This window comes from Myroides odoratus (assembly GCF_965118575.1).
Taxonomy (GTDB): Bacteria; Bacteroidota; Bacteroidia; order Flavobacteriales; family Flavobacteriaceae; genus Flavobacterium; species Flavobacterium odoratum_B.
Genome location: NZ_CBCPHW010000003.1, coordinates 1 through 115,343, shown reverse-complemented (window position 1 = coordinate 115,343; position 115,343 = coordinate 1). Strand labels below are relative to the sequence as shown.

Here is a 115,343-nt window from a genome sequence, read left to right as displayed (position 1 = left end):
TCTTGTGCTTAAGAGGTGCAGAATTACCCAATAAATATGGTCGTAAACCTAAATTTTAGTTTACTGAAATAGGTTTAAATAAGGATTACTATTTCTGGCACTTTTTAATTTGAGTCATGAGAACGCAACGTTTTTTTTAGCTTATATTTGTACTTAATAATGTTCAAATCCTAATTTTGAGATGAGTTCTTTGTATTATATCGATCGATCGAATACTAGCTTAGAAGATGTAATGTTTACTGAAGTAGTAGAACGGGAAATCGAAGCATTCTTGAAGGAATATAAGTATCGCGAGATACTAACTAAATACAACCTTCCTGTCAGTAATAAGATTTTGTTATATGGCAAAACGGGTTGTGGTAAAACGATGACTGCTAAAGCAATTGCCAAACAGTTGGATAAGAAACTTATCATTGTTAATCTGGCTACTATTGTCTCGTCTAAGCTGGGTGAAACGGCCAAAAATATCGAAAGTTTATTTAAGGAAATCCAATACGAAAGTGCGGTTCTCTTTTTTGATGAATTTGATTCTTTGGGTCAAATTCGCGATTATGACAATAAGGACAATAGTGAGATGAAACGGGTTGTTAATGCTATTTTACAGTTAATCGATAATTTTCCTCAAAAATCAATTTTAATAGCTGCAACCAATCAAATTCAGATGATTGATGAGGCTTTGGTTCGCCGGTTTGAGCTAAAGTTAGAATATACAGCACCTGTAAAACAAGCCCTGGATTTGTATTACGATAGAATGCTAGCTGTTTATCCTTCAGAATATGCAGATGTAGAACGATTATATGCTATTTCTTATGCAGAAGCTAAAAATCATATCTATCGTTCTGTTAAGAGTAATATTATAGCAAGTCAAATCAATTCAGAAAAGTAGTAAAGTAATTAAAGAGTATAATATATGATGAAATGGGAAAAGTTGCTGTCTTTAAAAAAGCATGGCGACACCTTTGTTAGAAATCGTTTAGATGAAAGTCAAACAAGAATCGGTTTTGAAGTAGATTATGATCGCATCATTTTTTCATCCCCTTTTCGCAGTTTACAGGATAAAACACAAGTTATCCCTTTATCAAAAACTGATTTTGTTCATACAAGATTAACCCATAGTCTCGAAGTTTCTGTGGTAGGACGTTCTTTAGGACGTAATGTAGGGGAGAAGCTTTTGAAGAAATACACGCATTTAACAGAAGAATACGGATATACTGTAAATGATTTTGGTGCGATTGTCGCTGCAGCATCCTTAGCGCATGATATTGGAAATCCCCCTTTTGGACATTCTGGAGAAAAGGCAATCGGCGATTTTTTTAATCGCGGAAAAGGGCTTGTTTTTAAAGAAAAATTAACCGAAAAAGAATGGCAGGATTTAATTGATTTTGAAGGAAATGCCAATGGATTTTCTATTTTGACGAAATCGCGTCCGGGTATTGAAGGTGGTTTGCGTATTTCGTATGCTACCTTAGGTGCATTTACAAAATATCCCAAAGAGAGTTTGCCTAAAAAACCAACCCGCGATATTTCAGACAAGAAATATGGCTTTTTTCAAGGCGATAAAGAAGCATTTATTGATGTAGCTTCAGAATTGGGTATGATCATGAAAGACGATCGCGTAGAAACCGCCTTTTATCGTCATCCCTTGGCTTATTTAGTAGAAGCGGCGGATGATATATGCTACACAATTACCGATTTTGAAGATGGAATTAATCTCGGTTGGATTCCTGAAGAGCATGCATTGGAATTCTTAATCATGATTGTTCAGAATAGTATCAATACACAAAAATACTCTCAATTAAATTCAAAAGAGGATCGTGTGAGCTATTTAAGAGCCTTGGCGATCGGTAGTTTAATTGATGATGTTACACGTTTGTTTATTGAAAACGAAGAAAAGATTTTAGCAGGTGATTATCCTTTTGCACTAACAGAGAAGTGTTCTTACATTGCGCAGATGAAAGATATTTTAGCAGTGAGTATTAATAACGTTTATCAGAGCAAAGAAGTAATTGAAAAGGAGATCATCGGGTATCAAGTGATTGAAACGCTCTTAGAACGTTTTATTACGGCTACAAATAACCGTTATTATGGTGAAGATAATCACTATGACGGATTGATCATTAAATTATTGCCAGAGCGTTATATTATTGAAACGGATAGTTTGTACGAACGCTTGATGAGTATTTGTCATTTTGTTTCGATGTTGACCGATGGAAAAGCATTAGAATTGTATCATACCATCAAAGTAACCAAATAAAAAAACGGCTTTTGAAACTAGTTCAAAAGCCGTTTTTCATTAGTTAAACAAATGTGGAAATGCCTTATTTTTTTGTTGTAGGAATCCAAACATGCGCGTAAGCCATCATATTTTCTCCCCACATATTCATAGCAGCTGGTGCTGCTAGTGCTTTCGCTTCTTCTAACGTAGTACCAATTACGTTTCCTTTACTCGTTGAGATAGAAGTAACTCCGCCTTTTGTTGCAATTGCAAATGTAGCTTTTGTTCCATCTTGGTAATCTTTTACATATAAAGTTAAGAATTGCCCATTTCTTTCAGCATAGTAGCCTTCAGAGTTTAAAATTTCAAAGATAATTTGCCCTTTTGTTTCATCTGAAAATACTCTTTTTAATTCTAATTTTCCACCTGCCTCAAACGTTCCTGATCCAGCGAAATCTCCCATGAATAAAAAGGCCTCATTGTTTGAACCCATTTTAAATTCATAGTACCCTAAATTATTTCCAATAATAGCAGATACATACGTACCATTTAATCCTTCAAATTCAGGAGAGGCTATTGAACCCTCTTTCGTATACGTAGTGAAGTTAGCTCCTGTTAAGTCTGTCGCTAAAGCAAATTCAGCTTCCGCTTTTGCTTTTGCATCTGCTTCCCCGAATGTTAAACGCGCAACATCTACCGTGTTTTCAGTGATGTTTTTTAACTGAGTTACATAATAAGTACTCGCTTTTTCACCTATACCTTGTAATAAAATTTTATTAGTGTTCTTGTTGTGTTGTAATACTTTCATGTCATAAGAACCGTTGAAATTTATCACTGAATTAGTGAAGCTGTAGTAATAGGTATGTCCTTGACCTGAGAAAATATACTTTCCTTGAACGGGTAAGTTGATTTTTATCGTTTCGTTACCTGTTTTCGTTAATTTTAACCAGCTAAACTTGTTGTTTGTGTGATCTGGTGTTGTATTTCCTGTACTTGGATACGTAGTTTCAATTGCTTCAATTTCTGATTTAAAAGAGTAATCAATATTAATGTCTAAGGATTCATCTTTAATATTTCTGAAGAAAAACGCTTTATATTCGCTTTCAGTTACGTGTTTCGCTACAACTTTTAATACATTATTATCGTCTTTGTATACTTTGATAATGTTATAGTTGTCGTCTTCTTGACCGCTTCCAGCCATACCAGACATTTGCATGCTGATCGTTTTCTTTGTGAATTCAAATGGAATTGGATTCCCAGCGTGTGCATAGGCATAATTTCCTTCAAATGGAAGTTCTGAACCTACTTCTGTCTGTCCGTCTTTTTTGCGGATAACATCGTCATCACTAGAACAGCTTACAGAAAGAAAAGCTAGAATGGCTAAAGCAGATAAAAATTTAGTTACTTTCATCATGTTTGATAGTATGAATTTTAGTTAAAATTAATTTAGACCAAAAATAAATAATGAAAATGAGATACGCAACACTATTTGTATTATTTCTAAATAAAAACTAAAAATAGCAATTTGTCGCTGATTAAAACAAGGAAAATACGGGGAGAATAGGAGATAAATACGGGATAAAGGTGCGCTAATTGCTTTATTTCCTGCTATTTACTGAAATAAAGTTTGCGTTTTAGGGTGACGAAGGGAAATATAAAACAGGGATATAAAAAAAGGTACTGTGAAATTCACAGTACCTTTTTTTATTTTTTTAATCTTTTTATTTGTTACAAACAAATAAAATAGATTCTTAAGCTTCAAATGGTAAGATAGAAACGTAAGACTTGTTGTCTCTTTTCTTTTGGAATTTAACAACACCGTCAACTTTAGCATGTAAAGTATGGTCTTTTCCCATATAAACGTTTTCACCAGGATTATGCTTAGAACCTCTTTGTCTAACAAGGATGTTTCCAGCGATAGCAGCTTGACCACCGTAAATCTTAACACCTAAGCGTTTCGATTCTGATTCTCTACCATTCTTTGAACTTCCGACACCTTTTTTGTGAGCCATGACGTTATAATTTTAAATTGTTAATTACTCAGCTGCTTCAGCTGTTTCTTTTTTAGTCGCTTTTTTCTTTGCTCCACCGAAATTGATTCCTTCAATAACGATTTGAGTTAAAGATTGTCTGTGACCGTTTTTCTTTTTGTAACCTTTTCTTCTTTTCTTTTTGAAAACGATTACTTTATCACCTTTAAGGTGTTGTAAAATTTTCGCTTCCACAGAAGCACCTTCTATAACTGGGGCGCCTATAGTAATGTTGTTGTTATCATCAACTAAAAGAACTTTATCAAAAATGATAGTCGCTCCTTCTTCTGATGCTAAACGGTGAACATAAACTTTAAGGTCTTTGCTAACTTTGAATTGTTGCCCTGCTATCTCTACGATTGCGTACATAACAATAAATTATTAATGTTTAATTAAGTGTGCAAATGTACAATTTTTTTTTAATGAGTCAAATTTTTTTAAAAATAAATAAGGAATTGAATGACAAGGGATAACGCTAAACAAAAGGGTTAAATGTTAAAGTCTAGAAATAAATCCTATTTGGGTGTAACAAAAAACAAAAAAAGCGTCTTATAAGTCTATAAACTAAATTCAAACAACTAAAAAATGAAAAGATCACTCTTGATTTTAGGCGCCTTGTTTTTTGGAATGACTGCGTCAGCTCAAAAAGTGGAATTCGAAGAATACACTTTGGATAATGGGCTTAAAGTTATTTTGCATCAGGATAAATCAGCTCCTGTAGTTATTGCTTCTGTGATGTATCACGTAGGTGCAAAGGATGAAAATCCTGAACGCACAGGATTTGCGCATTTCTTTGAGCATTTATTATTTGAAGGAACAAAAAATATTGAACGCGGAGAATGGTTCAAGTTGGTAACGGCAAATGGCGGTAAAAACAATGCAAATACCTCGGACGATAGAACGTATTACTACGAAGTGTTTCCATCGAATAATTTAGAATTAGCTTTATGGATGGAATCGGAACGTTTGATGCATCCGGTTATTAATCAAATTGGAGTAGATACGCAAAACGAAGTGGTAAAAGAAGAGAAGCGTTTGCGTATGGATAATCAGCCTTATGGTCAACTTTTGCCAGAGGTTAAGAAAAATTTGTTTACTAAACACCCGTACCGTTGGGCTCCTATTGGTTCAATGGAACATTTAGACGCTGCTACTTTAGATGAGTTTTTAGCTTTTAATAAAAAATTCTATATTCCTAATAATGCCGTGTTAGTAGTAGCTGGTGATTTTGAAACTGCACAAGCGAAAAACTGGATTAAACAATACTTTGGTTCGATTGAAAAAGGAACCTCAATTTCACGTGCATCGATTCAAGAAGATCCTATTACAAAAGAAATTAGAGCGGAGTACCAAGACCCGAATATTCAAATTCCAATGTTGATTCAAGCGTATCGTACGCCTTCTATGAAAACGCGTGAAGCACGTGTATTAGATATGATTTCTTCTATTTTATCAAATGGAAAAAGTTCTAGATTGTACAAGAAAATTGTGGATGAGCAGAAAAAAGCACTAGAAATTGGAGCGTTTAACTTAAGTCAAGAAGATTATGGGGCATACTTAATTTACGGTTTGCCAATGCAAGGGTATACAACGGAAGACTTAGTGACTGAGATTGATAAAGAAATTGCAAAACTACAAACGGAATTAATTTCTGAACGCGATTTCCAAAAATTGCAAAACGTTATGGAAAACGAGTATGTTAGTGGAAATGCTGACTTAGAAGGATTGGCTCATAACTTAGCGACATACAGCTTGTTATATGGGGATACTAATTTGATTAACACGAATATTGAGATGTATAGAGCTATTACTCGTGAAGAAATTCGCGATGTAGCTAAGAAATACTTGAATAAAAATCAACGTTTAATCTTAGATTATATTCCAGAGAAAGACGCTAATAACTAATGCTAAACAAGTAGAAGAAAAATGAAAAAAGTATATATATATGCAGCTAGTTTAGTTTTTGCTTTGACAGCTGCTCAATTACAAGCACAGGATAGAAAACAACCTTTATCAGGACCTGTACCGACAGTACATATAGGACAACCAACTTCATTTGTATTGAAAAACGGATTGAAAGTATTAGTTGTTCCCAATCATAAATTACCCCAAGTATCCTATACCTTAACGATTGATAATCCTTTAGTTGCTGAGGGAGATAAAGCCGGAGTTACTTCTATTTTATCTCAAGTATTAGGGAATCAAACGAAAAAAATGTCTAAAGAAAAATTCAATGATGAAATTGATTTTTTAGGGGCAAATGTTCGTTTTTTCTCTAGTGGAGCTTATGCAAGTGGTTTGTCAAAGTACAATGAAACTATTTTAGGTTTGTTGGCAGATGGTGCCTTAAATTCAGTACTAACACAAGACGAATTTGATAAAGCAAAAGCACAGGTAATAGAATCTTTAAAAACAAGTGAAAAAAGTGTATCGGCTGTGGCTAGTCGTGTAGAAGATGCTTTGTTGTATGGAAAAAATTCTGCAGCAGGAGAATTTGAAACCGAAGCTACAGTAAGTAAGGTTACATTGGCAGATGTACAAGAATACTATACCAAGTATTTTACACCTAACAATGCATATTTGGTAGTAGTTGGGGATGTTGAGTACAAAAAAACGGAAAAGATAGTAAAATTGTTATTCAACAGTTGGAAAACGTCAGCTACACAATTTGCTACTTCTGAAACCAATAAAAATGTAGCAACTACACAAATAGATTTCGTAAATATGCCGAATGCGGTGCAATCTGAAATTGCATTAGTGAATGAGGTGAATTTAAAAATGACCGACTCCGATTATTTTGCTGCTCTTTTAGCGAATCAAATCCTTGGTGGAGGTGGTGAAGGACGTTTATTTCTAAATCTTCGTGAAGCACATGGATGGACCTATGGGGCCTATTCATCAATAAGTGTGGCACGTAAATATCCAGGTAAATTTAGAGCTAGTGCTTCTGTTCGTAACGTAGTAACGGATAGTGCAGTAACAGAATTTATCAAAGAGATTGAGTTAATGCGTACTACTTTAGTGAAAGATGAGGAGTTAAAAATGGCGAAGGCTAAGTATATCGGAAACTTTGTGATGGAAATCCAAAAACCAGAAACAGTAGCTCGCTATGCCTTAAACAAAGAATTGCATAAGTTGCCTGCTAATTTTTATGAAAACTATATCAAAGGAATCAATGCAGTAACAGCAGCAGATGTTCAGAAAGCTGCACAAAAGTATTTCTTGAATGATGCTATGCGTATCGTTATCGTTGGAAAAGGAGCAGATGTGGTAACTAGCTTAGAAGGGCTGAAAAAATCGATGTATTTCTACGATAAAGAAGCAAATCCAGTTGAGAAACCCGTATTTAAAAAAGAAGTACCTGCAGGTGTAACAGTTGAAACGGTTTTTGCGGGTTATATTAAAGCAATCGGTGGAACAGATAAAGTAAAAGCTGTTAAATCGCTTTTAGTACTGAGTGAAGCTGAAGTTCAAGGAATGAAGTTGGAGATGGTTAATAAAATAAAAGACGGATACTTATCATCAGAACAAAAAATGATGGGTGCTGTAATGTCTAAACAAATTATTACGCCAAAAGAAGGGTATACGGTTGTACAAGGACAAAAAACAGAGCTTACTGGCGAAGAATTAAAAGCAGCACAAGCGGAGGCAGTTCCATTTGCTGAGTTAAAAGCAAATTCAGCTGCTGTATTAACTGGAATTGAGTCAATCAATGGTGTTGATGCTTATGGCGTTAAAACTGGGGATACAACAAGCTATTACGCGGTAACAACAGGATTAAAAATTGCTGTTGTTCAGGAAGTAGAGCAAATGGGGCAAAAAATGCAACAGGTTGTAAACTATTCAGATTATAAAGAAGTTAAGGGAATCAAATTTCCATTTGTACAAATGATGAATGTCGGTATCGAGATTGAATTGAAAACAAAGGAAATTAAGATTAACGAAGGAGTATCGGATGCAGATTTTAAATAATCTTTTTTAAAATTAATTATAATTCTTTTGAAAAGTCGCGATTCTATTTGAATCGCGACTTTTTTTTGATTCAAGTGTACTGTAAAAATAGGTTTGCGGTTAAGGGTTAACTGTCAACCGAAAGGAGTGATTGTCAAAATAAAAAGAATGAATAACGGAGCAAGGAGCCTTTATTTTTTTTGTATTTTTGCAAGTACAAAAAACATTGTGTCAATCGAATAGTTAATAAAGAACCAAATGAAAATAGTAAAACTAGGATTAGTAGCCTTACTAGGAGGAATCTTTTTAGTAGGATGTAAAAGCGAAACTAAAAAAGAGGAAGGCAAAGTAGAAACTGTAGCGCAAGTAAAAGCAGCAGAAGTAGCTGAATCAAATGAGGTAGCAGGAACTATGGAACAAGCTACTTTTCAAATTGAAGGAATGACGTGTGCCTTAGGGTGCGCGAAGATGATTGAAGGAAAATTGACAGGATTAACAGGAGTAAAAGAAGCAAAAGTTGATTTTGATGCTAAAACAGCTACTGTTATTTTTGATGATGCCAAACAAAGTGGAGAATCCTTAACTCAAACCGTTCAAAAAATTGCGAACGGCAGTTATAAAGTAGAAAATTTAGAGGTTAAGACTCTTTAATTTAGTTATAAGTAAAAAAGCTTTCGTTCTAAACGAAAGCTTTTTTTTTATTTATTTTGTTCCCATTTCAGGGACTCTAACATCTGTCGCATATCTTTTTGGATATAGGCACTGGCAGGGAGAATAGAATCAAAGTTGGGTTTCGCATAAAAATACAAAGAAGCCACTACGAAGTTCTTTACGCTATCTGTTGCGTAGAACTGCACATTGGTTGCTGCATTGCCTCCTACGTGATAAAACATGCCGAAAACACGGTCTTTTTCGTTCATAAAGGGTTGCTCTATAATCTCATCCGCTTTGATGAAATGTTCATAGGTCAGTTTTTGGGCATCTTTTAATAAAGCCTCCAAATTGTTATTGACTGTTTTGTAGTTCATGAAAACCGTAGCTTTCATCTGAGGATAATGTACTTCAAAAGCCGTTGATTTTAGTTCTTTTACCGAGGCATTTTTGTTTAAATCAAAAGTGAAATGATGGAAAGAATTTTCATAGGTTTTGTATTCTTGTTCCGGATAATTGAGTGCTAAATACGCATTAGGTCTTGGCGTTGTTTCTTTTTTACAAGAACTGAGCAGTAGCAGTAAACCTAATAAGGGCGCACCATAGTGAGCCAGGGTTGGTTTGAACATATAGTTTATTTACTTCTCCGTGTTAAAACGGTAAATTATCGTTGTTGTTTTCTCCAGGAACTGAAAAGTTGTCAATCGCCTTTTTTCGTTCTATTTCTTCGGGTGTAAGTGTTTTACTACTTTCTTTTTTGGTGTCTAAAAACATAAATTCCGTCACGATGATTTCTACGGTTTGTTTTTGGATGCCTTCTTCGGTTACCCACTGTCGAGTTCGGATTCGACCTTCTACATAGATTCGATCTCCTTTGGTAAGAAATTTTTCACAAACTTCCGCTTGCTTATTGCGAACGACAACATTGTGCCATTCGGTTGAGGTCATGCGCTCACCAGTCGATTTGTTAATATAAACTTCATTAGTAGCTAAAGGAAAACGCCCAATGCAATTGCCATTTTCAAAATAGTGTGTTTTGACGTTTTCACCTAGGTGACCAATCAGCGTTACTTTGTTCAACGTTCCATTCATAAGTGAAAAAATTATACGTTTATCGACTGAATAAAGTTATGAATTACAATTGGAAAACCAAATTTATTTAATTCATGCCATGGGGTGCTAATTCTAGCATCGCTGTTCGTTTTAATCAACCAAAAATGAATGTGTAGTTTTTGGTGGGATAATTGATGAATAATCACTTCTTCAGTGAGGCGCTCCAACTGAAGAATCTCATAGTCTGCAAACGTTGTTTGTAGGTATTCTTCAAGGTTTGGAGACGTGTTTTCGAATCGATCAATTACGGGAAACTGATATAAGTTTTGCCAGATATCTTTTTGCGTGCGCTGTTCAATCAGGGTATTGTTGGCTGCATCTAAGAAAATTAAGAAATCGAGATAGCGATTTTTAACTTTGACTTTGCTTAGTTTAACTGGTAGTTTGTCTATCTGATTGGTTTGATAGGCAACACAGGTGGTAATAAATGGACAGGGAGTACAATTTACCCCTTTTGGGGTGCATTGTATAGCGCCAAAATCCATAATTGCTTGGTTGAATAAGGCAGGCTCTTTTTGTGAAATAAGGGTTGCAGCTAACTGTTGAAATTCTTTTTTAGTTCTTTGACTTGAGATATCAGATGTAATTCCGTAAATTCGTGCGAGAACTCGAAAGACATTTCCATCCACAACGGGAACAACTTCATCAAATGCAAGAGAGGCAATTGCGGCAGCGGTATATTCACCTACGCCTTTTAAGGTAAGAAGTTCGGTGTAAGTAGTTGGGAATCGACCTTGTAGTTCATAGGCTATTTTTTTGGCGGTACCGTGTAAATTACGTGCCCGACTGTAGTAACCTAAGCCTTGCCAGAGTAATAAAACATCGTTTTCTTGGGCATTTGCGAGATCAAAAATAGTAGGATATGCCTGTTTAAAAGCCTCAAAATAGGGTAATCCTTGTACAACACGCGTCTGTTGTAATATAATTTCTGATAGCCAAATGTGATAAGGATCTTTTGTTTCACGCCAAGGTAAAAAACGTTTGTTGTCTAAATACCAAGCTATTAGTTTGTTAGAGAAATCCATGTCAAAATTATATGAGGGGCAAAAATAAAGATATATAATTAAATTTTAATCGATTAAGATTGAATTATTGGATTATAAATTAATATATTTGCACACTCTAAAAAAAACAGACAACAACAAATATAATTAATATCTAAAATGACTAAAGCGGACATTGTAGCTAAAATTTCAGAGAAATTAGGGCTTGAGAAAGGTGACGTTCAAGCGACAGTAGAATCTTTTATGGATGAAGTAAAAGCGTCGTTAGAAACAGGAGAAAATGTGTATTTAAGAGGTTTTGGAAGTTTTATCATCAAGACAAGAGCTGAAAAAACGGGAAGAAACATTTCTAAAAACACAACAATTAGAATTCCGGCTCATAACATTCCTGCATTTAAACCAGCTAAAGTGTTTGTAGAGGGTGTAAAGTCAAACACAGAAGTAACAGTAAAATAATTTATTAATCTCTAAATTAGACACATTATGCCAAGTGGTAAAAAAAGAAAAAGACATAAGGTAGCAACGCACAAGCGTAAGAAAAGAGCGAGAGCTAACCGTCACAAAAAGAAAAAGTAGTTTAATACTACTTTTTTCTTTTCTAAGAAAGTTCAAGATGCGTTCATTGATAACTATCTTATCAAGTTGAAAAAAGAAGAAAACAAGGGGAAAACTTGTTTTTAAAATAATGTTTAATCCATCTATACAAACTCATTTTGTTTTGAAGGGATTCTCGAAATAACCAAAACAGTGTAATGAATGAGTATGGATAAAAATGTACAGTGTGAATAAAGAGCTAATTATTAGATCGAATTCTGATACAGTAGATTTTGCCTTATTAAAAGATGGAAAACTAATTGAACTGCATAGAGAGCGTGAAGCTGATGAAGGAAATGGTTTTCAAGTAGGGGATATTTTTGTCGCTAAAATTAGAAAACCCGTTCCGGGATTAAATGCCGCTTTCGTGCATGTAGGTTTTGAAAAAGATGCTTTTTTGCATTATCACGACTTAGGTCCGAATTTAAAAACGCTACTAAAGTTCACAAAACTTGTAAGTGGAGGTAAATTAAAAGATTACGCCTTAGAAAATTTTGTCTTTGAAGATGAAATTGATAAAGATGGAGCTATTACAGATGTATTAAGCGCTAATCAATCTTTATTAGTTCAGATTGTAAAAGAACCTATTTCTACAAAAGGACCCCGTATTAGTTCTGAATTATCAATAGCCGGCAGATATGTCGTTCTTGTGCCTTTTTCGAATCGCATTTCAATTTCTCAAAAAATTGAATCCAAAGAAGAAAAAGAGCGATTAAAGAAATTATTACAGTCTATCAAACCAAAAGGTTTTGGAGTAATCGTTCGCACGGTTGCCGAAGGAATGAAAGTCAGTGAAATCGATAAAGATTTAACCAACTTGATGTCCAAATGGAACAACATGTGCAAAAAGTTAACAACCGCACAGCATCCTTCAAAAGTATTAGGTGAAGTCAATAAAGCTTCTTCTATTTTGAGAGATGTTTTTAATGATACTTTTACAGGTATTGTTACGGATGATGAGGATTTGTATTATCAAACTAAAGACTATCTTCAAGAAATTGCACCTTCTAAGGTGTCGATTGTCAAACATTATCAATCGAGAGAAGTTCCTATTTTTGAGAAATACAACATTGAACGCCAAATAAAAACCTCTTTTGGTAAAACGGTTTCTATGAGCAAAGGTGCTTATTTGATCATAGAGCATACAGAGGCGTTACATGTTATTGATGTGAATAGTGGAAATCGTTCAAATAAGGCACAATCACAAGAAGATACAGCCCTTGAAGTTAATTTAATTGCTGCTGCAGAAATTGCACGTCAATTAAGATTAAGAGATATGGGTGGAATTATTGTAGTTGATTTTATTGATATGGGTAATCCAGAGAATAGAAAAACACTCTATGACTTCTTGAAAGAAGAAATGAGCGATGATAAAGCGAAACACAAAATTTTACCACCAAGTAAATTTGGATTGATTCAAATCACTAGACAAAGAGTTCGACCAGAAGTGTCAATTGAAACTAGAGAGGAAGATCCAAATGAACACGGGGAGATTGAGGCGCCTATTTTAGTTATTGAAAAAATTAGAGCCCGAATCGAAAATATTATTGCAAAGGATCCGTCTTGCAAAATAATCTTGAATACACACCCTTTTGTGGCAGCTTATTTAACCAAAGGCTTGCCATCTTTAAGAACAAAGTGGTGGTTTGAATTCAAGAAATGGATCAAAATTGTACCACGTGACGCTTACACGTATTTAGAATACCATTTCTTTGACGAAAAAGGCAAGGAAATATCAGAATAACGAAAAACCCAAAACGCACTGTTTTGGGTTTTTTGTTAGGTTGGTTTTTCAATATAAAATTCAATGGTTTGCGTATGCCCTTCTTCATCGGTAATCGCAAGGTAATTAATCCCTGGATTGCCATAGACGGCCAATTCGTGAAATTGTTTGGTCGTGCCAATGTATTGCTCATTCAAGTACCAAAAGAGCGTTTTATTTGCGCTGCTTGAACTAGCCTTAGCAATGAACGGTTGTAATTCCGAAAAGAAATTCTTGGTTAAATAAATATGATCCCCGTGTTTGGGGTAGATGAATTCAATTTTTTTGAACTGATCCTGGGTAATACAATCTGTGCGAAAGGCCGGTAAATCTTGATATTCACTATGTGATTTTCTATAAAAATACGCCATAGTAGGCGGTAAGATAAACCACGGAGTTGAAAAGATGCGATCAATTGATTCACATTGACTATTGACTTGATACTGCCGATTTGAATCTAAATGAACCAATTTGTGATACGGACATAACACTGTTTTTTTAGCTCTAAAAGGAATTAAGTTTGTTTTTGTTTGCATACAATTCGGTCCTGCTAAATAACCTGAGGTTTGACAAATGGGAACTTCTTCTAGATCATTGAGTGGGGGGGCAATATCCTTTTGTTGAGGTAATAGCTTGAACAAGTCAAATAATATGGGCCCTGCCATGCGAACTCCACTGATAGAAGGACGACCTTCGCCAGTTGCATTTCCCACCCAAACACTTACAATGTATTTTTTATTTACACCAATTGCCCAAGCATCTCGTCCACCAAAACTCGTTCCTGTTTTCCAGGCGATTTTAAGCGCTGAGTCGTAGTATTGCCAGGCCTCATCACCTTCGGGTCTATTTACTTTAGTTAGTGCTTCAAAGGTGTCGTAAATTGCTCCTGCGCCCCAGATTGTCTTTTCTTTCGAAGTTTCTCCATACGATTGAACGTAATCGCTCTTCCAGTTTAATTCTTGGATTTCTTTTGTGCGATATTGATGCTCTTTATTGTAGTAATTCAGCGTTCCCATTAATCCTGCATACGCTCTCGTTAATTGCCATAAACTACTCTCGGCTCCTCCTAAAATTAAGGATAGTCCGTAATGATCGGGATATTTGTTGATAGAAGATAAATTTAATTGCTGCAAATTATCGTAAAATCGATATACGCCATATTGCTGTAGTAGTAAGACAAAAGGAATGTTTAATGAACGTGATAACGCTTCGTTTGCATGGACTGCTCCTTCATAACTATTGGAAAAGTTAGTGGGTTTATAACCCGATATTACAATGGGAATATCAGCTACTAATTGATGCGGTAATAGAGAGGCATCATCTAACATAGCCGCATAGAGAAATGGTTTTAATATACTGCCCGTGCTTCGAGAGGCTTGAATAATATCTACATCTTTTTGATGCGCTGCGGTAGTAGGTGCGTTTCCAATATAGGCTACTATATCTCGGTTTTCTACATCGACAATAAGTGCAGCTATGTTGTAAACTTCCGCTTGTCTATAATGGAGGTAATAGTTTTCAATAATAGCATTTGCTCGTTGTTGAATGGCATAATCTACAGTGGTTACTATGCGTTCTTGCTTATTGGTTTTGGCAATGTATTGCAAGAGGTGTGGGGCAAGTTGAGGTAACTCATGTGGTTTTTGGGGTAAAGGCTCCGTGATAGCTAGCTCATAGGTATTTTGATCGATGCTTTTTTGGTCTAAAAGTTTTTTCAAAAGAGCATTTCTCTTGTTGAAAAGTATTTCTTGATTTTTTCCAGGGTAGATTAATCGAGGCGCATTGGGTAAAACGGCCAATGTAGCACTTTCTGCCCAAGAAAGTTGTTCAGGAGAAGTGCCAAAATACCGCCACGCCGCAACATCCAATCCCACTACATTCCCTCCAAAAGGAGCATGAGAAGCATATAAACTTAAAATAGTGGCTTTACTGTATTTGAATTCTAAACGCGTTGCTTGAATTGCTTCGATTATTTTTTCAAAATACGTTCTTTTTTTGCCATTTCTCGCTAAGCGAATGGTTTGCTGCGTTAAAGTACTACCCCCTCTTTTTACCTTTTTTGCGGAGGTATTAGCCACAAAAGCTTTGACAATTGAAACCGGATTGATTCCCCAATGGTACTTAAAATAGTCATCTTCATAAGCAATAATACATGCTTTAAATTTATCGGGAACTGCTTGCATTTCAGGAAATCGCCATTGCCCATCTGTAGCAATTTGAGCAGCTAAGAGTTGATTGTCTTTACTTTCAATGACAGTAGAATAGGGCTTGTCAAACAAAGTTTGAGGTAAACAAAAGTAGTAGGCAATCATTGCGATACCCACGAGAATTGAAAGCACTTTCTTTTTAAGGCTCCAAGTACGCCATTTTAGATTGATTGTCAATTTCATATAAAGCAATACAGGGATAGTTAATCCCTGTATTTATCTTGTTGATTAGTAAATTAATTTTATTTGACTACTTCTACCCATTGTCCGATCGTGCGGCAACGGTAAGAATTATCGTACATGGCATTGGCTTGAACACCTGGTAAATAGTAGTTTCCTAAATAAGACGCATTTAGCGTTACTTTTAGTGTTTTTGTACTATTGGCATTTAAAGTAAAGTAAAAAAGCGATCGATCATCTCGGATATCGGTATAGTCCACTTGATTTTGTGCTCCACCCGCATCCGTATAACGCAAATTGACAATCTCCCAACCCGATGGAACAATGTGAGTTAAAGCCACGTTTTCAATACTTCGGTTGCTGGTATTTGAAATGGTAAGGTCACAAATAAATTCTGTTCCTTGTTCGATGCTGGCTGGATTTAAAACTACTCCAGTAGTAGAGCGATACGTTGTTTTAATCAGTAAGTTACTTTGATCCGCTTGCTCTTGGCCAACAGGTAAAATACCGCTAGAAGTTAGACGTGCATAGAGAATGGCATCACTTTTATTTTGAATGGCTAATGCATTGCTAGATTTGATATTTTTCAACTCTGCACTAACCATTGCTTTGGTTGTGTTTACTGTAGCTGCTTGTCCATTGTATGTATATTGCGTATGAATACCGTCACTTGGTTTATTGACGTTTACATATTTCGATATAGCATTTAAGGCATAAGCGGTAGTTTGCGTACTCATCCATTGAGAGGATCCTAATTTATTAGCTAATTCAATTGCATATTCATGGGTTTTAATTTTATTCCCACCACTGTTCATTAGCGTTTCCAATACCATAGCTAAATTTCGTTCATACGAACCATAGTAAGAATAACCTGCAATTTCATCTAAGGATAGATTGGCAATTAATTTTTGAGCCGCTTCTTTTTGTCCAGCAAGAGCATAAGCTGCTGCCAAACGGAATTTTGTATTCGTAGAGATACCTTGAGTTTCTCTTAATCGGTTCATTGAAGCTACATCAGGTTGCCCTGCTAATGCTAAGGTATACAGGCGATAGGCTTGTGCAAAATCAGTAGCATAACGCGGATTGTATTTCCATTGACGCGCTATTTTTTGTTGGTATGAAATCCAATTGGCTTTGCTATTTACAGGTAGAGCATATCCTTTTTTCTCTGCTTCAACAAAGAAATGACCCACATAAGAAGTAGCCCAATCATCGGCATAACTATTGCCTGGCCAATACGCAAAACCTCCATCGGAGAATTGTCGTTGAGCTAAGCGTTGAATCCCTTCATTGACGTTGCGTTGGATACTTTGCTTTTTGCTGTCATCCAAAGTAACTAAATCATTGAGGTAAAGCTGTGGGAATACCCCAGATGTAATTTGTTCCGTGCAACCATGTGGGAAAGTAATTAAGTAATTTAAACGCGTAGTTAAGTTGATATTTGGAAAAGTAGAAAGCTCTAAGGTTGCTTTATTACTTCCTGCAATACCAAACGGATTCCAATCTAACGTTTCTTCACTTTGCGCGTCAAGGCTAACTACTTGGGTACGGGTTGTGATTGGATTTGGATTTAAAACATCCAATTCAATGCTATAACTCGCTTTTTCTTTGCCCGAAGTAGCTTCAATTTCAATTTTTGAAATTCCTGTTTTATTAGCTACTTCCAATTCAAAATAAGCCACTTTTTCGTCTGGTTCGCTAAAGGATAATTGTTGAGTTGAAGCACCTGTTAGTTTAAATTTATCATCTGTTTTTACTGAAATTTGAACATTTTTCACGTGTTTTTCCATGGCAAAAACAGTAACAGGTAACGTTATTTTTTCACCAGGTACGGCTCTTCGAGGCAAGGAACCTAAAATCATCAATGGATTATTCACTTTTACCGTTTTATCAGTATGTCCATACGCGCGTTGTTCGGTATTAGAAGCAACAATCATGGTTCGAACAGAACCGATGTATTTAGGCAATTTGATTTCATGCGAAGCCATTTTGCCTTTTTCTACAGTATAAGGTCCTAAGAAAATAACAACGGGTTTAAAGCGATTGGCTTTTTTTACTTGTCCAGCACCTAAATCCTCATCTCCACCAATACTAAATACTTGATTAATCGTACCTCCATAGGCTCCAATAATGAAATCAAAAACATCCCATGTACGAACACCTAGGGCTGATTTGCTGTAGAAGTTTTGCCACGGTGTTGGCGTTTTAAAATGAGTTAAATCCAAGAGACCATCTTCAACAATAGCTATCGTATACGTCATTTTGTGTCCATTTTTTTCTTTCACTTTTAAGGTGAATTTTTCTTCAGGACGCAATTTGTCGGGCATAAGTATTTCGGGCTCAAGCTTTGTTTTTTTATTGTAAACACTAATAGGCGCTATTCCATATAAACGGATAGGCGCATTATTAAGGGTGTAAGCATGCGGTTGAATAAGGGTAATCGAAAGATAAGCATTCGGAGCCATAGCTGCTGTTGCAGGTAATTCAAAAGTCGTTTCTCCTTGTTTGGTTTGTACCCAATGCGTGGCTAAAACACTGCTACCGCTTTCGACAGAAACTAAGGCTCTTCCACCTTCACTCGAAGGGAAAGATAGTTTTATCTTTTCGTCAACGGTATATTCTTTTTTATCCGTAGCAATAGAAAGAGCGATGGCATCTTTGCCCTCTTTGTGTTTCGTTTTTGCTGACCAATAAGGCCAATCTACGTACACCTGTTGAGAAGCAATGTGCCCGCTGTTTAAATTGGTGATTACTACTTCATAGCTCCCCCAATCTTGTTCCGGAATATTTAATTCATATTTGGTTGCCCCATTGGGTGAGGTCGTTAGATTGTCCGTGCGATACAGACTATAATAATCAGAAGCATTGTAATTAGATACACCCGATTCGTTTGAACTCCACCACCAGTATCCTTTTTTTCTATAGACGTCGACTTTTACATTTTGTCCCAATGTCTTGCCATTGCTATCTACAGTTACCACAGAGAAAGCTAAAGGCTTGTCGGTTTCATAATACCCGTATTTATTGGCTTCGGGTGCTTTAATTCCTACATAACTTGCAAAGGGAGAGTAGGTCAAGGTCGACACATCTGTCGACACATCTCCACCATTTTCATACACTTTGGTTGTCAGAATTGCTTTTAACATCGCTGAGTTTTCTACGGTATTTTTTAAATTTAGGGCAAACGAAAAAGCACCATTTTCATTCGTTCTACCGGAATAAACATTGATGTCTTCCGTTGCATACGTAGATAAACTGTTGTTGAATCGATATTGAGGATAGGTCTTAAAAGTAGTCTGTTCAGGAATTAATTTAATTTGAACATCAGCTTTTAAATTTTTAGCTGTACTTCCTTGTAACCATTCGATGGTATAGTCAATTTGCTTGTTGTAATAATCAGACGTAATAACTTTACCCTCTGCATTATTTTTGATTTTTAAGCGATTGGGTTTAATCGTTTCGACTTTAATTCGCTTGTAAAACTTAGCACCTCCCACTTGAATTACCGCTTCCCAATTTCCAGTTGGCGCTTCTTCTGCTGTTTTTAATTTAAAAGCATAGTGATTGGCCGCATTTTTCTTTTGCACTAGCTGTTCCGTTACTTTTCCAAAAGGATCGGATAACGTCAATTTGATCGGGTGATTTTCTGGTAAAGGATTGGCGATATCATCTAAAATAAAACCAATATGAATATTATCCCCTGGACGCCAAACACCGCGTTCAGTATACACATACCCATTCATTCCTTTTTGCAAAGTAGTACCATCTACGTCGTAATTACTTACTGATAAGGCATTGGCTTGGTCTATCTTGAGGTAGGTTGTATTGGTGTCTTGTTTAGCAATGGCAAAGTACGCTTTGTTTTTACCCAAATTTACTTTGGCAATCCCATCCTTGTCTGTTTTAGCAGAAGCTAGCAATTGTTGTTGATAGCTATAAAATTCAACCGTAGCACCATTAACTGGAGCTGTAGTTAAGATATTCGTAACAATAGCCGTATATACATTGTCATTTCCTCCTTTTACAATCAGACCTAAATCACTGGCCAAAACATTGATGGTTGGCATTTGCGTATAATAGTAATAAGCCTCTGAGCAAGGATCCTCGCGCTCCTCCCATGGATAATAACGGTAGTAATATTCATACTCATCATCTTCTGGAGATACCTCTTCATCTGCTTCAGTATCAATATCTTCTTCACTATCCGATGCACAGTTGATAGCATACGATTTTTTAAAGGAGAATTTAATGTGATAGATAGCACCTGGATCCGGTTTGATAAGCGTTGATAAATCGATGGCATATGCATTCCATCGCATAAGTGCTTTTGGATCCGGATTCGTCAATTCTATCGTTGTTTTTGCAATAGGTGCGGCAACCGTATAGAGTGAATACGAACCATCCAAATTGTTAGATTGTAAAAATTGTAAAATATTATTTTGATATATTTTATACACTTTTATATCTACGGCTTTTAAGGAAGTCGCTTTAAAGTTGATTTTTAAATTTTCAGAAGACGGTAAAATAGTACCGTTTTGCAAGACTTGTACTTCCGGTTTAGGAATAGCAAAAGTGATGTTTTCTGTATGAGTACGATTTAACTTATTGCCATAACTATCGATAATACCCTCTTCAACCAAAAGAGTAACTTCTTCAGGAAGTGCTTTTTCACTGTATACTTTCACTAAATTTCCTTCAGTTAAGAAAGTAAGTGGTAGACTTTCTAATCCTTGTAAACGAATTAATCCATCAAGAGTCTGGTTCTTCTTAATTGGATTTGAAAAGTTTATAGCAAAAGCGTGATTATCGCCTATAGTGGTTAAAATCTGATGCACCTGAAATACATCTTTCGCAGGAATAGCAAAATCTTGTGTCGTTTTTTGATCCAATTGAATGGATTTAGCATCCATAGTTAAGGATACTTCACTCGCTTCTTTCTGGCGTTTGATTCCACGTATAGTAAAAGGAAATTCTTTAGCTTCTTGTGTGGCATTGGTTTGAAAAGACAACTCAAGCGCCTGTTTACCTTGTTGTACGGAGGTTATTTTTTGGATAGTTTCTGTACTAACCCAATCACTAGATTTTAGAACCCCATTTAGTATATAAGTGTCTTTATCGGCAGATTGTAAATCCGAAAATTCTGTAGTAAACTGTTGAGGTACCGTATGTACTAAGAATGAAAACGTTTGCTGTTCTTCTCCTTCAATGGCAGTGATTTTTCCTAAGTGAAAGGAAATGTAATATTTTTGATCTTGTTTCAATTGCTCCGCGGGTTCAAAGCGGAGGGTTTGATTAGGTAAATAATGTAATTTTCCTTTTACTGCGGGCGAGATAGTAAATAATTTTGAATCAATCTCTTCCTGATCTTTCCAATTGCCCCAGTTTTTGGTTAAGGCAATATCAATGGGAGATTTGGACGAAATCATTCCCGTCGTAAAAGCACTTATGTATTCACTAAAATCCTTTGGATCGGATAGGGGAAAGTCTTGAGATGCGTCTTTTTTACAAGCTTGTAAAAGCCCTAAAACAAGACACATCAAGGTTAGTAAAATTCTTTTCTTCATAGCATTTTATAATTTTATCTTCTTTTTTCAAAAAATGAACGCATCAGTTCTGCGCATTGATCAGCTAAAATTCCTTGGGTAATCGCTGTTTTTGGATGGAGTTGCCCACCCATGGTTTGAAAACCTCTTTTTTCATCCTTAGCTCCCCAAACGACTCGTGATATTTGACTCCAATACAAAGCCCCTGCACACATCTGGCACGGTTCTAAAGTTACAAATAAAGTACATGATTTCAGGTATTTAGCATCTAAATAATTTGCAGCTGATGAAACAGCTTGCAATTCTGCGTGAGCGGTAACATCGTGTAGTAACTCCGTAAGATTATGACACTTAGCAATTATTTTGTTGTCCGAAACGACAATTGCGCCTACGGGAATCTCGCCTTTGTCGAAGGCTGCTCTTGCTTCGCTCAGGGCTATTCGCATAAAATATTCATCAGTGAATATATCCATTCCTTATTTTTCTATTTAAAGCAAAGTTAATTGAAAAAGGATTTCACTTCGTATCATTTGTGAAAAATCACTATTTATAATGGGACGGATTGCAATTATACGCTAGGAGAAGTATTATTTGATAGGATTCATTCGCAACTAAAAACAAAGTTGTAATTTTGTTCTTACTAAAAAGAACACACCTGTCTTATGCTATTAGAACAAATCCAAGATCCTTCTGACTTAAGACATTTGAGTTTAGCTCAACTTCAAGATTTAGCGGTCGAAATTCGACGCTGTATTATTGAGGTTGTTGCGACCAAAGAAGGACATTTAGGTGCAAGCTTAGGCGTAGTTGAATTGACTATTGCCTTGCATTATGTTTTCAATACACCCGATGATTTACTCGTTTGGGATGTTGGACACCAGGCCTATGGACATAAATTGTTGACTGGCCGTCAGGCTGTTTTTCACACGAACCGACAAAAAGGAGGAATCAGTGGATTTCCCCATCGCGAAGAAAGTGCGTTTGATGCTTTTGGAGTAGGGCATTCATCCACGTCTATTTCGGCGGTTTTAGGTATGGCGATTGCTTCCAAATTAAAAGGCAAACCCGACAGACAGCATATTGCTGTTATAGGCGATGCTTCTATTGCTGCAGGAATGGCTTTTGAAGGACTTAATCATGCGGGAGTTAGTGATGCTAATATGTTGGTGATTTTAAACGATAATGCCATTGGAATCGATCCAAGTGTTGGTGCTTTGAAAGATTACTTAACCTCCGTGAAAGAGGGACGCAATCACAAGCGAAATAACATGATTAAGTCCTTGAATTTTGATTATCGAGGACCTGTTGATGGCCATGATCTAAAAAAGCTAATCAAAGAATTAACCCAATTAAAAAAGCATAAAGGGCCTAAGTTTTTGCATGTAATTACTACCAAAGGGAAAGGCTTGAAACAAGCAGAAGAAAACCAAGTGACCTATCATGCACCTGGTAAGTTTGATAGTGCAACAGGTGAATTGATTCTCAAAGAAGAAAGCGAATATCCAACCAAATACCAAGATGTTTTTGGACATACCCTCGTAGAACTGGCGGAAAAGAATCCTTTGATTGTAGGGATTACACCAGCTATGCCAACCGGTAGTTCCATGAAGTATATGATGGATGCATTTCCAGAACGTGCTTTGGATGTTGGAATTGCGGAGCAACATGCAGTTACATTAGCTGCAGGTATGGCAACCCAAGGATTAATTCCGTTTTGTGCCATCTATTCTACCTTTTTACAGCGCGCGTACGATCAAGTCATCCACGACGTAGCCTTACAAAAACTGCCAGTTGTATTTTGTTTGGATCGCGCAGGATTAGTCGGAGAGGACGGAGCTACGCATCAGGGTGTTTTTGACTTGGCCTATTTAAACTGTATCCCCAATCTAGTCATTGCCGCTCCCTTAGATGAAATTGAGTTGAGAAACTTATTGTATACCGCGCAATTGGGAATTGATACCCCTTGGGCAATTCGTTACCCTAGAGGAAAAGGAATCAAAAAAACCAATTGGCGAGAAGCATTTGTAAAAGTTAACGTATCGATAACTAAAAAATTAAGAAAAGGCAATAAATTTGCGATTATTTCCACAGGAGTTATTGGAAATAATGTAATAGAAGCCTTTAAAGAATGCGAGACCAGTGACTGGTCCCATTACCATTTTGCATTTGTAAAACCATTGAATGAAGGTGAACTGCATGACATCTGTCAAACGCATTCACACCTTTTTACAATCGAAGAGGGAGTGATAAAAGGAGGATTCGGAAGTACAATCGCTCAATTTGTAGCACAAAATTACCCTGGTATATACGTTGAGAATTTAGGGGTTCCCGATGTTTTTATCGAACAAGGTACCGTAAAGCAACAACAGCAAATGTGTGGAATAGACGTAGATTCAATTGTTAAATTAATTCGTGAAAAGTTTTGAATAAGATAAGTAAGATTGCTTTTTTGTCTTTAGTAGTAAGTTTAAATGGAGTAGGTAGTTTTGCTCAAGAAGTACCCCAAAGTCCAGTAGTTAATCCTCAACCGGAGAATCAGGTGACCAAAGATACAGTGAAGGTGCAAGAAAATCCATTTAATCCTTTAATGAACTTTTTACCGCCTAAAAATTATGCGGAAGAAGATTTGTTGATGAATTACATGAATATGGGAAGAAATGAGGACACTGCATTTTTTAAGCCGGAAGTTTTCGTAGAAAGAAGCAAACCTAAATATAGTCAAATTAAGACTAAATTCAACCCTCAAATTCAATTGTCAGCCCTTCCTGTAAACAATGAAATTATTGGCTATTGGGAAAAGAAAAATAAGGTAGGGTTAGATTTTAATCAGATTGCTTTTGTCAATTGGAGTGCCGGAGGTGATAATTCAATTTCAGGCTTGCTAAAAGGTGATTTTAGTAGAAAGTATATCAAAGGGCGTTTGATTTGGGACAATGTCTTAAACGTGCGCTATGGGGTAAATAAACAGTCCGATAGAGAGTTGCGTAAAACAGACGATGTTTTAGAATTAAATTCTACTTTTGGGTATAAATCTTCCGTAGCATCCGATTGGTATTATGTGTCTAAATTAAATTTTAGAACGCAATTTACAGATGGATATAATTACCCCAATACAGATAATCCCGTTTCCAGATGGTTTGCACCTGCTTACTTATTTGTCGGTATCGGGGGAGAGTATATGGATTCTAAAACCGGAATAAAGTATTATATTTCACCTTTGACGTACAAAGGTACTTTTGTAAATGATCAACGATTAGCCGATCAAGGCGCTTTTGGTGTTGATTCAGCGATTAAAGATAAAGATGGCACGATTCTAAGACACGGAAAGAATTATAAAGCTGAAATTGGTCTATTAGTGAGTACCGAATGGAAAAAAGAAATATTCACCAATATATTTATTGATACAAAATTGACGTTATATAGTGATTATATCGATCGATTTGGGAATATTGATGTGATGTGGGACTTAAAACTGGATATGAAGGTGAACGATTTTGTACGTGCCAATGTTGGCGTTAATTTGGTTTACGATGACAACGTAAAAAACAAAGTGGAACGTGGCGGTGTACAAGTGATAGAAGGTCCGAAAGTTCAATTTAAACAAACCTTAGGAGTGGGCTTGGTTTATTCCTTTTAATTTTAAAAAATAGCGCGATGAAGAACGTTTTTTTACTCTGTTGTTTCTGTTTCACAGCCTCTTTTTCTTTTGCACAAGAACAAGGATTAATCGATGAGTTGACTAGGGAAAACGATAGCATCGCTGCTTTGGATTATAAATACAGAGAAGATCAGTTTTATTTTGGCTTGTCACATACGCTAATACAAGGAAAACCCGCAGGACTTAAATCAACTTCTGTTTCCTTAGGGGTTGATATTGGTTTCTTGAGAGATTTTCCAATTAATAAAAGTCGTACCCTTGCTATAGCACCTGGTTTTGGTTTTTCATATCAGAATTTGCGTACGAATCTGGGAGTAACGGCAGATAAAGAATATGTTGTACTAGATGATTTTAAAAGAAATAGCCTCTCATTGCACACGCTTGATTTTCCCATTGAATTGAGATGGAGAACGTCAACGCCAGCGAGTCATAAATTTTGGCGTACCTACGTTGGATTTAAGGCGAGTTATGTATTGGGAAGCCGTTTAAAAACATCTACAGATCAATACTCAACCACAGTTCGGGCAGATAGCAACATCAATAACTGGTTGATGGGAATGTATGTTGGCGCAGGCTTTAATACCTGGAACTTTTATGCCTATTATGGGTTAAATACCATTTACAAAGAAACGCCAATAACAGGAGATGCTGAAAAGTTGCGACTGTTTAAAGTAGGCGTTATATTTTATATTTTATAAGAAAGAAGAGCGATGAGCTCTTTTTTTATTGGGCTAAAAGCACCCAACAAAGAAGTTGAGGAACAAAACCAATCAATCCGCCAACGAATACTTCATACGAAGTATGTGCTCTTAAATACAAACGCGCACTCGCCGTTAATCCAGTAAACAGAATACAGCCAATTAATAGAATTAAAGCGGCTGTGTTTTGATGAAGGAGTAAAAGGATAAAGAAGGTTAATCCAGCAGTTAGTAAAGCCGTATGCACACTGTATTTCTGTTTAAATAAAGCACTAACTAACAAAAGGGAATACGTGCCAATAAGCCCCCAAAAATAAATTTTTAATTCATACGCGCTGTTGTTGTATAATACAAGCGATTTGAGTGTATACAGCAGTAGAATATTGATCGCAAAAGGAAAGATTCGCTCTTTGGTTTCACTGACCATTACACTTGATTTAAGTATGCGTAAAGAGCGCATCAAGTAGTAGATGGAAATAGGAATGAAAAAGGTTACAAGAGCTACTTGACTGAGGATAATCGATAATTCAAGTGGCGAAAAATAAGCATACTGAACAAAAAAATATAACCCAACCGTTTGTAAAGGCAATAAAATGGGATGAAAAAGAAAGGAAACAATTTGGGCTAGTTTCTTCATAATTGCCTGCCTCTTTTTAGAATTAGTGGGTTGTCAGTTTTATATTTTCTTTCTCATTCGAGCAACAGGAATGTCTAATTGTTCCCTGTATTTAGCCACAGTTCGTCGAGCAATAGGATAGCCTTTCTCTTTGAGTAGTTCGGCTATTTTATCATCGGGATAAGGCTTTTTCTTGTCCTCCTCTTGAATGATGTTTTCCAGTATAGTTTTAATTTCAATGGTAGATACCTCTTCTCCTTGGTCATTCATCATGGCTTCAGAAAAGAAATGTTTGATCAACTTTGTTCCATAAGGAGTATCCACATATTTGCTGTTAGCCACCCGTGAAATAGTTGAAATATCCAACCCGACTAAATCCGCAATATCCTTTAAAATCATCGGTTTTAGTTTAGTTTCATCTCCCGTTAAAAAATATTCCTGTTGATAATGGATAATAGCACTCATCGTGACGTATAGCGTTTCTTGACGTTGTTTAATCGCATCAATAAACCATTTAGCGCCATCTAGTTTTTGTTTGATGAATTGAACCGCATCTTTTTGAGAAGCACTGGCTTGTGAAGAATCCTTATATGTTTGTAACATCTCTTGGTAATCGCGAGAAACATGCAATTCAGGTGCATTTCGATTGTTTAAGGTAAGTTCAATCTCGCCTTCTACAATTTTGATTGTAAAATCGGGAATTACCTGTTCTATGAATCGATTTGATCCTGTAAAAGCCCCTCCAGGTTTTGGATTTAGCTTTTCAATTTCATCAATGGCTTTACGCAATTGATCTTTTGTAATTGTGTATTTTGCTAAGAGTTTATCGTAGTGCTTTTTTGTAAAAGCATCAAATTGATTCTCGATTATATCTTTAGCTATAACAATAGCATCCGTAGCGGTTTTGTGCTTGAGTTGCAACAACAAACACTCTTGTAAATCACGTGCACCTACACCGACTGGCTCCAATTCCTGAACAAGCGCTAAAATAGTGGCAACCGTTTCAAAATCGGTATATATACCTTGCGTGAAGGCTAAATCATCCACAATATCTTGAATATCTCTGCGGAGGTACCCCATTTCATCAATACTTCCTACTAAGAATTCAGCAATTGCTCGATCTGCCTCAGAAAGAATGAAGGTGTTCAATTGATTAATTAAATTTTGATGAAAAGATTCTGTAGCAATAATAGGTGCTTCATAGTCCTCATCATCAGAACTGTAATTATTAGCTTGTAATTTGTATTCGGGAATTTCATCGTCGCTTAGATAGTCGTCAATATTAATATCTTCCGTATCAATGCGTTCATTGTCAAAGTCGTCAAAATCACTATCTAAAGTATCAAAATCATCCGCACTTTCTTCTTTTCCTGTTTCTAAAGCAGGGTTTTCAATTAACTCTTCCTTTAACCTTTGTTCAAAGGCCAAAGTAGGTAATTGAATTAACTTCATCAACTGGATTTGCTGAGGGGATAATTTCTGAGATAGTTTGAGTTGTAAACTTTGTTTTAGCATGCTAAATAAATTAACGAAATAAAAATGTTTACTTTTAATCGATATTCCTTCTAAGATAAAGAAAAAACAGAAGAAAAGTAAACATTTGAAGGATTAGTTTCTAAGAGTAATTAAAACTCTGCATTTTGTGGCGTTCTTGGAAAAGGAATTACATCTCTGATGTTAGTCATACCTGTAGCGAATAATACTAAACGTTCAAAGCCAAGACCAAATCCACTGTGCGGTGCTGTTCCAAACTTACGGGTATCTAAATACCACCAAAGCTCTTCTTTGTCGATTCCCAAGGTTTCCATTTTTTCTAAGAGAACGTCATAGCGCTCTTCTCTTTGAGAACCGCCAACAATTTCTCCAATGCCTGGGAATAAGATATCCATCGCGCGAACGGTTTTTCCATCTTCGTTCATACGCATGTAAAACGCTTTAATTTCTGCCGGATAGTCAAATAATATTACCGGGCATTTAAAGTGTTTTTCTACTAAAAAACGCTCATGCTCACTTTGTAAGTCAGCACCCCATTCTTCAATAATATAATTGAATTTTTTGTTTTTATTTGGTTTAGAAGCTTTTAATATATCAATAGCTTCTGTATAGCTCACACGTTTGAAATTGTTTTCCGTTACAAAGCGAAGCTTTTCAATTAACGACATTTCACTGCGTTCTGCTTGTGGTTTATTTTTTTCTTCTTCTTGTAATCTTTTTTCTAAGAAAAGTAAATCATCTTGACACTTATCTAGCGTGTAGGTAAGGACATATTTAATGAAATCTTCCGCTAAATCCATGTTGTCTGCCAAATTGTTGAAAGCAACTTCAGGCTCAATCATCCAGAATTCAGCTAAGTGACGCGATGTATTCGAGTTTTCCGCACGGAAAGTAGGACCAAAAGTATATACCGACCCCAAGGCCATTGCATACGTTTCAGCTTCTAATTGTCCAGATACCGTTAAGTTAGTGGCTTTGCCAAAGAAATCTTCTTTGAAGTTGATAGCTCCTTCTTCGGTTTTTGGAATAGCATTTAAATTAAAATTGGTTACTTTAAACATTTCACCCGCTCCTTCAGCATCTGATCCTGTAATAATTGGCGCATTAAAATAGAAGAAACCATTATCTTGGAAGTATTTGTGTACAGCATAAGATAAAGTACTTCGTACACGCATAATAGCACCAAAAATGTTTGTTCTAATTCTCAAGTGTGCATTTTCACGTAAAAATTCTAACGAGTGTTTTTTAGGTTGAATTGGATATTCTTCCGGATTGGCTTCACCATAAACTTTTAAGTTTTCAACTTGGATTTCTACATTTTGTCCAGCTCCTCTACTTTCAATTAGGGTACCTCTTACAGAAATAGCTGCTCCTGTGTGAATTTTTTTTAATAATTCAGCAGGAAACTTATCTAAGTCAACAACACATTGAATGTTATTGATTGTCGATCCATCATTTAAAGCAATAAATTGGTTGTTTCTAAACGTTTTTACCCAACCTTTTGCCTTTACTTCATGCAAAAGTCCTTTTCCACTAAGAAGATCGATAATTTTGGTGTGTTTCATTTTGATTATATTTTTGTTACCTCGTAGATCAATTCTTTGAATTGAAATACGAACAAATGTACTAAAAAAACAATAGATATTTGTGTAAAATAACCACGTTATTAAGCAAAGATTACGAATTAAATCCAGCTTTTGGGAAGAAGTGAACCCTGGAATATTTCAAAAGAAATAGAAGTAATCAAAAAGGTTTGATAAGTATATAAAAAGAAAAAGTCCGCATCTGCGGACTTTCATTATACTTTAAGAATTTCTTCTTCTTTTTTGGCTAAGATATCTTCAATTTTCTTGATGTAGTTATCTGTTATTTTTTGTACCTGTTCTTCAGCATCTTTACAAACATCTTCAGAAACACCGTTTTTTTCTTCTTTTTTGATATCGTTATTGGCGTCTTTACGCGCATTTCGGATACCAATTTTAGCTTCTTCTGCTTCCGTTTTAGCTTGTTTGACCAAATCCTTACGTCTTTCTTCCGTTAAAGCAGGAATATTGATAATGATATTCTCTCCGTTATTCATTGGGTTTAGACCTAAGTTGGCAATCATAATTGCTTTTTCAATAGGTTGTAGCATGGCTTTTTCCCAAGGTGTAACCGTAAGTGTACGTGCATCAGGCACATTAACACTTGCTACTTGAGATAAAGGAGTTTGAGAACCGTAGTAATCTACAAAAACACCACCTAACATTTGTGGGCTTGCTTTTCCTGCACGAATATTTAATAAAGATTTTTCTAAGTGAGCAATAGAACCGTCCATTGCCTCTCTTGCACTTGCAATAATTAAATCTATTTCTTCTGTCATAACGTTATTAATTAATGTTTACGGAAACAGTAGTACCTACTGAATCATCTCCTTGGCAAACTTTTAGTAAATTGTTTTCTTTATTCATATCGAATACCACAATCGGTAATTCGTTTTCTCTACTCAATGTAAATGCCGTAGTATCCATTACATTTAATCCTTTTGTCAATACATCACTAAAAGTGATTTGTTCAAATTTAACCGCCGTAGGATCTTTTTCAGGATCTGCATTGTATACCCCATCAACACGGGTTCCTTTTAAAATAACATCCGCATTGATTTCAACTCCACGTAGTACCGCAGCGGTATCTGTTGTAAAATAAGGGTTTCCTGTTCCTGCACCAAAAATAACAATTCGACCTTTTTCTAAGTGGCGAACCGCTCTTCTTTTGATATAAGGCTCAGCAACAGCTTCTATTTTCAAGGCGGTTTGTAAACGAGTTAACATTCCTGCATCTTCTAAGGCTCCTTGAAGTGCCATTCCGTTGATAATCGTTGCAAGCATGCCCATATAGTCACCTTGTACACGATCCATCCCAACACTAGCGCCTGCTACTCCTCTAAAAATATTACCACCACCAATAACAATAGCTATTTCAACACCTAAATTATGTACTTTTTTTACTTCAGCTGCGTACTCAGCTAATCTCTTAGGGTCAATTCCATATTGATTCTCTCCCATTAAAGCTTCTCCACTTAATTTAAGTAGAATTCTTTTGTATTTCATGGATATGATAGTTTTAAAGTTTTGCAAATATAAAGATTATATACTACTATAAAACAGCTTTTGCGAATTTATACGCATGATTTTTAAAGGTTCTTGCCGCAGCTTGATAACCCAGGTCAAATATTTCGTCCATTCGTTGCTTATTGCGTTCAAAAGTGGAGTATTGCGTGATGTGATGGGATTCAATTAACCAATCACACAAAGCGGATTGGGATCGATTGTGATTGGCAGCCATTAAATCATACGCCCGTAAGGCAACAGAACGCATAGAGGTTAAATTTTTGGCATCGAGCTGTTCAATAGGACATACATTACTGCCGATTAAAAAATCACAGTCTTCTCGAATTAAATCGGTAGCAAAATTATTGAGAATTCCGCCATCACTATACAGTTGATCTTGAACTGAGTGCGGAGAAAAGATAGCAGGAAATGCACTGGATGCTAAGATAGCATCTATCACACGCGTAGTAGAATCAAATACATGTACTTCCCCTTTGGCAATATCGGTTGAGTTTATTACTACTTTGATGGGCAAATCGTCTAAGGTTCGATTCTCAAAAATAGAGAACAAGTATTTTTCAAAAGAATTAGAGTCAATTAAACCCGCTTTTTTAAAAGTAAAAAAATGCCAGTTTAATACATTGACGGATTTGAAAAAATCTAGTATTTCGTGGGGGGTTAAACCAAAGGAATACAAACAAGAAACAATAGATCCAGCACTAGTTCCCACAAGTATTTTGGGTTGAATGCCTTGTTCTACTAAGAATGAAATTACACCCGCATGAGCAATCCCTTTATAGCCTCCACCAGATAAAGCTAAACCTATTTTAGGCGTTTTCATAAATAAAGTATTGAAAGATTATTGTTTAAAAGACTAACTTTGAATTCGAACTAATAAAATTACACAAAAATGAATGAAGTCGAAGTAAAAGAATTGAATAATAGTTTATCCTATTTGGAGTTTCGCACTTTTGTAACAGAAGCTTTACAAAACAATCCTGAAAAACTTCACCTATCTGCAGACTATTTGCCGTATGCTGAATTAAACGAAGCGCGTTTACATCGCTTAGATAAAACCTTACAAGTGGAAAATGAGGTTGCTTTGGTGATGGAAAACTTGACGAACGATTATATTTGGTTAGTTATTTCTGAGTGTTGGTGTGGAGATGCAGCTCAATCAGTGCCTATGCTTAATAAAATGGCTGAACTAACGGATAAAGTAGAATTGCGTATCCTGTTTCGCGATCAAAATTTGGAATTAATGGATCAGTACTTAACCCATGGAGGTAGAGCGATTCCTAAATTATTGGTTGTAGACAAGGCATCTTTAAAGGTACTCGGACAGTGGGGACCACGTCCTGCAGATGCCGTGAAATTAGTTGCTGACTATAAAGCTGAATACGGTCAGTTTGATGAGGATGGAATCATTTTGTTGAACAAATGGTATACCAAAGATAAAGGTCACCAAGTACAGCAAGAAGTAGCTGAACTGATGACCTCCATAGATAACTAAAAGTGGATGATTACTCTTGTATGACAGGTCCTACAATAGTGATTTTTTTTGATAAAGAGATCCCCGCAGGATTGCATCCTAAGGCACCTTCGGGGATTATTTGATTTAATTTTTCAAAATACTGAACCCAGACTGGGAAAAAATCCCCTGTATACTTTGAGCGATAGGTCATCGGGTACATATGAAAAAATTCTTTGTTTTTATTGGCCGCTTTAAAAGCATCATAAATCAATTCTGAACAGTAGTATTTGCCATTTGCATATAGGTAATTGTCATCATAAGGAATCCCTATTTGTTTTAAAGCAAAGGCTTTGGCTGCTGGAATTATTTTTTCATATTTAGGTAAAACTCTTCCTAAATACATGGTTTCTGAAGTTTTACTTAGAAATTCATCCAAAGGAGTGAGGGTGACTGCTGGCCAAGTAGCTTCTACTACTTGCAAACTACCTTCTTGTTCAAGTACCATTCCCATGTGATTGAAGTTTAATCCTTCATAGCCATATGTCACTTCATTGATGGCATCACATAAGGCGCCGCAATTTAAATTCTGAAAAATAAAATCTCCCTCTTTGAATGCTGTCGGTTGTGCATAGGTTAGGGTGCAGAATAACCCGAGTAAGGCTAGTATTTTTTTCATATCCTTTTTCCGTTTTGACAAAAGTAAAACTATCCGCATAGATACGCAATTGAAAGTGTAAAAGCTTTGTAATTCAAATGAAATAGTAGCTTTTATCTGATGTGTTAAATATTTGTGTAATGATTTAAACGGCTTTGTCTTGAAACATAATTAATTGTATATTAGGAGAATTAACCATTAAAAAAAACGAAATACGTATGACAAACAACATTCAATTTCCAAACTTTAAAGAAAAATACGGTAATTATATTGGTGGACAATTTGTTGATCCAGTAAAAGGAAAGTACTTAGATTCAATTACGCCAATTACGGGTAAGGCATTTACAAAAGCAGGTCATTCTACTGAAGAGGATTTGATTCTGGCTATTGATGCTGCAGAAAAGGCTTTTGAAACATGGAGTAAAACTTCCGCTACAGAGCGCAGTAATATCTTATTTCGCATAGCAGAACGCATGGAGCAAAATCTAGCATACATTGCTCAAGTAGAAACGGTAGATAATGGAAAAGCAATCCGTGAAACGCTAAATGCGGATATTCCCCTAGCCATTGATCACTTTAGATATTTTGCAGGTGTTATTCGCGCAGAAGAAGGATCGGCTGTTGAATTAGACGAACATACAGTTTCTCTGATTATTCATGAACCCATTGGTATTGTTGCGCAAATTATTCCTTGGAACTTCCCTATTTTAATGGCAGTTTGGAAATTAGCACCTGCCTTAGCAGCAGGAAACTGTGTGGTTTTAAAACCAGCCGAGAGTACGCCTATTTCAATTATGGTTCTGATGGAATTGATTGGCGATTTAATTCCTGCGGGTGTAATTAATATTGTCAATGGATTTGGTTCTGAATTAGGACAGAAATTAGTGACGAATCCCAAAATCAACAAAGCTGCCTTTACAGGGTCAACAGCAACAGGAAGATTAGTCATGCAATATGCCACAGAAAATATTATTCCTGTAACGCTAGAACTAGGTGGGAAATCACCCAATATTTTCTTTGAATCTATCATGGATCACGACGATGAATATTTAGATAAAGCAATCGAAGGGGCTGTTTTATTTGCGTTCAATCAAGGAGAAATTTGTACCTGTCCTTCTCGTTTGTTGATTCAAGAGAGTATTTATGACAAATTTATTGCACGTGTTATCGAACGTGTAAAAGCAATTAAAGTAGGAAATCCACTGGACCCAACAACTATGATGGGAGCACAGGCTTCTAAAATGCAACAAGATAAGATTAGCGCGTATTTAAAACTAGGGAAAGAAGAAGGTGCTGAAGTTTTAGTAGGCGGTGAAGTGAATCACTTAGGTGGCGATTTAGAAACGGGATATTATATCCAACCAACCCTGTTTAAAGGACATAATAAGATGCGTATCTTCCAAGAAGAGATCTTTGGACCCGTTTTGGCGGTGACAACCTTTAAAGATGAAAAAGAAGCTATTGAAATAGCCAACGATACACTCTATGGTTTAGGAGCGGGCGTTTGGACGCGTGATGCACATCAATTGTATCAAATCCCGCGCGCTATTAAAGCAGGACGTGTCTGGGTAAACAACTACCACAATTACCCTGCAGGTGCACCATTTGGAGGCTATAAACTATCAGGTATTGGACGTGAAAATCACAAGATGATGTTAGGTCATTATCGTCAAACTAAGAATATGTTGATTTCTTACAACAAGAATAAACTAGGATTCTTTTAAAAAACTAAATCAGATGTCGAAAGTTAGCCGTATTGAGGTAACGGATAAAGCCAAGGCTTTAATCCTGGAACTACAAGCCGAACATGGAGACTTGATGTTTTATCAATCTGGAGGGTGCTGTGAAGGTACACAACCCATGTGTTTTGTAAAAGGGGGGTATTACTTAAGACGCCGAGATGTGAAAATTGGAGAGGTTTGTGGCTTTGACTTTTGGGTCGATCGCGATTTATTTGAGTATTGGAAACACGCGCATTTTACTTTAGATGTAGCAGATGGTTTTGGTACAGGCGGATTTTCGCTAGAAATACCCAAGCAGAAAACCTTTGTGATACAGTATCGTATGTTTACACCCGAAGAGCTCACAAGGCTTGAGGACGTAATTTTAAATGAATAATTGCTAATACGATGAACAAGAGGCTATCCTGCAAAGGATAGCTTCTTGTTTTTAAGGGATAAGGAAGTAGGTCTTTAAGGCTTACTTCCTTTTTTATAGCTTGCATGACGGAGTAAAAAAGGTTAAGCTGTCAAGTTTTTTATCAACTTTAAATAAAATCTGGTTTTAAATTTGGTAATGCTCCAAAAAACGCCATTTAAAATATGAAAAAAATAAAAATATATTGGTTTTTTAACTGTTGGTTTTAGTGACTGCTTCTTGTCTTGTATTAACAGAAGCGAGAAAAATGATAAGATAAAAGTCGAACCAAGTAAAGTAATGAATTGGAAACAATTTTAAAGTGATTTGGAATTAGTAAAGAAGGAAGAACTTAATGAATTGCCTTTAGGTTTTGGTGTTTTTCCTGTAGCTGAATATGATTCGGAAGGAAATGGAAGCACAGAAGAAAATTTAGAATTGTGCCATTCAAAGTTTATTATGCAGAGTGTTTTTGTGTATCAAGGGGATTACAATACTTCTTTTTTTGAAGAGGCAAATAACGCAGATGAAGAATTAATCTATTTCACGATTCTTGTTCATTCCGATTGGAATTCATCTGGATCTACTATGGTTTCGTCGAGAAATCATCCTGTTTACCTTGCTCAAAGCTCGATTGATATTGATGAAGAAAGAAAGGTGAAGTGGATTGCAGTTCACGAAAATTAAGGAGAAAAAGATTTAGCAATAGTTAATATGAAACATTTTGACCTTACAAGAGGGAGGTTAATTGTAGTTTTTCCTGAGGAAGATGGATCTTTAAGATTCAAACAAGTAGCTACTAAACAAATGAATATTGCTGACTTGAAGCGCTATATTGAAGCGAATAAAAGAGAATTATGTTCAGAATCTTAAGGAAAATAAGTAGTGTAGGGCAATCATAGTTTTGAACATTAAAATCAACGGTTTGTTTATTTTCTTGATAAAGAATATAAACGAACCGTTATGATTACTTATAAACTCTTTAAAACTGCCTCTTCAAAAGCCTCCATACTAAAAGCATTTGCCACATCATACGCCCCGATTTTAGTACGGCGTAAGGCCGTTAAATGCGAACCGCTGTTGAGTTTTATACCAAAATCAAATGCTAGAGAGCGAATATACGTTCCTTTGGAACAAGCAACTCTAAAATCAATTTCAGGTAGTGCAATACGCGTTAATTCAAAGGCAGAAATGGTGATTGGACGCGTATTTATTTCCACTTCTTCCCCTTTTCTCGCGTGTTCATACAAGCGTTTTCCGTCTTTCTTTAGTGCAGAGAAAATAGGAGGACGCTGTTCAATTGTACCTATAAAACTAAGTTTAGTTTGCTCCATCATTTCTTCCGTGATATGATCAATAGGGAAAGTCTGGTTAATTTCTGTTTCTAGATCATAAGAAGGGGTTGTCGCTCCAAGACAAAAAGTACCCGTATATTCCTTTTCTTGACCCTGTAGTTCAGAAATTGTTTTTGTCGCTTTTCCCGTACAAATCAGCAACAAACCTGTAGCCAATGGATCTAACGTTCCCGCGTGTCCAACCTTTATTTTTTTGAGTCCATATTCCTTTTTTAACAGCCATTTAATCTTGTTAACGGCTTGGAAGGAAGACCAATGTAAGGGTTTGTCAATGAGTAAGACTTGACCTTCTTGAAAAGCTTCTGCTGAAAATTGCATGTTTAGTTTTTTAAGTATCCGAAATAAACAAGTAAGAGAACTCCAGCTATAATGCGGTAGTATCCCCAAGGTTTAAATCCATATTTTTTGATAATGCCAATGAAAAATTTAATCGCTACGATAGAAACAATAAAAGCCAATACATTCCCTAAAAGGAATAATTTTAGATTTTCCGTATTGTCAAAAAGCAATTCGTAACCCATTTTTCCGGATTCATATTTTTTAAATACAATCGAATAAACCGTTACCGCAGCCATAGTAGGAACAGCTAAAAAGAAAGAAAATTCAGCCGCTACCTGACGAGATAAGCCTTGTTGCATTCCCCCAATGATGGAGGCAGCAGAACGACTCGTCCCAGGCATCATCGCTAAACATTGCCAAAAACCAATAGAAACCGCTTGTTTGACGGTAATATCTTCCTCTCGGGTTGTTTTGGGATTCTTGAAGTATTTGTCAATAAAAATTAAGACAAATCCACCAATGATTAGCATGATTGCAATGTATATCGTTTGACCTAAAACAGCGTCAATTTTATCGTCTAATAGTTTGCCTAATACTAAAGCAGGCAGAACAGCAAAAACCAGTTTTTTATAGAATGAAATACGACTGAAATCAAAAAACTTACGCCAATATAAAGCAACAACAGCTAGAATGGCTCCAAATTGAATTGCCGTTTGAAATAGTTTTACAAAATCATCTTCCTGAATCCCGTAATAAGAGCTTAAAAACACCATGTGTGCGGTGGATGAAACAGGTAAATATTCAGTAAGTCCCTCTACAATTGCAAGAAGGATGGCTTGTATTAAATCCATGAAAAATTAGTTTATTATGATTGTTTTTTGTCTTTTTTGAAAATTGAATAAACCGCTACACCTATTCCAATAAAGAAAACGGCTGGAGCTAAATGAATTCTTCTAAAGCTGTAAATCGCTTCGTTAAATTGTGTAGGATCATCATTCGAAGCACCCGCCATTAGAATAAAACTCAAGGCTATGATTGCAAAACTTACGAGTAAAAGGGTGTAATTTTGTTTGGAGAACAAAAAGGTTGAAGGCTTGTTATCGTTTTTCATATTTAATAGAGTTCGTCTGATTTTAAGTTTAAGAATCGCTGTGTTGCGAAATATGTACTAATCGTTGTAATGATAATCCCAGCTAGTAAAAGACCTAAGCCAACGATAACTAAAGGCATGTAATTTTCTGTTGGAGAAAGTTCTAGATCGGGGAATTTTTTATCGAGATAAAAGGTAAGCGAACACAAGGCAAGGATGGCCAATACAGAACCAATTATACCCAAGCGCATGCTGTGCCAAATAAAAGGACGGCGAATAAAGTTTTTAGTTGCCCCAACCATTTGCATGGTTTTAATGGTAAAACGGCTTGAGAAAATCAACAAGCGCAAAGAACTATTAATCAACAACATCGATATAACCGTTAAAACAGCCGCAATAATCAAAACCCAATTGGTAATACGCGCGATATTAGCGTTGACTAATTCAACCAATTGTTTGTCGTAAGCTATTTCTGCTAGGTTCGGCGTTTTTAAAAAATCCGCCTCAATTTTAGCCAAACTATCCGATACCACATAGTCTCCTTGTATATAAACGTCATAGGAGTTTTGAAGCGGATTGTAGCCTAAAAATTCAAGGAAATCTTCTCCTAAATCCTCTTTTTGAGTTTCTGCAGCCTCTGCTTTGGATACAAAATTAAAGGATTTAACGTAAGGCGCTTCACTTAATTTTTTAGAAAATGCGTCAAATTCTTTTTGCGTGGCGGTATCATCAAAAAAGAGATTAATCGGAATATTTTCTCGAAAGTTATTCGATATTCTTTTTGAATTAATGACAAATAAGCTCAAGGCACCCAATAAAGTGAGAACCAAAAAAATACTTAATATCACTGAAAAATAAGACGAAATCAGTTTTCGCTTTTGGTATTTTTCATAAGGAGACGCCATAGTGCAATTTTTAAAGCTGTAAAATTAAAAAACAAAAGCGTTTTTTAATGATAATAACGATTAAACTTTTCTAATTGTTATAAATATAGTTTATTTCTGACTATTTATAGCATCTTTTGGTACTTTTAAAGGCTTAGTGAAAGTGATAAGGAACTAAAAATTGGTATTGTGCGGTCTGAAAATAGAGGAGGAGATTAAAAGTAACTTCTCTTTTTTTGGCATGAGCCATGACAAGAAGTTCCAGCAGAAGCAGGTGTCGTAGCAGGAGATAGCCTTGTCATAAAAGGGAAATCATGCACTGACTTTGTCTAGTCAAAACGCTTTAGTTTCGGTTGTCAAAATTAGATAAAAAGAGCTGAAAACAAGCACTGCTTTTTTAAGCCTAAAAAGGAATTAAGTTTTTGATATCGTGTTATTTGGGTAGGATTTGTTTAGGGGGGGATGAATTTCTTAAATCCCCTTTACGAGCAGTAAATACAAGTGTTGCAGGGAATTCTTTCAACAATTCTTCAAGAATATCCCGAGAATACTAGGGGTAAGCAGTTGTTTGTTGAAGGAAGGTTGAGGTAGTGTTGAGGAATTGTTGAGGAATTGTTGAGGTATTGCAGAGCCGTTAGTGCGGTGAGTTCAAGGTATTTTCAAATAAGTAATATGGGGTTTAATTTGCGTATACTTAGTCAAGACATAAGTAGCGTTTAAGGGAGGTTTAAGAGGTATTTGGTAATTGCATAGACGAGAGGTACAAAGAATATTCAGAAAAAAATTTTCCAGGGTTTTGTTTGAAGGAAGTAGATTAAAGTTTTCTCTTTCTTATAAATATAGTTTAATTTTGCGTCAAGATGGCGTTGTTTTTCGAGTGAATCGAGAAAGAACATGTGTAATCAATGATATTTGTACTATGAAATACAATCCAAGCGAAATTGAAGCAAAATGGCAAAAGTTTTGGAAAGAAAATGAAACTTTTAAAACCTCAAATAAATCTGATAAACCCAAGTATTATGTATTAGATATGTTTCCTTATCCATCTGGAGCAGGACTTCATGTTGGGCATCCACTGGGCTATATTGCATCAGATATCTTTGCTAGATACAAAAGACATAAAGGCTTCAATGTGTTACATCCACAAGGGTATGACAGTTTTGGATTGCCTGCAGAACAATATGCTATTCAAACAGGGCAGCATCCTGCAATTACCACCGAAGTAAATATTACCCGTTATAGAGAGCAATTAGATCAACTTGGTTTTTCATTTGATTGGTCTCGGGAGATTCGCACCTCCAATGCAGATTATTACAAGCATACCCAATGGATTTTTACCCAATTGTTTCAGGCTTGGTATAATAAAGTATCTGATAAAGCAGAAGCGATTGATACGTTAATCGCTCAATTTGAAAAAGAAGGAAATGCGAAGGTAGATGCGGTTTGTGATGATTCAATAACAAGTTTCACAGCACAACAATGGAAGGCGTATTCCAAAGAGGAAAAAGAAAGCATCTTGTTGCAGTATCGTTTAACGTATTTGGCGGAAACAGAAGTAAACTGGTGTCCTGCTTTAGGTACCGTTTTAGCGAATGACGAAATCAAAGATGGTTTATCTGAACGTGGAGGACATCCTGTTATTCGCAAAAAAATGAAACAATGGAGCATGCGCATTTCTGCTTATGCTGAAAGATTGTTAGAAGGATTAAATACAATTGACTGGACAGAAAGTCTAAAAGAAAGTCAACGAAATTGGATTGGAAAATCAGTAGGGGCTTCTGTTGTTTTTAAAGTAAAAGACAGCGAAGAAACAATTGAAGTGTTTACGACACGCCCTGATACGATTTTTGGTGTAAGTTTTATGACTTTAGCACCCGAACACGATTTAGTGAGAAAAATCACCACGCCAGAAAAATGGGGTGCAGTGGAAGCTTATATAGAGGCAACTTCAAAAAGAAGTGAACGCGATCGTATGGCTGATGTGAAAAAAATATCTGGGGTTTTTACAGGCGCTTATGCCGAACATCCTTTTACGAAAGAACCAGTTGAAATATGGATTGGCGATTACGTTTTAGCAGGCTATGGAACGGGGGCTGTTATGGCTGTTCCGGCAGGGGATACGCGTGATTATGCGTTTGCGAAGCACTTTGGTATTGCTATTAAAAATATTTTTAATCAAGATATCAGCGAAGAGGCTTTTGCTGAAAAAGAAGGTTTCGTATTAGAAAATTCAGATTTCTTGAATGGATTAGCTTACAAAGACGCCTCTGCTAAAGCAATTGAAGCCATCGAAAAATTAGGACAAGGAAAAGGAAAAACGAATTACCGTTTGCGCGATGCAGTATTTTCTCGTCAACGGTATTGGGGAGAACCATTTCCGGTGTACTATGTGAATGATTTACCTCAAATGATTGACAAGGCATATTTGCCAATTCTATTGCCAGAAGTAGAAAAGTATTTACCTACCGAAGATGGACAACCGCCTTTAGGAAATGCACATACGTGGGCTTGGGATACAATAAATAATAAAGTAGTGGCTACTGAATTAATAGATGGAAAAACCATTTTTCCACTAGAATTAAATACAATGCCTGGTTGGGCGGGTTCTTCGTGGTATTGGATGCGTTATATGGATCCAACGAATGAAGAATGCATTGCCTCTGAAGAAGCGTTGAGTTACTGGCAAAATGTCGATTTGTATATTGGCGGTAACGAACACGCAACCGGACACCTTTTGTACAGCCGTTTTTGGAATAAGTTTTTAAAAGATTGGGGCGTAGCGCCAACAGAGGAACCTTTTGCAAAGTTGATTAACCAAGGAATGATTTTGGGAACTTCTGCCTTTGTTTACCGAATTGAAGGAACGAATACCTTTATCTCAAAGGATATGATTACAGATGAAAAGGTACAACAACTGTATGCGTATGTCGGTTTAGTGAATAACTCTTCTGAATTAGACATGGAGGAATTCAAGGCTTGGAGACCCGATTATGCTACAGCTACCTTTATTTGTAATACAAATGGAAAATATATTGTTGGACATGAAGTTGAAAAAATGTCTAAGTCGTATTATAACGTAGTTAATCCAGATGACATCTGTAAAGAATACGGAGCGGATACCTTGCGTTTGTACGAAATGTTCTTAGGACCTTTGGAACAAGCTAAACCGTGGAATACAGCTGGAATTTCAGGGGTATCTGGTTTCTTGAAAAAATTGTGGAGATTGTATGCAGATGACACTGCGATTGTGGTAGTTGATGAAGAACCTACCCAAGAAATGTATAAATCCCTGCACAAAACAAGTAAGAAAGTACAAGAAGATATTGAAGGGTTTTCATTTAATACGTCTGTTTCTCAATTTATGATTTGTGTGAATGAGTTGAGTCAACAAAAATGCAATCACCGTGCTATTTTAGAGCCATTAGCCATTTTGGTAGCTCCTTATGCACCGCATATTGCAGAAGAGCTTTGGAGTATGCTTGGCTATACGGAAACAATTGCGGATCAGCCATTTCCTGTGTTTAATGCAGCGTATTTAATTGAAAGTTCAAAAGAATATCCCGTTTCATTTAATGGAAAAATGCGCTTTAAAATTGAATTGCCTTTGGATTTGAGTGTGCAGGAAATCGAGCAATTGATTTTAGCAGATGAAAGAACAAAAGCACAATTACAAGGACGTGAACCTAAAAAATTAATTGTAGTACCCGGAAAGATTATCAATATTGTTGGATAGTCTATAAGTAATACGAAATAAGAATAAAAAAATCCCGTTGCACCTGCAACGGGATTTTTTTTATTTACCAGGTCTCAATAAAAGAGAATTGTCGAAATCTTTTTTAAGCAGTTGAAGTTGTCTTTCGGCATCCAAACGCGTTTTGAAATTTCCAGCCAAAACTTTATAAGAAGGATTCGAATATATGAGTGTGGCTTCCATATCGGGATAAAGCCTTTTAAAGCGATTTAAAGCTTCCTTTGCGTCGTTGTTTTTACCGTAAAAAATCTGAATATTGTATTTATCCGTATTTAACCCTGAAGCAGTTGAACTCCTTTTAGCGTCCACTAGTTTTTTTATCGCTAAAGGCTCTTGTATTGAATTGTTTTTCTCTTGAGCATGACTTATTGTATGAATAAAAAACAAGCAAAAAAAGATCGGAAATAGTCTTAAAATTCTCATAATGAAATGTATTTAAAGCAAATTTACAACTATTCTTGAAAATAGCGCGGAAGCCCTTTATTTAGAACGCGTATAAATTAAAGATTAAGGTCGTTAAAGGTTTTAAGAGTTATGCATAAATTGTATTTTTGTCGGAGTTTGTAAATAAGGTGTATTGAATAATAAGTGATTCTTATTGTTATTAAAAAGACCAAGTTTAGTTGAAAATCAATTTATAACTATGAAAAAAGTGGGTAACCATAATTCGTTTTCAAAGATTTTATTCTTTTGTTTAGCATTAATGCTATCGTTTTCTACAATTTCGTTTGCTCAAGATGCAGCAAAAGGTAAGGAATTGTTTAATTCTAACTGTGCCGCTTGTCACAAGTTGGACGGTGCTGCTACTGGACCTGCACTTCGTGGAGTTGTTGAAAGACATGATGGAGATGTAGAGTGGCTACACAAGTGGATTAAAAGTAGTTCATCTTTGATTAAATCTGGAGATGCTCGTGCAGTTAAATTGTTTAACGAGTGGAACAAAGTTGTGATGAATGACTTTCCAGGTTTATCTGACCAGGATATAGATGATATCTTGGCGTATGCTTCAGAAGAAAAAGCAGCTCCTGCCGTAGCAGCTCCTGGTACAGATGCCGGTGCTAAAGGGCAAAGTGACGATGCAGTTTCTAACGTAATTGTATTAGGTGCGTTAGTTGTAGTATTGTTACTGTTGGTGACTATGCTTTTACTTGTTAAGAAAGTATTGAACAAAGTTGTCGAAGCAAACGGTTTAACAGAAGAAGTTCGTCAAACGATTCCGGTATGGAAAGCGTTTGTAAAAAATCAATTCTTAGTAATTACTTCAGTTATTGTCTTTATTCTAATTGGCTCGTATTTCGCTTTTGGCTTTATGATGCAAATTGGAGTGGATAAAGGATATGAACCGGTTCAGCCGATTCACTTCTCTCACAAAATCCACGCAGGAGATAATGGTATTGATTGTAAATACTGTCACTCATCAGCTAGATCAAGTAAAACTTCAGGGATTCCTTCTCTAAATGTTTGTATGAACTGTCATAAAAACATTAGTGAGTTTACAGGTGATGCTGGTACAGATTATGGAAAATATACGCCAGAATTTTACACCGCTGAAATTCATAAATTATATGATGCAGTTGGATGGGATCCGGCCGCTCAAAAATACACAGGTAAAGAGAAGCCTGTTAAATGGGTTCGTATTCATAATTTACCTGATTTCGTTTACTACAACCACTCACAACACGTAAATGTTGCTGGTTTAGAATGTCAAACTTGTCACGGACCAGTTGAGGAAATGGAAATCATGAGACAACATTCTCCATTAACAATGGGATGGTGTATCGACTGTCATAGAAAAACAGAAGTGAAGTTGAAAGACAATGCTTACTATGCGAAAATCCACGAAGAACTTGCTAACAAGTACGGCGTAGAGAAATTGACAGTTGCTCAAATGGGAGGACTTGAGTGTGGTAAATGTCACTATTAAGAATTATTTAAGAATTAGAAGCTAATATTTATATACAATGGCATCAAGCAAAAAATACTGGAAAAGTGTTGAAGAGCTGAATGATAATAGTTCTATTGTTGAGACGCTAAGAAACAATGAGTTTGTTGAAGAAATTCCTACAGATGAATTTCTAGGAGACAAAAACAAATTGTCTTCTTCTTCAACAACTCGTCGAGACTTTTTGAAATATGTTGGTTTTTCAACAGCTGCAGCGACTTTAGCAGCTTGTGAAGGACCGGTTATAAAATCAATACCTTATGTTGTTCAACCAGAGGAAATTATCCCTGGTATTGCAGATTACTACGCTACTACGGTTGCAGATGGATTTGATTTTGTGAATGTTTTGGTTAAGACTCGCGAGGGTCGTCCAATTAAAATTGATAATAACAAACTTGCAAATGCATATTCTGGTGCAAATGCACGTGTACATGCATCGGTACTTTCGATGTATGATAGCTTACGATTAAAAGCACCAAAAATTGAAGGAAAGAATGTTTCTTGGGATGAAGTAGATGCTAAAGTAAGAGCAAGTTTACAAGAGGCAAAATCAACAGGAGGAAGCGTTGTACTTTTAACTAATACAATGGCTAGCCCTTCTACAGATAAAATAATAGGCGCGTTTATTGAAGCAAATCCAAACGCTAAACACGTAGTTTACGATGCGATTTCATCTTCTACAGCTGCAGATGCATATGAGCAAGCGTACGGAAAACGCGGATTAGCAGATTATGATTTTGGAAAAGCAAATGTAATTGTTTCTGTAGGTGCAGATTTCTTAGGAGATTGGCAAGGTGGAGGTTATGATTCAGCATATGGTCAAAATCGTATCCCTAAAAATGGCGTAATGTCTAAGCATATTCAGATTGAATCAAATATGAGTCTTTCTGGTGCAAATGCAGATGTTCGTATTCCAATAACCGTTGCAGAACAAAAAGCAGCTTTAGTAAAGTTGTATAATGCTATTGTTGGAGGATCTGTTTCTTCTGCCAATACAGCTTACGACGAAGCGATTGTAAAAGCAGCTAAACAAGTGAAAGCAGCAGGTTCAAAAGGAGTTGTTATTACAGGTTTGGATGATGTAAATGCTCAATTAGTTGTTTTGGCTATTAATGAAGCGCTACAATCAGAGGCTTTCTTGCCAGAACAAACCAAATATGTAAGACAAGGTAATACTGCAAAAGTTGCCGAGTTAATTAAAGAAATGAACGCAGGTAAAGTTCATACCTTAATTATGTCGGGAATTAACCCAGTATATACTTTAGCAAATAGTACTGCTTTTGTAGAAGGATTAAAGAAAGTGAAAACTTCAGTTAGTTTCTCTATAAAAGAAGATGAGACGGCTTTAGAGGCTACAATTGTAGCAGCAACCCCTCATTATTTAGAGGCTTGGGGTGACGTAATGATTAAACAAGGTCATTACTCTGTAACTCAACCTACAATCAGACCTTTATTTGATACAAGACAGTTCCAAGACGCTTTATTGTTGTGGAATGGTAATAATACAGCGTATTATGACTATGTAAAAACCACAAGTGCTTCTTATGTTTCTGGGTTAACTTGGAATCAATTGGTTCACGATGGTTTTGCTATCGTTGGTGAAAATGCAAAAGTGACTGCGAATGCAGATTTCTCTTCTGCTGTTTCGGCCTTAAGCAAAGCGAAAAAAGCAGAAGGTCTTGAATTAGTATTGTATACTAAAACAGGAATGGGAGATGGTCAACAAGCTAATAACCCTTGGTTACAAGAGTTTCCAGATCCAATCTCACGTGTTTCTTGGGATAACTATTTAACAGTTTCACGTGTTGATGCTGAAGCTTTGGGGATCGTAAATTTCCACGTTGCTAATGGTGGATTAGACGGAAGCTATGTTACAGTTGAAGTAAACGGTGTTAAACTAGAAAACGTACCTGCTTTAATCCAACCAGGACAAGCACAAGGTACTGTTGGTTTAGCTTTCGGTTACGGAAGAAAAGCAAGTTTAAAAGAAGATATGCAAGTTGGGGTTAACGCGTATACGCTATATCACAACTTCGAAAATGTTCAACAAGTAAGTGTAACAAAAGGAACAGGAAACCATGAGTTTGCTTGTGTTCAGTTGCAAAACACCTTGATGAGTAGAGGAGATATTCTTAAAGATACTACTTTAGAGATTTTCAATACAAAAGATACAGAAGAGTGGAATATCTTCCCTATGGTTTCGTATGACCACCAGGAAGTAAGAGCTTCTTCTATTGATATTTGGGAATCATTCGATCGTACAGTAGGTCACCACTTTAATTTATCGATTGACTTAAATGCTTGTACGGGATGTGGAGCTTGTGTTATTGCTTGTCACGCAGAAAATAACGTACCTGTAGTTGGTAAATCAGAAGTTAGAAGAAGTAGAGATATGCACTGGTTGCGTATTGATAGATACTATTCGTCAGAAGATACATTTGCTGCGGATGTAGATAAAAAAGTTACAGCAAAAGGATTCACAGAAGCACATGATGCTTATAAAGATTTAGAGCACCCTGCGGATAATCCACAAGTGGCTTTCCAACCTGTAATGTGTCAACACTGTAATCACGCACCTTGTGAAACAGTATGTCCAGTAGCTGCAACATCACACGGACGCCAAGGGCAAAACCATATGGCTTACAACCGTTGTGTTGGAACTAGATATTGCGCAAACAACTGTCCATATAAGGTAAGACGTTTCAACTGGTTCTTATATTCTCAAAATAATGAGTTCGATTATCACATGAATGACGATTTAGGACGTATGGTATTAAACCCAGACGTAGTAGTTCGTTCAAGAGGGGTAATGGAAAAATGTTCATTGTGTATTCAAATGACACAAGCAACAATCTTGAAAGCGAAAAATGAAGGTAGAGCGGTTCGTGCAAACGAATTCGAAACGGCTTGTTCGGCGGCTTGTTCAAGTGGAGCTATGGTATTTGGAGATGTTAATGAAAAAGAATCAGATATTACTAAATTAGCTGAATCAGATAGATCATACCATTTATTAGAGCACATTGGTACAAAACCAAATGTATTCTATCATGTTAAGGTTAGAAATATCTAGTTTAAAAAGAAGTATTAATTAAAGAAACATATAAAGGATTATGTCGTCACATTACGAAGCACCCATTAGAAAACCTTTAGTTATCGGTAAGAAGTCTTACCACGATATAACTGTGGATGTGGCTAGACCTGTTGAGGGACGAGCAAATAAATTATGGTGGAGAGTATTCGCTATTGCTTTGTTAGCTTTCCTATGGGGTGTAGGCTGTATGGCTTACACTGTAGGTACAGGTATAGGTACTTGGGGATTAAATAAAACTGTTGGATGGGCTTGGGATATTACCAATTTCGTTTGGTGGGTTGGTATCGGCCACGCTGGTACATTAATTTCTGCTGTATTATTATTATTCAGACAAAAATGGAGAATGGCTATTAACCGTTCTGCAGAGGCGATGACCATCTTCTCTGTAGTTCAGGCTGGTTTATTCCCTATTATACATATGGGACGCCCTTGGTTAGCGTACTGGGTGTTACCTATTCCAAACCAATTTGGTTCATTATGGGTAAACTTTAACTCACCGTTATTATGGGACGTTTTCGCGATTTCAACGTATTTATCTGTATCATTGGTTTTCTGGTGGACAGGTTTAATGCCCGATTTCGCTATGTTACGTGATAGAGCGATTACACCTTTTACAAAAAGAGTATATTCAATCTTATCTTTCGGTTGGTCAGGTAGAGCAAAAGATTGGCAACGTTTCGAAGAAGTATCATTAGTATTAGCTGGTTTAGCTACGCCTCTTGTACTTTCTGTACACACGATTGTATCTTTTGACTTTGCAACGTCTGTTATCCCTGGATGGCATACAACAATCTTACCACCTTACTTCGTAGCAGGAGCTATTTTCTCTGGATTTGCAATGGTTAATACCTTGTTGATTATCATGAGAAAAGTATCTAGCTTAGAAGATTATATTACGGTACAACACATCGAATTGATGAATATCGTAGTTATGATTACAGGTTCTATTGTTGGGGTAGCTTATATCACAGAGTTATGGGTGGCTTGGTATTCTGGTGTAGAGTATGAACAATACGCTTTCTTAAACCGTGCTTCAGGTCCTTACTGGTGGGCGTACTGGTTGATGATGACGTGTAACGTAATTTCTCCACAAGTGATGTGGGTGAAGAAAATTAGAACCAATATCATGGCGTCGTTTATTATTTCAATTATAGTAAATATCGGAATGTGGTTTGAGCGTTTTGTAATTATCGTTACCTCCTTACACAGAGATTACTTACCATCATCTTGGACGATGTTCCAACCAACTTTTGTTGATGCTGGTATTTATATTGGAACAATCGGTTTCTTTTTTGTATTATTTTTATTATATTCAAGAAGTTTTCCTGTAATTGCACAAGCAGAGGTGAAAACTATCTTGAAATCATCAGGAGAATACTATAAAAAAGAAAGAGAGAGTAAAGAAGGTCATCAATCATTAAATCACTAATTCATTATGAGTAATAAGTTTATTCACGCCATATACAATGATGATGATGTGTTATTAGATGCAGTTAGAGAAACGAGATCTGCTCACCATCACATTGAAGAGATATACACGCCTTTCCCAGTTCACGGACTAGATAAGGCGATGGGATTAAAACCAACGAGATTAGCTATTTGTGCTTTTTTATATGGTTTGATTGGTTTAGCATTCGGAACAAGCATGATGTATTTTATCATGATTGCAGATTGGCCACAAGATATTGGAGGTAAACCTAGTTTTAGTTTTATCCAAAATATGCCAGCTTTCGTACCTATTATGTTTGAGATGACTGTTTTGTTTTCTGCCCACTTAATGGTATTAACTTTTTACTTTAGAAGTAAATTGTGGCCCTTTAAACAAGCAGAAAATCCAGATGTTAGAACAACTGATGACCATTTCTTAATGGAGGTTGCTTTCAAAGGAGACGAGGATACTGCCATTGACTTTTTCAAAGGTACAGGAGCAGTAGAAGTTAAAGTAATTGAAAAGTAATAGTAGCATGAAATCGATATATAAAATAGTAACTTTAGCAGGTGTAGCTGTTTTGACTACGTCTTGTTTTAATAAAGAGCGTCCTAACTATCAGTTTATGCCAAATATGTACGAATCTGTTGCATACGAAACATATTCTGAGGTTCCTACTACTGTTTTTAAAAATGGTAAAGAAGGACAACTTCCTGCAGAAGGTTCTGTACCTCGTGGATTTCAACCTGAGGAGTATCCAAATACTCCAGAAGGTTTAGCCGAGGCAAAACTAAATTCAAAATCACCCTTAACTGCAGAGGAGAGAGAGTCGGAGAAAGGTAAAGCGCTATATGCAATTTACTGTTCAGTTTGTCACGGTGCAAAAGGAGATGGAAAAGGAAACTTGGTGAAGAGAGAAAAATTCTTAGGGGTTCCTAACTATCATGATAGAGAACTTACAGAAGGTGGAATCTACCATGTTATTACTTATGGTTTGAATTCAATGGGTTCACATGCGAATCAATTAACGCAACACGAGCGTTGGTTAGTAGCTGATTATGTGCTTAAATTGAAATCAGAATAATAAATTGTAAAACTTAGTTGAAAGTTTAGATATGTACACATTATCAAAAAATTTGAAAACCTTTGCGTTAGTCCTGATGGTTTTAGGATTAGTAGGGATTGCGTATGGGTTCTTCAGTGCACCAAAGACGACTGCTGATATAGAGCAGATTTTGAATGAGCAAGCTCACCATGGTGGGGGACATCAGGATGCAGAGCATCAGGGTGGGCATGATTCTGTTTCTGAAGCAGATCACGATGCACATCAAAAACATTTAGAGCATGTGTTAACACAGATGCAAAATAAACCTTGGACAGCTGTATACGTGGCTTGTATTTTTGTAATGCTTGTTTCTCTTGGGATTTTAGCTTTTTACGGAATTAATTACGCCGCATCTGCAGGTTGGTCTCCCGTTCTTTTCCGCGTTATGGAAGGATTAACGGCTTACCTATTGCCAGGGTCTATTATTTTCTTTCTTTTATTAGTTGCTAGTTCAATGGGAGGTAATCATCTATTTATTTGGATGGATCCCGCTATCGTTGAACACGATTCATTAATTCAAGCAAAAACAGGCTATTTAAATATTCCTTTCTTCCTTATAAGAGCTGTCATTTTCTTAGGTGGTTGGAACTTGTATAGAATCTATATGAGAAAACAATCATTGAAATTAGACGCTACAGGTGATTTGACTTTTCATAAAAAAATGTTCAAAGCTTCTGCTGGTTTCTTAGCTTTCTTTATTGTTACTGAATCAATGGCTTCTTGGGACTGGATTATGTCTATAGATACACACTGGTATAGTACTTTATTTGGATGGTATGTATTTGCTAGTTTCTTTGTTACGGGTATTACAACAATCGCTTTTGCTACCTTATACCTAAAAGGGAAAGGCTATTTAGAGTTTGTGAATACAAGTCATATTCATGATTTAGCTAAATTTATGTTTGGTTTAAGTATTTTCTGGACTTACCTTTGGTTCTCACAGTTCATGTTACAGTGGTATTCAAATATTCCAGAAGAGGTTACTTACTTTATCTTCAGAATTCAAGAGTATAACTTACCATTCTTCGGAATGTTAGTATTGAACTTTGTGTTGCCTTTATTATTATTGCTTAACACAGACTTCAAACGTCTATCTTGGATCGTTGTTATGGCTGGTACTTGTATTATTGTAGGTCACTATTTAGACTTCTATATTATGATCAGTCCAGGTACAGTTGGTGCATCTTGGTTTATTGGTGTTACTGAAATCGCTGCCTTAATGTTCTTCATCGGATTATTTATCTATGTTGGATTTACAGCTATTTCTAAAGCGCCATTGCTAGCTAAGAACAACCCGCTAATTGAAGAGAGTAAGCATTTTCATTATTAATAATTAAAAATAAACCAATGACTAGTTTATTAATAGTAGCGATAGTTGTGTTATTAGGAGTTGCAATTTGGCAATTGACTAAAATATTCGACCTAACGCAAGTAGGATCAGGACCTGATAACTATAAATCTCAAGTAGCTAACGAGAAAGATAATAACGTACATGGTTATATAACTTTTGGATTTTTAGCTTTCATTTACATTTTCACTATTTATTGTTTAGTGAAATTTGGAAAGTTTCCATTGATGAGCGATTCAGCTTCTGAACACGGAGAAACAGTAGATAATCTAATGTGGATTTCTATGATTTTGATTTTCTTTGTTCAAATTCTTACGCAGTTTTTATTACACTATTTTGCTTTTCAAGCACGTGGAGTAAAAGGAAGAAAAGCTAGATATTTTTCGGATAATGATAAATTAGAAGCAGCTTGGACTATTATTCCAACCATTACTTTAACTGGTTTAATTCTTTATGGATTATTTGCTTGGAATGATATCATGTTTGTCAACGAAGAAGAAGAAGTAATCAATATTGAAGTATATGCCAAACAATTTGCTTGGGATATTCGTTACTCTGGAACTGACAATACTTTAGGAAAAGCCAACGTGCGTTTTATTAAAGGAGTAAATGTGGTTGGTGTTGATATGACGGATCCGAATGCACAAGATGATAAAATGGCAAAAGAACTTCATTTACCTGTAGGTAAAAAAGTAGTTTTGAAATTTAGATCTCAAGATGTATTACACTCTGCTTATTTGCCACACTTTAGAGCACAGATGAACTGTGTACCAGGTATGGTAACTCAATTCGCTTTTGTACCAACAGTTACAACAGAAGAAATGAGAAGCCGTGAGAGTATTGTTAATAAAGTGAATAATATTAATAATATTAGAGCGGAGAAAAGCCAGAAATTAGTAGCTGAAGGACATGAAGCTTTAGACCCATATACATTTGATTACTTATTATTATGTAACAAAATTTGTGGTGCTTCACATTATAACATGCAACTTAAAGTTGTTGTGTCAACAGAAGAAGAATTTAAGGCTTGGTTAAAAGAGTTGCCAACTTTAGCAGATCAATTGGCTGCTGAAAATGGTGCTAAAGAAGAAGTTGGTGCTCCTGCTGAAACAGAAGTTGTTACAGAAGAAGTAGAAACGGAAGCTATCGCTCAAGTAGTAAAATAAAACTCACATATTTAATAAAACTTATACTATGTCAGCAGTAGGACACGATATTATTAATGATCACGATCACGATCATCACGATAAAGGAAATTTCTTTACTAAATATGTTTTTAGTTTAGATCACAAGATGATTGCTAAACAATACCTGATTACAGGTATTATCATGGGAATCATTGGGATTGTAATGTCCCTTTTATTTAGAATGCAAATTGCGTGGCCTGAAGAATCTTTTCAGGTATTTAAATGGTTACTAGGAGAAAAAATGGCTCCCGATGGAGTTATGCGTAATGATGTTTATCTTGCTTTGGTTACCATGCACGGTACAATTATGGTATTCTTCGTATTAACTGCAGGTTTAAGTGGTACGTTCTCGAACTTACTTATTCCTTTGCAAATTGGAGCACGTGATATGGCTTCAGGATTTATGAACATGCTATCTTACTGGTTATTCTTTATTTCTGCGGTATTAATGGTTTTTTCATTATTCGTAGAAGGAGGACCAGCATCATCAGGATGGACGATTTATCCTCCATTAAGTGCTTTACCACAAGCAATCCCAGGCTCTGGTATGGGAATGACTTTATGGTTAATTTCAATGGCTATTTTCATCGCTTCTTCTTTAATGGGATCTTTGAACTATGTAGCAACCGTTGTTAATTTAAGAACTAAAGGTATGACGATGACTCGTATGCCTTTGACAATTTGGGCTTTATTCGTTACGGCTATTATCGGTATCGTTTCTTTCCCAGTTCTTTTATCAGCAGCTTTATTATTGATTTTCGATAGAAGTTTTGGTACATCATTCTTCTTATCAGATATTTATTTAGCGGGTGAAGTTTTACATTACCAAGGTGGTTCTCCTGTATTATTCGAACACTTGTTCTGGTTCTTAGGTCACCCTGAGGTATATATTGTAATCTTACCTGCAATGGGTATTACATCCGAAATTATTGCAACTTCAGCTCGTAAACCAATCTTTGGTTACCGCGCGATGATTGCGTCAATTTTAGGTATTGCTTTCTTATCAACTATTGTTTGGGGACACCATATGTTCGTTTCGGGTATGAACCCGTTCTTGGGATCGGTGTTTACCTTTACTACGTTGTTGATTGCAATTCCTTCTGCAGTAAAAGCATTTAACTATATCACGACGATTTGGAGTGGTAATATTCAAATGAACCCTGCTATGTTATTCTGTATTGGTTTCGTTTCTACGTTCATTACAGGAGGTTTAACAGGAATTATTTTGGGAGATTCAACACTAGATATCAACGTACATGATACATATTTCGTTATTGCTCACTTCCACTTAGTAATGGGTATTTCTGCTCTTTACGGAATGTTTGCAGGTATCTACCACTGGTTCCCTAAAATGTTTGGACGTATGATGAATAAAAACTTAGGTTATATTCACTTCTGGGTAACTGCTGTTTGTGCGTACGGGGTATTCTTCCCAATGCACTTCATCGGATTAGCTGGTTTACCACGTCGTTATTACTCAAATACAGCTTTCCCATTATTTGATGAATTCTATGATGTGAACGTATTAATTACAGTATTTGCTTTAGTAGGTTCGGCTTTCCAATTAGTTTTCTTATGGAACTTCTTTACTAGTATTTTCTACGGTAAAAAAGCACCTCAAAACCCTTGGAGATCTAACAGTTTAGAGTGGACTACACCAGTAGAACATTTACATGGAAACTGGCCTGGTGAATTACCAGTTGTTTACAGATGGCCTTATGACTATAGTAAACCTGGATTACCAGAAGATTATGCCCCTCAAACTATGCCTTATATGGAAGGTGAGGAACAATTACACCACTAAGATTATTTTAGTTTAAATATAAAACGCCATTCAAATTTGAATGGCGTTTTTTTGTATCCCTTTTTTTCATTTATCTTTGTTGTATGAATGAGCATTTAGATCCTACAAACAAGCATTTCAATCCTGAAGAATTAGACGTTGAAAGAAAACTCAGACCGCTGTCCTTTGATGACTTTGCAGGTCAGGATAGTGTTTTGGAAAATCTGAAAATATTTGTGGCCGCGGCAAACCAAAGAGGGGAAGCCTTGGATCATACGTTATTTCATGGACCTCCAGGACTCGGAAAGACAACTTTGGCTAATATCTTAGCCAATGAGTTGAATGTGGGAATTAAAATTACTTCAGGTCCTGTTTTAGATAAACCCGGAGATTTAGCCGGATTATTGACAAACTTGGAGGAAAGAGATGTCTTGTTTATCGATGAAATTCACCGGTTAAGCCCTATTGTGGAAGAGTATTTGTATTCGGCCATGGAGGATTTTAAAATAGATATTATGATTGAGTCTGGACCGAATGCGCGTTCGGTTCAAATTCACTTAAATCCTTTTACCCTAGTTGGGGCAACCACCCGTTCAGGCTTATTGACTTCCCCAATGCGCGCGCGTTTTGGGATTCAAAGTCGCTTGCAATATTACTCCAAAGAATTACTCGCGACCATCGTTGAGCGAAGTTCTTCTATTTTGAATGTTCCTATTGATTTTGTGGCCGCGATTGAAATTGCTGGTCGCAGTCGCGGAACACCGAGGATTGCCAACGCATTGCTGCGTAGGGTACGCGATTTTGCTCAAATTAAGGGCAATGGCAGCATTGATATTCAAATCGCTAAATATGCCTTAAATGCACTTAATGTGGATGCACGCGGCTTGGATGAAATGGATAATAAAATCTTATCTACGATTATTGATAAATTTAAAGGAGGTCCTGTGGGATTATCTACTTTGGCAACGGCTGTTTCTGAAAATGCAGAAACCTTAGAAGAGGTGTATGAACCGTATTTGATTCAAGAAGGATTTATCATTCGAACACCGCGTGGACGTGAAGCAACAGAATTGGCATTTAAACATTTGGGCAGAAGTCAGTCAGTAGGTGGCTTATTTGACTTGTAAAAAATATGGATCATACTTCGCGTTACTCTGAATTAATTAAAGCGGAAGCAAAACGCCTGGGATTTTTGTCCTGTGGGATTTCTAAAGCAGGTTTTTTAGAGTCCGAAGCTCCGCGTTTGGAAAAGTGGTTAAAGGGCAATATGCATGGAAGTATGCAGTATATGGAGAATCATTTCGACAAGCGTCTTGATCCTACTTTATTAGTAGAAGGCGCAAAAAGTGTGGTCTCTTTGCTGTTTAATTACTATCCTGAAAAGGAACAAACAACGAGTAGTTATAAGATTTCAAAATACGCGTATGGCGAAGATTACCACTATGTGGTCAAAGACAAATTAAAAGAACTTCTGTATTTTATTCACGAAAATATTGGCGCCGTTGACGGAAGAGTTTTTGTTGATTCAGCTCCTGTTTTGGACAAAGCCTGGGCAGCGAAAAGCGGCTTAGGATGGATTGGAAAAAACAGCAATCTTATTGCCAAGCAAGTAGGCTCTTTTTTCTTTATTGCAGAATTAATTATCGATTTAGAACTTGAATCCGATGGTGCTACTACAGACCACTGTGGAAAGTGTACCCGATGCATTGATGCGTGTCCAACCAGTGCTATAGAAAGCGCTTATATCGTTAACGCGTCTAAGTGTATTTCGTACTTTACCATTGAGTTAAAGGAAGATATCCCCAAAGAATTTGCTGGTAAGTTTGAGGATTGGATGTATGGTTGTGATGTTTGTCAAGACGTTTGCCCATGGAATCGCTTTTCTCAGCCCCATAGTGAACCCCGATTTACTCCTAATAGCGCGTTAATTGATTATTCTGATCGTGAGTGGGAAGAACTTACTAATGATATTTTTAACGATATTTTTAAGAAATCTGCAGTAAAAAGAACAAAATATACTGGATTAATACGGAATATTAAATTTTTAAAGGAATAGAATTCTAACATAAAATTATCTTTAAAAAGAGGTAACTTTGTTTATTCGGTTAAAAAATATTTTTTATGAATAAAGAAAGCTTACGTAGGGAAGCGTTGTTGTATCACGCAAAACCAACGCCTGGAAAAATTCAAGTAGTACCTACAAAGAAATATTCTTCTCAAAGAGATTTAGCATTGGCTTACTCACCTGGAGTTGCCGAGCCTTGTTTAGAAATAGCAAAAGATGTAAATAATGTTTATAAATATACAGCGAAAGGAAACTTAGTCGCTGTTATATCAAACGGTACAGCTGTTTTAGGTTTGGGAAATATTGGTCCTGAAGCGTCAAAACCTGTAATGGAAGGGAAAGGACTCTTGTTTAAGATTTTTGCTGATATTGATGTGTTTGATATTGAAGTAGATACTACGGATATTGAGGCATTCATCCAAACAGTGAAGAATATTGCACCTACCTTTGGGGGGATCAACTTAGAAGACATCAAAGCCCCTGAATCTTTTGAAATTGAAAGAAGATTAAAAGAGGAATTGAATATTCCTGTAATGCACGATGATCAACACGGAACAGCTATTATTTCAGCCGCGGCTCTATTGAATGCGATAGAATTAGCAGGAAAGAATATCGGAGAAGTGAAAATGGTCGTTTCAGGAGCGGGTTCTGCCGCTATTGCTTGTGCAAATCTATATGTTGCATTTGGTGTTAAACAAGAAAATATCTTAATGTTTAACAGCAAAGGAGTATTGAAGAAAAACGATGATCGCATTTCGGATTTACAACAAGTATATGCCGTTGATTACGATATCTCTTTATTAGATGCAATGAAAGGAAGCGATGTATTCATCGGTCTTTCAACTGCGGATGTTGTTACACCTGAGATGTTATTGGGTATGGCAGCTAATCCAATTGTATTTGCTATGGCTAATCCTAAACCAGAAATTGACTATACCTTGGCGGTTGAAACGCGTAAAGATGTAATCATGGCTACGGGTAGATCGGATTATCCAAACCAAGTGAATAACGTACTGGGATTCCCGTATATCTTTAGAGGAGCCTTAGATGTTCGCTCTACTAAAATCAACGAAGAAATGAAGATGGCAGCAGTGATGGCTTTAGCTAAATTAGCGAAAGAACCTGTGCCAGAACAAGTAAATATTGCGTACGGAGAAACGAAATTTAGTTTTGGCCGTGAGTATATTATTCCAAAACCTTTTGATCCAAGGTTAATCGCAGTAGTTCCTCCAGCCGTTGCAAAAGCAGCCATGGATTCTGGATTAGCGGAAGCACCAATTACCGATTGGGATAAATATAAGCAAGAGTTAGAAGAGCGAATGGGTTCTGATAACAAATTGGTGCGTATGTTGTTTAATCGAGCTAAAATTGATGCTAAACGCGTGGTTTATGCTGAAGCAGATCACCTCGATGTATTAAAAGCAGCTCAAATTGCTTATGAAGAAGGAATTGCTATTCCAATTTTATTAGGGGATAAAGAGACAATCTTAGAGTTGAAAAAGGAAATCGAATTCTTCGCTGATGTAGAGATTATCGATCCTAAAGCAGAAACAGAGAAAGAAAGAAGAGCGCAATTTGCAGAATTATATTGGCAAACAAGACAACGCAAAGGAATCACACAATACGAAGCTTCAAAATTAATGCGTGAACGCAATTATTTTGCAGCGATGTTAGTGAATACAGATCAAGCAGATGTTTTGTTAACGGGATATTCTCGTAGCTACCCAACGGTTGTAAAACCAATTTTGGAATTAATCCCAAGAACACAAGGGGTAGAGAAAATCGCTACAGCAAACTTGATGATGACCAAAAGAGGGCCTATGTTTTTGGCAGATACCGCTATTAATCCAAACCCTACAGCAGAAGAATTAGCGAAAATCGCAGTAATGGTGGAGAAAACCGTTAAATTATTTGGCTTAGACCCTGTAATTGCCATGTTGTCTTATACTAACTTTGGCTCTGCAACCCAAGCTTCTCCAACAAAAGTGAAAGAAGCCGTTCGTATTTTACATGAACAATACCCAGATATGATTGTTGATGGTGAAATTCAAATGGATTTTGCTTTGAATAATGAGATGCTAAAATCTAAATTCCCTTTCTCGAGATTGGTAAATAAAAAAGTGAATACCTTGGTTTTTCCAAACTTGGATTCAGCGAATATTACCTATAAAATGTTGAAAGAATTAAATAAAGCGACTTCAATCGGTCCAATTATTATGGGACTTGAAAAAGCAGTTCACATATTTCAATTAGGCGCAAGCGTAGATGAAATGGTGAATATGACAGCTGTGGCAGTTGTAGATGCTCAAGTTAGAGAGAGCCGCAAGAAAAAATAAAAAATAAAAAAAAATCTTCCTTGGTTTGCCACTCATTATGTTAGTAAATAGTTAAAATTATTTACTATTTTTGATGAAAATTAGATTGTATGATTGCGCAGATTCAAGGAAGATTAATTGAAAAAACACCTACAGAAGTGATTGTTGATTGTCATGGAGTAGGCTATCAAATAAATATATCACTCTATACGTATTCGCTTATAGGTAACTCTGAAAACCTAAAGCTTTATACTTTTCTTCAAATTAAAGAGGATGCCCATACTTTATTTGGTTTTATTGATAAAGTTGAACGCGAATTATTTAAACTCTTAATTTCTGTATCGGGTGTTGGAGGAAATACAGCACGTAATATTTTATCCTCTACAATTCCTAAAGAACTCTTGCAAATGATTGCCAATGCGGATGCTAAAAGTATTCAGCGCATTAAGGGCATTGGGGTGAAAACAGCCCAGAGAATTATCTTAGACTTACAAGAAAAGGTAATCAAACTTTATAATATTGACGAAGTTTTACCAACAATTAACAATACAAACGCCGATGAAGCGTTATCTGCTTTAGAGGTGCTTGGTTTTGTTCGCAAAACAGCAGAAAAAGTAGTAGACGCCATTTTAAAAGTGGATCCTGAAGCCTCTGTAGAGACTATTATTAAACAAGCATTAAAAAAGTTGTAAGTCTTGGGAGATTTCTTTGTTTTTCACCGAAAGCTGGCTTTCTGTTTTCTCTTTCTTTTGTGTAGTGCCTTTTCAGGTATCGCACAAAATCCGCTATTGAATCAACTGAACGATTCAATTGCTCAACCAGCTTACGATTTTGGTACTATCGAATTACCAGATCCTGAAATTATCAAGGAATCTTATAGCTATGATCCATTAACAGATCAATATTACTATACGAAAATCGTAAGTGATTATAACCTGAGTTTACCACTTATTCTAACCCGTCAAGAATATGAGAAAATATTGTTGCGCGCGGAAATGCGCCGGTATTTTTCTCAGAAATTTAATGCTGTCAATGGCACACTTGATGATCCACAAGCGCAACGCGATATGTTGCCACGGTATTACGTGAATTCAAAATTGTTTTCTGGAATATTCGGATCCAATGAAATTGATGTGCGACCTTCAGGATCGGTAGAGTTTGATATGGGTATTCGCCATACCAAACAAGAAAATCCATTGATGTCTAGCAGAAATAGAAAGTCAACAACCTTTGATTTTGACCAACGCATCAGCATGGGATTGCAAGGGATGGTTGGAACGCGATTAGCTGTAAATGCGAATTACGATACCCAAGCGAGTTTCGATTTCCAGAATATCATGAAATTGGAATATGGCCCTGATGAAGATGATATTGTTCAAAAGGTAGAAGTGGGGAACGTAAGTATGCCAATTAGTGGGTCTTTAATTCGCGGTGCTCAAAGTTTATTTGGGGTAAAAACAGAATTAAAATTCGGTAAAACAACAATTACAGGCGTTTTTTCAGAACAGAAATCTCAGACAACTTCTGTCAATGCAGAAGGGGGAGGAATGCTAGAGGATTTTGAACTCTATGCGCTAGATTACGACGAAGATCGACATTTTTTCTTATCTCAATACTTCAGAAGTAAATACGATGAAGCCTTAAAAAATTACCCTTATATTAATTCTAGAGTGCGTATAACGCGTGTTGAAGTTTGGGTTACGAATCGCTATAATCGCGTGAGTCAAACCAATAATAACCTGCGAAATATTGTGGCTATTCAAGATTTAGGGGAAGGATTTTTGCGCAATGTCAAAACAGAAAAGATTTTCTCACCTCGTGTAGATCCTGCTGCTTTTGTACTCAATAAAACCATTGATGCACCAACAGATAATAAGAATAACCAGTACGACCCTGGAAAAATTGGCAGTAATTATTTAACCCCAGCTATTCGCACTTCGGGTGTGGGAGGCAGTGGATTTACCAATAATGTACAGGAAGGATTGGATTATGCTCGCTTAGAAAGTGCTAGAAAATTAAGTACCAACGAGTTTACGTTTCACCCACAATTGGGCTATATCTCTTTGCAACAACGCTTGTCGAATGACGAAGTTTTAGCAGTAGCTTTCCAATATACCATTGGAGATAAGGTATATCAGGTAGGGGAATTCGGTACCGATGGCGGAAGTTCTAACGTAGAAACGAATATTCCCGGACAAACAAATCCTGATGTACAAGTTCCCTTAGCGCAATCGCTAGTGGTAAAAATGTTGAAGAGTTCATTAACCTTGACTAGTGCACCCGTTTGGAATTTGATGATGAAAAATATCTATCAGATTCCCAATGCAATGAATATCTCTCAAGATAAGTTTCGCTTTAATTTATTGTATACCGATCCAAGTCCATTAAATTATATCAGTCAAGTTGGGGATGTGCCCTTACCTGAGGATGTGGAACGAACACCTTTACTAAAAGTATTTCATTTAGATCGATTGGATTCTGCCAATAATCCGCAAAATGGAGGAGATGGTTTCTTTGACTATTTAGCACAGGGAAGCGCCACCAATAATTTAGATCCAACTACCGGTGGGTATGGAGGAAATAATACCAACGGATATGGAGGAAATAACAACGGATACGGCGGTAATAACTCCAACCAAAATCAATACAACAGCAATAGTTTTGATGGAATTACAATTGATGCGGTTAATGGGCGAATTATCTTTACCACAGCAGAACCTTTTGGTTCCTATTTATTTAATAAATTAAAGAGCAAGACGGATGAAGATTTCGATACACCTGTATCGTATAACTCAAACCAGAAAAAATATGTATTCCGCGAATTGTATAGCAATACAAAATCATCGGCTATACGCAATCAAAGTAGTCAAAATAAGTTTCAGTTAAAAGGAAAATACTCAAGCGTAAGCGGACAGGGAATTCCAATTGGCGCATTTAATATTGCACCAGGATCCGTAGTTGTAAATGCAGGTGGAAGAATCTTATCCGAAGGGGTTGATTATACGGTTGACTATACAGGCGGACGTGTAATGATTTTGGATGAAGCTCTGCTTGCGTCTAATACACCAATCAATATTTCTGTTGAAAACAATACGATGTTCGGTCAACAAACCAAGCGATTTTTTGGTTTAAATGTCGATCATCAATTTAATAAAGATTTTAAAATTGGCGGTACGTTTTTGCGTTTATCTGAAAAGCCAATGACGCATAAATCGATGTATGGACAAGAATCTGTAAACAATACAATTTGGGGATTCAATGCGCAATATTCAACTGAAGTACCTTTCTTAACGCGAATGGTAAACAAATTGCCAAACATTGATACCGATGTTGAATCGCGAATTTCAGTAAGAGGAGAGTTTGCTTATTTACAACCAGGAGCTTCGAAGAATGATGAAATGAATGGTGAGGCGACGGTTTATATCGATGATTTTGAAGGGGCTCAATCTCGTATTGATGTTCGCTCTCCTTTAGCGTGGAAATTGTCAAGTACACCTGTTGGCTTTTTCAAAAAGGACGCCAATACCTTTGAAGATCCAAATACCTTGCCTCAATCTTTAGAAGATGGATTCCGCAGAGGAAAACTAGCTTGGTATACCATTGATCCAACTTTTTATGTAGGTGCTAAACCTACAGGAGTAGGTGATAAAGATATGTCTTCAAATAGAACAAGAAGAATTTACAGTGAAGAGTTATTCGCAACCAAAGATATTGCTTATGGTGAAAGTCGAGTGATTACTACTTTAGATATGTCATTTTACCCCGAAGAAAGAGGTCCTTATAATTTTAATCCTGAATTTTTACAAGGACTGAAATCAAAAACACCTCGCAATAATTGGGGTGGAGTGATGCGCGGATTAGCGACAACAAACTTTGAACAAGCTAATATTGAATTCGTCGAATTTTGGGTATTAGACCCTTACATTGGAAGATCAAATGATATGATTGTTGAAAGAAATAGTGGTGAATTGCGTTTGAACTTTGGCTTTATTTCGGAAGATATCTTACGCGATGGGTACAAACAATATGAAAATGGTTTACCTGGTGTAGGTAGTAGCGTAGCTACAATCGAAACGATTTGGGGGAAAGTACCTGCAGCTCCTTCTTTAATTTACGCCTTTGATGTCAATGCAGATAGTAGACGACTACAAGATGTCGGATTGGATGGATTAAATGATGAGGAAGAAAAATTAAAATTTAGCAATTTTGCTAGTTTCAAGGATCCTGCGGCAGATAATTTTGTCCATTATTTAGATGCTGATGGAGGAATCTTAGAGCGTTATAAAGATTACAATGGGGTAGAAGGAAACTCTCCAACAACAGGAACAAGAGGGGGAAATAATCAACCCGATGCAGAAGATATTGATGGTGATAATACTATGAATACCATTGATGCTTATTTTGAATATGCAGTAAAAATAAAAGCAAATCCGGCAGTTGGTGAAAACTTTGTGACGGATATTAGAAATACAACAGTCCAATTAGCGGATGGTTCTGTTACCCCGGTTCGTTGGGTACAATATAAAGTTCCAATTGATGAAAACGGGAAAAAAATTGGAATGATCGATGACTTCAGATCCATGCGTTTTATGCGTATGTACTTGACTGGATTTGAAAGCGATATTACGCTGCGTTTTGGTAGCTTGGATTTAGTGCGTTCGGATTGGAGAAGATACAATGCAAGTTTACAAAATGACAAAGACAATAATCCTTTGCCTTTGCGTCCTAATACGGGATTTGATGTAACGTCGATAAATATTCAAGATAACTACGATAGAAAACCAATTCCTTATGTGATACCTCCAGGGGTAAAACGCGAACAATATTATGTAAACAATACGATTGTCGCTCAGAATGAACAGTCTTTATCGTTGAAAGTATATCCAGTTGAACAAGGAAAAACACCCGATGGATTAGCGCCAGGTGATTCTCGAGGCGTGTATAAAAACTTTAGTTTAGACCTTCGTCGTTATAATAAACTGCGTATGTTTATTCACGCAGAAGCACTTGAAAATAGTACCCTGCGTTTGCGCGATGATGAAATGGTAGCCTTTATTCGTTTGGGAACGGATATTACAGATAACTTCTACCAAATTGAAATCCCTTTAAAAGTTACTAATTTTGGCGAAGCAAATCCAGATATGATCTGGCCAGAAGCGAATGAGCTTGAACTTCAATTAGAACTCTTGACCAAATTGAAAGTGCTATTTATGAATGAGGTAGGAAAGCAAGAACGCTTAACTGATATCTTCTTTAAAGAGGAAGAAGAGCTTTCTGGCGGAACGACACGCCCTAATAAATTGCGCTATGGAATTAAAGGGAATCCCAATTTTGGAAATGTCCGTGTTATTATGATCGGTCTGCGTAATGATTTGGATCGTTTTGGTGCGACGGGTGATTTAGGCGGGGAGTTTTGGTTTGATGAACTGAGAATGTCTGATATGGATAACAAAGGAGGATGGGCAGCTACCTTGACAATGGATGCCAATTTAGCTGACTTTGCCAATATCTCTGCTACAGGAACTAAACGCACGATTGGTTTTGGAGGATTAGAACAAGGACCCAACCAAAGAAGTAAAGAAGATTTTAAATCTTATAGCATCGTTACCAATGTGAATTTAGGTCAATTACTGCCTAAAGATTGGCGTATAAATTTACCGTTTAATTACGCGATTAGTGAAGAGTTTATTACTCCAGAATTTGATCCTGCAAACCCAGATATTAGATTAAAAACAATGAAATCTGTAGCTCCATCTTCTGCTATGGCAGAAGAAATTGAAAAAAGAGCCACGGATTATACCAAGCGCAGAAGTATCAACTTTATTGGTGTAAACAAACAGAAAAATCCAGAAAGCAAAAAGAGAATTTACGACATTGAAAATATAACCGTCTCTCATTCGTATAATGAAGTGATTCATCACGATTTCGAAGTGGAATCAATGATTGATCAACAGGTGCGATCTGCGGCGGATTATGCTTATAGTTTTGAAACAAAACCTATAGAACCTTTCAAGAAGGTAAGCTTTATGAAGGGACGATATTGGCAAATATTGAAGGACTTTAATGTCAATTATATGCCTTCAAATATTATGTTTAGCAGTAGTATTATGCGTCAGTATAATAGACAACAATATCGCTTAATTGATGTGGAAGGTATTGGATTAGATCCGTTGTATAGACGTAATTATTACTTTAATTACAACTATGGTTTTAATTTTGATCTTACCAAATCACTGCGCTTAAACTATGTGGCAGGAAGTAATAATATTGTGCGAAATTATTTCGATAGTCAGTATAATGTAATTGAAAATAGTACGATTTGGGATGACTATTTTAATATTGGTGAGCCGAATCAGTTTACCCAACAATTTACGTTGAACTACGAACTGCCTATCAATAAAATACCTTTCTTAGGTTTTATTCGCTCAACGTATGCCTATACGGGTACGTATAATTGGCAACGTGCTTCCGATGCTTTTAGTCAAATTGAATTTGAAGGAATGGATTACAATTTAGGAAATACCATTCAGAATTCAAGAAATCAACAGTTGAATACTACGTTTAGTATGGAAACGCTATATCGCTATGTCGGATTAGTAAAAAGCAATACAGCAAAGAAAAGCCCAGCTAAAAAAGCAGCGATTGTTCCGGGGCAAAAAGTAGTGCAAACCAAAGGCCAAGAAAATGAAAATAAAGGAAGTGCATGGACTGATTTTGGAATTGGTTTACTGACATCGGTAAAAACAATTCAGATTAATTATGCTGAAAATAGTGGTACCGTACTTCCAGGATATATGCCAAGTATTGGATTTTTTGGCACTGGAAAACCAACCATGGGATTCGTTTTTGGAGATCAAGCAGATGTTCGCTATCAAGCGGCAAATAATGGATATCTAACTAATTTCCCAGAGTTCAACCAAGAGTTTACCCAAGTGTCGAATAAAACCTTAAACTTCACCGCGAGTTTAAATCCTATTCCTGATTTAACCATCGATGTTACAGGAAGAAGAATGAAGTCCGAAAATTATTCCGAACAGTTTCAGGTAATTGAAAATCAATATCAATCGCAATCGCCTTATAGTTACGGGAATTTTAGTATTTCAACCATTATGTTGAGCAGTGCTTTCTCTAGTAATTCTCTAGAGTATTCAGCTGCTTTTGAACGCATGAAAGAGAATCGATTAATTATAGCTAATCGCTTGGCAATGGATAGAGGAATCGATATCAATGACCCCAACAACTTGGATAAAGAGGGTTTCCCTATTGGCTATAGTAAAGGAAGTCAAGAGGTCTTATTGCCTTCTTTCTTATCGGCTTATACTGGACAAGGAGCCGGTAAAGTATCAACAAGTATGTTTAGAGATATTCCTTTGCCAAACTGGAATATGCGCTATACAGGTTTGATGCGCATTCCATGGGTAAAAGATAAATTCAGAAGATTTTCTATTCACCATGGGTATACCGCTACATACGCTTTAGGCTCATTTAGTTCCAATTTTGAATATAATGAAAAGCCAAATGAGGTGAATCAATATGGAAATTACCCGGCACAAACCATCGTGAATAACGCGATATTAACGGAACAATTCAACCCTTTAATTCGCTTTGATTTAGAAACAAAATCAGCTATCAAAATTTTAGCTGAAATTCGCAGAGATAGAACCTTAGCTTTGAGTTTTGACAATAATTTATTGACCGAAACTACAGGACAAGATTATATCATTGGCTTGGGGTATCGAATTAAAAATGTTGGTTTCAACTCGATGTATGCCAATAATGGTATGGGAGGACGTATTGAAAGTGATATTAATATCAAATTTGATTTGACCTTGAGTCAAAGAGAAACCATTGTTCGTTATCTAGATTACAATAACAACCAAGTGGGAGGCGGACAAAACCTTTGGAAACTTTTAATTACAGCCGATTATATGTTAAGCAAAAACTTAACCGCTATTTTCTTCTATGATCATTCTTTTTCGAAAGCCGTTATTTCAACCATGTATCCGATAACAAATATTAGAACGGGGCTAACTATGCGATATAGTTTCGGAAATCAATAGAATTTGTTTCGAAATATATAAGTTTATTATACATTTGCTAAAAAATAATACAAAATGAATTTACCAGCTAATTTAAAGTACACAAAAGACCACGAGTGGGTAGCTATCGAAGGTGATATTGCTACTGTAGGTATTACAGACTTCGCTCAAAGAGAGTTAGGAGATATTGTATATGTTGAAGTTGAGACCTTGGACCAGACTTTGGATAAAGATGAAGTTTTTGGTACAGTGGAAGCAGTAAAAACAGTTTCAGATTTATTCTTGCCAATTTCAGGTGAAGTAATTGAATTTAACGAAGGGTTAGAAACAAAACCAGAATTAGTAAACCAAGATCCTTACGGAGCGGGATGGATGATTAAAGTTAAGATTTCTGATTTAGGTGAAGTAGACGCTTTGTTATCAGATGCAGAATATAAAGAATTAATTGGGGCGTAAGGGATATTTTATACTTGGAACACTTTGGACATGCTTTATACTATATGCTTGTTTAGCAGAGGCTAGTTCCATACCTCGTACGTCATTTTTTAATATTCCAAATAAAGATAAAGTAGCGCATTTTACTTTCTATTTTGTCTTCTCCTTGGTGTGGTTTTTATTTAGTTGTAAAAAAAATAACAAGAGAAAACGAAATAGGCGAATAGGAATAGTTATCTTTACCATAGCAACGTTCTTGGGTGCGATGATAGAGCTAGGTCAATATTATCTTACGAATTCAAGAAGTGCTGAATGGGCAGATTTTATAGCTAATTCTTTGGGTAGTGCCATCGGAATTTTATTTGGTTTACTTCTAACAACGCATAAAAAAAATTAGAGCCCCAGCAATGGGGCTTTTTTTTATTAATAATTAAGCACTTACAAGCATGAGAGATTTGAGAGAATTTATGGATTCTACTTACTTAAAAACCGCAGAACAAGCAGGTTTATCTGAAGTAGAAAATAAGAAAGTAGTGACCGCTTTAATTCAGGAAGCCATCGAGGAGAAATTTAAACTAGCCATGATTAGACCTGAAGAAGTAAAAGAAGGAAGAGCTTTGGTTGATCAAAATCAATCTAAAGTTCTCTTGGGTACTGTCATTGATTTTCCAAAAGGCGATGGAGGATTAGAAGCGAAGCTAAAAGAAGCGAAACAAGCGGTTGAAGATGGTGTAGATGAATTGGACTATGTTGTGGATTATAAGGCTTTTCAAAAGGGAGAAATTGACGCAGTGAAAGAAGAGGTCTATGTGTGTACAAAATTTGGTTTAGAAGCCGGAAAAGTCGTGAAATGGATTATTGAAGTAGCAGCCTTAGATAGTACTGAAATTATAAAGCTAACAACCTTGATTAAAAATGTTGTGATTAGTCGTTTTAAAGAAGAGGACTATGACAAAGTATTTGTAAAATCATCTACGGGCTTTTATAAAACACAGGGGGGGAAACCCAATGGAGCTACTTTAGAAAGCTTAGTTTTAATGTTGGAAAATGCAGGGCCATTACCTGTAAAAGCAGCTGGTGGAATTAGAGATCGTGAAGCCGCTATTGAAATGATTGCTTTAGGCGTTAAAAGATTAGGAACTTCTTCGGCAAAAGAGATAGTTGAGGGCAAGGGAACGATTGAAAATTATTAAAAGAGTGAAATAAGTGAATATTCAAAGCTCTGCCCTAGGTTTATAGGTGTAGTTCTAAAAATTGGATTATATTTGCAACTCATTAAAAACAAATGAAAACAGCTTTGAATATTTCTTCTGAAAATAAACAATCGGTTTCTATCCTCAAGGAATTTAAAGAAATGACTAAGATGGGACTTGCCTTTAGTGTAGTGTTTTCCACTTTGGCAGGTTATGTTTTAGCTGTTCCTGATATTAGAAGCATCAATTATCTGACCATTATCGCTCTTGCTATAGGGGGGTATTGTATGGTTGGAGCATCTAACGTTTACAATCAAATTATTGAACGCGATTTAGATGCTAAAATGAATCGAACGGCTAATCGGCCAATTGCTTCAGGACGGGTCAAACCAACACCAGCTTTTATCTTAGCTGTTGTATTGACGATTATTGGAATCGGTATTTTATATGCTGTGAATCCAAAAACAGCCATGTTTGGGGCTATTTCAATTTTCTTATATACAAGTGTTTATACTCCGCTAAAGACAGTAACACCGTTATCTGTATTTGTGGGTGCTTTTCCAGGGGCTATTCCTTTTATGCTAGGATGGGTGGCAGAAACCAATAATTTTGGTATTGAAGCAGGTACGTTGTTCCTGATTCAGTTCTTTTGGCAATTTCCCCATTTCTGGGCCATTGGATGGTTCTTGTTTGAGGATTATAAAAGAGGAGGCTTCTCGATGTTGCCAACTGGAAAAAAAGATAATAAAACGCTAACGCAAATTATTTTATATACCATCTGGTTGATGATTGTTTCAATATTCCCTGTATTTAATGTTACAGGTCGTCTGTATCTAACACCAATCGCAGCAGGACTTGTTTTCTTAGCGGGTATTTGGATGTTACTGGCAGCCGTGAATTTGTACAAGAAAAGAACAGATAAAGCAGCGAGATCATTGATGTTAGTAAGTGTAACTTATATCTCATTGATCCAAATTATTTACGTGTTGGATAAAATTTTACGATAGTATATACCTAAGTTATGGAACATATTTTAGATCAAGAGCAAGTCGAAAAGAAAGGCAAAGCATTAAAAGTAATGTTGTTGTTTGCTATCGGAAGTATTGCAATGGTTTTTGCTGGTTTAACGAGTGCTTATGTAGTAAGTAAATCGAGACCAGATTGGTTGGCTGATTTTGTTTTGCCAATCGAATTTGCACTTAGTACAGCTGCTATTTTAATTAGTAGTGTAACAATGCACCTCGCTTTGAAAGCAACGAAAGAGGGAAATCGTGAAAGAAGTACGATTTATTTAATTTCTACTTTGATTTTAGGTCTCTTATTCGTTTTTTTGCAATTCAAAGGGTTTGGGCAAGTAATTAACGAAGGCTATTTCTTCACCGGAAGTGAAAGTACAATTACAACTTCATTTTTATATGTGATTGTAATTGTGCATATTGCACACTTATTTGGAGGAATGATTTCTTTATTAATTGTAATTTATAATCATTTTAAACAAAAGTATAATGCTGAGCAATACCTTGGAATACAGCTATGTGCATGGTTCTGGCATTTCTTAGACTTACTTTGGGTTTATTTGTTTTTGTTTTTTACATTCTTTAAATAGAAAATTTAATTTAAATTTGGGAACTTTATAATTAACAACTTTTTATGGGAGCGACAGTTACTACAGAAGCTACTGAAGTAAGAGGCGACGCGAAAGGGCCTCTAAACGTAAGCTACGGTAAAATGATGATGTGGTACTTCATATTATCAGATTCATTAACATTTTGTGGATTCCTTGTAGGATACGGTTTTACAAGATACAAGTTTGTGGATACTTGGCCGATTGCAGATGAGGTGTTTAATCACTTTCCTTTTTTACATGGTGTAGATGCACCGATGTATTATGTGGCCTTGATGACCTTTATTCTGATTTTTTCATCTGTAACAATGGTATTAGCCGTTGATGCAGGTCATCAAATGAATAGAAAAAAGGTAGCTATCTATATGTTTTTAACAATCGTAGGTGGTTTAGTGTTCGTTGGATCACAAGCTTGGGAATGGAAAAACTTTATTAACGGTACCTATGGTGCGGTTGAAACAAGAGGAGGTTCTATCCTACAATTTGTTGGAGAAGATGGCAAACAAATCGCTTTAGCAGATTTTGCTATTGTAGATGCTCATCGTCAAGATGCAACGTTGACAAGAGCTAAGGCTACTTGGTTCGTTAAAGGTCCAGAGCATTCAACGTATTCTATCGCTGAAGTGAAAGCTGGATTTGAAGCAAATCCAAATATAAAAATTCGTACACAAAATACGACAGATGCAAAACACAAAGAGGTTCTTTCAAGAGAAGCTTCTGCGGAGCGTCTAAAAGAAGCTGTACTTGTTGTAGAAGGAGCTAATCTAATTCGCAACGAATACGGTCATAAATCATTTGCTGATTTCTTTTTCTTTATTACTGGATTCCACGGATTCCACGTATGTACAGGTATCTTAATTAATATTATCATTTTCTTTAATGTTTTATTAGGTACGTATGACCGAAGAGGAAGTTACGAAATGGTAGAAAAAGGAGGATTGTATTGGCACTTCGTAGATTTAGTATGGGTGTTTGTATTTACTTTCTTCTATTTAGTTTAATTGTTATAAAATATTTTAGATATGGCAGCAGAAGCAACAGCGCATCACTCAAACTCAAAGAAAATCTGGAAAGTATTTTTTATCCTATCCGCAATTACAATTGTTGAAGTTGTTTTGGGTATTTTAAAACCGGAAAGCATTCATCATGTGCATATCTTCGGATTGAGTTTGTTAAATTATATCTTCATTGTTTTAACAATTTGGAAAGCCTATTATATCATGTGGTCTTTTATGCACTTAGAGCATGAAAAAAAGGCATTTCAATGGTCTGTAGCAGGAGTTTTAGTGTTCTTATGTGTTTATTTGATTACTTTGGTTTTAATCGAAGGAAACTACATCTATGACGTATTTCACAACTCGCAATATAAGTGGATATTTTAATAAGTTATTATAATTTGTAAGGCGGTTTATTAACCGCCTTTTTTTATTTTTGTTAGAGAATTTTAATTTGTTTTAAAGTGAAAAAATATATCATACTCGTATTGCTATTTGTTATGCCGATTTGTGCCTATCTCTTCTTTGCTTCTGGTGTAAATCAGTTTGTACGATTACCGGTTATTAGCGAACAAGTCAATGAGTTGCCTCAAGGGGAAACCTCATTGGATAAGCCTGCTATTTTAGAAGGCCGTATTACGGTACTTGGTTTTCCTGGTGCACACTTATACAGAGACCGCGGTGATGCTTTTAATCTCAATCAGAAAATCTACAATCGCTATAAAGATTTTGACGATTTTCAATTGATTATGGTCTTACCTAAAGGTTCTGAAGAAGAAGCTAAAAAAGTAGTGGATGATTTAAGTCCTATTTCGGATATGTCCAACTGGAATTACTTATTCCTTGAACCCGCAGAGATTGAAACCTTTTTCAAAAGCTTAGGCTTGGTTGGTAAATTGGATGACGATTTAGCCAGTACAAATGTTTATTTGATTGACAAGGATCGTAATCTTCGTGGTCGTAATGGAAAAAATAAAGCGGGTGTAATGGAGTACAAAGAAGGGTATTCGACTATATCTGCTGCCGAATTACACAACGATATGATGGACGACGTAAAAGTGCTTTTGGCAGAATATAGACTCGCTTTGAAAAAATATAAACGCATTAATAAAGAAGAATAAGTATGAAAGAAAAATCATATATCTGGATTTCTTTAATCGTATTGGTTTTTGGTATTTGGGCTTTACCTAAGATTATTAAGAAATTTGAAAAGTCGGATCTAATTGTTATTGGACAAGCACCGAGTTTTGAATTGGTGAATCAGAACAACAAAACAATTAATAATGCTAGTTATAAGGGAAAAGTGTATGTAGTGGAATTTTTCTTTGCCAATTGTCCAACTATTTGCCCGATTATGAATCAAAATATGTTGAAGCTTCAAAATCAGTTTAGACCTCATTTGGACTTTGGGATTGCCTCAATTACCATTGATCCTAAAAATGATACAGTTGAAGCATTGAAACAGCATGCGGATGATTTAGGCGTTACAATTCCGCATTGGCATATGCTTACAGGTGATGCTAAATACATTTATGATTTAGCAGCAAAATTTAACCTATATACAGGCGTTAACCCTGAAGCACCTGGTGGATTTGAACATTCTGGTTTATTTGCACTGATTGACAAAGAAGGGAATATTAGATGTAGAATTGATGAATTTGGAAATCCTATTTTGTATTACGATGGTACATCTGATGAAGGGGTGAAATGGATTAAAGAAGATATTGAACTTTTATTAGCAGAATAGACATGGAAAATTATAAAGAATTAGAACAGAAGTATACCAAGTGGATTTGGGTTTTATCCATTACAATCCCAATTGTAGTAGCCATTTTGTTTGGCGTTAACCTACAAAAATTAGGATATGATGTACAACCTTTGAGTTTTTTACCTCCAATTTACGCTACCATTAATGGAATTACAGCTGTATTATTGGTATGGGCTGTTTGGGCTATTAAAAAAGGAAATAAAGGGTTACACGAGCGCTTAATCAAAGCATGTATCGCCTGTTCAGTTGCCTTTTTAGCGATGTATGTCGCGTATCATATGACATCAATCGAAACGAAGTACGGGGGGGAAGGATTTCTTAGATATGCCTATTTCTTTATCTTGATTTCCCATATTTTATTGTCAATTATCATCATTCCTTTTGTATTGATAACTTTCGTTCGCGGTATTTCAGGTTCATACCAGCGCCATAAAAAAATAGCGCGAATTACCTATCCAATGTGGCTCTATGTAGCGGTGACTGGAGTGATTGTTTATTTGATGATTTCTCCTTATTATGTAAATTAAACAGCTATGAAAAAGTATTGGTTTTTAATCGTTTTTTTCCTTCTTGTAACTACGCAATCTACATTTGCACAATGTGCCATGTGTAGAGCTGCCTTAGAAACAGAAGATGGAGGAGTAAAAGCAGAGGCTGTAAATAACGGAATCGTTTATTTGATGATATTTCCTTATTTGCTTGTTGGTTTTGCTTTGTATTTTAGTTACAAAGTGTATAAGAAAAAGAAGAACAATTAGATATAAAAATTTGAACCGCCTACTTAGGCGGTTTTTTTGTTACCTTTAATGTAACAATACCAGTAACTTTACGTCTTATTGTTTAGATAAATAGGTTTCAATGAATCTGAATAAAATTTGCCTTTCCGTAGTATTTTTTCTCTTTGCCCTGACTATCTCGGCACAGGAAAAATATTGGACCCTGGATGAGTGTATCAATCATGCCATCGTACATAATATTAGTGTCAAACAACTCGAAATTACTGAGCAAAGCAAAAACGTTACTTTAGATTTAGCGAAGTATGATTTCTTACCTGTAGTGAGTGCAAGTGCAAATCATTCGTGGACCTTAATCGATCAACCTAATGCGCAAACAGGTCTAATTAGGCAGCAAACAATACAAGAATCAACGGTTGGTCTTAGTGTAGGCATTGATATCATTGATGGTTTGCAAAAACAGAAAAGATTAGCCAAAGCTAGATTGGATCATTTAGCGTCTACGTATCAAGTACAGAAAATAAAAGAAGATATTGCGTTAGCCGTGATTAACTCCTACTTGCAAATTATCTTCAATAAAGAACTGGTACATACCAATAAAATACAGTGGGAGTACGATCAATCGGAAGAAACGAGAGTGCAAGTTTTAGTTGGAGCAGGTGTGGTTCCTGCCGGTGATTTGTTGGACGTTAAAGCAACAGTAGCCTCTTCTGTACAGCGTTTGATCAGTGCACAAAATGAATTGATTATTGCGAAATTGAATTTAGCGCAATTGTTGCAAATTAGAGATTATGAGAACTTTGATGTGATTGATTCGGACTACAAGGTAGAGGAATCAGAGCTGTTGATTTACAATCCAAAAGATATTGCAATTCGCGCTTTTGAATCTTTGACCAATATCAAATCAGCAGAACTCAATGTTCAATTAGCCGAAAAAGAAGTGCAAATTAGCAAAGGAGCTTATTATCCTAAATTAAGTGGATTCTACAACTTCGGATCCAATGTACATTACCAAGATCGACTAGTTGGTAGCACAGCTTCGGGTAGTTTAGATCAAATTGGATTTGTGGAAGGTTCTGGACAACGCGTAATGCGACAAGGACAAATGAATGTGTACGGAGGACCAGAATCGTTTTTTAGACAAATCGATAACAATAAAAGTTCCGCATTCGGCTTGAGTTTGAGCGTGCCCATTTTTAATGGATTAAAAACGCGAAATGCAGTTAAATTAAATCAACTTGCCTTGGAACAAGTGCACTATGAAAAGGAAGCGGAAGAGCTCAAATTAGAGCAATTGGTTTTTAAAGCCTATACCGATACCAAAAGTACCTATCAAACGTATGAAGCAAGTTTAATAACCTTAGAATCGCGTGAAAATTCATTGGCGTATGCTAGAGAAAGATATGCGGTAGGGTTGATTAATATCTTTGAATTAAATCAAAATCAAAATCTATATGTAACGGCTCAATCCAATTTATTGAGAGCAAAATACGATTACATTTTTAAGAACAAAATTTTAGAATACTACTTTGGAATTCCCTTGTTTAAAAGAAATTAAGTTATGAAAAAGAAATACATATTTATCGTTTTAGCCGTAGTTGTGCTGCTCTTTGTTGTACTTAAATTTTTTACAGGTAAGGACGATTCAATTGTTGTTGAATTGGCAACCGTAGATGAGATTGATTTAGTAGAGACGGTGTCCGGTACAGGAAAAATTCAACCTGAAATTGAGATAAAAATAACACCAGAAGTATCTGGAGAAATTATAAATTTGCCTATAAAAGAAGGACAGGTTGTAAATAAAGGAGATTTGCTTGTGGTTATTAATCCCAATTTATATGAATCTAACTTAGATCGCATGGTGGCTATGTTGGCCACAAGTAAAGCGGGAGTAGAACAGGCAGAGGCGCAATTGAAAGAATCAAAAGCTTCTTATGCTCGTAACAAAACGCTTTTTGAAAAGGGCGTTATTTCTGGATCTGAATGGGATCAAGTGGTACGTGCTTACGAAGTGAGTAAAGCCAATAAAAACTCTGCTTTTTACAATGTAGAAAGCTCAAGAGCCGCTGTAGAAGAAGCCAAAGTGAACCTCTTGCGTACCACTATTTATTCACCTAGTTCAGGAACAATCTCTAGGGTGGATGTTGAATTGGGAGAACGCGTATTAGGAACCCAACAAATGGCAGGTACAGAGTTGTTGCGCGTAGCCAATCTCAACAGCATGGAAGTGGAAGTAAATATCAATGAAAATGATATTGTCAAAGTAAAAGTTGGCGATGAAACGAAGATAAACGTCGATGCGTTTTTGAAAAAAGAGTTTAAAGGTATTGTGACCAGTATCTCAAATTCAGCTTCCAATCAAACCTTATCAGCGGATCAGGTAACTACGTTTAAAGTGAAAATTAAAATCTTGCGCGAATCGTATGAAGATTTATTGGATGGAAAACTTAAAGATTATTCCCCCTTTAGACCTGGGATGACCGCGGCAGTAGATATTATTACCAATGTAAAAAATAAAGTGGTAGCTGTTCCGATTAGTGCTGTAGTGATGCGCAGTCCAGCAGATACGTTGAGTAATGCAATGACAGACCAAGTAAACGGCAGTAGTGAAAAACTAAATGAAGCCGTTTTCGTAGCGGATCAAGGAATAGCTAAATTGCGCTTTGTGAAAACGAGCATTCAAGATGATAAGAATATTCAGATTGTAAAAGGCTTGAAAAAGGGAGACGTGATTATCACAGGACCTTATTCGACGGTGAGCAAGACGTTGAAACACAACGACAAAATAAAGAAAGAAGAAAGTAAAAAATGATTGTACTATTGAATATAGAGACTGCAACAAAAAATTGTTCAGTCTCTTTGTCTGTAGATGGCGTAGCTGTTGGTGTAAAAGAAATAGCAGAGGAAAATTTTTCTCATGCAGAAAAGCTCCATGTGTTTATTGAAGCCTTGTTAAAAGAGAATGGATTTACAATGCAAGATTTATCGGCGATTGCCGTAAGTCAAGGTCCTGGTTCTTATACGGGATTGCGCATTGGTGTTTCGGCTGTAAAAGGCCTGTGTTATGGGTTAAATATTCCCATGATTGCCTTGGATACGCTGCAAATTTTAGCCAAACAATTGCAAGTAAAAGAGGGATGGATCATTCCGATGATTGATGCAAGGCGAATGGAGGTCTTTTGCGCCACGTTTTCTCATGAGGGCAAGTTCGATAAGGCAATAGAGGCAAAAGTGATTGACGAAGCTTCTTTTGCGGAATTAAAAGGGGATTATCCCGTTTACTTTATTGGTGATGGTGCGATGAAATGCGCGGACGTACTAAAAGCTGCTAATTTCCACTTTTGTGAAACAATTGTGTATCCTTCAGCCAAAGAAATGATTCCGTTGAGCTATGAAAAATATATCGCTCAAGATTTTGTAGATGTCGCTTATTTTGAGCCTTATTATTTGAAGGACTTTGTGATGCCTACCAAACAACAGAAATAAGCGATTATAAAGAATCGCTTATTTCTCTGGCTTTTAATAAGATGAATGAATTCACTGAAGTGAAATTATCATTGTTTACCCACACTTGAACGATATAGGTAATCTTGGTATCAAGAAGTTCTTTAATTAAAACCCGCGGTTGGGGTTGAGATAAAATCTTATCATTCGATTGAAGCTCCACCAGAAGTTGATCAATAAATAAATTGGTGTTTTTAGCTAAAGTAGTCTGAACAAATACTTCGGATCTTCTCAAGTTATTTTGTGAAATGTTTTTGATTTTACTATTGGATAAAACGCCATTAGGTATGTAAATCACGTTGTTTTGGTAATTGACAATTTGTGTAGAAAAAATATGTATACTAATTACTTTTCCAGCTTCCCCTTGCGCTTCAATAATATCGCCAAGGCGAAAGGGCTTGAAGAGAATAATCAATACACCCCCTGCAAAATTACTCAATGATCCTTGTAGGGACAAACCAATAGCCAAACTCATCGCTCCGATAATGGCAACAAATGAACTGGTTTGAATACCCAATTGAGAAGCAATAATCACAAATAGTAAAACGCGAAATCCCCACAATAACACATCTAAAATAAAGCTTGTGAAGGTAGGGTCAATGTTTCTTTTGAATAGAATTCGCTTCGCTATTTTTTGAGACAACTGAATAATCCATAATCCTAAGGCTAAGATGAGTAACGAGGTTACGATCTGCGGAATAAAATCAAGGATATTTTCGATATAGGAAGTGAGTAAATGATCTAATTTTTCCATACAACTACAGTTTAATGAGGCTACTCAATGCAGGAGTAGGGGTTAAGCAATGTTTATTTTCACAAAGATAATAGTGTGTAACTGGATTGACAGTATATTTTTCAAAATAAGGAATCTTACTTGCCTGATTGATGGGGAATATAAAGGTTTTACTAACCAAATTAGCGCGTATTTTGAGGTTGTCTTCTAAGGCATGTTCTCCAACAATAGCTAGCTCTGCGGGTGATTCAGTATATAACATCGCCAATAGCCAATGTGAATAAGCAGAAGGATAATCCATTTGAGATTGGATAACGTCAAGCATATGATGGGCTAATTGGGTATAATGACGATGTTCAAATAAAACCCCTAATTGGAGTAAACTAGCACATAAAACCGCATTGGAAGAAGGAATTACATTGTCTTCAGTTTCAAAACTTCTGAGAATATTCGCAGCGTGCTTCGTCTGACTAAAATAACAGAATTTACTTTTTTCATCCAAAAACAAATCCAACGTCAGATCGAGTAAGCGTTTTGCTTTCCAAATATAGTCTTGTTGGGCGGTGTGTTCAAAGAGATGAAGCAAGGCCTGAATATAAAAGGCATAATCATCCAAATACCCTAAGGTAAGTGCGTTTTCTTGATGTGAAGAATGGAAAAGCCCTTGTTCTTCATCAAATAAATAGGTTTGAATATAGGAATCAATGTGTTGCGCTTGTTGTAAGTAAGTGGAATCCCCTGTAGCGCTATACGCATCCAATAATCCTGTGATTAACATAGCATTCCAACTGGTGATTATTTTGTCATCCATTAAAGGCATAGCTCTGTGTTTTCGCTCGGCTAAAAGCAATCCTTCCCATTTGTGTTTTAGTGTTTGCAAGTCAAAAATAGCCATTTGATTGGCAGTAGCAAGCTCTGTTAAAGGCTGATTTTGAATGAGCACAAAGTTTTCTTCTTCCCAAAAACCATAGGCATTAATATTAAAAACTTGAGCAAATAAGGTGAAGTCATTGCCTAGGATACGACGAAGTTCAGCTTCCGTCCAAACATAGTAAGCGCCTTCTTTTGAGAGGCCATTTGCATCTAAACTATCCGCATCCAAAGCAGCATACACCCCACCTAAAGGACTAAGCCAATTGCTTTGAATAAAATGTACGGTTTTAGTAATAACCTCCAAATACAAAGGGTTGTGGGTGCGTTTATACGCATCACTATACACACTTAACAGTTGGGCATTGTCATACAGCATCTTTTCAAAATGAGGAATATGCCATTTAAAATCCACCGCATACCGAGAAAATCCCCCTTCAACCACATCAAAAATTCCGCCCCAAGCCATGCGGGTCAAGGTTAAATCAACATACTGAAGTAAGTCTTTATCGTGTTTAAGATCTCCTAGCTTTTGTAGATAGAGTAGGTTGGTAGGCATCATAAATTTGGGTGCTCTTTGGTATCCGCCATAGTCTAAATCAAAACTCGTTTTCCATTGGTCCAATACCACGTCCAAATTAAATCGACTTTCTTCTTTTTGCGTAGGAGCCAACCCAAGTACATAAATCCCTTCTTGTAGTTTTTCGGCAAATTCAAGCACAGTCTCGGGTTTATTTTTATAGAGTTGAGTGAGTTGAAGCAACGAATCCATCCAGGTTTGTTTGGGAAAATACGTGCCACCCCAAATGGGTTTTCCATCAGGTAAACAAACTACATTCAAAGGCCAGCCTCCTTGTTTGGTCATGAGCTGAACGGCTTTCATGTAGTACGCATCTACATCGGGATGTTCCTCTCGATCTACTTTTACAGCAACAAAATGCTGATTCATTAATTCAGCTACTTCTTGGTTGGTAAAGCTCTCTTCTTCCATAACGTGGCACCAATGGCAGGTAGAATAACCAATACTAATAATAAGCAGTTTGTTTTGCTCTTGAGCCGTTTTAAAAATAGAAGTATGCCAAGCCTTCCAATAGATAGGGTTCGTAGCATGTTGCTTTAAATACGGATTTGACGTGTGAATTAGTTCATTCATAAGTTGCAGGTAAACAACAAAATTAGCAAAATATTTCCGGAATTAATTCGTATGGAAAGGAAGACTTAATTCCTTAAAATAGGAGATAGTTTACTAAAAAATTAGAAGAACGTAAATCAAGGAGAAGAAATAGTAAATCACTTTGTAGCTTGTCTTTTTTTTTCTACAACAAAGCGGTTGAAAATAAAGGGAGATTATTGGGATAGTTGTGTATTTATTGAGAATAGAAAGCCAAAATAAAAAAAAACCTTTTGAAAGCGCTATTTGAGGACAAAAAGCAGGTTTAAAGGATAACATTAAGTTAACGTTGAATCCTAGAAATATATAGACTTTTGCTAGACGCAAAAAATAAAAGAATAAATGGAACAAATTTTTATTGTAATGCTAGTAGCCTTAGGGATATTAGCCATAATAGATTTGACTGTTGGAGTTAGCAATGATGCTGTCAACTTTTTGAATTCGGGAATAGGATCAAAAGCAATGTCATTCAAAAGTATCATGCTTGTAGCCTCATTAGGTATTCTAGTTGGCTCGGCCTTTTCGGGAGGAATGATGGAAATTGCTCGAAGTGGAATTTTCATTCCAAGTATGTTTACCTTCAATGATGTAATGATTATCTTTCTGGCCGTAATGATAACCGATGTCTTGCTTCTAGACGTGTTTAATACATTAGGTTTGCCTACATCAACAACAGTTTCAATTGTCTTTGAATTACTTGGAGCAGCCGTGTGTTTGGCTGTTGTAAAAATTATTACAAGTGATGATAGTTGGGCTACTTTACCTTCGTATATCAATACAAAAAAGGCCTCCGAGATTGTAGTGAGCATTTTATTGTCTGTAATTTTATCCTTTACTTTAGGTACAATCGTTCAATATATATCGCGTCTAATCTTTACGTTTCAAGTTGAGCGTAAACTGAAGTACTTTGGGGCTTTATTTGGAGGAATCGCCATTACGGCAATTACCTTTTTTATCTTAGTAAAAGGATTAAAAGGATCGAGTTTTCTAAGTAAAGAAGCTTCGATGTGGATTGATATACATCAGTTACTTATTTTGGGTGGAAGTTTTGTTTTTTGGACTGTGTTTTCTCAGTTCTTAATGTCTACTTTTAAACTGAATATCTTACGTGTCATCATAATTATTGGAACTTTTGCTTTAGCCTTAGCTTTTGCGGGTAATGATTTGGTTAACTTTATTGGAGTTCCAATTGCAGCTATTCAATCGTTTGGGTTTTACCAAAGTTCAGGACAAGCTCCAGATGTTTACATGATGGGTAAACTAGCAGAAGAAAACGTTGTTGCCCCTTTTTATTTCCTTTTATTAGCAGGTGGAATTATGGTTTATACGTTGTGGACGTCTAAAAAAGCACGCAATGTAATTGAAACTGAAATGAATTTAGCCCGTCAAAGTTCAGATTCTTCGGATGAAAAGTTTTCACCTAATATCCTATCCAAGATTATTGTTCGTAGCATGGTGCTTTTAGGGGGAGTTGTGGATTATTTTTTACCTAAATCCTGGCAGATGCACATGGACAAAAGGTTTGAACAACCTGTTGTACATACAAAGCGCAAAAACAAGCAAGATGAACCTGCCTTTGACATGGTTCGTGCTTCTGTAAATCTTATGGTGGCAAGTATCTTGATTTCGATAGGAACCTCGATGAAATTGCCGTTATCTACCACCTATGTAACTTTTATGGTAGCGATGGGTACATCCTTTGCAGATAGAGCCTGGGATAGAGATTCTGCGGTTTATCGTGTGGCTGGGGTATTCAATGTGATTGGCGGATGGTTTGTTACGGCAATCGTCGCTTTTGTGGCTGCATTTATTACGGCTTATATTTTATATATAGGAGAAGTGTATGCACTAGTAGCGATGCTGATTTTGGTTGGTATTTTGTTGTATAGAAGCAATAAAATGCACCAACGTCTAGAGCAAGAGAAAAAAATAAAAACAGAAAAACTCAATAAAATTGATATTGTAACGATTCATGAAGTGGCCTCTGAAAGCTCTGCACAAATTGCCAAAGTAATTGTGCGTACCAACGAGCTTTATACGCGTATTATTGATGGAGTTGCCTTGCAAGATCTTGCGGAACTAAAAGCCTGTAGAAAGAAACTCAGACAATTAGAAAAAGAAGTAGATAGTCTGAGAGGGAACGTTTATTTCTTTATTAAGAATTTAGATGAAACGTCTGTGGGGGCAAGTAAATTTTACGTGTTGACTTTAGGGTTTTTACAAGATATTATTAAATCAGCCTTATTTATTACGCAAAATAGTTACACTCACGTGGATAATAACCACAAGAAAATGAAATTTAATCAGATTCGAGATTTGAAATTAATTGACAATAAATTGCAGTTATTTCTCGATGAGATAGGAGGCATTTTCTTAGAAGAAAAATTTGATCGAATTGGCGATATTTTGACCAATAAAGAAGATATCACCCAAACGATAGATAAGTTGATTCAAAAGCAAATTGTTCGCATTCGAACAACAGAAACAAGCCCAAAAAATAGCAAGCTGTATTTTTCTATTTTATTCGAAACCGATGATTTAGTAAAAGCAACAATTGGGTTGTTGGAATTGTTTGAACAATTTGATATTGATCAGAAGCGAACAAAGTTCACATCCAAGGGATAGCCAAGAGAATTGCTAAATACTTGATAAGACCATATAAAAAAAAACGCTTGAAGCAATTCAAGCGTTTTTTTGATTTTTATAAACAGGTGCTTTTAACCATTAATAGCTTCTACAACAATGGCCTCATCAGCCAACATATGTCTTAGCATACTTTCAATCCCATTCTTTAGGGTAAAGGTCGAAGAAGGACAACCGCTACAAGCACCTTGTAAGACAACTTGCACTATATTAGTCTCGCCGTTGTAATTTTGGAAGGCAATATTCCCACCATCGGCTTGAACCGCTGGTTTTACATTTTCTTCTAGGATATTGATGATGCGTTGTGATTTTTCATCTAAAGAATCAAAGTGAATATCCGCTTGTTTTTCTAGCTCTTCTCGATTAGTTACTAAAGCCTCATCTACGGCTAAATTGCCTTTTTCTAAAAATTCCTTAATAAAAGAACGCGTCGATTGAATAAATTCATTCCAATCAAAAGCTTCGTATTTAGAAATAGACACATAGTTTTCATCAATGAATATTTCTCTTACAAAAGGTAGCTTAAATAGCTCTTTAGCTAAGGGTGAAGCCTTGGCGTCATCGATGTTTTTAAACTCAATTCCTTGCTTGGTTAATAGCTTATTAGCTACAAATTTTATTACCGCTGGATTCGGTGTGGATTCTGCATAAATCGTAATAGGATGTTTTTTATGATCATCTTTAGATTCTATTAAGATTTTCTTACCTTTAGCGATGAAAGTTTGGATTTGGTCTGCAACCGTATCTTGCACCTCTTCCCATTCAACGATTGAAAATTTTTCAATCGCAATGAAATTATTTGCAATAAAAACCGTTTTTACAAAAGGTAAGTAGAAAAGTTCTTTTGCTAAAGGAGATTGGGCCGTTTCATCGATGTTTTTGAACTCGAAATTGTCTCCTTTCGTAATAAAATCAGGAAGGATAAACTTGATAATAGCAGGGTTTTGAGTATTTTGAATTTTTATCTGTGACATTTTGTTTTATTTTTTTTCAAAATTAACAAACTTATATTCTACGAATCTGTATATTTGGTTTTTTAAACATATAATTAACATATCATTAAGTATGAATTAACAGCGCTTGCAGAAGCGAAGTAATTCTAAATAAGAGAAGTAAGTACAATTTTTAAATTTTGCAATAATGTGTAGAGCAATTAATTATGACAAAAGTAGTTGTAGTAACTACGCGCGGAGCGATGGTTATGCGTTGAATTTTAAAACAATGTTTGATTATTTTATCAAAGAACAATCGACTTTGATCTTAATTAAAAGTGATACAGATGAGTAGAAATAATATTTATATAACGAAAAAATCAGTTATGAAACGATTTTTATTTTTCATGATTTTTCTGTTTGCACAAGTAGGTTTTGCACAGAACAATCCTGATCCCGTGCTAATTAGTAATGGTCGTACGAATATTTGTAGTGGTATTTTATATGATACAGGAGGTGTAGCTGGTAATTATTCTAGAAATGAAACAATTACAATGACTTTGTGTCCTGATACCCCTGGAGGTTCAATTCGGTTAGAATTTACAAGTTTTCTACTTGGACATGGTGCATCATTGAGTATTTTTGATGGACAAGGACCCGGTACTCACGTACCAGGAAGTCCATTTCATCGGGATAATCCTATTGCAGATGGTCGATTGATAGCAGTAGAAAATAATACAGGGTGTATGACATTGGTTTGGACTACTGACGATAATCCAACTGCCCCAGGTTTTAGTGCTGAGATTACTTGTAATAGAGGAGACTGTCAGGTTATCACGCCTAGATTATTAAGAAGTATTCCAGGTTTTGCACAAGGGGTTGAACCTGCTTGTGAAGAAGATTTAGGAGTTATTCGCGCTTGTATTGGAGAAGAAATAAAAGTATATGGAGATGCAAGTTTTTCTACTTCAGGCCAAGGAGCTAAATATAAATGGGACTTTAATAATGGAGTTATACAAAATAATAAAAATGGTGTAATAACTTATTATGAAAAAGGAGCTTACCGCGTGCGCTTTATCGTAGAAGATAATGTAGGGTGTACTAAGCTGGTCAGTTTGATTATTCAAGTTGGAGAAAATGAAGCGGATATTGATTTAAAAGCAAATAAACAGAGTTATTGTTTGGGTGAACCCATTCGATTAGAAGCGAAGGTTAATCTTAGAGAGGTTGAATTTATTCCTGAAGTTCCTGAAAGCAATCCGGTAGCTTTACCCGATGGTAATGATCCTGTAACAGGGCAACCGCGTTTCTTTTATAGTTATTTAGAGTTTAATCAATTTTGTGCGAGTTCTGTCATTGAAACACCCCAAGATATTGCTGATTTATTGGTTAGAATCACCCATACATTCATGGGAGATTTAGATATTATTTTGATTGCACCAAATGGGGCTCAAGTATCTCTTTTAATGTTTGGAGATGCACCTGCGACTAACCAGGCAGCAGATTTGGGAATTCCACAAAATATACCTGGAGTTTATAATTTTTCTGCAGATGCAGCTGAAACAATGCGCTCTATAAATTTGGGTGGAGCAGCTAGAATTCCTGATGGGACTTATTTACCAGCAAACTTACCTGCAGGCAACTCGTTTAATAATTTAATTGGAGCACCTTTAAATGGTATCTGGACGCTTCGTATTCAAGATAAGTGGGGGGGTGATTTTGGATTTTTGTTTGGATGGGATTTGGGCTTCGATGAACGCTTTGATTTACCTGATTTAACTTTTCAACCTGAAGTAGCTAGTGAACGTTGGTTACCTGCACCTGGATTAGTTGAAACAGGAACAGGATTTGCAACAGTAATTCAAAATGTACCAGGAGAATATACGTATACGTATGAAGTTGTAGATAATTTTGGGTGTACTTTTACAGAAGACATTGTAGTTGTTGTCAAAGATGTTCCAATTTTAGGTCAAATAAGAAATTTACAGTCATGTATAGATCCTGTAACAGGGAGAGTGAGTTTTAATTTGCCTGATGTAAATCCAAGTATTGGAGGGAATTATGATATTAAATATTATGCAAGTGAAGCAGATGCAAATGCAAATAGAAGTCCATTAGGAAATACGTATGCATTTAATACAACCGCTGGAAGTGCTGAAAGAACTATTTGGGTTCGAGTAACGCATAATGATACTAGTTGTGCAGTTGTAGATTCATTTAAAGTGATTGGAAAAAGATGTACGATTAATTTAGCAACCTTAGAGGACTTAATAATTTGTAGAAATTTAGATGGTACTGTTCCAAATTTAGATTTGACGGTTCAAACACCACTTGTATATTTTGGAAACCCTAATTATACAGTTACTTATTATACAAGTCTTGCTAATGCTAATAATAGAGTAGATAGAATTACTGATCCTGCAAATTATGCATTTTCTTCTACTGGAAATTCGGAGACAATCTATGTAAGAGTTGAAAATAATAGTAATGCACAAGAGTTTTCCACCACATCTTTCATGTTACTTGTAAAAGAAAGACCCGTGATTAAGCCATTGGAAACTCTATTTGCATGTTCTATCGACGATCAAAAAAGTATTGGCGCATTCAATTTAGATTTTTTTACTGCACGAATCGCTAGTGGACCTAATTTAGAAGTGAAATATTTTACTTCATTACAAGGTGCAATTGATGATAATGCTTCGGAATTAATTCGAAATTCATCAGCATACGAATCTAGAAATGGTGTTGCTGGATATAGAGTAATTGACTTAACAACAGGATGCTTCAATTATGGAACTATAACGTTAGAAGTTGTTGAGTTACCGGAGCTAGATGAAGATGTTCTCTTGAGTTCTTGTAGTTTATCAACTACAGCAAATGGTATTGGTGAGTTCAATCTAAATGTAGCTATACCTATGATATTGAATAATGGAGTTGATCCGAGAATTGAGGTTACTTTTTATCGTTCATTAGCAAATGCTACTACTGGTACTAGCCCAATCGATTTATCGAGAAACTTTGTGAATGATGTACCTTATCGTCAGACTATTTACGCAAAAGTATCATTCAATAATACGACTTGTTCGGAGATAGTTGAGGTAGATTTAGTTGTTCAACCACGAGTTTTAGTGAGTGAACGTGTGGAAGCTAAAGTTTGTGTGGAGAATATTAATAGAGAAATTATATTAGATTTGACAACCTATGAGTTGGAAATACTAAATGGTTTACCTGCGAGTGAGTATGAAATTTCATATTATATATCAAGAAATGATGCTAATCTAAAAATAAGACCTATATCAAGCCCTCAACATTATTCAAGTGTTATCTCACGAAATGTATGGGTAAGAGTAGAATCTAGGCTTACAGGTTGTTTTGGTTTGTCAAACCTTATAATTATCCCTGTTCAGGCTCCTATAATTGAATCATTACCTGCATTTTCTGTATGTGAGGATCCATCTGATTTAGGATTTGCTAATTTCAACTTATTAGATTATATGAATAGTTTCTTAAATGGACGTGCAGGATTGATTGTTTCATTTTATGCAACAGCAACTGATGCCCAGAATATAAGAAACCCTTTGAATTCAACTAATTATAGAAATATAACAGCTTACGAACAAGTTATTTATGTTCGTTTTGTTTCAGAGAATGGATGTGCAACAATAAAACCGTTAACTTTAAAAGCAGCTCCAGCTCCTGTGCTTAACATACCAGCTGAACCTGTGGGCATTTGTAGTGTAACAAATAATGGAATTGCTACCTTTGATTTGCTTGCCTTAGTAACAGATTTGCAAAATGGAAATCCTAGTGTTATTGTAAATTTCTTTGAAACAGAAGAAAATGCAATTAACAATATTGATAGAATTCCCGTTCCAAGAGCATACACTAACTTAAATCCAGGAGGGGCAACAATTTATGTTAGAGGTGAATTAAGAGGAGGATGTTTTGTAGTTAAACCATTAGAATTGATAGTTATTTCATCACCAGTTTTGCCAATTAATATTGATGATTTAGTATTGTGTTCAAATGATGTGTTAGAGGATTTTGCTCATTTTGATTTAACAGTTCAAGATAGTGTTATTAAAAATGCACAAACGGATCCAAATAATACCGCACAAAATTTAGAAGTGAAGTATTTCTTAAGTGAGGTGAATGCAAATGCAAATGTTAGTGCTATTTCTATTCCAACTGATTTTGTTAATACTTCTAGTAATCAAGTTATTTGGTACAGAGTTTATAATAAGAGATCAAGTTGTTATGCAGTTGGAAGTTTTAAATTGATAGTAAACAAGCCTTTAGCATTAAACCAACCTACGGATATTCAACTTTGTCAACCTCAGTTGCCAAACAATGGTAAAGCAGTTTTTGATTTAACGATTCGTGAAATTGATATTTTGGGTAGACCGATTGATCGCGTTACTATTAAATATTATGAAAATCAGACCGATGCAAAACAAGATAGAAATGCAATTCCTAATCCAAGAACTTATACAAACAGAAGCAATCCACAAACAATTTGGGTTGGTGTAACAAGTTTTAATGGATGTAGAAGTTTTGTATCTATGGTGATAAGAGTTAACCCAATACCGGATGTTAATTTTAACCCTAGACCAATCCATAGTTGTATGTTTGATATTGCTACTAGTACAGCAAGATTTGATTTAACTAGTAGAGAATATGAAATTGGGAATCAATCTACGGGATATTACTTTGAATATTTTAATACTAGAGTAGGAGCAGAAACGCAAGATCGCAATGATGAGATTTTATTTCCAGCAGCTTTTGTAAGTGTTACTACTACAGTTTATTTGCGCATTGCAGTGGGGAAAAATGCACCGTGTTTTGTTATTGTTCCGCTAAATATTATTGTAGATGAATTACCTAGATTTGATGATATTACTTTCCTTCATTGTTTAGAAAACTCAACAGGATTCTCGACTTTTAATTTATTAGAGAAAACAGATGAAATTTTAAACGGAAGAGATGGTAGAGACTATGATATTTATTTTTATGTAAGAAAAGATGATGCTGACCTAGGTAATATTGGATCAGCTATTCCAGCAGACTATATTTATTCAAATGTTCAGGTTGGCACACAAACGATTTGGGTGCGTGTTGTAAGTAAACTAACGGGATGTGTTTATGTTGGACCTATGAAGTTAGTAGTTGAGGAAAAAGTATTTGCATTTGATATTGATCTTGCTGATAAAACAAGAATAGAAAAATGTGCAACACCGACTGGAGTTACTGGATTTGCTAATTTTGATCTTACATTATTTACAGATGAGATCAAGGGAACACAACGTATTCCTGCTGCTGACCTTAGTGTTACTTATTATTACAATAATGTTGCTATTCCAGTAGCAAATTTAGCACAGTTTAGATTACCAATCGGTACCCATGAAATTGTTGCTATTGTTAAACAAGTTAAAGCCGGTTTTGTGTTTTTATGTGAAGATGAAATTCGCTTTACACTTACTGTATTTGAATCTCCAGTGGCTCCAATCTTGACTGGGTCAATACTTTGTGTGGATTATAATACAGGTAAGTTAGTTGATGCATATACAATTGATTCAGGTTATAAAGCGACTGAGTATGATTTCCAATGGGAATATCGTACACCTGCTGGGGCATTTGTAGCAATTCCTGGAGCAACGAAGTCTTATTATGTAGTTGAAGATATTACAAGAGGAAATGTATTTAGAGTAAAAGTAAATTACAAAGGGCAAATTTGTTCAACCAATAGTGCGAACGTAACACTTACTTTTGTAGAAGAAATTGAAATTAAAGTTCTTGGTGCAGATTCAAAAGGTGTTATTGGTGCTTTAGATGGAGAAGAAAGAATTTCTATTGTAATTGAAGCTCCAACCAACTCTAGTGTTTTCGAATACGCTTTAGATGAAGGTGCTTATCAAGACTCAAGAGTGTTCTATGATGTAGCAAATGGTACGCATAGAGTATGGGTGAGATACAAAGACAATCGATCAATTTGTCCACAGTATATGGATGTGTTTATTTTAGGATATCCAAAATTCTTTACTCCAAACGGAGATGGATTTAATGACACATGGAATATTCCAACCTTAAAAGGTCATCCTGAAGCAGTGATTTATATCTATGATAGATATGGTAAATTGTTAACACAGTTAAGCCCTGCTAAAGACGGATGGGATGGAACATTCAATGGAAAACCAATGCCATCTACAGATTACTGGTTTACGGTTGAATATTTAGAAGATGCAAGAAATGCAAATCAAGTGCCTCGAAAAGTTCAGTTTAAAGGACATTTCTCATTAAAACGATAATTTAGGATATGAAGATATTTAAGAAAAGATATTTGGCAGTTGCGTTATTAGTTACTCAAATGGGTAATGCGCAAGACGGTGGATTACCTATCTATTCGGATTATTTATCTGATAACTATTATTTGATTCACCCAGCAATGGCCGGGTTAAAAAATAGTACACAGATACGAGGAGCTATAAGACAACAATGGGGTGGCACAGATGATGCCCCTCGAACTAATATGTTAACTGCTAATACCCGAATTGGTGAAAAATCGGGTATTGGTATCATCGCTTTCAGTGATAAGAATGGATACCATTCGGAAACGGGTGCGAAGTTGACCTATGCACATCATATTACATTTAGTGAATCGCGTTATGAGCTAAATATGTTATCTTTTGGTATGAGTGCTGGTTTTTCTCGTATTACGTTAGATGAAACGGAATTCGGATCTGTTTATGACCCTACATTAAGTGGGGGATTAGAAGTGAAGGATAGCTATTTCACCGTTGATTTTGGAGCCGCTTACCACAACGAAAACTTTTTCTCGATGTTTACGGTAAAGAATGCCGTAACCAGTAAAAGAGAATTGTATACAGATGTTGAAAGTGATAACTTCCGTCGCTATTTATTAGGTGCGGGTTATACGTTTGGTAATGCAAAGTTTAATGGAGGTTGGATGTATGAACCTTCACTTTTACTTCAGTATGTGGAGCAAACCGAACTCAAATTAGTAGATGTAAATATGAAAGTGTATAAAACTTTTGAAGAGTCGAAAGTATGGGCAGGAGTGTCTTATAGACGCGACTTCGATAATGCAGAATACACCAAAGGAGGTACAGACAAAAAACAAGCCCTTCAAAGTATTAGTCCCTTAGTTGGAGGGAAATATAAAGGGTTTAGTTTAACTTATACCTACACGCATAATATAGGAAATAATACATTTAACAAAGGAGGTTTTCACCTATTTACTTTAGGAGTAGATCTTTTTGCAAAACGCAGTTCGTTAGATTGTAATTGTCCTAACTTACATGATTAAAAAAAAGTCCCGATATTTATCGGGACTTTTTTTTTAAAATAATTGGTTTATGATATTAAAAGAAATTAGAGGGAAATATCCGCAGATAGAAGCGGATTGCTATATAGCAGAAAATGCTACGATTGTTGGAGATGTTACAATTGGTAAAGCTTGCAGTATTTGGTTTAATGCTGTTTTACGTGGGGATGTAAATTCCATAACGATTGGAGATAAAGTAAATATTCAAGACGGCGCTGTTATTCATTGTACGTATGAAAAACACCCAACAGTAATCGGTAATAATGTGTCTATAGGGCATAATGCGATGGTACACGGTTGTATTATTCACGACAATGTTTTAGTGGGAATGGGAGCTATTGTGATGGATAATTGTGTGGTTCACAGTAATACTATTATTGCTGCGGGTGCCGTAGTTACACAAAATACTGTGATTGAATCAGGTAGTATTTACGCAGGTGTACCCGCAAAGAAAGTGAAAGATATAAATGCTTCAAATTTTGCTGGTGAGATAGAACGCATAGCCAATAACTATGTGATGTATTCAAGCTGGTTTAAAGAAGAGGAAAACAAAGAAGTTGAATAGATAGAAGTAAACAATAAGAAATGCCCCAATAAGTCTTTAACTCATTGGGGCATTTCTTATTTCTAGAATTGAATTTTTTCAACAGAGTAAGGAATAGGTACAAAACTTTGTAAAACCGTAGGATCTACATTGGTGTAAAAGATAGATTCACCTAGGGTATCCCTATCGTTTAATAAATTACTTTGCTGTAAAACCTTAAGCGTGTGTTTGGCAACGGCTTCACCCGAATCTATAATTAGTATATCCTGAGGTATAATTGTTTGGATGATGGGCTTGAGATAGGGATAATGTGTACAACCTAATACAAGGGTATCCATACCTTGTTCTACCATGGGTAATAAGTACATGCTCAGGAGGTCTTTTATCTCTTGAGAATGGAGCTGACCTGATTCAATAAGTGTGACTAGATTATAGCCTATTTGCTCAATTATTTTGATGTTTGGGTATAACTTTAGTTTAGCCGTAAATAAGTCGCTTGTAATCGTTCCTTTGGTAGCTAAAACACCTATTATGGAAGTCTTTGTAAGGATTGAGGCAGGTTTAATAGCAGGTTCGATGCCTATAATAGGAATCGTAAAAGAAGCTCTTAACTCTGTAATTGCATTAGTCGTTGCGGTATTGCAAGCAACCACAACTAGTTTACAGCCCTGATCAACTAAATAGTTGACATTTTTATAAGATAGGCCAATGATAGCTTCTTTGGTTTGCGTCCCATAAGGCGCATTCTTTTGATCTGCTAAAAAGATTGTATTTTCATGAGGCATTAATCGATGGATTTCATGCCATATTGTAGTTCCACCTATACCAGAATCAAATAGTCCAATTGGATTTGTATTTTTCATAAGTAGAACAAAAATAAAAAAGTCCGTTTAAAAAACGGACTTTTTATCGAATTATAAAAATTATTTAATACCTAATTCTTTTTTTACATCAGCAACTAAGTTTGTACCGTCAGCTAATAAAACACCAGAACCCATTGACGAATCCAATACATATTGAATTCCTTGAGCACGAGCTACTTTTTGAATAGCAGTTCTTGCTTTCTCAAAAATAGGTTGTGTTAAATCAACTTCTTTCTTTTGTAATTCTTGAGAAGCAGTTGTTTGGAATTGTTGAATTCTTTGTAATAGACTTTCAACTTCTTTTTGTCTTTCTTCATTTACTACATCTCCTACAGTTGCAGCTTCAGTTTGATATTTTTGGGCTTTAGTTTGGTATTCAGATACCATTGTCCCATATTCTTTTTGATATTTTTCGCTTAATGTTTTTAACTCTGCCTCAGCTGATTTCATAGCAGGCATTTCTGTAATCAAAGCTTGAACATCGATATGCGCAACTTTAGTTTGTGCTGTTGCTGTAGTTAAGCTAACGCCAAAAAATAGTACTGCTGCAATCAATAAGGATTTCATTTTTTTCATTGTATTCGTTTTTTATATTATTTTACTTGTTACTTTTTGCGGCTTCAATTTGTTTTTTCATTTCTTCTTGTTCTTGAAGCATTTTATTGCGTTTCTCTTCTTGTTCTCGTTGAACGCGTTGTTTGATCTCGTTTTGTTTACGCTGCGTTTCTTCTATTTGTTTGTGACGTTGTTCTAGCGCCTCTTTTTTCTTTTTATCAAGTTCTTCTCTGCGTTTTTGTTCAGCAGCTTGTTTCTCAGCTATTAACTTCTCAAGATTTTCATTCTTGGTGTTCTTTTGCTGTTGCTCAGCTTCTTCGCGTCGTCTTTCTTTTTCTTCTTTTTCTTTTCTTTCTCTTTCGGCTTTTGCTTTTTCCGCATCCGCTTGCTGTTGTTTGATTTGATTTTCTCTATCAACTTGCAGCTGGTCGCGTTTATTTTTATCGTCTTTTTTCTTTTGCTCGAGCTCTTCCTGCTTTTGTAATAGAGCTTGTTTTTGCGCTTCGATTTTTTCTTGTCTTACACGCTCTGCCTCAGCTCTCTTTTCTTCTAACTCTTTTATTTTCTCCTCTTGTTGACGTTTGAGCGAATCTTCTTTGCTGATTTGATCGTGAACTACAGGTGTTTCTTGCTGTTTTGTTTTTTCCTCTTTTTGTTCTTGACGCATTTGACGTTCAGCATCCTGTCTTCTTCTTTGTTGTTCTTCTCGTCTGCTTTGTCTTAGAGAAATAGCATCTTCTTCTTTTTCTTCTTTTTCTACTGCTTCAACTTGTTCCGCTGTCATATTTTGTTTTCTGCGAGCAGAAGTCATACGACGAATCACTAAATTACTAATATCATATCTTTTATCTGCAATTAACATAGTAGTTTCTGCATTTTTATCTAAGACATAATCGTATTTCCTCGCTTCAGCAATATCTTGTACCATCGCAAATACTTGATCTTGGATGGGTTTAGCTAAACTTATCTTTTGAGAAAAGTAATCTCCATCTGTGCCAAAATATTTTTGTTGATATTTTAAAAGATCGTCTTCAAGAGAACTAATATCCTCTTCTTTTTCATTAATCAAATCACGAGTTAGCAAAATTCTTTCATTTGCTAAATCCGTTTTGAGCTTTTTTATCTCTCCCTTTTTTTTGTCAATTTCTTGTTTCCAACCTTCTGCTCGTGTCGATAATTGGGCACTTGCTTCTGTGTATTCAGGCACATGTTGCAAAATAAGTTCCATATCTATATAGGCAACTCGTGCTGATCCTCCTTGTGCAAAAGAAAAGGAATATCCAAAAATACAGATTAAAAAAATAAAAAGATACCTCATAAATTGTTAAATTTTAGCAAAGTGTATCACTAAAACTGTTGCCCAAGGATAAAGTGCGTTTCCCAACCATTCTTTTGTGTCATTCCTGGAGGTGCATCAAATCCATAACCAAAGTCAATACCCAATAGACCAAACATAGGCATAATCACGCGAACACCTAATCCAGCAGATCGTTTTAAATCAAATGGACTGTAATTCTTAAATGAATCGTATGCTGCTCCTGCTTCTGCAAATGATAATACATATACAGAGGCACTTGGTTTTAGTGTAATAGGATAACGTAATTCTAGGGTGAATTTATTGTATATCGTCCCTCCAATTTGTTCTCCAAAGTTATTTATTGGTGTAAGAGCTTGGTTTTTATACCCTCTTAATTGAACAACTTCACGTCCATCCAAAGAGAAATTTACCAATCCATCTCCTCCAACGTAGAAACGCTCGAAAGGAACTACACCACGGTTGCTGTTATAAGCACCCATATAACCGAATTCTCCTACCGTTCTAAATACTAATTTATCAAAAATTGTGGTATACCAATCTCCTTTGAACTTTAATTTATAGTATTCTAACCAATTGAATTTTTTCTGATCGACTTTACTTGCATCTGCCGTTGCATCTTGCCAATTGCTAACAGGTTGTCCACCAGCATTTAAGTAGGTGCCTTCAGGAATTAGCAATCCAGTATTTGGATCCGTTTGCCCTGCTTTAGATTTATATTTATATTCTTCTTGATTAGCTAAATTCTTGTAATCTACATTGTTGAATAATGAGTAAGGTGGAGTAAATTTTCCACTGATACTAAAAAATGAACCGAAAGTAGGGAAGTTAGGATCCATACCGCGATTATCTCTCGTTAATTCAATTTGATAAGCTAAGTTTCTTGAAGAACCATCACCAAACGTAAAAAGTCCAGTGTTGTAGTTTTTCATATCATAGTATTGGAAACTAAGGGTATGTGATAACACAAAATTATCATCAGGAACACTTAATTGTTTAGCTACTCCTAATTGAAGGGTTGTAATATCAAAACCTCTACTGCGGTCAGTTCTTCTATTGTAGTAATCGTATAAGTTTTGTTTACTATACGCAATCGTACCAAATAAATTTACCGGTTTCTTTTTGCCTAACCAAGGTTCAGAAAAACTCAAACTATAGGTTTGGAAATACGAACTTCCTTGTAAACGCAAAGACAAAGATTGACCATCTCCCATAGGGAAAGGGTGATAGGCTTTCTTATTGAAAATATTTCGCAAAGAGAAGTTGTTAAATGACAGCCCTAAGGTTCCGATAAAACCTCCACCGCCATAACCTCCTTGAAGCTCAACTTGACTCGAACCTTTTTCTGCTACAGACCATTCAACATCTACAGTTCCTGAAGAGGGATCTGGATTTAGAATATCCGGTACAATGGCTTGTGCATCAAAAATATTTAATTGACCTAATCTTCGCATTGTTTCCATTACCATCGCCTTACTCCAGATTTCTCCAGGACGAGTTCTTAGGGTACGATGGATAACATGATCATGCGTATATTCATTTCCGCGAACGGTTATGTTATTGAAACGAGCAATAGGTCCTTCTGTAATTCGAATCTCAAAATCAATCGTGTCATTCGCTGTTTTTACTTCAACAGGCGTAATATTAGAGAATAAATAACCATTATTTTGGTACTGATTCGTTAAATCATAGGCATCTGGATTAGAAGAATCTTGGATGCGTTTATTTAATAATACACCATTGTAAACTTCTCCTTTATCAATTCCTAGAACATTTTTAAGTTGGTTGTTCGTATAAACGGTATTTCCAATAAAGCGAATATCACCAATGTAGTATTTATTTCCTTCTTCTACATCAATGTTAATAGCTATGCGATTGGTTTTCGGGTTATAAGCCGTTGTGTCCGCAATTACACGTGCATCTCTATATCCTTTTTCTTTGTATTTATCCACTAAATGAAGTAAATCTTCTTCATATTTAGCTTGGATGAATTTAGAAGGTTTGAAAATACGTAAAGGATTAAAAGGACTGCGTTTTTTCGTGTCTTTTAAAGCCTTTTTTAATTGTTTATTGGTCAATTGTTTATTTCCATCAAAAGTAATATCCGAAATACGTACTTTTTTTCCTTTATCAATTCCAACAATTAAATCTACATACCTGCCAGTTGAATCGGTAGGAACTGTATTTAACGTGATTTTAGTATTGTAAAATCCGTCTTTTTTGTATTTGTTTAAAAGATAATATTTAGTAGTAGAAAGCAAGTTTTCATTGACAATTTTTCCTTTTGTCAATTTAGCATCTTTGATAGCTGTTTCCGATTTAGCTTTTTTGAATCCTTTTACTTTCGCTGAATTTAAACGAGGTAATTCATTTAGAGAAAGCTCTAAGTTGATGGTATCGTTTACAACAGATGTTTCGTAGATATTAATATCCTTAAAAAAACCAAGCTTCCAAAGTTTTTTTAAAGCATCGGAAATCTCTTCTCCAGGAACAGAAATTTTTTGACCTTTATTCAAACCTGTAAAAGTTACAACCGTTTGCGGATTGTAATTGATTTTACCTGTTACTTTTATATCTCCTAAAATGTATGTTTTAGGGGTTTCTAAAGAAGGAATGTAGTCCCCTTGTTGTGCTTGAGCACTGCTACAAATTAGACCTGCAATAAACAGGGCAAAAAGTGAGATGCCTTTTTGAAACATTATTTTCGTTTTTATTTAATTTGTTCACTTGTTTTTCCATATCTTCTCTCTCTATTTTGGTATGATAGAATAGAACGATAGAGCTCGTCTTCAGAGAAGTCTGGCCATAATACTTCTGTAAAATATAATTCAGCATAAGCGATTTGCCAAAGTAAAAAATTACTAATCCTTTGCTCACCACTTGTGCGAATTAACAAATCAACATCAGGCATATTATGCGTGTAAAGATGCTCATTAATAATTGATTCGTCAATATTGTCTTCTGAAATTATATTATTTTTAACTTTAATAGAAATTTCCTTAATTGCATGTATTATTTCTGCTCTAGAGCCATAACTTAGTGCTAAAGTAACAGTCATCCTTTTGTTTTCTTTCGTTTTGTCAATTGCATCTGCCAAATTTTGACGAACTTTTTCTGGAAGTAATTCGAGATTTCCAATTGCATTTAACGCGATATCGTTTTCAATAAAAGTCGGTATTTCTTTAGCCAATGCCTTTACTAATAATTCCATTAGCTTATCTACTTCATATTTGGGTCTATTCCAATTTTCAGTAGAAAAAGCGTATAACGTCAAATAATTAATTCCTAATTCTCCACATTCAGTAATCGTTGTTCTAAGAGACTTTACACCATTTTCATGACCAATTGTTCTTAAAAAACCTCTTTTCTTTGCCCATCTACCATTGCCATCCATGATAATTGCAATATGCTTTGGTAGACAGCTCTTATTAATTTGTTCTTTCAATTTCATTTAATCTGCGCAATAACAAGGATTATGTCCAAAAGTATAACTTATCGTAAGCCCCGAATAAAGGAACCAATCATTTCCATTTTTCCCAAAGCGATAACGCTCTAAATTGGAAGAGGATGGATGACTACCATCTAAATTATTCGAAAAACTATACGTTGCAGTTACTTCTGCATTAATATTTATTTGAGGATTTAATCTAATTTTCATACCTGCACCAAAAGGAATAGCAGCATTGTATTTTTTGTCCCCTTTTATAAGTTTTTTATTTCTGAAATATAAATCTGAATAGCGAATTCCAGATATACCCGCATATAAATAAGGCGTCATAGCAAAATTTGTTTGATGCAAATCGAATTCAAAAAAATTGAATTCGAGACCCAAGCTCAATTGCTGAAGGGTATTGTCAAAACTTAAACCTCGTTCTTTTCTACTTTCAACAGAGGAATCTAAATCATTTCCCGTTAGTTTTTGTTGACTAAAACTTATGCGATAGGAATGTCGTGGACTTTTATTCCATCTGTAAAAAACTGTATAACCTATATTCTTTGGATTGATAAACTGGGTAGATCCAATATCTCCTACATAGTTTGTACCGCCTAAACCAACACCTACCTCATGAATCTGAGCGTGTGCTAAAGGTATACTAAGCAGTAAGATAAAAGTTATAAAGGCTTTTTTCATTTTGTTAAAATAATTCACAAATATAGTAATAATGAGCTCTCTTTGTTCGAAAAAAAAGAATTTGTTCTAGCAAATTCAAACAAAAAAAGGTATTAAATAATAAATGTAATAAAAAAAAGAATGGCATATCTTTTTTTAATTGCGTTTATCTTCACCCCAAAGTAGTTTATTACGCAGGGTTTTAATAAAACTCTGCTGCGGGAATTCAACTAAATTAATCGTAAAGGGTGCTCTTGAAATAGTAACTTCTGTTTCGTTGTTTACCGCTTGTGTACTGCTATCTACAGAAAGTAAAAACTGACTCTCACGGGCATTTACTTTTAGCTTGATGGTCAAATTATCTCGAATAACTAGCGGGCGAACATTTAGATTATGCGGCGCTAAGGGAGTAATAACAAAGCACCCAGTCTCTGGTTCTATGATTGGACCTCCGCAACTCAAAGAATAACCCGTAGAACCCGAAGGAGTCGAAATAATCAACCCATCTGCCCAATAGGTTGCCAAATATTCATTGTCTAAATACGTCTCAACGGTAATCATTGAAGTTGTGTTCTTTCTCGAAACCGTGATGTCATTTAAGGCGAAATTAATATCAAAGTTCGAATTTGATACCGGATCACAAGCAAAAGTTAACAAAGCTCTTCGAGATAATTTATAGGTGTTTTTAAATAGATGCGGTAAATGTTGTTCAATAGTGTCTTCTTGAATATTCGCCAAGAATCCCAATCGACCTGCATTTATTCCTACAATAGGTATATTTTTATCTTTAATAAAATTTGCAGCTCTTAACATCGTACCATCCCCACCAATACTAATGAAAAAGTCAACATCAGAGGGCAATTCATTCGCCGTATTAAAGGTTTGATAGGTAGTTGGAAGAATACTTATTTCGTTTAAAAGGTCGTAAAAGCTACTTTCAAATATAATAACGGGAGTATAGTCATCAAAAACTTTTAAAAGTCGATGAACGATTTGTTGTACAATGGTTTTGTTGGTTTGCCCGTAAATTGCAAATTTCATACTATATGTTTAAAAATTTGTTTAGATAATTGGAATGTTCGATTAGTTGGTTTTGATGTATATCTTCCTCATGTTGAGAAATAATGGTAAAATCAAAACGCCTTAAATCGTGAATAATTGCCTCAATGTTTTTTTGATTTAAACGCAAAAGAAGCTGCGTCTTATTTTCAAGTGTACTTAGCACCAAAAGACCAAGGAGTTTGGTGTTGTTACTTTCCACAATTTGAACAACTTGTGAAAAACTAACAGCCGACGTATTGTTCTCAATAATAAGGGACGTACCCCATTCAGTCAAAAAAGTGCTTTGTAACAAATGAGCGACTAATGCAGTTTCAGGAAGCATACCCTTGAGTTGCATTTCCTCATCCAATACGGGTAAGAGATTACACTTATTTTGAATAAAAACATCGGTTATTTTAGCTAGGCCATCCGTTGCATATACAAAAAAGGACTCTACCTGATAGAGAAGGTTGCTTATCTCCTGCGTTTCATCTGCTTCATATAATATGGTAGTAGATAGATTTCCTAGCCATCTGTTATTTGAATCAACAAGAGCCAAATGAGAATATTCATTTTGATCTAAAAAGTCAATTACTTCACTCACTTGGGTTGTGAGGGTTAGGATGGGGGCGTCGATGAATAAAGATTCTGTTGTAATCAAAATAAGTTCTATTGAAATGCTTTTGCAAAATAATTAAAAATAAACCAATAAGCCTTACTTATACTTTGTATTTTTGTTTTTTAATATCTTATTTATGACAAAGCTATCTGTAAATATCAATAAAATTGCTACTTTGAGGAACTCACGAGGTGGTAATGTACCTAATTTATTAAAAGTGGCTGAAGATGTTCAAAAATTTGGTGCAGCAGGAGTAACGATTCATCCTCGTCCTGATGAACGTCATATCCGCTATCAAGATGCAAGAGATTTAGTGCAAGTAGTTCATACCGAATACAATATTGAAGGGAATCCTATGGATGACTTTTTGAAACTTGTTTTTGAGTGTAAACCAACCCAAGTAACTCTTGTGCCAGATGCTGTTGATGCTTTGACTTCTAATGCTGGTTGGAATACCATTAAGCACAAAAATTTCTTGATAGAAATTATTCAAGAATGTAACTTACAAGGGATTCGTACTTCAATTTTTGTAGATCCTCAACTGGAAATGATTGAAGGAGCAAAAATTGTGGGCGCTGATCGTATTGAGTTGTATACCGAAGAATTTGCTACCCAATATGGTTTAGGAAATGAAAAGGGAATTGAACCTTATGTAAAAGCAGCTGAATTAGCCGTTGAGTTAGGTTTGGGAATTAATGCAGGCCATGACTTAAGTTTGGCTAACATTCAGTTTTTTAAAGCGAATATTCCAAACTTACTCGAAGTTTCAATAGGCCATGCCTTAATTTCAGAATCGATTTATTTAGGATTGGAAAATGTGGTTAATATGTATATTCAAAAATTGAGTTAATGGAGTCTATTTTATATTCAAAAATTGAAGGAGAAGGCGGAATACCTATGTTGGTTTTACATGGCTATTTGGGAATGTCTGATAATTGGAACACCTTTGGTAAACAAATGACAGACAAAGGCTATGAGATGCACTTATTGGATTTAAGAAATCACGGACGTAGCTTTCATTCCGAAGAATGGTCTTATGATGTTATGGTAGAGGATATTATCCGATATATGGATCACTATGCGATGTGTGAAGCCCTTGTTTTGGGACATTCTATGGGAGGTAAAGTAGCCATGCATTTAGCAACAAAGTATCCGACACGAGTTGAGAAACTTATCGTTGCAGATATAGCACCACGTTCTTATGCACCTCATCATCAAACTATTTTAGAGGCTTTGAATGCAGTTGATTTTTCTGCAAAACCTTCGAGAAGAGAAGTAGATGAAATACTTAGTTCGCGAATTAGTGATTTTGGCACGAAACAATTTTTACTCAAGAGCTTATATTGGAAAGAGCCTGATCAACTGGCTTTTCGATTTAATTTAAATGTTTTTAATAAAGATGAAAATGTTGTAGGAGAAGGAATTGATGAAGATACATTGTTTGATAAGCCAACTCTTTTTGTTCGCGGTGGAGCATCAAATTATATCCAAGAAAAAGATGAAGGGATAATCAAGAAGCACTTTCCTCAAGCGGTTATTCAAACAGTTCCCAATGCAGGGCATTGGTTGCATGCGGAAAATCCTCAACTGTTTTTTGAGTTTGTAGTAGATTTCTTAAAAGAATAAGTCATAATAAAAAGCCCTTGTGTTACGCACAAGGGCTTTTTTTATGGAAATAATGAACCTCTTTTATAAAAAGGGGGGTGGAGTAGTTTTGAAACAAAATACTTCTTGGTGATTAGGTTTAAATTTTAAAACAGAGGCTATTATTTAGCGTAAGTTCTGTTAGTTATTTACGGATATTGGATAACAAAGTACAAAAGAATGTAGTAGAATTTCCTCGTGTTATAGTCTCCCTTGAGTAAGGGTCGAGTCAAGTGTAAGTTTCCTTCGATAAAAAGCCTTTTTTTGGAAGTAGAGTGGCACTTGATACGCAGTTGGCTCGAAGCAGCTGTAAGAAAGTAGATATAGGGTGTTTTTCTAGGTGTTGGAAATTTATTTTTATTATGTTTAAATTATTGGGGAAATAAGTAGAAAAAAAATAGATATAATTTATTTTTTTTAAAAATGTCAGGTGGTTTTTATGTTAAATCTAGTAAAGCTGTTTTTAAATTATTCTTAATCTATTTAAAGGTTTTATTTTTGTGTAAATTGTTATTTTTTTAACTATTTAGGTAGGTTTTGTTTGTATTTTGAATAGTTAATTAATTTGTGTTATTTTAGTTTTGGTTAAAATTAACTTAAAACACATTTGTTTTAAGAATAAAATGGTTTAACATTAATAACTATTACAACCCTCCATTTATGAAACAAAAAAAAATATTCTTACTTGGTATCTTGCTTTTACTGAGTAATATTGTATGTGCACAGTATTATACCAAACATTATATAGCCCCAGCTCCTTGGCAATATTGGAGTACAGCTAATCAAATTGTAATTGGTACCCTATCGACAACTCCTGTTGAAGTTATTTTGAAAAAAAGTGACGGAACAGAATTAAGTCGATTCAATGTTACATTAAATAATCCAGTTTCTTATCGGTTTACAGGGAATGTGAATACATTGACCCGAAATGTAGTGAATACAACCTATGCTGATCGTGGAATCATAGTGGAAGCTAGTGCACCTGTTTTAGTTAACCTTAGAAATATTGCTTCTCTTGCTGCGGAAGTATGGAATACTAGAGCATCTGAATATATGAAAGGCAATGCTTCTTTGGTGAGTTTTGGCGAAGAAGGTTTAGGGGTGGAATTTCGTTTAGGGTATTACAGACAAAGTATACAGGGGTTATACGATGATGTTGTTGTTTATTCTGTTATGGCAACAGAAGATGATACAACGATTGAAGTGCAACAGGGAACGGGAGTTGTTACATTTAATCTTAATGAAGGACAGAGCAGGTTGTTTACAGCGCCTATCGGAAGTTATTTAAAATCCAACAAGGCTGTAGTCGTCAATGTTGGTAACTGGGGAGATACCCCAAGAGTATGTGGACCTGGTGGGGCGTGGGGACAAGATGGTACATTTGATCAAGTTGCCCCGGTTCATATGTTGGGTCATCGTTATTTAGTAGTTCGAGGAGAAGGTACAGTTCCTACTGACGCACAACGCAATCAATTTCTTGGATCGGAACAAAGCTTAATTGTAGCCACGAAAGACAATACAACTATCACTATTAGTAGTTTTACTGCTCAGGGTACATTAACTGGAACTCCTATAACGCAAGTACTCGCTAATGCAGGAGATTTTTATTCCTTTTATCACGGAGATGGTAGAAATGCAAATTCTTCTAGTTTAATAGAGTCAACTAATGACGTAATTGTTTATGCGGGAACAGCTGTTGAATGTGAGACGGATATTTCAACCGTTTTACCAATTGGCGGATGTGCGGGGTCTATTAATATTCAAACTAAGAAGTTTATAAATTACAACGATGGAGCATTGCCTTATATGGGGTTTGCTATTATTGAACACGCAACTGAAATTGTTTATTTGAATGATCAAAATATCGAAACGCTAACCAATACAACTAGAATTTCACTAGGTACTAGTGGATTTTATATGTTGGTTTTTAACCATACTTCAATTGGAAGTCCAGAAAATATTCTTTTGCGATCAGCTTTGCCTCTGACGGCTAGTTTAGTTCAGCAAGGAGATGGATTCTCTATGTCGGCTTTTTTCTCTTCTTTTGGTCAAGCCGCTCAGCTACCTATAGAAGTTCAGCAAAACCAAGACTGTACGGTTCGAATTAAATCACAGGAAGAATCTTCAGAATATGAATGGTTTCTAGATGGAGAATCCATAGGGATTACAACAGAGAATTTTATAGATGTAACGACTAGTGGAAGATACGCGGTCAAAATAAGGAAAGCCTGTGGTTGGAGTAATAGGTCTTTGCCTTTGGAAGTGGAAGTTAAACCTTGTACAGATTTGGCTATCACAAAAGAAGTAAAGTCACAAGATAAGGGGGAAGCTGTATTTTTATTAACGGTAAAGAATTTAGATGCCATTTTTACCAATTCTAATGTCGTTGTGACTGATGTACTTCCTTCGGGTTATGAGTTTATTAGCTATGTAGTAAGTCAAGGTGATTATGATGCGACAACAGGGAAATGGACGATTGGTTCATTAAATGCACAACAGACCGTTACCTTAGAAATACGAGTTAAGATTAAAGATACAGGCATTTATTTGAATGTAGCAACCGTAGAGGGAGATAATATTGACTCAAACGACGACAACAATAAAGACGAGGCAATTGTAGCTTTAGGTAAATTAGAATTTACAAAACGGGTAGTTGATAATGAATACAATCGCATCGGGGATAAAATAGAATACGAGATTATAGTAAAAAATAGCGGAGAAACTGTTGTCAAGGATATTGTTCTTACAGATGATAATGCAGATATGGGATCTTTGACACCTGCTAGAATTTCCGAACTTACGCCTGAAGAGGCTGTTACAGTAAAAGCGTATCATACTATTACAGAAGCGGACTTTAGAGCAAAAAAAGTAATCAATCAAGCTTCCTTAGTTGCAAAAACGAGTAGTGGTGATATGAATCAGCTATCAGATGATCCTTCAACCCCTGAACTAAGAGATCCTACTAGGGCAACTATTACCTATCATGCAGATTTACACGCGATAAAAGACGATGGAGTATTGTATTTTAGGCCAGGTCAAGAGACAATCTATACTATTGTTGTGGAAAATAAAGGACCTGGTTCTGCAGTTGATGTTGAGGTATCAGATCCTATGCCGGAAGGGACAGAGCAGATGGAATGGAGTAGTTCAATAGGAACTTCTGGAAGAGGAGATATGATGGATATAATTCCACGTTTAGATGTAGGTGATAAGGTGACTTACCAAATAAAATTAGTAATTTCAACAGAGCATACAAATATATTTGTTAATACTGTAACAGTTATTGCAGCAGATAACATGGATTCCGTTGTGGAATGTGAAACTTGTACTGATATTAATTATCAAAAGGTGTTTATACCAAGAGGAATCTCACCTAATGGAGACGGATTAAATGACTTTTTAGACTTGAGTAATTACAATGTCACGAGTCTTAAGATTTACAATCGTTTAGGTACATTAGTTTATAAAACAGGATATTACAAGAAAGAATGGTATGGTCAATCAAATGCAGGAAATAAGTTACTTCCAAGTGGAACTTATTTTTATGTGATGCAAAATGTAATCAATCATACGTATACAGGATGGATTTATCTTCTATACTAAATAAATGATTCATTGAATTTGAAAGGGTGTTGTGGATTGAATAGATGAAGTGAACGATAGTGAAGAACCCTGTATTATCTACAAGGGCTCTTTTTTAGGGTAGCAAATGGTTAAGAATTAAGTTTTATGGAGTTGTTTTTTAAGTATATTAAATAGGTTATTTTTATTTAAATTACCTTTATTTGAGTGTTAAAATATGTTTTTATTTGTTTTTTGAATATTAATTTATTTTTTATTACTTGCGGTATAGTTAATTTTAACTTAAATTGTACGAGTTTTTAGTCAATCAACAAGAAGCCTGGTTAGAGTAATCGATGCAGGTTTTAAAGATAACAAACCTTAGAACGCACTATATTTATGAAACAAAAAAGCTTTTTACTTCTCAGTATCTTACTTCTGTTAAGTAATGCTGTATTTGCTCAGTATTACAAAAAACACCACATAGCGCCTGCACCTTGGCAATATTGGAGTACAGCCAATCAAATTGTAATTGGTACACTTTCTACAGACCCTGTGGAGGTCGTATTGAAAAAAAGTGATGGAACAACACTGACAACCTTGACGGTTTCGGCTAATAACCCTATTTCTTATCGATTTGTAGGTGCAGCGGATAGTATGAATCGAAATGTGGTGAATACAACCTACGATGACCGCGGGTTATTAGTAGAGGCAACAGAGCCTGTTTTGGTGAATCTTAGAAATATTGCCTCCGACGCTACGATTGGATGGGCGTCTTTAGGTGTAACTAATATTAAGGGAAATGCTTCTTTAGTTAGTTTTGGAGAAGAAGGCTTGGGCGTAGAGTTTCGCTTAGGCTATTACCGACAAAGTACACAAGGACTCTTTGAAGATGCCCCTGTGTATTCTGTTATGGCCACCGAAGATGATACGGCAATAGAAATTCAACAAACCACAGGGCTATTGACGTTTACCCTTAATAAAGGGCAAAGTAGATTGTTTAAAGCGCCTATAGGGAGTTATTTAAAAGCAACTAAATCAGTAGTTGTTAATGTTGGAAATTGGGGAGATACGCCAAGACTGTGCGGTCCTGGAGGAATTAATGGACAAGATGGAACCTTTGACCAAGTGGCACCTGTACATATGTTGGGAAATCGCTATTTAGTAGTTAGAGGAGAAGGAACCATTCCCAATGATACACAACGCAATCAATTTTTAGGTTCTGAACAAAGTTTAATCGTTGCCTCTAAAGATAATACAACAATTACGATTCGCAGTTTTAGCCCGCTAGGAGTGGAAACGGGAGCTCCTGTAACGCACGTATTAGCCAATGCAGGAGACTTTTATTCGTTTTATCATGGAGATGGACGAAATGCAAATTCTTCAAGTTTTATCCTCGCTGATAATGAAGTGATTGTTTATGCAGGAACGGCTGTTGAATGTGAAACGGATATCTCCACAGTATTGCCTATTGGAGGCTGTGCAGGATCAATCAATATTCAGACTAAAAAATTCATTAACTATAACGAGGGTGGTTTACCATATATGGGGTTTGCTGTCATAGAACACGCTACAGAGCCAGTATTTATCAATAATCAAAATATAGAGGTGCTTACAGGTACTAATAGAGTAGCCTTAGGAAATAGTGGTTTGTATATGATTACCTTTAATCACACATCTATCGGTAATCCCGAAAATATTATTTTGCGATCAGATTTGCCCTTAACAGTTAGTTTAGTTCAACAAGGAGATGGTTTCTCCATGTCAGCTTTCTTTTCATCCTTTGGGCAAGCAGCTCAAGCGCCTATTGAAGTGAAACAAAATGAGGATTGTACAGTGCGATTAAAATCCAATGAAGACTATCCAGAATATGAATGGTTTTTAAATGGTGAATCAATAGAGATTACAACAGAGAACTTTATAGATGTTACAGAAAGTGGTATATATTCAGTAAAAGTAAAAAAAGATTGTGGATGGAGTAATAGGTCATTACCCCTAGATGTAGAAGTAAAACCATGTACAGATTTAGCGATTACTAAAAAGGTGAAATCGCAAGATGATGGGATTGCCGTATTCTTGATTACCGTAAAAAACTTAGACCAGATTTTTACTGATCCAGATGTGATTATGGTTGATTTGCTACCTTCAGGCTATGAATTTATAAGTTATGTTGCTGGAAAAGGAACGTACGATCCTACAACCGGGGAATGGAAAATAGGAGCATTAGCTGCCCAAGAAGAAGTGAGTATTGAAATTAGAGTAAAAATTTTAGATGGGGGTCAATATTTAAATGTCGCGACGGTGAGTGGAGCTAATATTGATTCTCATACCGACAATAATCGAGCGGAAGCGATTGTCGCTTTAGGAAAGTTAGAATTTACAAAAAAAGCAGTAGATAGGGAATATAACCGAATTGGCGATAAGATTGAATATGAGATTATTGTCAAAAATATTGGAGAAACGATAGTCAAAGAAATTGTGCTTACCGATGCAAATGCAGATCCTGGGTCTTTAAGTCCATCGACTATTGCAGAAATTGCACCTAGAGACTTTGTTACAGTTAAAGCGTATCACACGATTACAGAAAATGATTTTAGAGCAAAAGAAGTGATTAATCAAGCTTCTTTAGTTGCAAAAACAAGTAGTGGTTCTATGGAACAAGTATCGGATGATCCTAAAACTCCTCAACGCAATGACCCTACGATTACGCCAATTACCTATCATGCGGATCTTCATGCTGTAAAAGACGATGGAATACAATATTATATTCCTGGACAAGAGACTACCTACACTATAGTGGTGGAAAACAAGGGACCTGGTTCAGCCGTAAATGTTGAGGTGGCAGATTATATGCCCGAAGGAGTAAAACAAATGGTATGGTCTAGTTCAATCGGAACTTCGGGTAGTGGAAATCTGGTGGATATTGTTCCTCTTTTAGAAGTAGGAGATAAAATCACCTATGAGGTTACGCTGACAATTCCAACCGATCATACGAAGGAATTCATCAATGTTGTAACTGTTGTGGCACCAGATAATACAGATCCTGCACCAGAGTGTGAAACTTGTACTGATATCAATTATCAAAAAGTATTTATACCTAAGGGAATTTCTCCGAATGGCGATGGACTTAACGATTTCTTAGACTTGAGTAATTATAGCGTCATAAGCCTTAAAATATACAATCGATTAGGTATATTAGTTTATAAAACAGGGTATTATGAGAAAGAATGGTACGGTCAATCTAATTCAGGAAATAAATTGTTACCTACTGGGACTTATTTTTATGTGATGCAAAATATTCTAAAGGATACGTATACAGGCTGGATTTACCTCCAATACTAAAGCGAATTCTCGCGTTTGTTGTTATATAGCCAAGGAGCTGTCTTATCTACGTAAGGCAGCTCTTTGATTTTAAGAAAGCAACGATTTTAATGTTAAGGAATTGCTGGAATAGGATATGTCTTTTTTTGAATATTAAGAAGGTAAATGAAAAAATGATAAAAAAAAGGGGATTGTGGTTTGAAATTTTTTAAAAACCACTAGTTTTGTTTAAATTTATTCTTTTGGAATGTTAAAGTGTATATTAAAAATTTGTCAAATTAGTATATATTTATATATTTACTATAAATGAAATAAAATAAGTGTGAATTATGATAAAAAAGGTATTGTCATTATCCCTGCTAACCTTAATTACCGCATCTTCATATGCAGGTGGTTATCGCGTTAGTATGCAAGGAAACAGACAGCTTGCAATGGGACATGCAGGGGTAGCTGTTATTAGTAGTGGTGCTGAATCACTGTTTTTTAATCCTGCTGCATCAGTTTATCTAGATGATAAGTTCAACTTTTCTGCAGGGATGAATTATTTGGTCGCTGATACTAAGTTTCAAAATGAAACCTATGGTTGGGAAAATGAAACCCGAAACGGGGGTACTCCTATTTATTTTTATGGAACTTATAAGGCAACCGATTGGTTAACAGTTGGTTTGGCTGTTTATACACCGTATGGAAGTGCAGTGGATTGGGATAGAGATTGGCAAGGGTCGCACTTGGTAAATAATATAGATTTAAAAGCTTTTTACTTTCAACCTACAATTGCTGTAAAAGTAAGCAAACACTTTAGTTTTGGCGGAGGACCTATTTTTGTTAATGGCGGGGTAACTTTTGATCGTAATATTTCACGCAGTATGACCAATGAACAAGGGCAGCGAACTAGCGTTGAAATTGAAGCTAAAAATGTTACAGCTTGGGGATGGACTGCGGGATATTTAGTAAGTGTGGATGAGCATTTGCGCTTTGGATTAAACTACCGCTCTGAAATTATAATGAAAGCAAATAGCGGAACAGCAACTTTTGCTAATGCACCCGCTTTTGGAGCTGCCATGTTTAAGGATGGTAAAATTAAAGCTGAAATGCCACTACCAGCAGAGTTAACAGTCGGAGCTTCTTATTCCTGGAATAAATGGGTATTTGCTTTTGACTATAATAGAACCTTTTGGAAAGTATATGATGCTTTAGTCATTGACTTTGTAGATAGCCCAGTAGAAACATCGGTAAATCCAAGAAACTATCAAGATTCAAGTACGTATCGCGTTGGTGCTCAGTATGCAGTGAATGATCAATTGATATTAAGAGCGGGTTGGTACTACGATGAAAGCCCTGTGCAAAAAGGGTATTTTGCTCCAGAAACGCCTAGAAATGATTCACGCGCTTATACCGGAGGTCTAACCTATAAATTTAAAAATGGAATTGGAGTTGACTTAGTATTCTCTTATTTGCATTTTAGTGATACGAATAGTTCCTATGATTATTATAATGAAGACGGTCATAATGTATCCTTTGGAGGTACCTATAAATCAGCAGTAACTAGCGGTGGACTAGGCGTAACGTATAGTTTTTAACGATTAAAGTGATTTAAAATGAAAAGAAAATATTTATATATAGCTCCGCTTTTAGCTTTTTTAGGTGTGGCATGTGAGCCTTCTATTAAAGATGAAATTAATTCAGGAACCTATTATGCTGGAGAAGCAGATTTTTCTTCGTATGTAGCCATAGGAAATTCTTTGACAGCTGGATACATGGATGGAACTTTGTATCGTTCGGGGCAAAAGAATTCCTTTCCTAATATTTTAGCTCAACAGTTTAAAATTGTAGGCGGAGGAGAATTTACTCAACCTTCTCTGGATGATGATACCAATGATGTCGGTGGGATGCTAATGGGCGGTAATCAATTACCTGGTTTTGGCACTAAATTAGTAATGAATATGTCAACCAGTAGCCCTGAAAATAAATCAGGTACCATTACTTTAGATGTAACCAAAAGAAGCCAAAAAGCATATCATAATGCAGGGGTGCCTGGTGCTAAAACCTTTCATTTAATTGCCCCAGGTTATGGTAGTCTAAGTAATCTAATGGCAGGAAAAGCAAATCCGTATTTTGTACGTACAGCAACTTCTGATGAAACAACGGTTATGGCTGATGTAATGTCGCTAAAACCAACCTTTTTTACCAATTGGATTGGAGCAAATGACGTATTGGCTTATGCTACTTCAGGCGGAGAAGGATTGGATCAAAATGAACAAGCAAATGGGACTGATCTAACCCAATACGGAAGTAATGATATCACACACCAAGTTGTATTTAAAGTGGCTTATGAAGGCATTGTCAATACACTTACTAGTGGTGGAGCAAAAGGAGTTGTAGCAACGATTCCAGATGTAACAACAATTCCATTTTTCACAACGGTTCCTTATAACCCTTTAACTTCGAGTGTTTTGGTACAGCCAGGACAAGATGAAGATGCTGTTTTTGCACAATTGAATGCATTAATTGGGATGTTTAAACAGATTTTAGGACAATTTGGACAAGGAGATCGTTTGCAATTATTAGATAAAACAAAAGCGAACCCCTTGTTAATCCAAGATAAAAGCTTGACTAATTTAGAACCGCAATTAAAAGTAGTTATAAAAATGCTTGTGGATGGAGGACAGTTTCCTTTTCCTCTTTCAGAGCAAGAAATTGCATTTATAGCGCAGAGCTTTGGTCAAGCTAGACATGCGACTGCTAAAGATTTAATGCTTTTGACAAGTAGAGCAGAAATTGGAGGTTCACTGCCTGCAACAGGAAGCCCTACTTTAGATGCTTTGATGAAAAAAGGAGTAACCTTTCCTATCCAAGATAAATTTGTTTTGAATGTGGTAGAACAACAAAAAGTGCAAGCTGCTACCGACGCTTTTAATTCAATTATTAAAAATGTAGCTAGCGAAAAAGGATTAGCTGTTGCAGATATGAATGATTTATTGCGCAAAGCAGTTAGTGGATTAAGAGTAGAAGATGGACAAATTTATACCGCAGATTATTTCAAAGGAATGGGGAATTTAAATACGGTATTGTTCTCGCTAGATGGAGTGCACTTGAATGCAAGAGGATATGCTTTTATTGCTGCTGAAATCCTACGCGTGATTAACAAGCATTATAAAGCAAATATTCCACTAGTGAATCCTGCTGTTTATCCAGGACCAACCTTAGTATTACAAAATTAAATAGGAAAAAATGAGTTTTATAGTTCGATTATTAGTTACAACCGCCTTAGTTGTTTTCCTTTGTTGGTTGTTACCTGGCGTCCATGTTACAGGATGGACCTCTGCTTTATGGGTGGCCGTAGTCATGGGGGTGCTAAATATGTTTTTAAGACCTATCTTAGTCTTTATGACGCTGCCCGCTACAATTGTAACCATGGGGCTATTTCTGTTTGTGATCAATGCGCTTATTATTATGCTAAGCGCCTATTTTGTCGATGGATTTCAGGTTAATGGATTTTGGTATGCCTTATTATTTAGTTTGATTCTGGTTTTTTGTCAATCGATACTAAATGGTATTCTGTTAAAAGACGAACCAGGAAAGAGATAAAAATTTAATAGTTGAAAGACAAACACTTAAAAAGTTGGACGGGTTGTAAAAATAATTTATTTTTGCAACCCAATTTTATATGTAAATACATCAAAAAAATGAATATTACAAGAAATAATGTAGATGCTCTTAATGCAATTGTTACTATTGAACTTGCAAAAGAAGATTACCAAGGTAATGTAGATACTGTGTTATCTAACTATAAAAAGAGCGCCAATGTTCCTGGATTTAGAAAAGGTGCTGTACCTATGAGTTTAATTCAAAAACAATATGGAAAATCAGTATTGTTCGAAGAAATAAACAAAATGTTGCAAGAGAAATTGAATAACTATCTTGTAGATGAAAAATTAGATATTTTAGGAAATCCTCTTCCAGTAATGAATGAGAACTTTGACTGGGATGCTGATGTATTAAAATTTGATTTTGAATTAGGATTAGCTCCTGAGTTTTCTGTAGACTTAGAAGGGAAAACAAAGGTTACAAGATTCAATATCGTTGCTGATGAGGCTATGTTGAATGAACAAGTTGAATATATCCAAAAACAATACGGAAAATTAATCTCTAAAGAGGTAGTGGAAGAAACTTCTGAATTAGTAGGTACTTTCGTAAATGAAGAAGAAGGAATCAACAAAGACGTAACAATTCCAGTTACAGATATTAGAACAAAAACAAACCAAAAGAAATTCTTAGGCAAAAAAGTAGGTGAACAAGTAACCGTTAATACAAAAGGGTTATTTGAAGACGACCACAAATTAATGGATGTTTTAGGAATTGATCATGATAAAGTTCACGGATTAGAAGTTGATGTTGTATTTACAATCAATGAAATCAATGAAACTGAAAAAGCAGAATTAAACCAAGAACTTTTTGATAAATTATTTGGTGCTGGTGTAGTTACTTCATTAGAGCAATTAAAAGAAAAAATCAAAGAAGATGCAGAAAAACAATTTACTTCTCAAGCAGATCAAAAATTCTTAAATGATGTTTTTGAATCCTTGTTAGAAACAACTTCTTTTGAATTACCTGCAGAATTCTTGAAAAAATGGTTAATGACAGCAGGTGATACGCCAATGTCTGAAGAACAAGCAGCTGATGAGTATGCAAAATCAGAAAAAGGATTGCGTTACCAATTAGTTGAAGGTAAAGTAATGGCGCAATATGAGTTACAATTAACGTTTGAAGATATCAAAGCCTATACTACTAAGTTAATCAAAGAACAATTAGCTCAATTCGGTCAAAGTGAGCCAGATGATAAAACAGTTGAAGATATCGTGGCTAGAGTAATGTCTAACCAAGATGAGGTAAGACGTATTTCTGAGCAAGCAATGAATGAAAAAATGTTAGCTTTATTCGTTGACAAAGTAAATGCAAATGTGAAAGAAGTTTCTTACAAAGATTTCGTTAAGGAAATGTACGGAGAATAATTCTTTCCTGAAAATTAAGTATATTTGAGCGTCTATTTGAATGAATAGACGCTCATTTTTTTAATCATAAAAGGAAATAGTTTATGGACTACGGAAAAGAATTTCAAAAATTTGCGACAAAGCATCACGGTATAAATAGTATGTATTACGATAAAATCGTAAGCAGTATGACACCTTACATTATTGAAGAACGTCAGATGAATGTAGCTTCAATGGATGTTTTCTCGCGTTTAATGATGGATCGTATCATCTTTTTAGGAACGGCAATTGACGATTATGTAGCCAATATTATACAAGCCCAGTTGTTGTTTTTATCAAGTGTAGATACTGAGAAGGACATTAGTATTTATGTAAACTCACCAGGAGGTGGAGTATATGCAGGTTTAGGTATTTATGATACCATGCAATTTATTAAACCAGATGTAGCAACAATCTGTACAGGAATGGCTGCTTCTATGGGAGCTGTATTATTATGTGCGGGAGCTGACGGAAAGCGTTCGGCTTTACCTCATTCGCGTGTTATGATCCACCAACCTTTAGGAGGAGCACAAGGACAAGCTTCAGATATTGAAATTACAGCGAGAGAAATTTTAAAATTAAAAGACGAATTGTATCAAATCATCGCTAAACACTCAGGACAATCCATGGAAAAAGTACATCACGATAGTGATAGAGACTATTGGATGATTGCTGAACAAGCAAAAGCGTATGGTATGATTGATGAGGTTCTAACAAGAGGATAAGTATTATGGCTAAAGAAGAGATGAGATGTTCCTTTTGTGGGCGTCCAAAATCAGAAACTACTATTCTTATAGCAGGAATTGATGCGCATATCTGTGATCGATGTGTGGATCAAGCCTATGGTATTGTTCTAGAAGAGGAAGATGCGAAGCATTTAGAAGGGCTATCTAATGAGTTACTATTGAAAAAACCAATGGAAATTCGCGCTTTTTTAGATGAGTATGTAATCGGACAAGATCAAACCAAGAAAGTAATGGCTGTGGCGGTTTATAATCACTACAAGCGTTTGCTACAAGAAATGAAAGGAGATGATGCGGATATTGAAATTGAGAAAAGTAATATCTTAATGGTTGGACAAACAGGTACGGGGAAAACATTGGTAGCAAAAACAATTGCAAGAATGTTGAATGTGCCTTTAGCAATCGTTGATGCAACAGTGCTTACTGAAGCAGGATATGTTGGTGAGGACGTGGAAGGAATTTTGACGAAGCTTTTACAAGCCGCAGATTATGATGTAGATAAAGCAGAGCGTGGTATTATATTTATTGATGAGATTGATAAAATAGCCCGTAAGAGTGATAATCCATCTATTACACGAGACGTATCTGGAGAAGGCGTGCAACAAGCCCTGTTGAAACTCTTAGAAGGAAGTGTTGTGAATGTTCCACCAAAAGGGGGAAGAAAACACCCGGATCAGAAGTTTATTGAAGTGAATACCAAAAATATTCTCTTCATCGCTGGTGGCGCTTTTGATGGAATTGAACGCATTATTTCTAAGCGTTTAAATTTCCAATCGGTCGGTTATGGGTCTATTAAAGAAGGAGAAAAAGTAGATCGCACCAATCTGATGCAGTATATTATTCCAAAAGATGTCAAAGACTTTGGATTAATTCCTGAAATTATCGGTCGTTTGCCTGTTTTAACTTATATGAACCCACTCGATAGAGAAACTCTTAGAGCCATCCTTACGGAGCCTAAGAATGCTTTAATCAAACAATACGAAAAGTTGTTTGAGATGGATAACATCGCTTTCACTATTACAGAGGATGCTTTGGATTATATTGTCGATAAAGCGTTAGAATATAAATTAGGTGCAAGAGGTTTGCGCTCGCTTTGCGAGGCGATTTTAACCGATGCAATGTATGAACTGCCAAGTGATGAAAAAGCAACAGAATTGGTCGTAGATAGAGCTTATACAGAGCAAGCCTTAAACAAAAACTTATTGCAAAGACTAGAAACAGCGAGTTAGTTAATGATTAACCGCACACCGTTAGCCAAAAAATTAGGGCTGTCTCTTTTTACTAAGAGACAGCCTTTTTTTGTATTGAGTAGTTTAAGT

91 protein-coding genes (1 of these 91 running past the window's edge) are annotated in these 115,343 nt (G+C 35.8%); 59 read left to right on the top strand and 32 right to left on the bottom strand.

What is annotated here, in order from left to right; all coding sequences use genetic code 11:
* The 3 genes from ACMHJ2_RS03335 to dgt all read left to right on the top strand — a co-directional run.
* Positions 1-59: the final stretch of a DnaJ domain-containing protein gene (locus tag ACMHJ2_RS03335; RefSeq protein ID WP_413511542.1), read on the top strand. The gene continues 865 nt to the left of window position 1, outside the view; the window shows 59 of its 924 coding nt (coding positions 866-924); the start codon falls outside the window, past its left edge; it ends in the stop codon at positions 57-59.
* A gap of 122 nt (positions 60-181) precedes the next feature.
* The gene (locus ACMHJ2_RS03330; RefSeq protein WP_413511541.1) at positions 182-886 is read left to right on the top strand and encodes an AAA family ATPase; all 705 of its coding nucleotides are present in this window, start codon (positions 182-184) and stop codon (positions 884-886) included.
* Positions 887-910: 24 nt separating this feature from the next.
* Positions 911-2,254, top strand: coding sequence for a dGTP triphosphohydrolase (gene dgt / locus ACMHJ2_RS03325; RefSeq protein ID WP_413511540.1), 1,344 nt, complete (start codon positions 911-913; stop codon positions 2,252-2,254).
* A gap of 64 nt (positions 2,255-2,318) precedes the next feature.
* Here dgt and ACMHJ2_RS03320 read toward each other — a convergent pair whose 3' ends face one another.
* The 3 genes from ACMHJ2_RS03320 to rplU form a co-directional block, all read right to left on the bottom strand.
* Positions 2,319-3,629 carry a hypothetical protein gene (locus tag ACMHJ2_RS03320; RefSeq protein ID WP_413511539.1) on the bottom strand — a complete coding sequence of 437 codons (1,311 nt, stop codon included), beginning with the start codon at positions 3,627-3,629 and terminating at the stop codon, positions 2,319-2,321.
* A 337-nt stretch (positions 3,630-3,966) separates the two neighbouring features.
* Positions 3,967-4,227: a 50S ribosomal protein L27 gene (rpmA, locus tag ACMHJ2_RS03315; protein WP_413511538.1), complete on the bottom strand. Its 261-nt coding sequence runs from the start codon at positions 4,225-4,227 to the stop codon at positions 3,967-3,969.
* A gap of 24 nt (positions 4,228-4,251) precedes the next feature.
* Entirely contained in the window at positions 4,252-4,614 is a 363-nt protein-coding gene (rplU, locus tag ACMHJ2_RS03310; protein ID WP_413511537.1) for a 50S ribosomal protein L21, read from the bottom strand.
* Between the two features lie 216 nt (positions 4,615-4,830).
* On the opposite strand from rplU, the gene ACMHJ2_RS03305 reads away from it, so the two are divergent.
* The 3 genes from ACMHJ2_RS03305 to ACMHJ2_RS03295 all read left to right on the top strand — a co-directional run bounded on the left by ACMHJ2_RS03305 (position 4,831) and on the right by ACMHJ2_RS03295 (position 8,847).
* Positions 4,831-6,150, top strand: coding sequence for a M16 family metallopeptidase (locus ACMHJ2_RS03305; RefSeq protein WP_413511536.1), 1,320 nt, complete (start codon positions 4,831-4,833; stop codon positions 6,148-6,150).
* A gap of 21 nt (positions 6,151-6,171) precedes the next feature.
* Positions 6,172-8,217: a M16 family metallopeptidase gene (locus tag ACMHJ2_RS03300; protein WP_413511535.1), complete on the top strand. Its 2,046-nt coding sequence runs from the start codon at positions 6,172-6,174 to the stop codon at positions 8,215-8,217.
* 237 nt (positions 8,218-8,454) lie between these two features.
* Complete coding sequence (locus ACMHJ2_RS03295) at positions 8,455-8,847, top strand: heavy-metal-associated domain-containing protein (protein WP_413511534.1); 393 nt, start codon at positions 8,455-8,457, stop codon at positions 8,845-8,847.
* Between the two features lie 47 nt (positions 8,848-8,894).
* Here the strand turns inward: ACMHJ2_RS03295 and gldD are convergent, their stop codons facing one another.
* The 3 genes from gldD to mutY are packed head-to-tail and all read right to left on the bottom strand — an operon-like array spanning position 8,895 to position 10,985.
* A complete protein-coding gene (gene gldD, locus ACMHJ2_RS03290; protein ID WP_413511533.1) occupies positions 8,895-9,476 on the bottom strand; it encodes a gliding motility lipoprotein GldD in 582 nt (193 codons plus the stop codon).
* 22 nt (positions 9,477-9,498) lie between these two features.
* Positions 9,499-9,939 carry a single-stranded DNA-binding protein gene (locus ACMHJ2_RS03285; protein WP_413511532.1) on the bottom strand — a complete coding sequence of 147 codons (441 nt, stop codon included), beginning with the start codon at positions 9,937-9,939 and terminating at the stop codon, positions 9,499-9,501.
* Between the two features lie 11 nt (positions 9,940-9,950).
* Positions 9,951-10,985: an A/G-specific adenine glycosylase gene (mutY, locus tag ACMHJ2_RS03280; RefSeq protein WP_413511531.1), complete on the bottom strand. Its 1,035-nt coding sequence runs from the start codon at positions 10,983-10,985 to the stop codon at positions 9,951-9,953.
* 138 nt (positions 10,986-11,123) lie between these two features.
* Here mutY and ACMHJ2_RS03275 point away from each other — a divergent pair, with 138 nt between their 5' ends.
* Positions 11,124-11,420 carry an HU family DNA-binding protein gene (locus tag ACMHJ2_RS03275; RefSeq protein ID WP_413511530.1) on the top strand — a complete coding sequence of 99 codons (297 nt, stop codon included), beginning with the start codon at positions 11,124-11,126 and terminating at the stop codon, positions 11,418-11,420.
* A gap of 325 nt (positions 11,421-11,745) precedes the next feature.
* A complete protein-coding gene (locus ACMHJ2_RS03270) occupies positions 11,746-13,302 on the top strand; it encodes an Rne/Rng family ribonuclease (RefSeq protein WP_413511529.1) in 1,557 nt (518 codons plus the stop codon).
* A 35-nt stretch (positions 13,303-13,337) separates the two neighbouring features.
* Here the strand turns inward: ACMHJ2_RS03270 and pbpC are convergent, their stop codons facing one another.
* Genes pbpC through ACMHJ2_RS03255 form a run of 3 tightly spaced genes read right to left on the bottom strand, consistent with a single transcriptional unit; the run spans position 13,338 to position 21,723 of the window.
* The gene (gene pbpC, locus ACMHJ2_RS03265; RefSeq protein ID WP_413511528.1) at positions 13,338-15,710 is read right to left on the bottom strand and encodes a penicillin-binding protein 1C; all 2,373 of its coding nucleotides are present in this window, start codon (positions 15,708-15,710) and stop codon (positions 13,338-13,340) included.
* Positions 15,711-15,769: 59 nt separating this feature from the next.
* Complete coding sequence (locus ACMHJ2_RS03260; protein ID WP_413511527.1) at positions 15,770-21,271, bottom strand: alpha-2-macroglobulin family protein; 5,502 nt, start codon at positions 21,269-21,271, stop codon at positions 15,770-15,772.
* Between the two features lie 14 nt (positions 21,272-21,285).
* Positions 21,286-21,723: a nucleoside deaminase gene (locus ACMHJ2_RS03255; RefSeq protein WP_413511526.1), complete on the bottom strand. Its 438-nt coding sequence runs from the start codon at positions 21,721-21,723 to the stop codon at positions 21,286-21,288.
* Positions 21,724-21,912: 189 nt separating this feature from the next.
* On the opposite strand from ACMHJ2_RS03255, the gene ACMHJ2_RS03250 reads away from it, so the two are divergent.
* The 3 genes from ACMHJ2_RS03250 to ACMHJ2_RS03240 are packed head-to-tail and all read left to right on the top strand — an operon-like array spanning position 21,913 to position 25,606.
* Complete coding sequence (locus tag ACMHJ2_RS03250; protein ID WP_413511525.1) at positions 21,913-23,676, top strand: 1-deoxy-D-xylulose-5-phosphate synthase; 1,764 nt, start codon at positions 21,913-21,915, stop codon at positions 23,674-23,676.
* A complete protein-coding gene (locus ACMHJ2_RS03245; RefSeq protein WP_413511524.1) occupies positions 23,673-24,887 on the top strand; it encodes a DUF3078 domain-containing protein in 1,215 nt (404 codons plus the stop codon). The genes ACMHJ2_RS03250 and ACMHJ2_RS03245 overlap by 4 nt, the downstream gene beginning before the upstream one ends.
* A 17-nt stretch (positions 24,888-24,904) precedes the next feature.
* Positions 24,905-25,606 (top strand): porin family protein, encoded by a 702-nt coding sequence (locus ACMHJ2_RS03240; RefSeq protein WP_413511523.1) that lies wholly within the window; start codon positions 24,905-24,907, stop codon positions 25,604-25,606.
* 25 nt (positions 25,607-25,631) lie between these two features.
* Here ACMHJ2_RS03240 and ACMHJ2_RS03235 read toward each other — a convergent pair whose 3' ends face one another.
* The 6 genes from ACMHJ2_RS03235 to ACMHJ2_RS03210 form a co-directional block, all read right to left on the bottom strand.
* Complete coding sequence (locus ACMHJ2_RS03235) at positions 25,632-26,243, bottom strand: hypothetical protein (protein ID WP_413511522.1); 612 nt, start codon at positions 26,241-26,243, stop codon at positions 25,632-25,634.
* A 39-nt stretch (positions 26,244-26,282) separates the two neighbouring features.
* Entirely contained in the window at positions 26,283-27,737 is a 1,455-nt protein-coding gene (rpoN, locus tag ACMHJ2_RS03230; RefSeq protein ID WP_413511521.1) for an RNA polymerase factor sigma-54, read from the bottom strand.
* Between the two features lie 110 nt (positions 27,738-27,847).
* The gene (asnS, locus tag ACMHJ2_RS03225) at positions 27,848-29,281 is read right to left on the bottom strand and encodes an asparagine--tRNA ligase (RefSeq protein WP_413511520.1); all 1,434 of its coding nucleotides are present in this window, start codon (positions 29,279-29,281) and stop codon (positions 27,848-27,850) included.
* 233 nt (positions 29,282-29,514) lie between these two features.
* Positions 29,515-30,078 carry a ribosome recycling factor gene (gene frr, locus ACMHJ2_RS03220; protein ID WP_413511519.1) on the bottom strand — a complete coding sequence of 188 codons (564 nt, stop codon included), beginning with the start codon at positions 30,076-30,078 and terminating at the stop codon, positions 29,515-29,517.
* Between the two features lie 7 nt (positions 30,079-30,085).
* Positions 30,086-30,805, bottom strand: coding sequence for a UMP kinase (pyrH, locus tag ACMHJ2_RS03215; RefSeq protein ID WP_413511518.1), 720 nt, complete (start codon positions 30,803-30,805; stop codon positions 30,086-30,088).
* Positions 30,806-30,851: 46 nt separating this feature from the next.
* Positions 30,852-31,646 (bottom strand): patatin-like phospholipase family protein, encoded by a 795-nt coding sequence (locus ACMHJ2_RS03210; protein WP_413511517.1) that lies wholly within the window; start codon positions 31,644-31,646, stop codon positions 30,852-30,854.
* Between the two features lie 69 nt (positions 31,647-31,715).
* Here ACMHJ2_RS03210 and ACMHJ2_RS03205 point away from each other — a divergent pair, with 69 nt between their 5' ends.
* Positions 31,716-32,318: a thioredoxin family protein gene (locus ACMHJ2_RS03205; protein ID WP_413511516.1), complete on the top strand. Its 603-nt coding sequence runs from the start codon at positions 31,716-31,718 to the stop codon at positions 32,316-32,318.
* A 10-nt stretch (positions 32,319-32,328) separates the two neighbouring features.
* On the opposite strand, the gene ACMHJ2_RS03200 is transcribed toward ACMHJ2_RS03205, so the two are convergent.
* Positions 32,329-32,955 carry a YiiX/YebB-like N1pC/P60 family cysteine hydrolase gene (locus tag ACMHJ2_RS03200; RefSeq protein ID WP_413511515.1) on the bottom strand — a complete coding sequence of 209 codons (627 nt, stop codon included), beginning with the start codon at positions 32,953-32,955 and terminating at the stop codon, positions 32,329-32,331.
* Between the two features lie 197 nt (positions 32,956-33,152).
* Here ACMHJ2_RS03200 and ACMHJ2_RS03195 point away from each other — a divergent pair, with 197 nt between their 5' ends.
* From ACMHJ2_RS03195 to ACMHJ2_RS03180, 4 genes are all read left to right on the top strand, one after another.
* A complete protein-coding gene (locus ACMHJ2_RS03195) occupies positions 33,153-34,658 on the top strand; it encodes an aldehyde dehydrogenase family protein (RefSeq protein WP_413511514.1) in 1,506 nt (501 codons plus the stop codon).
* Between the two features lie 13 nt (positions 34,659-34,671).
* A complete protein-coding gene (locus ACMHJ2_RS03190) occupies positions 34,672-35,052 on the top strand; it encodes a DUF779 domain-containing protein (protein ID WP_413511513.1) in 381 nt (126 codons plus the stop codon).
* 345 nt (positions 35,053-35,397) lie between these two features.
* The gene (locus tag ACMHJ2_RS03185) at positions 35,398-35,757 is read left to right on the top strand and encodes a hypothetical protein (RefSeq protein WP_413511512.1); all 360 of its coding nucleotides are present in this window, start codon (positions 35,398-35,400) and stop codon (positions 35,755-35,757) included.
* Positions 35,758-35,784: 27 nt separating this feature from the next.
* Positions 35,785-35,943: a hypothetical protein gene (locus tag ACMHJ2_RS03180; RefSeq protein WP_413511511.1), complete on the top strand. Its 159-nt coding sequence runs from the start codon at positions 35,785-35,787 to the stop codon at positions 35,941-35,943.
* A 98-nt stretch (positions 35,944-36,041) separates the two neighbouring features.
* On the opposite strand, the gene truB is transcribed toward ACMHJ2_RS03180, so the two are convergent.
* From truB to ACMHJ2_RS03160, 4 genes are read right to left on the bottom strand one after another with little or no spacing between them, the layout of a single operon-like run.
* Positions 36,042-36,743 (bottom strand): tRNA pseudouridine(55) synthase TruB, encoded by a 702-nt coding sequence (truB, locus tag ACMHJ2_RS03175; protein WP_413511510.1) that lies wholly within the window; start codon positions 36,741-36,743, stop codon positions 36,042-36,044.
* Between the two features lie 2 nt (positions 36,744-36,745).
* Positions 36,746-37,555, bottom strand: a complete 810-nt coding sequence (locus tag ACMHJ2_RS03170; protein WP_413511509.1) for an undecaprenyl-diphosphate phosphatase — start codon at positions 37,553-37,555, stop codon at positions 36,746-36,748.
* A gap of 14 nt (positions 37,556-37,569) precedes the next feature.
* Positions 37,570-37,815: a DUF3098 domain-containing protein gene (locus tag ACMHJ2_RS03165; protein WP_413511508.1), complete on the bottom strand. Its 246-nt coding sequence runs from the start codon at positions 37,813-37,815 to the stop codon at positions 37,570-37,572.
* A 2-nt stretch (positions 37,816-37,817) separates the two neighbouring features.
* Positions 37,818-38,699, bottom strand: coding sequence for a cell division protein FtsX (locus tag ACMHJ2_RS03160; protein WP_413511507.1), 882 nt, complete (start codon positions 38,697-38,699; stop codon positions 37,818-37,820).
* A gap of 898 nt (positions 38,700-39,597) precedes the next feature.
* On the opposite strand from ACMHJ2_RS03160, the gene leuS reads away from it, so the two are divergent.
* Positions 39,598-42,411, top strand: a complete 2,814-nt coding sequence (gene leuS / locus ACMHJ2_RS03155) for a leucine--tRNA ligase (RefSeq protein ID WP_413511506.1) — start codon at positions 39,598-39,600, stop codon at positions 42,409-42,411.
* Between the two features lie 60 nt (positions 42,412-42,471).
* Here leuS and ACMHJ2_RS03150 read toward each other — a convergent pair whose 3' ends face one another.
* On the bottom strand, positions 42,472-42,852 hold the full coding sequence (locus tag ACMHJ2_RS03150) for an SPOR domain-containing protein (protein WP_413511505.1): 381 nt from the start codon (positions 42,850-42,852) through the stop codon (positions 42,472-42,474).
* 220 nt (positions 42,853-43,072) lie between these two features.
* Here ACMHJ2_RS03150 and ACMHJ2_RS03145 point away from each other — a divergent pair, with 220 nt between their 5' ends.
* From ACMHJ2_RS03145 to tsaB, 27 genes are all read left to right on the top strand, one after another.
* Positions 43,073-44,353 carry a c-type cytochrome gene (locus tag ACMHJ2_RS03145; RefSeq protein WP_413511504.1) on the top strand — a complete coding sequence of 427 codons (1,281 nt, stop codon included), beginning with the start codon at positions 43,073-43,075 and terminating at the stop codon, positions 44,351-44,353.
* Between the two features lie 37 nt (positions 44,354-44,390).
* Positions 44,391-47,441, top strand: coding sequence for a TAT-variant-translocated molybdopterin oxidoreductase (locus ACMHJ2_RS03140; RefSeq protein ID WP_413511503.1), 3,051 nt, complete (start codon positions 44,391-44,393; stop codon positions 47,439-47,441).
* A gap of 40 nt (positions 47,442-47,481) precedes the next feature.
* The gene (nrfD, locus tag ACMHJ2_RS03135) at positions 47,482-48,891 is read left to right on the top strand and encodes an NrfD/PsrC family molybdoenzyme membrane anchor subunit (protein WP_413511502.1); all 1,410 of its coding nucleotides are present in this window, start codon (positions 47,482-47,484) and stop codon (positions 48,889-48,891) included.
* 6 nt (positions 48,892-48,897) lie between these two features.
* Positions 48,898-49,419, top strand: a complete 522-nt coding sequence (locus ACMHJ2_RS03130) for a DUF3341 domain-containing protein (protein WP_413511501.1) — start codon at positions 48,898-48,900, stop codon at positions 49,417-49,419.
* A 7-nt stretch (positions 49,420-49,426) separates the two neighbouring features.
* Positions 49,427-49,975: a c-type cytochrome gene (locus ACMHJ2_RS03125; protein ID WP_413511500.1), complete on the top strand. Its 549-nt coding sequence runs from the start codon at positions 49,427-49,429 to the stop codon at positions 49,973-49,975.
* 31 nt (positions 49,976-50,006) lie between these two features.
* Positions 50,007-51,326 carry a quinol:cytochrome C oxidoreductase gene (locus ACMHJ2_RS03120; RefSeq protein ID WP_413511499.1) on the top strand — a complete coding sequence of 440 codons (1,320 nt, stop codon included), beginning with the start codon at positions 50,007-50,009 and terminating at the stop codon, positions 51,324-51,326.
* 17 nt (positions 51,327-51,343) lie between these two features.
* Positions 51,344-52,510: a cytochrome c oxidase subunit II gene (locus ACMHJ2_RS03115; protein ID WP_413511498.1), complete on the top strand. Its 1,167-nt coding sequence runs from the start codon at positions 51,344-51,346 to the stop codon at positions 52,508-52,510.
* Positions 52,511-52,538: 28 nt separating this feature from the next.
* Positions 52,539-54,335 (top strand): cytochrome c oxidase subunit I, encoded by a 1,797-nt coding sequence (locus ACMHJ2_RS03110; protein ID WP_413511497.1) that lies wholly within the window; start codon positions 52,539-52,541, stop codon positions 54,333-54,335.
* An 83-nt stretch (positions 54,336-54,418) separates the two neighbouring features.
* The gene (gene ruvB, locus ACMHJ2_RS03105) at positions 54,419-55,441 is read left to right on the top strand and encodes a Holliday junction branch migration DNA helicase RuvB (protein WP_413511496.1); all 1,023 of its coding nucleotides are present in this window, start codon (positions 54,419-54,421) and stop codon (positions 55,439-55,441) included.
* Between the two features lie 5 nt (positions 55,442-55,446).
* Complete coding sequence (queG, locus tag ACMHJ2_RS03100) at positions 55,447-56,370, top strand: tRNA epoxyqueuosine(34) reductase QueG (protein WP_413511495.1); 924 nt, start codon at positions 55,447-55,449, stop codon at positions 56,368-56,370.
* 65 nt (positions 56,371-56,435) lie between these two features.
* Positions 56,436-58,715, top strand: coding sequence for an NADP-dependent malic enzyme (locus tag ACMHJ2_RS03095; protein ID WP_413511494.1), 2,280 nt, complete (start codon positions 56,436-56,438; stop codon positions 58,713-58,715).
* An 89-nt stretch (positions 58,716-58,804) separates the two neighbouring features.
* Positions 58,805-59,386 (top strand): Holliday junction branch migration protein RuvA, encoded by a 582-nt coding sequence (gene ruvA, locus ACMHJ2_RS03090; RefSeq protein WP_413511493.1) that lies wholly within the window; start codon positions 58,805-58,807, stop codon positions 59,384-59,386.
* 3 nt (positions 59,387-59,389) lie between these two features.
* Positions 59,390-66,754 (top strand): cell surface protein SprA, encoded by a 7,365-nt coding sequence (gene sprA / locus ACMHJ2_RS03085; protein ID WP_413511492.1) that lies wholly within the window; start codon positions 59,390-59,392, stop codon positions 66,752-66,754.
* A gap of 54 nt (positions 66,755-66,808) precedes the next feature.
* Positions 66,809-67,189: a glycine cleavage system protein GcvH gene (gcvH, locus tag ACMHJ2_RS03080; RefSeq protein WP_413511491.1), complete on the top strand. Its 381-nt coding sequence runs from the start codon at positions 66,809-66,811 to the stop codon at positions 67,187-67,189.
* Positions 67,179-67,565 (top strand): VanZ family protein, encoded by a 387-nt coding sequence (locus ACMHJ2_RS03075; RefSeq protein ID WP_413511490.1) that lies wholly within the window; start codon positions 67,179-67,181, stop codon positions 67,563-67,565. The genes gcvH and ACMHJ2_RS03075 overlap by 11 nt, the downstream gene beginning before the upstream one ends.
* A gap of 49 nt (positions 67,566-67,614) precedes the next feature.
* Positions 67,615-68,361 carry a deoxyribose-phosphate aldolase gene (gene deoC, locus ACMHJ2_RS03070; RefSeq protein WP_413511489.1) on the top strand — a complete coding sequence of 249 codons (747 nt, stop codon included), beginning with the start codon at positions 67,615-67,617 and terminating at the stop codon, positions 68,359-68,361.
* A gap of 104 nt (positions 68,362-68,465) precedes the next feature.
* Complete coding sequence (gene cyoE / locus ACMHJ2_RS03065; RefSeq protein ID WP_413511676.1) at positions 68,466-69,368, top strand: heme o synthase; 903 nt, start codon at positions 68,466-68,468, stop codon at positions 69,366-69,368.
* A 14-nt stretch (positions 69,369-69,382) separates the two neighbouring features.
* Positions 69,383-69,967, top strand: coding sequence for a heme-copper oxidase subunit III (locus ACMHJ2_RS03060; RefSeq protein WP_413511488.1), 585 nt, complete (start codon positions 69,383-69,385; stop codon positions 69,965-69,967).
* A 44-nt stretch (positions 69,968-70,011) separates the two neighbouring features.
* Entirely contained in the window at positions 70,012-70,986 is a 975-nt protein-coding gene (locus ACMHJ2_RS03055) for a cytochrome c oxidase subunit 3 (RefSeq protein WP_413511487.1), read from the top strand.
* Positions 70,987-71,007: 21 nt separating this feature from the next.
* Positions 71,008-71,367 (top strand): cytochrome C oxidase subunit IV family protein, encoded by a 360-nt coding sequence (locus tag ACMHJ2_RS03050; RefSeq protein ID WP_413511486.1) that lies wholly within the window; start codon positions 71,008-71,010, stop codon positions 71,365-71,367.
* Between the two features lie 113 nt (positions 71,368-71,480).
* Positions 71,481-72,101, top strand: a complete 621-nt coding sequence (locus ACMHJ2_RS03045) for a hypothetical protein (protein WP_413511675.1) — start codon at positions 71,481-71,483, stop codon at positions 72,099-72,101.
* Positions 72,102-72,103: 2 nt separating this feature from the next.
* Positions 72,104-72,727, top strand: a complete 624-nt coding sequence (locus ACMHJ2_RS03040) for an SCO family protein (protein ID WP_413511485.1) — start codon at positions 72,104-72,106, stop codon at positions 72,725-72,727.
* 2 nt (positions 72,728-72,729) lie between these two features.
* Positions 72,730-73,275, top strand: a complete 546-nt coding sequence (locus ACMHJ2_RS03035; RefSeq protein ID WP_413511484.1) for a DUF420 domain-containing protein — start codon at positions 72,730-72,732, stop codon at positions 73,273-73,275.
* A 6-nt stretch (positions 73,276-73,281) separates the two neighbouring features.
* Positions 73,282-73,506 carry a hypothetical protein gene (locus ACMHJ2_RS03030; RefSeq protein WP_413511483.1) on the top strand — a complete coding sequence of 75 codons (225 nt, stop codon included), beginning with the start codon at positions 73,282-73,284 and terminating at the stop codon, positions 73,504-73,506.
* A gap of 100 nt (positions 73,507-73,606) precedes the next feature.
* Complete coding sequence (locus tag ACMHJ2_RS03025) at positions 73,607-75,040, top strand: TolC family protein (RefSeq protein WP_413511482.1); 1,434 nt, start codon at positions 73,607-73,609, stop codon at positions 75,038-75,040.
* 3 nt (positions 75,041-75,043) lie between these two features.
* The gene (locus ACMHJ2_RS03020) at positions 75,044-76,294 is read left to right on the top strand and encodes an efflux RND transporter periplasmic adaptor subunit (RefSeq protein WP_413511481.1); all 1,251 of its coding nucleotides are present in this window, start codon (positions 75,044-75,046) and stop codon (positions 76,292-76,294) included.
* On the top strand, positions 76,291-76,968 hold the full coding sequence (gene tsaB, locus ACMHJ2_RS03015) for a tRNA (adenosine(37)-N6)-threonylcarbamoyltransferase complex dimerization subunit type 1 TsaB (RefSeq protein ID WP_413511480.1): 678 nt from the start codon (positions 76,291-76,293) through the stop codon (positions 76,966-76,968). Before ACMHJ2_RS03020 ends, tsaB begins: the two co-directional genes overlap by 4 nt.
* A gap of 4 nt (positions 76,969-76,972) precedes the next feature.
* Here tsaB and ACMHJ2_RS03010 read toward each other — a convergent pair whose 3' ends face one another.
* On the bottom strand, positions 76,973-77,740 hold the full coding sequence (locus tag ACMHJ2_RS03010) for a mechanosensitive ion channel family protein (protein ID WP_413511479.1): 768 nt from the start codon (positions 77,738-77,740) through the stop codon (positions 76,973-76,975).
* Positions 77,741-77,744: 4 nt separating this feature from the next.
* The gene (locus tag ACMHJ2_RS03005; protein ID WP_413511478.1) at positions 77,745-79,742 is read right to left on the bottom strand and encodes a thioredoxin domain-containing protein; all 1,998 of its coding nucleotides are present in this window, start codon (positions 79,740-79,742) and stop codon (positions 77,745-77,747) included.
* 360 nt (positions 79,743-80,102) lie between these two features.
* Here ACMHJ2_RS03005 and ACMHJ2_RS03000 point away from each other — a divergent pair, with 360 nt between their 5' ends.
* Positions 80,103-82,385 (top strand): inorganic phosphate transporter, encoded by a 2,283-nt coding sequence (locus tag ACMHJ2_RS03000; RefSeq protein ID WP_413511477.1) that lies wholly within the window; start codon positions 80,103-80,105, stop codon positions 82,383-82,385.
* Between the two features lie 92 nt (positions 82,386-82,477).
* Here the strand turns inward: ACMHJ2_RS03000 and ACMHJ2_RS02995 are convergent, their stop codons facing one another.
* The gene (locus tag ACMHJ2_RS02995) at positions 82,478-83,377 is read right to left on the bottom strand and encodes a NifU family protein (protein WP_413511476.1); all 900 of its coding nucleotides are present in this window, start codon (positions 83,375-83,377) and stop codon (positions 82,478-82,480) included.
* Between the two features lie 166 nt (positions 83,378-83,543).
* Here ACMHJ2_RS02995 and ACMHJ2_RS02990 point away from each other — a divergent pair, with 166 nt between their 5' ends.
* The 4 genes from ACMHJ2_RS02990 to ACMHJ2_RS02975 are packed head-to-tail and all read left to right on the top strand — an operon-like array spanning position 83,544 to position 91,242.
* The gene (locus ACMHJ2_RS02990) at positions 83,544-83,690 is read left to right on the top strand and encodes a hypothetical protein (protein WP_413511475.1); all 147 of its coding nucleotides are present in this window, start codon (positions 83,544-83,546) and stop codon (positions 83,688-83,690) included.
* Positions 83,683-89,640 (top strand): T9SS type B sorting domain-containing protein, encoded by a 5,958-nt coding sequence (locus ACMHJ2_RS02985; protein WP_413511474.1) that lies wholly within the window; start codon positions 83,683-83,685, stop codon positions 89,638-89,640. The genes ACMHJ2_RS02990 and ACMHJ2_RS02985 overlap by 8 nt, the downstream gene beginning before the upstream one ends.
* Positions 89,641-89,648: 8 nt before the next feature.
* The gene (locus ACMHJ2_RS02980; protein ID WP_413511473.1) at positions 89,649-90,659 is read left to right on the top strand and encodes a type IX secretion system membrane protein PorP/SprF; all 1,011 of its coding nucleotides are present in this window, start codon (positions 89,649-89,651) and stop codon (positions 90,657-90,659) included.
* Positions 90,660-90,708: 49 nt separating this feature from the next.
* Positions 90,709-91,242 carry a gamma carbonic anhydrase family protein gene (locus ACMHJ2_RS02975; RefSeq protein WP_413511472.1) on the top strand — a complete coding sequence of 178 codons (534 nt, stop codon included), beginning with the start codon at positions 90,709-90,711 and terminating at the stop codon, positions 91,240-91,242.
* Positions 91,243-91,304: 62 nt separating this feature from the next.
* Here ACMHJ2_RS02975 and murI read toward each other — a convergent pair whose 3' ends face one another.
* The 8 genes from murI to ACMHJ2_RS02935 all read right to left on the bottom strand — a co-directional run bounded on the left by murI (position 91,305) and on the right by ACMHJ2_RS02935 (position 99,767).
* A complete protein-coding gene (gene murI, locus ACMHJ2_RS02970; protein WP_413511471.1) occupies positions 91,305-92,084 on the bottom strand; it encodes a glutamate racemase in 780 nt (259 codons plus the stop codon).
* A gap of 60 nt (positions 92,085-92,144) precedes the next feature.
* Positions 92,145-92,660 carry an OmpH family outer membrane protein gene (locus ACMHJ2_RS02965; RefSeq protein ID WP_413511470.1) on the bottom strand — a complete coding sequence of 172 codons (516 nt, stop codon included), beginning with the start codon at positions 92,658-92,660 and terminating at the stop codon, positions 92,145-92,147.
* 22 nt (positions 92,661-92,682) lie between these two features.
* Positions 92,683-93,957 (bottom strand): OmpH family outer membrane protein, encoded by a 1,275-nt coding sequence (locus ACMHJ2_RS02960; RefSeq protein WP_413511469.1) that lies wholly within the window; start codon positions 93,955-93,957, stop codon positions 92,683-92,685.
* 29 nt (positions 93,958-93,986) lie between these two features.
* Positions 93,987-96,653 (bottom strand): outer membrane protein assembly factor, encoded by a 2,667-nt coding sequence (locus ACMHJ2_RS02955; protein ID WP_413511468.1) that lies wholly within the window; start codon positions 96,651-96,653, stop codon positions 93,987-93,989.
* 11 nt (positions 96,654-96,664) lie between these two features.
* Entirely contained in the window at positions 96,665-97,405 is a 741-nt protein-coding gene (locus ACMHJ2_RS02950; RefSeq protein WP_413511467.1) for an isoprenyl transferase, read from the bottom strand.
* The gene (locus ACMHJ2_RS02945) at positions 97,406-98,086 is read right to left on the bottom strand and encodes a DUF6089 family protein (RefSeq protein ID WP_413511466.1); all 681 of its coding nucleotides are present in this window, start codon (positions 98,084-98,086) and stop codon (positions 97,406-97,408) included.
* Between the two features lie 135 nt (positions 98,087-98,221).
* On the bottom strand, positions 98,222-99,106 hold the full coding sequence (locus ACMHJ2_RS02940) for an NAD kinase (RefSeq protein WP_413511465.1): 885 nt from the start codon (positions 99,104-99,106) through the stop codon (positions 98,222-98,224).
* 1 nt (position 99,107) lies between these two features.
* Positions 99,108-99,767 (bottom strand): CBS domain-containing protein, encoded by a 660-nt coding sequence (locus ACMHJ2_RS02935; RefSeq protein WP_413511464.1) that lies wholly within the window; start codon positions 99,765-99,767, stop codon positions 99,108-99,110.
* A gap of 94 nt (positions 99,768-99,861) precedes the next feature.
* Here ACMHJ2_RS02935 and ACMHJ2_RS02930 point away from each other — a divergent pair, with 94 nt between their 5' ends.
* The 10 genes from ACMHJ2_RS02930 to clpX all read left to right on the top strand — a co-directional run bounded on the left by ACMHJ2_RS02930 (position 99,862) and on the right by clpX (position 115,253).
* Positions 99,862-100,575: a pyridoxine 5'-phosphate synthase gene (locus tag ACMHJ2_RS02930; protein ID WP_413511463.1), complete on the top strand. Its 714-nt coding sequence runs from the start codon at positions 99,862-99,864 to the stop codon at positions 100,573-100,575.
* Positions 100,575-101,351: an alpha/beta fold hydrolase gene (locus ACMHJ2_RS02925; RefSeq protein WP_413511462.1), complete on the top strand. Its 777-nt coding sequence runs from the start codon at positions 100,575-100,577 to the stop codon at positions 101,349-101,351. Before ACMHJ2_RS02930 ends, ACMHJ2_RS02925 begins: the two co-directional genes overlap by 1 nt.
* Before the next feature lie 678 nt (positions 101,352-102,029).
* Positions 102,030-104,972 (top strand): gliding motility-associated C-terminal domain-containing protein, encoded by a 2,943-nt coding sequence (locus tag ACMHJ2_RS02920; RefSeq protein ID WP_413511461.1) that lies wholly within the window; start codon positions 102,030-102,032, stop codon positions 104,970-104,972.
* A 357-nt stretch (positions 104,973-105,329) separates the two neighbouring features.
* On the top strand, positions 105,330-108,272 hold the full coding sequence (locus tag ACMHJ2_RS02915) for a gliding motility-associated C-terminal domain-containing protein (protein ID WP_413511460.1): 2,943 nt from the start codon (positions 105,330-105,332) through the stop codon (positions 108,270-108,272).
* A gap of 308 nt (positions 108,273-108,580) precedes the next feature.
* Entirely contained in the window at positions 108,581-109,831 is a 1,251-nt protein-coding gene (locus ACMHJ2_RS02910) for an OmpP1/FadL family transporter (protein ID WP_413511459.1), read from the top strand.
* An 18-nt stretch (positions 109,832-109,849) separates the two neighbouring features.
* A complete protein-coding gene (locus tag ACMHJ2_RS02905; RefSeq protein WP_413511458.1) occupies positions 109,850-111,472 on the top strand; it encodes a hypothetical protein in 1,623 nt (540 codons plus the stop codon).
* 10 nt (positions 111,473-111,482) lie between these two features.
* Positions 111,483-111,839 (top strand): phage holin family protein, encoded by a 357-nt coding sequence (locus ACMHJ2_RS02900; protein WP_413511457.1) that lies wholly within the window; start codon positions 111,483-111,485, stop codon positions 111,837-111,839.
* A 98-nt stretch (positions 111,840-111,937) separates the two neighbouring features.
* Complete coding sequence (gene tig, locus ACMHJ2_RS02895) at positions 111,938-113,263, top strand: trigger factor (RefSeq protein WP_413511456.1); 1,326 nt, start codon at positions 111,938-111,940, stop codon at positions 113,261-113,263.
* A gap of 83 nt (positions 113,264-113,346) precedes the next feature.
* Positions 113,347-114,006 (top strand): ATP-dependent Clp endopeptidase proteolytic subunit ClpP, encoded by a 660-nt coding sequence (clpP, locus tag ACMHJ2_RS02890; protein ID WP_413511455.1) that lies wholly within the window; start codon positions 113,347-113,349, stop codon positions 114,004-114,006.
* Positions 114,007-114,011: 5 nt separating this feature from the next.
* A complete protein-coding gene (gene clpX, locus ACMHJ2_RS02885) occupies positions 114,012-115,253 on the top strand; it encodes an ATP-dependent Clp protease ATP-binding subunit ClpX (RefSeq protein ID WP_413511454.1) in 1,242 nt (413 codons plus the stop codon).
* Positions 115,254-115,343 lie beyond the last annotated feature (90 nt).

Bases quoted from the DNA above. Each gene is read 5' to 3' on its own strand.
- ACMHJ2_RS03330 (WP_413511541.1), top strand. From the start codon at position 182: ATGAGTTCTTTGTATTATATCGATCGATCGAATACTAGCTTAGAAGAT.
- dgt (WP_413511540.1), top strand. From the start codon at position 911: ATGATGAAATGGGAAAAGTTGCTGTCTTTAAAAAAGCATGGCGACACC.
- ACMHJ2_RS03320 (WP_413511539.1), bottom strand. From the start codon at position 3,629: ATGATGAAAGTAACTAAATTTTTATCTGCTTTAGCCATTCTAGCTTTT.
- rpmA (WP_413511538.1), bottom strand. From the start codon at position 4,227: ATGGCTCACAAAAAAGGTGTCGGAAGTTCAAAGAATGGTAGAGAATCA.
- rplU (WP_413511537.1), bottom strand. From the start codon at position 4,614: ATGTACGCAATCGTAGAGATAGCAGGGCAACAATTCAAAGTTAGCAAA.
- ACMHJ2_RS03305 (WP_413511536.1), top strand. From the start codon at position 4,831: ATGAAAAGATCACTCTTGATTTTAGGCGCCTTGTTTTTTGGAATGACT.
- ACMHJ2_RS03300 (WP_413511535.1), top strand. From the start codon at position 6,172: ATGAAAAAAGTATATATATATGCAGCTAGTTTAGTTTTTGCTTTGACA.
- ACMHJ2_RS03295 (WP_413511534.1), top strand. From the start codon at position 8,455: ATGAAAATAGTAAAACTAGGATTAGTAGCCTTACTAGGAGGAATCTTT.
- gldD (WP_413511533.1), bottom strand. From the start codon at position 9,476: ATGTTCAAACCAACCCTGGCTCACTATGGTGCGCCCTTATTAGGTTTA.
- ACMHJ2_RS03285 (WP_413511532.1), bottom strand. From the start codon at position 9,939: ATGAATGGAACGTTGAACAAAGTAACGCTGATTGGTCACCTAGGTGAA.
- mutY (WP_413511531.1), bottom strand. From the start codon at position 10,985: ATGGATTTCTCTAACAAACTAATAGCTTGGTATTTAGACAACAAACGT.
- ACMHJ2_RS03275 (WP_413511530.1), top strand. From the start codon at position 11,124: ATGACTAAAGCGGACATTGTAGCTAAAATTTCAGAGAAATTAGGGCTT.
- pbpC (WP_413511528.1), bottom strand. From the start codon at position 15,710: ATGAAATTGACAATCAATCTAAAATGGCGTACTTGGAGCCTTAAAAAG.
- ACMHJ2_RS03260 (WP_413511527.1), bottom strand. From the start codon at position 21,271: ATGAAGAAAAGAATTTTACTAACCTTGATGTGTCTTGTTTTAGGGCTT.
- ACMHJ2_RS03255 (WP_413511526.1), bottom strand. From the start codon at position 21,723: ATGGATATATTCACTGATGAATATTTTATGCGAATAGCCCTGAGCGAA.
- ACMHJ2_RS03250 (WP_413511525.1), top strand. From the start codon at position 21,913: ATGCTATTAGAACAAATCCAAGATCCTTCTGACTTAAGACATTTGAGT.
- ACMHJ2_RS03240 (WP_413511523.1), top strand. From the start codon at position 24,905: ATGAAGAACGTTTTTTTACTCTGTTGTTTCTGTTTCACAGCCTCTTTT.
- ACMHJ2_RS03235 (WP_413511522.1), bottom strand. From the start codon at position 26,243: ATGAAGAAACTAGCCCAAATTGTTTCCTTTCTTTTTCATCCCATTTTA.
- rpoN (WP_413511521.1), bottom strand. From the start codon at position 27,737: ATGCTAAAACAAAGTTTACAACTCAAACTATCTCAGAAATTATCCCCT.
- asnS (WP_413511520.1), bottom strand. From the start codon at position 29,281: ATGAAACACACCAAAATTATCGATCTTCTTAGTGGAAAAGGACTTTTG.
- frr (WP_413511519.1), bottom strand. From the start codon at position 30,078: ATGACAGAAGAAATAGATTTAATTATTGCAAGTGCAAGAGAGGCAATG.
- pyrH (WP_413511518.1), bottom strand. From the start codon at position 30,805: ATGAAATACAAAAGAATTCTACTTAAATTAAGTGGAGAAGCTTTAATG.
- ACMHJ2_RS03210 (WP_413511517.1), bottom strand. From the start codon at position 31,646: ATGAAAACGCCTAAAATAGGTTTAGCTTTATCTGGTGGAGGCTATAAA.
- ACMHJ2_RS03205 (WP_413511516.1), top strand. From the start codon at position 31,716: ATGAATGAAGTCGAAGTAAAAGAATTGAATAATAGTTTATCCTATTTG.
- ACMHJ2_RS03200 (WP_413511515.1), bottom strand. From the start codon at position 32,955: ATGAAAAAAATACTAGCCTTACTCGGGTTATTCTGCACCCTAACCTAT.
- ACMHJ2_RS03195 (WP_413511514.1), top strand. From the start codon at position 33,153: ATGACAAACAACATTCAATTTCCAAACTTTAAAGAAAAATACGGTAAT.
- ACMHJ2_RS03190 (WP_413511513.1), top strand. From the start codon at position 34,672: ATGTCGAAAGTTAGCCGTATTGAGGTAACGGATAAAGCCAAGGCTTTA.
- ACMHJ2_RS03180 (WP_413511511.1), top strand. From the start codon at position 35,785: ATGAAACATTTTGACCTTACAAGAGGGAGGTTAATTGTAGTTTTTCCT.
- truB (WP_413511510.1), bottom strand. From the start codon at position 36,743: ATGCAATTTTCAGCAGAAGCTTTTCAAGAAGGTCAAGTCTTACTCATT.
- ACMHJ2_RS03170 (WP_413511509.1), bottom strand. From the start codon at position 37,555: ATGGATTTAATACAAGCCATCCTTCTTGCAATTGTAGAGGGACTTACT.
- ACMHJ2_RS03165 (WP_413511508.1), bottom strand. From the start codon at position 37,815: ATGAAAAACGATAACAAGCCTTCAACCTTTTTGTTCTCCAAACAAAAT.
- ACMHJ2_RS03160 (WP_413511507.1), bottom strand. From the start codon at position 38,699: ATGGCGTCTCCTTATGAAAAATACCAAAAGCGAAAACTGATTTCGTCT.
- leuS (WP_413511506.1), top strand. From the start codon at position 39,598: ATGAAATACAATCCAAGCGAAATTGAAGCAAAATGGCAAAAGTTTTGG.
- ACMHJ2_RS03150 (WP_413511505.1), bottom strand. From the start codon at position 42,852: ATGAGAATTTTAAGACTATTTCCGATCTTTTTTTGCTTGTTTTTTATT.
- ACMHJ2_RS03145 (WP_413511504.1), top strand. From the start codon at position 43,073: ATGAAAAAAGTGGGTAACCATAATTCGTTTTCAAAGATTTTATTCTTT.
- ACMHJ2_RS03140 (WP_413511503.1), top strand. From the start codon at position 44,391: ATGGCATCAAGCAAAAAATACTGGAAAAGTGTTGAAGAGCTGAATGAT.
- nrfD (WP_413511502.1), top strand. From the start codon at position 47,482: ATGTCGTCACATTACGAAGCACCCATTAGAAAACCTTTAGTTATCGGT.
- ACMHJ2_RS03130 (WP_413511501.1), top strand. From the start codon at position 48,898: ATGAGTAATAAGTTTATTCACGCCATATACAATGATGATGATGTGTTA.
- ACMHJ2_RS03125 (WP_413511500.1), top strand. From the start codon at position 49,427: ATGAAATCGATATATAAAATAGTAACTTTAGCAGGTGTAGCTGTTTTG.
- ACMHJ2_RS03120 (WP_413511499.1), top strand. From the start codon at position 50,007: ATGTACACATTATCAAAAAATTTGAAAACCTTTGCGTTAGTCCTGATG.
- ACMHJ2_RS03115 (WP_413511498.1), top strand. From the start codon at position 51,344: ATGACTAGTTTATTAATAGTAGCGATAGTTGTGTTATTAGGAGTTGCA.
- ACMHJ2_RS03110 (WP_413511497.1), top strand. From the start codon at position 52,539: ATGTCAGCAGTAGGACACGATATTATTAATGATCACGATCACGATCAT.
- ruvB (WP_413511496.1), top strand. From the start codon at position 54,419: ATGAATGAGCATTTAGATCCTACAAACAAGCATTTCAATCCTGAAGAA.
- queG (WP_413511495.1), top strand. From the start codon at position 55,447: ATGGATCATACTTCGCGTTACTCTGAATTAATTAAAGCGGAAGCAAAA.
- ACMHJ2_RS03095 (WP_413511494.1), top strand. From the start codon at position 56,436: ATGAATAAAGAAAGCTTACGTAGGGAAGCGTTGTTGTATCACGCAAAA.
- ruvA (WP_413511493.1), top strand. From the start codon at position 58,805: ATGATTGCGCAGATTCAAGGAAGATTAATTGAAAAAACACCTACAGAA.
- gcvH (WP_413511491.1), top strand. From the start codon at position 66,809: ATGAATTTACCAGCTAATTTAAAGTACACAAAAGACCACGAGTGGGTA.
- deoC (WP_413511489.1), top strand. From the start codon at position 67,615: ATGAGAGATTTGAGAGAATTTATGGATTCTACTTACTTAAAAACCGCA.
- ACMHJ2_RS03060 (WP_413511488.1), top strand. From the start codon at position 69,383: ATGGAACATATTTTAGATCAAGAGCAAGTCGAAAAGAAAGGCAAAGCA.
- ACMHJ2_RS03055 (WP_413511487.1), top strand. From the start codon at position 70,012: ATGGGAGCGACAGTTACTACAGAAGCTACTGAAGTAAGAGGCGACGCG.
- ACMHJ2_RS03050 (WP_413511486.1), top strand. From the start codon at position 71,008: ATGGCAGCAGAAGCAACAGCGCATCACTCAAACTCAAAGAAAATCTGG.
- ACMHJ2_RS03045 (WP_413511675.1), top strand. From the start codon at position 71,481: ATGCCGATTTGTGCCTATCTCTTCTTTGCTTCTGGTGTAAATCAGTTT.
- ACMHJ2_RS03040 (WP_413511485.1), top strand. From the start codon at position 72,104: ATGAAAGAAAAATCATATATCTGGATTTCTTTAATCGTATTGGTTTTT.
- ACMHJ2_RS03035 (WP_413511484.1), top strand. From the start codon at position 72,730: ATGGAAAATTATAAAGAATTAGAACAGAAGTATACCAAGTGGATTTGG.
- ACMHJ2_RS03030 (WP_413511483.1), top strand. From the start codon at position 73,282: ATGAAAAAGTATTGGTTTTTAATCGTTTTTTTCCTTCTTGTAACTACG.
- ACMHJ2_RS03025 (WP_413511482.1), top strand. From the start codon at position 73,607: ATGAATCTGAATAAAATTTGCCTTTCCGTAGTATTTTTTCTCTTTGCC.
- ACMHJ2_RS03020 (WP_413511481.1), top strand. From the start codon at position 75,044: ATGAAAAAGAAATACATATTTATCGTTTTAGCCGTAGTTGTGCTGCTC.
- tsaB (WP_413511480.1), top strand. From the start codon at position 76,291: ATGATTGTACTATTGAATATAGAGACTGCAACAAAAAATTGTTCAGTC.
- ACMHJ2_RS03010 (WP_413511479.1), bottom strand. From the start codon at position 77,740: ATGGAAAAATTAGATCATTTACTCACTTCCTATATCGAAAATATCCTT.
- ACMHJ2_RS03005 (WP_413511478.1), bottom strand. From the start codon at position 79,742: ATGAATGAACTAATTCACACGTCAAATCCGTATTTAAAGCAACATGCT.
- ACMHJ2_RS03000 (WP_413511477.1), top strand. From the start codon at position 80,103: ATGGAACAAATTTTTATTGTAATGCTAGTAGCCTTAGGGATATTAGCC.
- ACMHJ2_RS02995 (WP_413511476.1), bottom strand. From the start codon at position 83,377: ATGTCACAGATAAAAATTCAAAATACTCAAAACCCTGCTATTATCAAG.
- ACMHJ2_RS02990 (WP_413511475.1), top strand. From the start codon at position 83,544: ATGTGTAGAGCAATTAATTATGACAAAAGTAGTTGTAGTAACTACGCG.
- ACMHJ2_RS02985 (WP_413511474.1), top strand. From the start codon at position 83,683: ATGAGTAGAAATAATATTTATATAACGAAAAAATCAGTTATGAAACGA.
- ACMHJ2_RS02980 (WP_413511473.1), top strand. From the start codon at position 89,649: ATGAAGATATTTAAGAAAAGATATTTGGCAGTTGCGTTATTAGTTACT.
- ACMHJ2_RS02975 (WP_413511472.1), top strand. From the start codon at position 90,709: ATGATATTAAAAGAAATTAGAGGGAAATATCCGCAGATAGAAGCGGAT.
- murI (WP_413511471.1), bottom strand. From the start codon at position 92,084: ATGAAAAATACAAATCCAATTGGACTATTTGATTCTGGTATAGGTGGA.
- ACMHJ2_RS02965 (WP_413511470.1), bottom strand. From the start codon at position 92,660: ATGAAAAAAATGAAATCCTTATTGATTGCAGCAGTACTATTTTTTGGC.
- ACMHJ2_RS02960 (WP_413511469.1), bottom strand. From the start codon at position 93,957: ATGAGGTATCTTTTTATTTTTTTAATCTGTATTTTTGGATATTCCTTT.
- ACMHJ2_RS02955 (WP_413511468.1), bottom strand. From the start codon at position 96,653: ATGTTTCAAAAAGGCATCTCACTTTTTGCCCTGTTTATTGCAGGTCTA.
- ACMHJ2_RS02950 (WP_413511467.1), bottom strand. From the start codon at position 97,405: ATGAAATTGAAAGAACAAATTAATAAGAGCTGTCTACCAAAGCATATT.
- ACMHJ2_RS02945 (WP_413511466.1), bottom strand. From the start codon at position 98,086: ATGAAAAAAGCCTTTATAACTTTTATCTTACTGCTTAGTATACCTTTA.
- ACMHJ2_RS02940 (WP_413511465.1), bottom strand. From the start codon at position 99,106: ATGAAATTTGCAATTTACGGGCAAACCAACAAAACCATTGTACAACAA.
- ACMHJ2_RS02930 (WP_413511463.1), top strand. From the start codon at position 99,862: ATGACAAAGCTATCTGTAAATATCAATAAAATTGCTACTTTGAGGAAC.
- ACMHJ2_RS02925 (WP_413511462.1), top strand. From the start codon at position 100,575: ATGGAGTCTATTTTATATTCAAAAATTGAAGGAGAAGGCGGAATACCT.
- ACMHJ2_RS02920 (WP_413511461.1), top strand. From the start codon at position 102,030: ATGAAACAAAAAAAAATATTCTTACTTGGTATCTTGCTTTTACTGAGT.
- ACMHJ2_RS02915 (WP_413511460.1), top strand. From the start codon at position 105,330: ATGAAACAAAAAAGCTTTTTACTTCTCAGTATCTTACTTCTGTTAAGT.
- ACMHJ2_RS02910 (WP_413511459.1), top strand. From the start codon at position 108,581: ATGATAAAAAAGGTATTGTCATTATCCCTGCTAACCTTAATTACCGCA.
- ACMHJ2_RS02905 (WP_413511458.1), top strand. From the start codon at position 109,850: ATGAAAAGAAAATATTTATATATAGCTCCGCTTTTAGCTTTTTTAGGT.
- ACMHJ2_RS02900 (WP_413511457.1), top strand. From the start codon at position 111,483: ATGAGTTTTATAGTTCGATTATTAGTTACAACCGCCTTAGTTGTTTTC.
- tig (WP_413511456.1), top strand. From the start codon at position 111,938: ATGAATATTACAAGAAATAATGTAGATGCTCTTAATGCAATTGTTACT.
- clpP (WP_413511455.1), top strand. From the start codon at position 113,347: ATGGACTACGGAAAAGAATTTCAAAAATTTGCGACAAAGCATCACGGT.
- clpX (WP_413511454.1), top strand. From the start codon at position 114,012: ATGGCTAAAGAAGAGATGAGATGTTCCTTTTGTGGGCGTCCAAAATCA.